Source organism: Gluconobacter thailandicus F149-1 = NBRC 100600 (assembly GCF_000964465.1).
GTDB classification, from domain to species: Bacteria; Pseudomonadota; Alphaproteobacteria; order Acetobacterales; family Acetobacteraceae; genus Gluconobacter; species Gluconobacter thailandicus.
Map to the genome: position 1 here is coordinate 113,319 of NZ_BANH01000005.1, position 104,284 is coordinate 217,602.

Sequence of the window (104,284 nt, forward strand, 5' to 3'; positions counted from 1 at the left end):
CAGAAGGCGCTGCAAGGACAGCACGTTCGGCGCAGGCAGAAAGCGCGCAAGGAGGCCGACGTCTTTCATTGCAGTGACGGTTTGAACAACCCGAGGTCCGGTCAGGATGCGAAGAAACTCGGATGCCACCCGCTCTGCTGACAACGTATCAATCAGGGTCAGCCGCTGCGAAATTGCCTGACAGGCCTCCGCATCAGGCGCGCCATCTCCATACCGTGCATCAAACCGGAAAAATCTAAGTGCTCTCAGCGCATCTTCTTCGATCCGCCGCCCTGCCTCTCCAACGAAACGGACACGATGCGCCGCGAGGTCCTCGACGCCATGGAAGTAATCATAAAGCACATCGTTGCGATCGAGCGACATGGCATTGATGGTGAAATCCCGGCGCGCGGCATCTTCTTCCCAGTTCTCCGTCCAGGCCACAACGGCATGGCGACCGTCTGTCTCTTCATCACGGCGGAGGGTGGTAATTTCGTACGGAGTACCGCGGATAACCGCTGTAACGGTTCCATGCGCCAATCCTGTTGGAATGACTTTTACGCCACCCGCACGCAGAATCTTCTGCACGTCTTCTGGATAGTCTGGCGTTGCCAGATCCAGATCATGGACAGGCACACCACGCATAAGATCCCGCACAGACCCACCGACCAGACGCGCCTCTGGCAGCAGACGCCACAGCTCATCCAGACCGCTTCGGTCATTCAGGCGGGCTAGAAGTCCGGAAGGACGCGTCATGGTTGACGGGAAAGCGGAAAGAAACAGTCCTGACTCCAGACACCCAGGCAGGGTTTGCCCTCCACATGACCAGGAACAGCCAGAGCCGCGAGTTCGAAATGGACGGAGCGGCTGATTCGCGCCCGGACCGGGAAATCACCTTCACCGTTTCTCAGGTGTACATAAGGAATGGAGCCACATTCATCGATGGGCCGATCCCAGTCGCAGGAGATCGGATGGTCCGGCCCGACACAGACGAGTTCATCCATATTCGTCCGGAAGCAGAGCGTCTGATGTCGGCCACAGCTTCCCCGGAAATCGAGCTCGACTGCGATGTAGGGAACATCCTCCACCTGAATGACGCCGCTTTCCATGGGCGTTTTCAACCAGTACGTGCCTTCCGCATCCCGCGTCAGCATGGACGAAAACATGCAAAGCATCGCTTTTCGGGTCACCGGAGAGCCGCGATACAGCCAGGTTCCATCCCGGCGGATCAGGAAAGGAAGCTGGCGCACCCCGGTACCAGATGCCGTCGCGGTAATGGTTTCGGATGCCCCTGGTGCGGGGAAAACGTCGGATCGGGAGGCATCCCGACAATCATGCGCGCTCAATTTTCCCTCCGGTTAAAATGAAAACTTCTCTTCTCACACCAAGTTGGGTGCAATCGAGCCTTGATGAAACCCCCACACCTGTCAGACTGGTGATATGAGCGAGCAGCATTATTCTACCGGCGCCTCCGCCGGAACCCTCCGCGGCGAAGCAGATGTGGCCGAGGCCGACCGTCTGGCCCCTGTTCTCCGCGATGTCCATCAGGCTATTGGCGGAATTGTGCTGGGACAGGACCGTGTGATCGAGCAGGTGCTCGTCACGATCCTTTCTGGCGGTCACGCGCTTCTGATGGGCGCGCCAGGTCTTGGCAAGACACTTCTCGTCAATACGGCGTCCCGCGTACTGGGCCTGGACGCGACCCGCATCCAGTTCACACCAGATCTCATGCCATCCGACATTACCGGTGCGGAAATTCTGGATCAGGACGTCAGCGGACAGCGCGCTTTCCGATTCCTGCCCGGCCCGATCTTCGGACAACTTGTTCTGGCCGATGAAATCAACCGTGCCAGCCCACGCACCCAGTCTGCCCTCCTCCAGGCCATGGCGGAGCATCGCGTGACGCAGGGGGGCAAGGACTACATCCTGCCATCACCTTTCCACGTTCTTGCGACCCAGAACCCGATTGAGCAGGAAGGCACCTATCCGCTGCCGGAAGCCCAGCTCGACCGTTTCATGCTCCGCATTCCGCTGGATTTCCCGAACCGGGATGCGGAACGCCAGATGCTTCTGCAAACGACAGGCGCCACAACAGCGCAGGCTCCGGCTTTAATGAATGCAACTGCCCTTCTGGCAGCCCAGAAGCTGGTTCGTCGCCTGCCGGTCGGCGACAAGATCGTCGACACCATTCTAACCCTGACACGTGCCTTGCGTCCGGAAGATTCCTCTGCGCCCGCAGAAGTACGTGAAGCCGTTTCCTTCGGGCCGGGACCACGTGCGGCCCAGGCCCTCATGATCGCTACCCGTGCCCGCGCCCTTCTGAACGGCCGTCTGGCACCAAGTCTCGATGACGTCGTGGCACTTGCTGAACCTGTCCTGTCCCATCGTATCGGACTTGGTTTTGGCGCTCGTGCCTCCGGGGTGACCGTTGAAGCCCTGATCCGCAAACAGGCCCAGACGATCCTCTGAGCAACGTGAAAAGCCCAACCGAAAAACTCCGGGGCCTGTTTTCCCGCCGAAACAGGACCTCCCCAGATTCCATGACAGCCCCGGCAGAGCGTCTCGCCCTGCCGGCGCTTCTGCTGCATGCCGAAAAAATTGCTGCCAGCCTCCAGGTTGGCACGCATGGGCGCAGACGTGCTGGTAGCGGCGAAGATTTCTGGCAGTTCCGTCCGTATCATGCTGGTGAGCCCGCAACGTCCATCGACTGGCGGCAGTCCGCACGATCCCCGATCGAAAACACCTTCTGGGTCCGGGAACGGGAGCGGGAAAACGCGCAGTCCCTGCTGATCTGGTGCGATCCCTCTCCCTCCATGGACTGGCGCTCCGCCGCCACGCTGCCCACCAAGCGCGAACGTGCCCAGCTTTGTACGCTGGCGTTGGCGGGGGCTGCGCTCCGGGGAGGAGAAAGAGCAGGGCTGCTGACTGGCCCAGAAGCCGGTCGGGCTTTCGCAGGCCGTCAAATTCTCGGGCGCCTGGGTGAAGCCCTTCTCCACTCTTCACCAACCGAACCGGATCTTCCGCCTCTGGCTGGCCTCCCCCCGCAGACGGATCTTGTTCTCATCAGTGATTTTCTCTGGGAAGAGGAACGGATCGAAGCATTGCTCAAGCAATGTGCCAACCGCCCCGTCCGTACGCATCTGCTGTGCATTCTTGATCCCGGAGAACGCACTCTTAACCAGACAGGGCGCATCCGCTTCTCTGGCCTCGAAGGCGGCGTACTGACTCTTCCCGCTGTTGAAAGTCTGGGCGCTGCCTATGAACAGGCCATGTCAGCCCATCTGGACGCATTAAGAAAAAGCGCCACGCATCTGCACGTTGACTGCGTGATGCATGATACGTCACAGGATCCTCTTCCCGCCTTGCTGGCCCTTCATCTTGCCATGGGAGGCGGACGATGATTCTCCTATCCCCATTGCTCCTTCTGGGGCTTCTGGCCCTGCCTGCCCTGTGGTGGCTGGTCCGTGCAACGCCGCCTGCCCCGCAGGAAAAGTCCTTTCCGTCCTTGCTCTTACTGAAGCGACTGACAGCCCGGCGCGAAGATGCCGCGCGCTCACCGTTGTGGCTGCTGATCCTGCGTATCGCAGCTGTTGCTCTCGTTATTTTCGGACTCTCCAGGCCGGTCCTCGTTCCACACACGAATGACACGACAAATGGGCCGCTTCTGATCGTTCTCGACGACGGCTGGACGTCTATCCCACACTGGAATGAGCGTGTCGCCGCGGCATTGTCTCTGGGACAGACTGCCCTTCGCAATGGCAATCCTGTTACGGTCGTTCATGCCGCCCGGTCTTCCGACGGCGCGATGCCTGAGCCATTCACAACGCAGGATGGGCACGCCCTGTCAGAACATCTGGAACATCTGCACGCACGCCCCTGGCCGGTTGATCGCTCCGGGCTTGCAGGCGTACTTCAGCGGATTGACCTCTCCGAAAAGCATGTCGTTGTTCTCTCTGACGGCCTCTCATCACCCGACGACGCAACCCTTCAGACAGCATTAGGGAAATCGCGCTCCAGACAGGATATGCGCTGGAACCCCTGCGATATCCTGCGTCTGGCAGCAGGCCCCGGTCCGGACGGCGCACTTCACGCAAAAGTTGAAGCGCTGAACTGTCCTTCCCGAGCCGTCACGATTCGAGCAGTGGCAGCCAATGGCGGCACGCTTGCCGCCTTTCCAGCACAGATTGGTGAAGACAAAATCCTCACGCTTCCGGCCCTGCTTCGGAACCAACTCGATCACTTCACGCTGGAAGGCATGGCAGGACCAGCCACCACCGTTCTGCTCGGCGACGCCGGTCATCGCCGTCCGGTTGGCCTGTTGCAGACACCGGGCGATACAACGCCTCTCATCGGCTCGGCATTTTTCCTGAACCATGCCCTCGACACACTGTCAGAGCGTCGCAACGGCGATGCGAATGCACTGCTCGGGTCGTCTCTTTCCGTTCTGGTCGCAACGGATGGCGCACTTTCTGGAGATCAAACCCGCAAGCGTGTTCTGGAATGGGTACGACACGGCGGAATGCTCATCCGCTTTGCTGGTCCCGGCCTTGCCGCAGAACAATCTCCACAGCAGGACGACGCCTCAGCAGAAACGCAGGATGCGCTTCTGCCTGTAGCCCTGATGAACGGAATGCGCCAGTTGGGAGGCCCCATGTCCTGGGGCAAACCACAGACACTGGAGCCCTTTCCTGTCTCTTCGCCCTTTGCTGATCTGAGCATTCCTCCTGATGTGACGGTCTCCCGGCAGGTTCTCGCAAAGCCCGAGACCGGCCTTCAGGATCATGTCTGGGCAGCGTTGGCAGACGGAACCCCTCTGGTCACCGCCCGGACGGAAGGAAATGGAGAGATCGTCCTGTTCCACGTCACGGCGTCTCCCGACTGGTCCAACCTGCCCATTTCCGGACTGTTCCCACAGATGCTGGAACGGCTGATCGAACGTTCTGCCGGTGTGGCCGGAAGCGGACCAACAGATCTTGCTCCATGGCGCATGCTCGACAGCGATGGAGGCCTCGTCATGCCTCCCCAGGCAGCACGCTCCATTCGAGCTGCTGATCTTTCCAAGACGAACGTTAGCGTGACACATCCTGCAGGCCTTTACGGCCCAGCGCACGGCACTCGCGCACTCAATGTTTCCGATCACGCTCCCCCTCTGAAGGAAGAACCACTGCTTGGCACCCGTATCACTCCGGATGGCGCACACCCGGATCGCCCGATCGGACCGTGGCTTCTCGCAGCCGGACTTCTGGTGCTGCTGGTAGATTTTGTCCTGTCACTCCGACGCCGTGGACTACTTGGCCCAGTAGCCGCATTGCTTGTTCTGATCGCTATGCCGCAGGCACAGGCTCAACCAGCCACCAGCCACCCTCCAGCACTTCCGGCCTCTGCTCCACAAGCGGCACTTGAGACACGCCTCGCCTATGTTCTGACCGGCCACGATGAGGTGGATGAAGCCTCAAAGGAAGGTCTTCAAGGTCTGTCCGATTATACCAGTGCGCGCAGTTCGGCAGCTCTGGGCCACCCCGATGGCGTTACACCCGGCAAGGACGATCTTGCGTTCTATCCACTGCTCTACTGGCCCATTACCGCGGATGCACAACCAGATGCCGATCGGACCAAGGCTCTGAATGCCTTCATGGATCACGGCGGCATCCTGCTGATCGATCAGCAGGGCGCAGGCACAGACATGGATGCCGGGTCAGGGGGCGCTGTCCGGGCAGCACTAAAGCGCGTCACTGACGGCCTGATCATTCCTCCCCTTGCCAGACTGACGGACAAACACGTTCTGGGACACACCTTCTATCTTCTCCACAGCGGTTTTCCCGGCCGGATCAATGGCCAGCCCGTTTATGTCGCCCGCAACGGCGACGAGGCGAATGATGACGTCAGTCCGGTCATTATCGGCAATGGAGACTGGGCGCATGCCTGGGCGGTCGATGCCTCCGGCAATCATCCTTATTCAGTCCTGCCCGGCGGAGATGACCAGCGCACACAGGCCTATCGCTTCGGGGTCAACATGGTGCTTTACGCCCTGACCGGAAACTACAAGAGCGATCAGGCGCATTACCCTGAAATGCTGCGCCGGCTGGGGCAGGACAATCCAGACGGTCAGACCAATACTGGCAGCACAGACGAAGACGAGGAGGACGCACCATGACGTTCGATCTCGCCCCTCTCCTACCACTCTGGCTGCTCATCACGATCGCTGTCGTCATTACAGCAGGCGCAGTGTACGGCTTCATTCGCGGCGCGCGCGGGATGATCTGGCGCGCCCTCGCTGTTCTGGTGCTTCTGGGCTGGATGGCTGGACCACGGTCACTTCATCCGGTTTTCAAACCAGTTCCACAGGATGCCCTTCTGATCGTGGACCGCTCTCCGTCCATGCAGGTTGGTCAAAGAACTGCACTGGCTGATCAGACAGCCAGCCAGATCATGCAGGATGCGGCCCATCTCCCTGGCCTGACCCTGCACCGGGTCGATGTTCCGGGAGGCAACGGTCACGGAACACGCCTGTTCGATGCGATGGACCATGCCGACCTGCCGCAGGGTCGCTTTGCTGGCGCCATTGTCGTCACAGACGGCATGGACCATGACGTTCCCACGCATTTACCTGCGCGTTTCCACGGTCCGAATGAGCAGACGCTCCCGATGCATCTCCTTGTAACGGCCAAGGGAGAAGAAACAGACCGCAGGCTGCGCATCCTCAGCACGCCGCCCTATGCCATCGTAGGACAGAACGCGACCATTCGCCTTCAGATAGACGATCTCGGATCGCCCGGCGCAAAAGCGGCAACGCTGACTGTACGCGCGGGTGATGCCCCACCCGCAACACGTACGATCCAGACCGGCCAGCCGCAGGACATTACCGTCCCGGTTCAGCACCCCGGGGAAACACTGGTTGGCCTGTCCGTTTCCCCCCTTCCCGGTGAAGCTTCAACACTCAACAACTCTGACGTCATCCGTATCCGTGGCGTTCGGGACAGGCTTCGCGTCCTGCTGGTTTCGGGCGTTCCCAATCAGAGTGAACGTGTCTGGCGTCGCCTGCTGAAGGCAGATCCTTCTGTTGATCTGGTCCACTTCACCATCCTGCGTTCTCCCAACACGGATGATGGCACACCGCTTTCCGACCTCGCGCTGATTCCGTTCCCGATCCGGGAGCTGTTTCAGGAGAAGATCCGCAGCTTTGATCTCATCATTCTGGATGGATTCCGGAACAGCAACATCCTGCCCGAAGAATACCTCACCAACATTGCGGATTACGTGCGCCGGGGTGGCGGACTGCTTGTCACGGCCGGACCAGAATTCGTGCAGGACGGCTCCCTGCAGGACACGACACTGGCACAGGTTTTCCCGGCTCATGTACCAACAGACGGGATCGTCACCCAGCCCTTCCGGCCTGGCCTGACTGATCTCGGCAAAGCGCATCCTGTCACTGCGGGTCTTGGAAACAGCAGCGACTGGGGCCCTTGGTACCGCTCGGCCAAAGTCGATCAGTCCCATGGGCAAAACCTGATGAGCGGCCCTGACGGCTCCCCACTTCTTCTGCTAGATCGTGTGGAACAAGGCCGTGTCGCCATGCTCCTGTCTGACCAGCTGTGGCTCTGGTCTCGCGACGAAGGCGGTGGTGGGCCACAGGCTGAACTGCTTCGCCGCCTGTCCCACTGGCTGATGAAAGAGCCAGACCTTGAGGAGAACCGCCTCACGGCGCGCATCGAAAACGGACAGCTCCTTGTAGAACGTCACGCCCTTGGCCAGGCAACCATCACGCCTCAGGCCATGGTGACATTCCCTGACGGCCGGACCCACCCGCTCTCCATGATAGGAGGAAAAGGCCTTTGGACTGGCACCCTTCCCGTCAGTGGAAGCGGAATCTGGACTATCCGGCAGGACGGCCTAGTCGCCTTCGCAAGTCCCGTATCTCAGGATGCTCTGGAACGGCAGGATCTCCGCGCCACAGCGACAATCATGGGAGCCACCGCCAACGCCTCTGGGGGCAGCCAGAACTGGGCTGGGCTTTCAATCCCGCATCTTCGACAGGTTCAGGCTGGACAGGAACTTTCGGGGTCCGGCTGGATTGGCCTTCCTGTCAGCGAGGCTGCTGTCGCCGGAGAAACACGGACACAGGACCTTATCCCCGGCTGGCTGGCCCTTGTGATGGCCCTGACATTCCTGGGGCTCGGCTGGTGGCGGGAAGGACGCTGATGTTGCGACATGTGACAAGTTGGGGACGACGATTCTGGAGACTCGCACAGGAGCTCAGATCGCAGTATATTGACCCTATGCGACTGCCTCTGACCCTTCCCCGTCTTCTGCTGATTGCCGCACTGGCAGCCACACCGACAATTTTCGTGCCCTGGCACTCTGCCCATGCGCAGGATGCCGATGATGCAGAGGCCGAACAGGAAGCTGAGGAATCTGCCAAAAAAGCTGAAGCCCGCAAGGCCGCCAAACGTGCGGCCCCTCCTTCAGCCCTGCCCGGCGCAGACGCTTCTGACGATGACGCCGGACATGCCCGTACAGATACGAACCCCACGACGGCTCTCTTTGATGCCATCAACCGCGGCTCGCTGAACGCAGCCAAGGAAGCTTTGAATCGCGGCGCGGACATGAATGCGCACAACATTCTCGATCAAACACCCCTCGACATGGCAATCGATCTGAACCGCAACGACATCATGTTCCTGCTGCTCTCAATGCGTACCTACAATCCGGACGGTCGCCTTGAAACAAGCGTTCAGGATAGTGGCGTCCAGATGAAGGGCGGCAGCGGCCACCTGACAATCGGCGGAAGCGCGTCCACCACGAGCCGCAAAAATGTTGCCCCCCGTTTCGATGAGAAGGGCACCAGCACTGATCCGGCTTCCGGTTTCCTTGGCTTCGCCGGGCGCTAAACACTTCCCCTTCAGAGACAGAAAAAAGCCGAAAGGAGAAAACTCCTTTTCGGCTTTTTTTATTCATCCGACCGATACGCCATCAGTTCCGAAGAAACGGAATGACCTGACGCTCAATATCTTCGGGGCACTCTTCCGGGGCAAAGTGCCCACAGTCTTTCAAGATACCCGCACTCAGATGGCGCACCACTGGAGCCAGCATTTCCCGTGGGAAATCTGCAACCCCATGATCGCCACCCAACACCAGAACTGGCATCATCAGTCTGTGTTGAGTCCGGCTTTGGTTTTCGGAGATCGTCTGCGGAAAGGCGCGATAATACGCCATTTGCGCGCTGATACTGTCCGTCGTGCGATAGGTCTCGGCATAGACATCCAGAGCGATCCGCTCAGGATGCACAGCCCAGTGCTTGAAAAGATAAGCCATGAACGGCCGCTCACGGTCTTTGATCAGCATTTCAGGTAAATCAGGCTGCTGGTTGAACATAAACTGCCAGAAAAATGCACTTTGAGCCTGCGGCATGAAAACTTCCGGCTCTTTCTTCAGCAGGCCTGGAATAATCGCTTCAACCAGTACCAGATGAGACACACTCCTGGGATGATCGGCGGCCATCGCATACCCGATCCACATCCCGATATCATGCCCCATAACGGTATAGGGTCCGGGGCTGATCTGCTGCATCAGGCCATCAAGTTCTGTCCCGACAGTGCCCGTATCGTAGCCATCCCATGGACGATCTGAAGACCCCATCCCGGGCGGATCAACGGCAATCACCCGATGCCCGTTCTGTGCCAGAACCGGCATGATTGTACGCCATGCGTACCAGGTCTGTAGCCACCCCGGAATGAGAAGCACCGGCGCCCCTTCCCCACCTTCAACATAATGAAGTTTGAGACCATTGACCGTCCTCACCTCTTCATGAAAGCCCGCAGGCAAAGACTGAGCATACCCTGTCTTTCCAAAGACACTTGCAGAAATCATCACAAGTGCCACGCCATAACGTTGCAAGTTCCTCCTCAGAGAGAGGGGAAAAAGCCATCCATGCATCACGCCTATCCTATTATTTGTTGATAGACAAAGAATTAGAAGCTTGATGTGGGAGGTCAAGCTCAATATTTACCAATCGACAAAGAATGGTGAGCGCGATGGCTGGCAGACCCCGAGAATTCGACCGTATGAATGCCTTGAAAAAGGCCAGAGATCTTTTTTGGAGACAGGGATTTGAAAGCACCAGCATGTCAGAGCTGGTGACTATGCTGGGCCTGGCATCAGCCAGAATCTATGCAGCTTTCGGATCAAAGGAAGACCTCTTCCGGGAGGCTATCCTGGATTACGAAGCCCATGAAGGCTCTTTTGCCACGCATGCCCTAGAAGAAGAACGCTCTATTTTCGCTGCCATGGAACGCATATTGCAGCAGGCTATCACACTCTATACGCAGCCTGACGGACCCAAAGGATGTATGGTTGTTGCATCTGCAACCAATTGCTCGGCCGCAAACAGCTCCATATCCGAATGGCTTACCCAACATCGTAAGGCTCGGACAGCCTCATTGATCGAGCGGCTCAGGCGCGCTCAGCAAGAAGGAGAACTTGGTGCAGACTGTGATCCAGAGGCACTTGGAGATTTCTTTGCAACATTCCTGCATGGCCTGTCTGTACAGGCCCGCGACGGCATCTCCACCCAACGATTGCAGGATGCCGCGCAATCCGCCTTGCAGCTTTTGAAGCAGCAAATGGCATCTGGAAAAAATTAGCCTACGTTTCGGAGAGCTACGCTTTCCTGACGCAGGATATCAATCGGCACCATCTGCCCATCACGCTCGAAGAACCAGAACGTCCATCCATTGCAAGACGGCGCATTCGTCAACATTGCACCCAGCTTGTGAATGGATCCACGCTGATTGCCAGACACGAGTGTTCCGTCAGGCGTAACTGTCGCCTTCAGGCGTTTCTGACGATCATAAAGAGCAGTCCCGGCTGGCAGAACACCTGTTTCAACGAAACTGCCAAACGGAATACGTGGCATTTCACGCTTGGCAGGCGTCACAGCAATCTGCTCGGACGTCAGGCGCTCTTCCCGCGCCACGCGTTCCTGTGCAGCTTTTACATAATCCGGATGACGCTCGATGCCGACATAATGACGCCCCAGACGCTTCGCAACGGCTGGCGTTGTGCCACTTCCGCAGAACGGATCGAGCACGACATCTTCCACATTCGTGGACGCCACCAGTACACGATGGAGCAGGCTTTCCGGCTTCTGGGTCGGATGCAGCTTCAGGCCGTGCTCATTCTTCAGGCGCTCATTGCCTGTGCAAAGCGGGAGATACCAGTCAGACCGCATCTGAAGATCATCGTTCAGGGCCTTCATGGCCTGATAGTTAAAGCGATACCGGCTCTGCGGGCTTTTTGCCGCCCAGATCATGGTCTCATGAGCATTCGTAAACCGACGCCCACGGAAGTTCGGCATCGGGTTAGACTTGCGCCAGATAATGTCGTTCAGGATCCAGAAGCCAAGATCCTGAAGGATCGCGCCCAGACGGAACACATTGTGATAGGAGCCGATCACCCAGATCGTGCCGTCCTTGTCCAGAATGCGATGCGCTTCGGACAGCCATTCCCGCGTAAATTTGTCGTATGCGGAATAGTCGTCAAACTTGTCCCAGGCATCGTCAACGCCATCGACAACCGTCTCATCCGGACGACGGAGCTCGCCACGAAGCTGAAGATTATATGGCGGATCGGCGAAGATGCAGTCCACGCTGCCATCCGGCAGGGTCTTCATCGTTTCCACACATTCGCCACGCAGGATCTGGTCCACGGGAAGTTCGCCGGTCATGCTGCGTGCGCCTTTGCTTCAATCATGTTTCGGATCGGCGCAAATCCGCGCCTGTGATGGGGTGTAACGCCCCGAATTTTCAGACCGCTCATATGAACGGCGGTGCCATAGCCGGCATTACGCTCCCACCCATAGGCATTATGCCGTACGGCAAGACGGGCCATCAGGCGGTCACGTGTAATTTTTGCGATAATGGATGCTGCCGCGATGGAGAGGCTGATGCCATCTCCGCCGATCACCATCTGAATGGGACACGGCAGCTTCGGAGCATGCTTGCCATCGACCAAAGCCAGATCAGGCATACGGCCAAGGCGGTTCAGGGCCCGGCGCATCGCAAGATGGCAGGCCTGGGCAATATTGATTTTTTCGATTTCGGTCACCGATGCAGCACCGATACCCGTCAGAATATCCGGCGCCTGCATCAGCAGGTCATAGGCAACCATGCGCCGCTTCGCCGTCAGTTTCTTGGAATCATCCAGCAAAGCCGAAAGCTTCTTATCAGGCTCAGACGTAAATGCGACGGCGGCGGCAACTACAGGCCCAGCCAGAGGACCACGCCCTACTTCGTCGATCCCGACGACCAGCCCTCCATGGGCGGCTTCAAGGGCGTAATCTGGCATTCCTGAACTTCTCCCCGACCGATCCGGTCAATAAACTGACTACCGAATCGGTTTTGAATCATGGCGACTCGAAAGGGAAGCCCAAAAATGGGTTATTTTTCAGAATAAGCTGTCAAGTGTGTTCCGAAAGACTCTTTCTGCCTTCTTTACAGGTTCTCCTGCTCGCTATCTCCATCCGTCGGGGCCGCTGACTGAACAGTGCCCGTTGAATGATGGGCATGTCTGGCCTGCTCCCGAATTTCAGGAAAACGGGCGATCGTGTCGCCTATGTTGAAAGCAAGCAGAACAAGACTGACCACCAGAAGGGACGTTCCTTTCCCCACAACCTGACGGCGACGCCAGAAGTACCCCGGCAGAAACAGCCACCACCAGAAGCCGGGCGGATTGTTGCCAGCTTCTCGAATAGCATTTCGGTCCAGGGTAAATGCCGTAAAAAACAGGCCAAGCACCAGAAGTCCGACAATTCCGTTAGTGCTCATGCGAGCCGCCTCAGGAACATGCCGCCAGTCCATGATATACAGCGTCAGCCGTCCCATGATCCACGGACCGACAAGAAGCACCCACGCCCAGTGTTCCGACACCTCTGCACTGGGCCTCAGAATACCCGTCAGAGGTGAAACCAGCCCCGCAGCAGAAGCCGGACGCCAGTTCTCACCGAATGAGGGGTTCCAGACAAGCGTCTCGGGACGGATCCGCTGCTGCATGATCAGACGCAGAATTTCTTCACGGGAAACGGGGCCAGACTGTTGCCCGTTGTTCTCGTAAAACCATTCCATAAAAAAAGCCTCCCGGATTACTCCGGGAGGCTTCTAGCACACGAAGTAACCCGTGCGTGAAATCAGCTGCTCTTGCGACCGAACAGCAGACCACCGACAATGATGCCAACAACGGTAGCAATGACCACGGAAATCAGTGGGCGATCCTGCACGAATGCCGTTGCAGCTTCAAGCTTCGTCTCACCTTCGTCATAGAGATCAGCAAATTCCTGCTGAGCCATGCCGGAAAGCTGATCGAACTTGCCTTCAGCCTGCGTTGCCGTATCGCCGGTGAGACCGCCGATACCATCCTTGACCTTACCCTTGGCTTCGTCGAGGAGGCCTTCAGCCTTGGTTGTCGTCGTGTCAGCCATATGTATCTCCTGTCTCCGGATATGATCCGTTCTCGCTGTTAACGGGCTACGGACCATAGGGTTGCCTCAAGAATATGGTGCGATCGTGAAATGGAGCAAGAGAGCAATATCCTGAAAAAGCAACTCTTTAGAGCGAGTGGTTTCAAATTCGTTTCTAAACCTGAACAGGATTTAAGGTCTTGTCATGGCAGGGTTGCGCCGCCTGCACTATAGAGGAACTACTGACAAAGGGGTGTCCTTCTCCAGCACACCCGGATCCAAGCGTACGGGAAAGACAGAACGATTATGGACGAGCAGACGGCCGGCTCCAGCGACCGCCACCAAAGCAGCAACGCTCAGCCCCTCCAACCCACCCGACGCCCCCGTCGGCGCTGGCTCCTTTGGGGGATCATCGTTCTCGTTCTCCTGCTCATTCTCTTTGCGGTCCTGCGTCCGCACGGAAAGAATGCCGGCAATGGGCACAAGGGTCAGGCAAGCGACGTCCAGCCTGTTGCTGTCGCAACAGTTCACACCGGGGACATGCCTGTCGTCCTGCAACTTCTTGGGACGGTCGTTCCCGTCACCAACGTGACCATCACCCCCCGTGTGAGCGGACACATTCTTGACGTGTATTACCAGGAAGGTCAGCACGTGAAGAAAGGTGACGAACTGGAGCTGATCGATCCGCGCCCCTATGAAGCGGCCCTGGCACAATACAAGGGAACCCTGGCCGCGGACCGCGCGCAGCTTGAAAAAGCCCGCGTTGACAATGCCCGTTACCAGACCCTGATCCGACAGAATTCCACATCTGCGATGACGGCCCGGGATCAGGAATTTACGGTCCAGCAGCTTGAAGGCACCGTGAAGTTCGACGAAGCAAACGTCCGTAACGCCGAACTGAACGTGATGTACTGCCACATCATCGCACCTGTTGATGGCCGCGTAGGTATCCGCGTACTCGATAAAGGGAACTATGTCTCTGCCGGCCAGTCCGGCGGTCTGACAATCCTGACGCAGATGGAACCGATTTCCGTTATCTTCACCGTTCCGCAGAACCAGATCGGCCCGGTTGCTGATCGCCTGCGCGAAGTCGGTGAACTGCCGGTTGAGGCCTGGAACAGCGACAATACCCAGAAAATCGCCGATGGCACTGTGAAGGCGCTGGACAGCCAGATCGACACCTCGACGGGCACTGTGCGTATGCGCGGTATCTTCGCCAACGAAGACGAGCGTCTGTTCCCGAACGAATTTGTTAACGCTCACCTGCTCGTTAACACGCTCCACAATGCCCTCATCATTCCTGGCAATGCGCTTCAGACCGGTCCGGACGGACAGTTCCTGTACGTTGTTCAGCCCGACATGACCGTGAAGGATGTGCCGGTTAAAGTTGGTGAGACCGATGACAGCAATGCGGTCATCCTGTCGGGCGTGAAAGCTGGAGACCGTGTCGTGACCGATGGCGTCAGTCATCTGCGCCCCGGCCAGAAGGTTTCGATCCCGGATACCTCGCCAAACCCGACCGCCGAAGCAGAAGCACAGACAGCCGAAACCCATCATCGTCATCGCAATGGTCAGCAGAGCACCGACGCTGCCAAGCATAGCAATGACCCGTCTGCCCCCGATGCCGCTGGCAATCACTGATCGCTCACAGGGAACAGCAAGACCGTGAATCCGTCCCGCCTGTTCATCGAGCGTCCGGTTGCCACCAGCCTCCTGATGTTCGCCATCCTGCTGAGCGGTCTGCTCGGCTACCATTTCCTTGCTGTCTCAGCGCTACCTCAGGTCGAGTACCCGACGATTACGGTCTCGACTTCCTATCCGGGGGCTGGCCCGGACGTAATGAGCACGTCCGTCACCGCTCCGCTTGAGACGCAGCTTGGCCAGATGCCAGGCCTTGACCAGATGACCTCCCAGTCCTCTGGCGGCGCATCGGTCATCACCCTGCGCTTTGGCCTCGACATGTCTATGGACGTGGCCGAGCAGGAAGTTCAGGCGGCGATTAACAACGCGACGTCCCTGCTTCCGACGGACCTTCCGGCGCCCCCGATCTATGCCAAGGTCAATCCCGCAGACACACCCGTTCTGACGCTGGGCATCACATCCAAGACGATGCCACTCCCGGAAGTGGAAGATTACGTCAACACGCGTCTTGAGCAGAAGATCAGCCAGATTTCCGGCGTTGGTCTCGTGACGCTGTCAGGCGGCAATCGCAAGGCCTACCGCATTCAGGTCAACATCCCAAAGCTGACCTCCTACGGCATCGCGATCGACACGCTGCGCACGATCATCACGACAGTCAACGTCAATTCCCCGACCGGCACGTTCGACGGGCCCAAGCGTTCGACCTCCCTGCGCATTGACGGACAGATCCAGTCCGTCGAGCAACTGATGAACCAGGTCATCGCCTATCAGAATAATGGCCCGATCCGTGTCCGGGATGTCGCCACAGTTGTAGAGGGTGCTGAGAATAGCCAGCTCGCAGCATGGTCGAACAAGACACCTGCCCTGATCCTGAACGTTCAGCGTCAGCCCGGCGCGAACGTGATCGGTGTCGTGGATAACGTTCTGCGCATCCTGCCACAGCTCAAGCAGGACCTGCCGCCGGGCATCGAGATCACGCCGCTGACGGACCGGACCACCACCATTCGTGCCTCCGTTGAGGACGTGGAGTACGAGCTTGGCCTTGCCATGCTGCTCGTTGTGGGTGTGATCTTCGTCTTCCTGCGGAACGTTCCCGCCACGATCATTCCAAGCCTGTCGGTCCCGCTGTCCCTCGTGGGCACCATGGCAGCGATGTACCTGCTTGGCTTCTCGCTCGACAACCTGTCGCTGATGTCCCTGACCATCGCGACCGGCTTCGTGGTTGATGACGCCATCGTGGTGATCGAAAACATCGCCCGCTACATCGAAGCTGGCGAAGACCGTTACACAGCCGCTCTCAAGGGTGCTGGTGAAATCGGCTTCACGATCATCTCGCTGACCGTTTCGTTGATCGCAGTGCTGATCCCGCTGCTGTTCATGAAAGATGTCGTTGGACGCCTGTTCCACGAATTCGCCATGACACTGTCGATCACCATCGTGATCTCCGCTATCGTCTCCATCACGCTGGTCCCGATGATGTGCGCCCGGATGCTGACGGACACGCACGCTCCATCCGCAAGTCACGGCATGTGGGGGCGCCTCTCCAACGCAACCGAGCGCGGCATCAATGGCATGATCGCGCTTTATGGTCGGTGGCTCGATGTGGTTCTCCGCTTCCGCGGGCTAACGCTTCTGGTTACGCTTGGCACGATCATCCTGACAGGCGTTCTGGCCTACACGATCCCGAAAGGCTTCTTCCCGACGCAGGATACCGGCGTTGTTCAGGGCATTTCGGTCATGTCACAGGCCATTTCTTTCGAGGGCATGAAAGACCGCCAGCAGGCACTGGGCGCAGAAATCCTCAAGGATCCGGACGTCGCCAGCATTTCGTCTTTCGTAGGGATCGACGGCCAGAACATGACGATGAACGTTGGGCGGTTCCTCATCAACCTGAAGCCGCGAGACGATCGTACATCTGACCTGACAACCACCCTTCAGCGTCTGGGACAACTCGGCCAGAATGTCGTCGGAACGCAGCTTTTCGTTCAGCCCAGTCAGGACCTCTCGCTGGATTCCTCAATCTCGGCGACCCAGTACCAGTTCATGCTGGAAAACCCGGACTATGACACCTTCAAGACCTGGGTGCCGAGGTTTGTGGCTGAGCTGCAGAAAGAGCCGTCCCTCGCAGACGTCACATCCGATCTTCAGGCCGAGGGGTTGGTTGCGCAGCTTTCCCTCGATCGTGCAACGGGTGCTCGCTATTCCATTACGCCGCAGACCGTGGACAACCTTCTGTATGACAGTTACGGCCAGCGTCAGATCTCCACGATCTACACGCAGGCCAACCAGTATCGTGTCATTCTGGAAGCCCTGCCGGAACTGCAGAACGACCTGACTTCCCTGAGTCAGCTTTATCTCCCGGGCATTTCATCGGAAGCCGGAGGCAGCACATCCGGACCAACACGTCAGCCGACGTCCGGTCTGGTGCCGCTCAAGCAGGTCACAACCATCACCCATAGCCTGGCACCGTTGCTCATCAGCCATTACGGCCAGTTCCCTGCCACGACGATTTCGTTCAACGTGGCCAAGGGATACTCACTGGGCGCTGCAACAAACGCCATCGAGCGTGTGGAACAGAGCATCGGCCTGCCCCCTGCGTTCCAGACCGCGTTTCAGGGAACAGCGGCAGCGTTCCGTTCCTCCCTGACGAATGAGATCTGGCTGGTCATGGCGGCCGTCATCGCGGTCTATATCGTGCTGGGAATTCTCTATGAGAGCTTCATCCACCCCATCACGATCCTGTCCACGCTCCCCTCCGCAGCTATCGGAGCGCTGATCGGTCTTTACCTGTTCGGGATGGATCTCGACATCATGGGCATCATCGGCATCGTGCTGCTGATCGGCATCGTGAAAAAGAACGCCATCATGATGATCGACTTCGCCCTCGAGGCGGAGCGTCTTGAGGGACATACGCCACTGGAAGCCATTCGTCAGGCGGCCCTGTTGCGTTTCCGTCCCATTCTGATGACGACACTCGCCGCCCTGTTCGGTGCCCTCCCTCTGATGCTGAGCCATGGCGTCGGATCGGAACTGCGCCGCCCATTGGGTGTCGCCATCGTCTGCGGCCTGATGCTGTCGCAGATGCTGACCCTGTTCACCACACCGGTCATCTACCTGTTCATGGACGGGATCGGTCGCAGAACGCGCACGCTGATGCAGCGCTATCACGCTGGCCGGGCACCGTCCCCCAGCCCGCATAGCAATCCGTGACGTTGATTCGCCTCTTCGTCATGAGGCCAGTCGGGACAACCCTTCTGGCCGTTGCGCTCGTGATCGCCGGCACTCTTGGCTACTTCAGCCTCCCCGTTGCCGACCTCCCGAACGTGGACTTCCCGGTCATCATGGTGATGGCCAATCAGCCTGGCGGTTCTCCTTCCGAGATTGCCAGCACGGTTGCTGCTCCACTGGAGCGCCATCTGGGAGCCATTTCAGGCGTCACGGAAATGACGTCTGAATCCACGGTCAACCAGACGCGCATCACGCTCCAGTTCGACCTCTCACGAGACATCAACGGGGCTGCCCGGGATGTTGAGTCAGCACTGCAAGGCGCAAGACAGGACCTTCCCTCAACCCTTCGCACAAACCCAACCTACGACAAGGCCAATTCCAACGGGCCGCCAGTCGTTGCCATGACACTGACGTCCGACACCCGGACTCCACAGGAACTCTACGAGTTTGCAAGCAATGTCCTGACCCAGCAGCTCAGTCAGGTGGAAGGCGTTGGGGAAGTCGAAATCCGAGGCAGTTCTCTGCCCGCCGTTCGTGTCGAATTGAACCCGTTACGCCTGTTCCGTTACGGCATCGGGTTCGAGGACGTCCGGGCAGCCCTCGCCTCAGCGAATGCCCATACCCCCAAAGGTTTCATTGACTCGCACGGCACCCGCCTGATGCTGTCAACGAACGATCAGGCGAGCAAAGCCGAAGACTACCGGGGGCTGGTCATTGCCTACCGTAACGGTCAGCCGGTACGTCTGACGGACGTTGCGGAAGTCAATGACAGTGTCGAGGATCTCCGGCAGACAGGCTTTCACAATGGTCAGCGCGCAATCATCTGCACGGTTTTCACGCAAGGTGGCGCGAACGTCATCAAGACCGTGGATGGGATCCGCAGGCGCCTGCCCATTCTCCAGTCGGCGTTGCCGGGCAACACCCATCTCAACGTCATGATCGACCGATCCAAGACCATTCGAGCGTCTCTGAACGATACGAAGCAGACCCTCATCATTGCCGTTGCGCTGGTGGTCATCGTCGTATTGCTGTTCCTGCGCAGTTTCTCGGCCATCCTTATCCCGGCTGTCGTCGTCCCGGTATCCATCATCGGAACGTTCGGCGTCATGGCCCTGATGGGATACCAGTTCGACAACATGTCCCTGATGGCCCTGACCATTTCGACCGGTTTTGTGGTCGATGATGCCATCGTCGTGCTTGAGAACATCACGCGATACATGGAAATGGGCCATGAGCGCCTGGAAGCCGCCGTGCTCGGAGCCAGTGAAGTCGCTTTCACGGTTCTGTCGATCACAGTGTCTCTGGTTGTCGTATTCGCACCCATCATGTTCATGGGTGGCGTTGCCGGACGGCTGTTCCACGAATTCGCGATGGTGATGGTCATTACACTCACCATCTCGATGATCCTGTCTTTGTCACTGACCCCGATGCTGAGCGCCATGATCCTTAATGCCGCACCAGCGAACAGTCAGACATTCTGGGGAAAGATCGGTTCCTTTCTGGAGCGCATGATTGACGGCGTGGCAAGAGGGTATGACCTCTCCCTCGGCTGGGGTCTCAAACATCCTTTCCTGGTCGTTCTTTCTCTTCCCGCCACGCTCCTTCTGGCAGGCATTCTTTTCGTGAAGATGCCAAAAGGCTTCTTCCCTTCCGAAGACACTGGCCAGCTCATGGGGCGCCTGGTGGCGGACCAGTCCGTATCTTTCCAGTCTCTGAAGGAGATCACGGCCCGCGCCATGAAAGTTGTCGCGGCGGATAAGGACGTTGCTGGCGTCATGGGAGGCGCAGGCGGCCGCTCTGCGAACTCGGCCAATCTGTTTATTGCTCTCAAGCCGAAGGAAGATCGCAAGGATAGTCTGGCGAAAACCGTTCAACGCCTTAACAAGGCTTTCGCCAACGTTCCCGGAGCCCAACTGCGCCTTATGGCTCCAGGACCCGTGCGTGTTGGTGCACGCTCCGGAGATGCGTCCTATCAGTATTCGCTGGAAGGGCCATCGGCTGAAGAGCTGTACGAGTGGACGCCAAAAATTGTTGCCGCCCTCTCCCGAATTCCTCTCCTGATGAATGTATCGTCCAATGTGGAAGAAGGAGGTCAGGCCATTGCGATTGCCATCAATCGCGACATGAGCTCCCGTTATTCCATCACCCCGCAGTTGATCGCCAATACGCTCTATGACGCCTTCGGCCAGCGCTCTGCATCGGTGATTTACGGCAACCTGAACCAGTATCATGTGGTCATGGAAGTGGCGCCCCGTTACTGGGAAAGCCCTGAGACCCTGAAGCAGATGTGGGTCAGTGCCTCAGGTGGCACTGCGGCCGGTGGCACATCCTCCAACAACATCCGCGCACGGTCCAGCACGACATCCACCACCCTGTCCCAGAGCGAGGAATCCTACGTCAACTCTGTTGCCAACTCTCTCGCTGGCGGCAAATCGGCCTCAAGTGGTGCGGCTGTCACGACCAGTTCGGAGAACATGATTCCACTTGGAGTTCTGGGTCATCAGAGAATGACAAACACGGCTCTGACAGTGAATCATGACGGTCTGTCGGTCGCCACAACGGTCTCCTTTGATCTTGCCCCTGGCGCCTCACTCGGGCCTGCCGTTCAGGCTGTGGAAGCTGCCATGGTCAAACTTCATGTTCCGCCCACCATTCACGGTGGTTTCGCAGGGAACGCGGCGGCTTTCCAGAAATCCGTCAGTGATGAACCCCTGCTGATCCTTGCAGCTCTGGCGGCGGTCTACATTGTTCTGGGGATGCTTTACGAGAGCCTCATCCACCCGTTGACCATCCTCTCTACCCTTCCTTCCGCTGGCGTCGGGGCCTTGCTGGCCCTTCAGGTTTTCGGACAGGAATTTTCACTGATGGCCATGATCGGTGTCATTCTGCTGATCGGCATTGTGAAGAAAAACGCCATCATGCTGATCGACTTCGCCCTTGTTGCCCAACGTGAGGGTGCGACCGCTTTTGAGGCCATTCATCAAGCCAGCATCCTACGCTTTCGTCCCATCCTCATGACGTCTCTGGCTGCCGCATTTGGCGCCGTGCCGCTTGTTTTTGGAAATGGATATGGCAGCGAACTACGCAGGCCGCTCGGCATCGCCATTCTCGGCGGCCTGATGGTCAGCCAGCTTCTCACACTCTACAGCACGCCCGTCGTGTTTCTTTATCTCGATCGTTTCGGCAAGATGCTCGGCTGCGTCCGGCATCACTTTGCCATCCTGCTTCACATCTCGCCCCGGGAAACGGAAATCTGATGACCGCCCTTCGCATGCCTTCCCTGCGCGCTCTTCTTCTGGGAGCCGCCGCCCTGCCTTTCCTGAGCGGCTGCATGGTCGGACCGAATTACCATCGTCCCTCGGCGATCATTTCTCCGCATTTCAAGGAAGTTCCACCGCCAGCAGGATGGAACAAGGCACAGCCTGACCTGGCTCTCATGCCCAAAGGAGACTGGTGGACCATCTTCAATGATCCGCTCCTGAACGATCTGGAAGAACGCGTCGCGACATCCAATCAGAGTCTGAAAGAATATGAGGCGCAGTATCGCAAGGCTGCGGCAACAATCGATTCCATCAAGGCCAGTCTCTATCCAACCCTGAGTGGAAACTTCAGCTTCAACCGCAATTCCCAAGGCAGCAGCACTACCAGCACGAGCGGCGGCTTCACCTACAACTCCACCCAGTCCTATACGAGTAACACGTGGGCCACCGGTCCTTCAGCCAGTTGGACTGTGGACGTCTGGGGCAAAATTCGCAGACAGATTCAGGAACAGGTTGCAGCGACACAGGGCGATGCGGCCCTCGTCGCCAGTATGCGCCTATCTTACCAGCTCACTCTGGCTCAAGACTATTTCAGCCTGCGGTATCAGGACAGCTTGATCGACCTCTACGCGCGTAATGTCGGGCTGTACCGGGACAATCTGAAAATCCTGCAGAACCAGCTTGAAGCCGGCGTCGCAGATCCTACAAGCGTGTTTCAGGCGAAGTATCTTCTGCAATCAACGGAAGCCAGCCTGGCCAATGCCCATGTTGCCCGCGCCCAATATGAACATGCTATAGCGGTTCTGACCGGTCGTGCACCTGCAGACGTGACAATTGCATCTGCACTGCTTCCGAAAACCATCCCAGCCGCACCTGTCGCCCTCCCATCCATGATCCTTGAGCGTCGCCCGGATGTCGCTCAGGCTGAACGGAACATGGAAGCTTACAATGCGGAAATCGGCTACGCGATCGGGGCCTTCTTCCCGGAAATTACGCTGTCCGCGTCCTATGGATACAGCGGGAACCCGTTGCAGCAGTTGATTCAGACAGCGACACGAACCTGGAGTCTTGGGGCCGCGGCAACAGAAACGATCTTCCAGGGTGGCGCTCGAACTGCCGCTGTTCGTGAGGCAGAAGCGGACTACGATAATGCGGTGGCGACCTATCGCCAGACAGTCCTGGCTGCCATGCAGGACACGGAAGACCAGATGTCCAACCTCCATTATCTGGAACAACAGCTGACACTTCAGAATCAGGCCGTTGAAAGCGCTCAGGCTGCGGTTCGGGTGTCAATGAACGAATATCTTGCCGGCACCCAGATCTACACCACCGTGATCACGGCGCAGCAGACTGCCCTGCAATATGAACAAACTCAACTGAGTATCCGGCAGCAGCAATTCAATTCTGAAGTTGCTCTTCTGACAGATCTGGGAGGCGGCTGGAGCACGAAAGACCTACCAACCAAAGCGTCTCTCCAAACAGATAATCCGCTTCTCCCGTCCTTCATTCAGAAAGACAAGAACGGGCGATGAAAGCAAAAAGGGCGGGACCCTACCGGTACCCGCCCTTTTTCATGTTTCATGCCCTCATAGAGCGATGCTGAAAGCTCTTAGAGAGCGTGCAGCCCGGCTACACCTGCGAGAATTGCCAGCACGGCAAGAACCAGGAAGATAATGAAGAAAAGCTTAGCGATACCCGCCGTAGCAGCGGAGATCCCCGAAAAGCCGAACACGCCGGCAATAATGGAAATGATAAAGAAAACGATAGCGTAGTGCAGCATGGGACATGATCCTCGAATTACAGGTCGTGGTCATGTCGTAACGTCATATGCCTCAGGAAGGTTTCTTTTCCGAAAAAAGACTCCGTCCCAACAACAGACCGCTGACGAATGCGCACAAAAGCAAGAAAAACGGCTGATCCACCATCAGATCTGCCAGCAGAGCCCGGCTCTCATTTGCAACAGTGCCAATATTTTTCTTGACGCAGTCACAATTCACAAGACGCTCGGCCCCTTTCTGCAAAGAAGGAACTGTTTCATCCAGATACGGTGCCAGATCTGCATCCATCGTTTCAAAGCTCCATAATCATTTCATTCACACCATACAGAAACAGGGGCGGTTCGATAAAGAACCACCCCTGTTTCCTTAGACCTTGAAGACGGAAATGTGACCGATAGCTTTAGTGACCAACAGCAGTCGTCACTTCGCCCCGGGCAGCAGCCTCCTCCGTATAGCGACGAGCTTCCGGAGAAATCTTGAGAGCCAGCGTCATGCCGGCAGAGGCAAGATAGATCACAGCAAACGTCCAGATTACATAATTCAAACCGGGACCAAATACGGCGCCACACAGAGACACAACTGCCGGCCCAACCCAGGTAGAAGCACCTGCGCCCAATCCGAGAATAGAAAGTGCAGCAGCTTTCTCACGAGGGCAGATCTGCGGCATCAGACCCGAGAGCGGTACGAAAGCCGCAACGGTAGAACCATAGAAGATACCGGCAGCAGCAGCGGCCCAGAAATTACCCGGGAACCAGAGCGGCACATAGTAGAACAGGGGAATGGCTATGAAACCACCTATACCACCGAAAACCGCCACCACAAAACGATGACCCAGCATGTCAGCAACCATGCCGGAAACAAGGTTGAAAAGAATGTTGCTCAGGAAGATCAGCGACAGCAGGTTCAGCCATTGACCAAGAGTAAAGTGCAACTGGTCCACAAAGAACGCCGGCATAATCGCAAGGAAGGCATATTCCGAAGACGTATCAACGATACGAACAATGCCCGCAATCGTCGTCTTTGGCTCACGCCACATAATGCTCAGCGAGCCAAAGAAAATATCCTTGGTTGGAACATGATCCGGCAGAAGGCGTTTCTTGCCTGTGGGTTCATGCGTAAACAGAAGCGCAATAAGGCCGCCGACAATCACCAGACCAAGCGAGCACCAGAACGTCTTGAGTTCGCCAAGATATGGAATCGTGTAGCGGGCGAACTGCGAACCAAGCATCGGCAGGCCCGCGGAGAACGAGAACCAGAACCAGCCAGCAGCTGAACCCAGCATGGCGGCCGGCGTAGCGGCAGCAATCCACACAAGGAAACCATACGCGAACAGAGGGTAGGCAAATCCACGCAGTGCATAGAAAAAAAGGATCATCGGCCCGCTATTGGGTCCAAGTCCAAAAGTCAGGAAGCAGACTTCCAGCACGGACCACAGGACCAGCCCGATCCACATGACCTTCTTTGGCCCCATAAGATCAGACAGAGGCCCGGAGAACCAGGCTGCGATCATGACGGTGATGCCATACAAGGTGAAGAGTTCGTTAACGAACCCTTGGGAATGGCCGTGATGCAGCATGTAAGTGTCAAGGTACCCGGCTTCGACGCCATCCCCGACCATAAATAGAAGCTGACCAACAAAAGCCCAGAAAAGGGCGCGTGGGATGCCAAGAATTTCCGCTAGCCCGCGTTTTGGTGCGGCTGTTTCGGACATGTTCATGCTCTCCAGGCGTAGGCGCGTCACGAACCTGCCTCGACCTCATTGCCGAAACAGATATGGGATGCGTCGTTGCGGGCCCTACGAGAGTGCTCGGACCCGTTTCTCAAAATGATGCAGAATGAAAAGACGCTGACAGATTGCCTGCGTTCAAAAATATCCTCTCCGCCCCAATAAAAAGGGAGAAAAAGCCGGTTACAAAAACCGGACGGGAATCGTCCTGCAAGAGATGTGGCAAAACTACACACTTGGCACGGGAATGTGAACCGAAGAATAAAAAAAAGGCCGATGCATGACTGCACCGGCCTTTTTCTATTCGCGAAGAAAGGAGCCTCAGGCGGCTTCCTGCTCTTCTGCAACCGGCTTCGGACCGCTGTCCTGGCCCTTTGCATCTGCATCGCGCTCCACGAGTTCGATGACAGCCATGTCAGCGTTGTCGCCGTAGCGCACGCCAGCCTTCAGAACACGGGAGTAACCGCCAGAGCGCGTCTTGTAGCGCTCTGCGACCGTGCTGAAGAGCTTGCTGACGATCGTGTCGTCACGCAGCTGTGCGAAAGCCTGACGACGAGCGTGCAGATCGCCGCGCTTGCCAAGCGTGATCAGCTTTTCGACAACCGGGCGAAGTTCCTTCGCCTTCGGCAGCGTCGTCGTGATCTGCTCGTGCTTGATGAGTGCGACGGCCATGTTGCGGAACATGGCAGCGCGGTGAGAAGAGGTGACATTGAGCTTACGCCCGCTCACACCATGACGCATTGCTAGTTTTCCTTACCCTAAGAAGTTCTCAAAACGTCTCATCGAGACGCTTGGCCAGATCCTCGATGTTCTCGGGCGGCCAGGCCGGAACGCTCATGCCGAGCGACAGCCCCATACCGGTGAGAACTTCCTTGATCTCGTTGAGCGACTTACGCCCGAAATTCGGCGTACGGAGCATTTCCTGTTCGGACTTCTGCACCAGATCGCCGATATAAACAATGTTGTCGTTCTTGAGGCAGTTGGCGCTACGCACCGAAAGCTCAAGCTCATCAACCTTGCGAAGAAGATTGCGGTTGAACGGCAGGTCATCCTGCGGCTCTTCGTGCTGGACCGGACGCGGTTCATCAAAGTTGATGAACAGCTGAAGCTGATCCTGCAGAATACGCGCAGCAAGAGCCAGACTGTCTTCCGGCGTTACAGCACCATTCGTCTCAACCGTCAGCAGCAGCTTGTCGTAGTCAGTAACCTGACCAACGCGGGTCTGCTCGACCTTGTAAGACACGCGACGAACCGGCGAGTAGATGGCATCAATCGGGATCATGCCGATCGGTGCGTCTTCCGGACGGTTTGCAGCAGCCGCAACGTAGCCCTTACCCATGTTGACGGTGAACTCCATTCCGAGTTTCACACCATCATCAAGAGTGCAGATCACGAGGTCAGGATTCATGATCTCAATGTCATGACCGGCCTGAATCTGCCCTGCCGTCACTTCTCCCGGACCAGTCGCCGTGAGAATCATGCGCTTCGGGCCTTCACCATGCATGCGCAGTGCGAGCTGCTTAACGTTAAGGACAATGTCCGTCACGTCTTCGCGCACACCCGGAACAGCAGAGAACTCATGCAGAACGCCATCAATCTGGATGGCAGTTACTGCTGCGCCCTGAAGGGAAGACAGAAGAATACGACGCAGCGCGTTGCCGAGCGTCATACCGAAGCCGCGCTCCAGCGGCTCCGCCACGACGGTGGCGATGCGCGAGGCAACCGGGCCGGGCTCGACTTCAAGCTTCTCCGGCTTGATGAGGGACTGCCAGTTTTTCTGGAGAACCAAGGTCGTGGCCTTTCAAACAACGAAGCCCGCCAACAAAATTGGCGGCACCTGGCCCGCACGGATCGTGCGGTAGAAGATGCAATCACAAAACATGCTGCGCATCCCCAGGGATGCGCAGCACAGCATCACTCAGACGCGACGACGCTTACGCGGACGGCAGCCGTTATGCGGCACCGGCGTCATGTCACGAATGGACGTAATCGTGAAGCCAACAGCCTGCAGCGCGCGAAGAGCACTTTCACGCCCCGAACCCGGACCGGACACTTCGATCTCAAGCGTTTCCATACCGTGTTCGCGAGCCTTGCGGCCTGCGTCTTCAGCTGCAACCTGAGCAGCATACGGTGTGGACTTACGCGAGCCCTTGAAGCCCTGTGCGCCCGAGGAGGACCATGCAATTGCATTACCCTGCGCGTCGGAGATCGTAATCATGGTGTTGTTGAACGTGGAAAGCACGTGAGCAACGCCAGAGATGATATTCTTGCGCTCTTTCTTACGAATGCGCGGTGCTGCGGCCTTAGCCATAATAGAGGTCGTCCTAAAAGTTAGCGAAAAGCGTCAGAGTGAAGCAGTCAGGCGCGAATTAGCGCGTGACCTTCTTCTTGCCAGCAATCGCCACAGCCTTACCCTTACGGGTACGGGCATTCGTGTGCGTACGCTGACCGCGGACCGGAAGACCGCGACGATGACGCAGACCGCGGTAGCAGCCCAGATCCATCAGACGCTTGATGTTCATGGCCGTCTCACGACGCAGATCACCTTCGACGCGGTATTCGCCGTCGATCAGCTCACGGATCTTCACGATCTCGTCGTCAGACAGTTCGTTAACGCGCTTTGCCTCGGGGATACCGAGCTTGCTGCAGATTGCCTGCGCGGTCGACGGGCCAATGCCGTAGACATAGCGCAGGCTGATGACCACCCGCTTGTTGGTCGGAATGTTTACGCCGGCAATACGTGCCACGCCAATTCTCCCATCGACGCGGTCAATGGACCGCGTCAGCCTGTTTCATGCCCGGTCGGAACCGGATCGATTGCATCGCAGCTGACGTCAGTCCCAGTCCGATTCCGGAACCCAGGCCGCACTCACGCTGCAGATATGTCGAGGGCGCGCAATATAGCGGGCACCCCCCTTGAGTCAAATGCCAATGATCACTTTTGCGTGATCATTGGTCATTCAATCAATTTTTTGTCGTCTTTCCGAGGATCACGTCGATTTCGGCACCCACCTCATCAACACCCTGCATGCCATCCACACGCTTCAGACGTCCGGCCTTTTCATAATATGGAAGGATAGGAGCAGTCTGACGGCGATAGATATCCAGGCGTGACCGCACCACTTCCGGATTATCATCCGGGCGGCGGGTACCATCCTCAGTTGTCCGGGAAGCAATACGCTCTACGAGCTGATCTTCCGCAACATCCAGAAGAATGACTGCGTCAATCTTCAGTCCATCCATACCCAGCATGGCATCAAGCGCTTCCGCCTGACTTTCTGTACGCGGAAAGCCATCCAGAATGAAACCCTGAGCACAGTCCGGCTGAGAAATGCGCCCCTGGATCATCTTGACCATAATTGGATCAGGAAGAAATTCCCCCCGCTCCATGATCGCTTTTGCTTCCCGTCCGATCGGCGTACCCGCAGCAACCTCAGCACGAAGCATATCTCCGGTAGAGATCTGCTTCAGACCATATAACTGCTCCAGACGTTTCGCCTGAGTTCCCTTCCCCGCGCCGGGAGGGCCAAGAAGAATGATGTTCATCGACGCTTGCTCCCTCCAGGCCCCGAGCTTCGGGATCCACGACTACGCTGTTTCCGGATTAGCCCCTGATACTGATGAGCCACCAGATGAGACTGGACCTGCGTCACTGTATCAATCGTGACCGACACAATAATGATCAGGCTCGTGCCACCAAAGTAGAACGGCACATTATATTTGCTGATCAGGATCTGTGGCAGCAGGCAAACAACGACGAGATAGAGCGCGCCAATGGTCGTCAATCTGGACAGAATACGATCAAAATAGGACGCCGTGCTCGCCCCGGGACGAATACCGGGAATGAAGCCTCCCTGCTTACGCAGGTTCTCGGCAGTTTCTTCCGGATTGAAAGTCACAGCCGCATAGAAATACGAGAAGAACAGGATCATTGCTGCGTAAAACAGCATGTAAAGCGGCTGTCCCTGCCCCAGCTGCTGCCCGAGAACCGAGAGCCAGCCAGGCATGTTATGCCCGTTCATGAAGCCTGAAATCGTAACTGGAATCAGAAGAACCGAGGATGCAAAAATCGGTGGAATCACACCCGCTGTGTTTACCTTCAGTGGCATGTGCGTGGAGTCACCACCGAACATGCGATTACCGATCTGACGCTTCGGGTATTGAATAACAACACGCCGTTGAGCCTGCTCCATGAACACGATGAACGCTATGGTCGCGATCGCGAGCACAAGGAAGATCATGACAAAGATAGGAGACAGAGCTCCTGTCCGGCCAAGCTCGAAAAGGCTGGCCAAAGCGTGCGGCAGATTTGCGACAATACCGGCGAAGATGATCAACGAGATACCGTTGCCAACCCCACGAGACGTGATCTGCTCACCAAGCCACATCAGGAACATCGTCCCGCCTACCAGCGTAACAACACAGGAGGCGATGAAGAACATTCCCGGCATAACTACAGCGCTAGCACCGTGAGAGGTCATGTTCTCAAGCCCTACGGCGATGCCATAGGCCTGGAATAGCGCAATGAAAACCGTAAGATAACGCGTGTACTGGTTAAGCTTCTTACGACCGGCCTCACCTTCCTTCTTCATGGCTTCCATCGAAGGAAGAGCCGTAGAGAGAAGCTGGATGATAATGGAGGCACTGATGTAAGGCATGATGTTCAGGGCGAACACAGTCATGCGTCCGAGAGCACCACCCGTGAACATGTCGAACATGCCCAGAATGCCACCCTGATGCTGTGCCAGCAGCTGACCCATCACCGTTGCATCAACACCGGGAACAGGAATGTATGTTCCCAGTCGGTAAACGATAAGGGCCAGAAGCGTAAACCAGATACGCTTCTTGAGTTCAGTCGCCTTGGCAAAGGAACTCATATTGAGATTGGCGGCGAGCTGCTCTGCTGCGGAAGCCATCCACCTGTCCTTTCATGAAAACAGCGTCGCCGCACATCTGCACGGGACGCTGTTCACTATCTAACCATACCCCGGATAAATCCGGGAGAGGAGAACTCAGGCCTCAGCCTGAACTTCCTTCTTAGATGCAAGCACCTTTACGGAGCCACCAGCCTTCTCAACAGCAGCAAGAGCTGCTGCAGAAGCACCGTCAACTTCGATGGTCAGACCATGCGAGAGTTCACCCTTCGCAAGAAGGCGAACACCATGAGTCTTGCCGTTGACAAGACCTGCAGCGCGCAGCGTAGCTTCCGTAACAGGAGCGGATTTATCCAGCTTGCCTGCTTCAATAGCCTTCGAAATGGCGCCAAGGTTCACCGGAGCATATTCCTTGCGGAAGATGTTCACGAAGCCACGCTTAGGCATACGGCGATACAGCGGAAGCTGACCACCTTCGAAGCCATTGAGGGAAACACCCTCACGAGCCTTCTGACCCTTAACACCACGTCCGGAGGTCTTACCCTTGCCGGAACCGATGCCACGTCCAAGACGCTTCTTGCGATAACGAGAACCCTCGTTATCGCGGAGTTCGTTAAGGTTCATTTCAACCCTCCACCTTGATGAGGTGGGCAACCTTGCGGATCATTCCACGCACAGCAGCGGTATCTTCGAGCGTACGGGTGGAACCGATACCGCGCAGACCGAGACCAACAATGGTCTCTGCCTGGCCCGGCTTGCGACCAATGACAGAAGCGATCTGCGTTACCTGAACGGTCTTACCGTTTTCAGACATTTGCAGCCTCCTCAGTCTGAGCCTGCTCGCGCTTACCGAAAAGCTCTGCAGCCTTCTTGCCACGACGCGAAGCGACGTTGCGCGGGCTGCTGGCCTTTTCAAGGGCAGCGAAAGTAGCCTTGATCATGTTATGCGGGTTACGCGTTCCGAGACTCTTAGCGACAACGTCGTTAACACCCAGGCTCTCGAAAACTGCACGCATTGGGCCACCAGCGATGATACCCGTACCGGCTTCAGCCGCACGAACAACCACCTTGCCAGCGCCGTAATGACCGAACGTATCGTGATGGAGAGTACGACCCTCCTTCATCGGTACACGAATCATTGTGCGCTTGGCGCGCTCGGTTGCCTTACGGATCGCTTCCGGAACTTCGCGGGCCTTACCCGCTCCGTAACCAACGCGCCCCTTCTGATCGCCAACGACAACCAGCGCTGCAAAAGCAAAGCGACGGCCACCCTTAACAACCTTGGCAACACGGTTGATGGTTACGAGCTTGTCGACCAGATCATCGCCCTGCTCGCGCTCACGACCACCACGGCCGCCTTCTCTTGGCTCACGTGCCATGTGTGATCCTCCTTAGAACGAGAGCCCGCCCTCGCGGGCAGCCTCTGCCAGGGCCTTGACCCGGCCATGATAGACATAAGCGCCGCGATCGAACACGACGGCCGTTACGCCAGCTGCCAGGCCACGTTCTGCGATCAGCTTGCCGATCACTGAAGCCGCGTCCACGTTGGCACCGCTGGTGCCATTGCCGCGAAGCTCCTTTTCCAGCGTTGAAGCGCTGGCGAGCGTACGACCCTGTGCATCGTCGATGATCTGGGCGTGAATGTGCTTGCTGGAACGGAAGACCGACAAACGCGGCCGGCCGCCGCTCTTGCGACGAAGCTGGAAACGCAGCCGCTGACGGCGACGTTCCTGCAATCCTTGCTGCGATGCCATTACTTCTTCTTACCTTCCTTGCGACGCAGAACTTCCGTCTCGTAACGGACGCCCTTGCCCTTGTAAGGCTCAGGCTTACGGAAGCTGCGAATATCGAGAGCGACCTGACCAACGCGCTGCTTGTCGTTACCTTCAACGACGATAGCGGTCGGACGCGGCGTGGTGATCTTGATACCGGCCGGGATGGGATAAACGACATCGTGCGAGAAGCCGAGGTTCATCACCAGATTGGATCCCTGAACAGCAGCACGGAAACCCGTACCCTGAATCTCGAGAGCCTTGGTGAAACCAACCGACACACCCTTGACCATATTAGCGATCAGAGCGCGTGTTGTTCCCCACATCGTCCAGTTTTCACGGGACCGACGACCGATTGGAGCAACAGCAACAGAGCTGGCTTCAATCGTGACGTCCACATGACGGGACACCGGAAAGCTCAGTTCGCCGAGCTTGCCCTTGGCGGTGAAGATGCCGTCAACAACAGCAACCTGGACACCTGCCGGAACTTCTACGGGATATTTACCTACGCGAGACATGCGACCCTCCTCAGAAGACGCGGCAGAGAACCTCGCCACCAACATTGGCAGCGCGGGCCTCGACGTCCGAAAGGACGCCACGCGGGGTGGACAGGATCGACACACCAAGGCCGGCATAAACGCGCGGAAGTTCCTTGATCTTCGAATAGACACGACGGCCAGGCTTGGAGACCCTGTGGATTTCCTTAATGACCGGCTGTCCTTCTACGTACTTCAGCTCAATACGGAGCTGGGATACGCCCTTACGGACTTCTTCCGTGGAGAAACCACGGATGTAACCTTCACGCTTCAGAGCCTCAAGCACGTTCGTGCGAAGCTTGGAAGCGGGCGCAACGCATGCAGCATGACGGGCACGCTGAGCATTACGGATCCGGGTAAGCATATCACCCAGTGGATCAGACAACGACATTCGATCTATCCCTTACCAGCTCGACTTGACCATGCCAGGAATCTGGCCGGCGGACGCAAGATCACGCAGAGCGATACGGCAAAGCTCGAACTTACGGTAGTTAGCACGGGGACGACCGGTCAGCTTGCAACGAAGACGAACACGCGTTGCGGATCCGTTACGTGGCATCTGTGCCAGCTTAAGAGTCGCTTCAAATCGGTCTTCAACCGAAAGGGAACGATCCTTGATGATGTTTTTAAGAGCGGTCCGCTTTTCCTTATCGCGCTTTGCAAGAGCTGCGCGATGGTTATTACGGTTAACCGCTGAGATCTTCGCCATCTCGAATTTTCTCCCGGAACCTGTCAGGCCTATCCCGACGGTTTTCCAATCAGCGTGTCTATAAAGGAAAGCGGCCTCCCAATGGAAGGCCGAATCCTTATTTTTAGTCGCGATCGGTCTGAAAAATTACCTGATCAACCTGCGAACGGCAGATCGAAGGCCTTCAGCAGAGCCTTTGCTTCAGCATCGGTCTTTGCAGTGGTCACAAAGATGATGTCCATGCCACGTACAGCATCGATCTTGTCATATTCGATTTCCGGGAAAACAATCTGCTCCTTGATGCCCATGGCAAAGTTGCCACGGCCATCAAAGCCCTTGTTTGCCGGAAGACCACGGAAGTCACGGATGCGCGGCATAGCGATCGTCACGAGACGGTCAAGGAACTCATACATACGCTGACGACGCAGAGTAACCTTACAACCGATCGGAAGACCTTCACGGATCTTGAAGCCGGCAATAGCCTTACGAGCAAGCGTCTTTACAGGCTTCTGACCTGAAATAGCTGCCATTTCAGCGACCGCTGCATCCAGCTTCTTCTGATCGCCAGCAGCCTCACCGACACCCATGTTCAGCACGATCTTCTCGAGCTTGGGAACCTGCATCGGATTTGCGTAGCCGAACTGCTCCTGAAGCTGCTTACGAAGAAGCTCTTCGTAACGCTGCTGCATACGCGGCAAAGCGGTTTTGTTATCGCTCATTTTTGCGTTCCTCAGCCTTCGATCACTTCGCCGGTTGCCTTGGCAACGCGAACCTTGCGACCGTCTTCAAGAACACGGAAACCAACACGAGTCGGCTTACCGCTCTTGGGATCAACCAGCTTCAGGTTAGAGAGATGGATCGGCATCTCGCGCTCGATGATTCCACCTTCTCCACCCATGCGGTTGGGCTTCGTGTGACGCTTGGCAACAGCTACACCGCGTACCACAGCTTTTTCAGCCTTCGGCATCACTGCGAGAACTTCGCCACGCACTCCCCGGGACTTCCCGGAAAGAACGAGGACCTGATCGCCTTTTTTAATACGTGCAGCCATTACAGCACCTCCGGCGCCAGGGAGATGATCTTCATGAACTTGCGAGCACGCAGTTCACGAACGACCGGGCCAAAGATACGCGTGCCAATCGGCTCCTGCTGCTTGTTGATCAGCACAGCAGCATTCTTGTCAAAACGGATCGCAGATCCGTCTGCACGACGTACCGGATAAGATGTACGAACGATAACGGCCTGATGGACGTCACCCTTCTTCACCTTACCGCGGGGAATGGCTTCCTTAACGGATACGACAATGATGTCGCCGACCGAGGCAGTCTTCCGCTTGGAGCCGCCCAGCACCTTGATGCACTGCACCCGACGCGCACCGGAATTATCGGCGACGTCAAGGTTGGTCTCGGGATGAATCATGTGCCTACCCCCTTATGCGCTGACGGAAGAGGAAGCCGAAGCCATGTCCTCTCCGTTGCGTGCGACGACAGACCAAGTCTTACGCTTGGAGATCGGTGCGCATTCTTCAATACGAACCAGGTCACCAATCTGGCAGACGTTGGCTTCATCATGGGCCGCATACTTCTTGGAGCGGCGGATGAACTTCTTATAGAGCGGGTGCATGATACGACGATCAACAAGAACGGTAACCGTCTTGTCCATCTTGTCGCTTGTTACCCGCCCTGTCAGGACGCGCCTTGGCATCGTCCGTCTCCTCTCAGGACTTTGCGGCGGACGTTTGGGCGCCCGCACGGTTCTTCGATTGCTGAGCCAGCGTCTTGATACGTGCCACTGCACGGCGCACGACCTTGACACGGCTGGTGTTTTCCGACTGCCCTGTGGCAGCCGCAAAACGGTGGTTGATCTGTTCACGCTTCAGGTCGATGAGCAGAGCGTTCAGCTCGTCCTCGCTCTTCGCGCGCAAATCTGCAGGCTTATACGTGTCGGCCATCTTACGCGTCTCCGATACGCTGAACGAACTTGGTCTTGATCGGAAGCTTTGCAGCTCCCAGGCTCAGTGCCAAGCGGGCGACTTCCGGCGGAACGCCTTCAATCTCGAACAGGATACGACCCGGCTTGACACGAGCTGCCCAGTACTCTGGGGAACCCTTGCCGGAGCCCATACGCACTTCTGCAGGCTTTGTCGAGACCGGAAGGTCCGGAAAAATACGAATCCACACGCGACCAGCACGCTTCATCGCACGAGTAATAGCACGACGGGACGCTTCGATCTGACGGGCTGTGATCCGCTCTGGCTCAAGAGCCTTCAGACCATATGCACCGAAATTCAGCTGCGTTCCGCTCTTCGCCAGGCCGTGGATACGGCCCTTGTGGGCTTTACGAAACTTTGTCCGCTTTGGGGAAAGCATGTTGTTAAATCCTCAATCAGCACCAGCAATGGAGCTGTAGGCTTGCGCCTACAGTTCAACGTTGCGGAGCCTGCTCCGCGGCACGACGGTCCTGTGCCAGGGGGTCATGAGCCAGGATCTCACCCTTGAAGATCCAGACCTTCACGCCGCAGGTTCCATAAGTCGTCTTGGCCGTCGCCGTGCCATAGTCGATATCAGCGCGAAGCGTATGCAACGGCACACGTCCCTCACGATACTTCTCGTCACGTGCGATTTCGGCACCACCCAGACGTCCGCTGCAAGTAATACGGATGCCTTGGGCGCCCAGACGCATTGCAGACTGGATTGCGCGCTTCATGGCGCGACGGAAGGCAACACGACGCTCGAGCTGCTGAGCAATGTTCTCAGCAACCAGCGTTGCATCGATTTCCGGCTTGCGGATCTCAACGATGTTCAGCGCTACGTCGGTCTTCGCCATACGGCTCAGTTCCTTACGCAGTGCGTCGATGTCCTGACCCTTCTTGCCGATCACGACGCCCGGACGGGCAGCGTAGATCGTCACGCGAGGCTTCTTGGCAGGGCGCTCGATAACGACGCGGGAAACGCCGGCACCTGAAAGCTTACGACGCAGGAAAGCACGCAGCTTCAGATCTTCATGAAGAAGACGTGAGTAATCTGCACCTGCGTACCAGCGGCTATCCCAGGTACGGTTAACACCGAGCCGAAGCCCGATTGGATTGACCTTATGTCCCATGGATCAAGCTGCCTTCTGCTCTTCGCTGGATTCCGATGCTTCTGCAGCTTCGGCCACAACAATCTTCAGGTGGCTGAAGAACTTCTCGACGCGAGCCGAACGGCCACGGCCACGAGCATGAAAACGCTTCATGACAATGGACTTCCCGACTTCAGCTGTCTTCACAACCAGACGATCAACGTCCAGCTGATGATTGTTCTCAGCGTTGGCCACGGCGCTCTCAAGAGTCTTCTTGACCTGCTGCGCGATACGACGACGCGAGAAGGTCAGAGCGGCAATAGCCTTGTCAGCTGGCTGGTTACGGATCATTGCCGCAACCAGGTTCAGCTTGCGCGGGCTGACACGAATATTGCGCGTAATCGCTTGCGCTTCGGTGTCAGCAAGCGTGCGGATGTGCTTCGGCTTGCTCATTTTCAGCCCCGCTTCGACTTCTTGTCAGAGCCATGACCGGTGTAGGTACGCGTCGGTGAGAACTCACCGAACTTGTGACCGACCATGTTCTCCGTGACCTGCACAGGCAGGAACTTGTGACCATTATAGACGCCGAACGTAAGCCCGACGAACTGCGGCAGAATCGTGGAACGACGCGACCAGATCTTGATCACTTCGTTACGACCAGAAGCACGAGCTGCTTCTGCTTTGCCGAACAGATACCCGTCAACGAACGGGCCCTTCCAGACGGAACGTGCCATCTCTATTTGCCCCCTCTTACTTGCCGGACTTACGGCGACGGATGATCAGGCTATCCGTCTTCTTGTTAACACGCGTCTTGTAACCCTTCGTCGGAACGCCCCACGGCGTAACCGGATGACGGCCACCAGAGGTGCGACCTTCACCACCACCATGCGGGTGATCGACTGGGTTCATGACAACACCACGGTTGTGCGGACGACGTCCGAGCCAACGGGAACGTCCAGCCTTACCCATGTGCTGGTTCATGTTGTCTGGATTAGAGACAGCACCAACCGTTGCCATGCATTCGCCACGGACAAGACGCAGTTCACCGGACTGCAGCTTGATCTGGGCGTAACCGGCATCCTTGCCGACCAGCTGTGCATACGTTCCAGCAGAACGAGCCAGCTTGCCACCAGCGCCCGGCTTCAGCTCGATATTGTGCACGATCGTACCGACCGGCATCGCACCGAGGGACATCGCATTACCTGGCTTCACGTCAGTGTGTGCACCAGAGATCACGCGGTCACCAGCCTTGATACGCTGAGGAGCCAGAATGTAGGCCAGCTCGCCGTCATCATACTTGATCAGCGCAATGAACGCCGTACGGTTCGGATCGTATTCAAGACGCTCGACCGTTGCGCCAACATCAAACTTGCGACGCTTGAAATCGACATAACGATAGGACTGCTTGTGCCCGCCGCCACGGAACCGAACTGTCGTACGGCCGTGGTTATTACGGCCGCCAGACTTGTTCTTACCTTCCGTCAACTGCTTGACCGGCTTGCCCTTCCAGAGCTCGCTACGATCAATCAGCACGGTGCCGCGTGTGCTCGGCGTCGTGGGATTAAAGTGCTTTAGTGCCATGGTTGATTACCCCGCGTCAGCCCAGCTTCGCTGTAAGGTCAATGGACTGACCCTCGGCAAGCTGCACATACGCCTTCTTGATGTCAGAGCGGCGACCAGGACGACCCTTGACGCGCTTCGTCTTACCCTTCTGGACCAGCGTATTCACGCCAGTAACCTTCACGTTGAAGAGCTTTTCGACAGCGGCCTTGATCTGCGGCTTGGTTGCAGTCGTAGCGACCTTGAAAACAACCTGATTACGCTCTGAGAGAAGCGTAGCCTTTTCCGTGATCAGCGGCGAACGGACCACATCGTAAAGAGCTTCCTGAGACATGTTCTCAGCAGTCTTACGTGCGTTCATGACGATAGACATGGTCATGCCAGACGCTCCTTAAGACCCTCAAGACCTGCGCGGGTAATAACCAGCACGTCATGGTTGAGGATGTCATAGACGTTCGCACCGATTGTCGGCAGCACGTCGATCTTCGGCAGGTTGGCAATCGCACGAGCGAACTGCTCGTCAACCGCACCGTCCACGATCAGCGCAGACGACCAGCCCAGTGCCTTCAGCTTTGCAGCCGCTTCGCGGGTCTTGCTGACACCGTTTGCCGTGTCGAGCACAATCAGCTTGCCATCGGCAGCTTTCTGCGAAAGAGCAGAAATCAGGCCAAGACGACGAACCTTCTTGGGAAGGTCATAGCCATGATCACGCACAACCGGACCATGCACCACGCCACCAGTACGAAACTGCGGAGCGCGCAGGGAGCCCTGACGAGCAGAACCAGTACCCTTCTGACGGAAAGGCTTCTTGGTCGTGCCAGAGATCTCACCCATGCCCTTGGTGCGATGTGTGCCAGCGCGGCGCTTTGCCAGCTGCCAGTGCACAACACGCGCCATGATGTCGGCACGCGGAGAAACCGCGAAAATCTCTTCTGGAAGCGCGACTGAGCCTGCGCTGCCATTATCGAGGGTTTTGATATCGTATTCCATGCCCCTCGCCCTCAACCGGCGGCCGCCACGACTGCAGCCGGATACGGCGCATCGGCATGGCGTGCCTTCTTGATTGCATCGCGAATCAGCACAACGCTGTTTTTCGCACCAGGAATCGCGCCTCTGACCATGATCAGATTACGCTCTTCATCCACGGCAGCCACTTCAAGGTTCAGCGTGGTAACACGCACATCACCCATGTGACCTGCCATCTTCTTGCCCTTGAAGACCTTGCCAGGATCCTGGCGCTGGCCCGTAGAACCATGAGAACGATGGCTGATGGACACGCCGTGGGAGGCTTCAAGACCAGCGAAGTTATGACGCTTCATAACACCCGCAAAGCCTTTACCCTTACTCTGACCCGTGACGTCAACTTTCTGCCCAACCACGAAATGGTTTGCAGACAGCTTCGTGCCCGCCTCAAGCAGAGCATCTTCCGCAACGCGGAACTCTACGAGGTTTTTCTTCGGCTCAACCTTGGTACGGGCGAAATGGCCACGATTTGCCTTGGTGACATTCTTCACCTTGGCATTTCCAAGACCGAGCTGAACGGCCGTATAGCCATCACGCTCATTCGTGCGGGAATCTACAACCTGAACTTCGTCAAGGTGCAGCACCGTCACAGGCACATGAGTGCCATCTTCCTTAAACAGCCGGGTCATCCCCAGCTTTTTTGCAATCAATCCGGTACGCATCGTCTGGACCTTAGAGTTTGATCTCGACATCAACGCCAGCGGCGAGGTCGAGCTTCATGAGGGCGTCCACGGTCTGCGGGGTCGGCTCGACAATGTCGAGCAGCCGGCGGTGAGTCCGAATTTCGAACTGTTCGCGGCTTTTCTTATCCACGTGTGGCGAGCGGTTCACCGTGAACCGTTCGATATGCGTCGGCAGCGGGATCGGACCCCGAACCCGCGCACCCGTACGCTTCGCCGTGTTTACGATCTCTTTGGTGCTGTTGTCCAGCACGCGATGATCGTACGCCTTAAGGCGAATGCGGATGTTCTGGTTGTCCATAGTCTTAATTCGTCCAACTCAAAAATTCGGGTCTCGTCCTACTGCCATTGCATCTGAAAGGGAACCCCGGCCAGAAATAAATCTGGCCGGGGCTTCCATATCAACGGCGAAACGCAGGACTTAGGCGCTAATGGAGGAAACCACGCCTGCACCCACGGTGCGGCCGCCTTCGCGAATTGCGAAACGCAGACCTTCGTCCATGGCGATCGGAGCAATCAGCTCGACATCCATAGCAACGTTATCACCCGGCATCACCATTTCCGTGCCTTCCGGAAGCGTCACAACACCAGTGACGTCGGTCGTACGGAAATAGAACTGCGGACGATAGTTCGTGAAGAATGGCGTATGACGACCACCCTCTTCCTTCGTGAGGATGTAAGCCTCAGCCTTGAACTTCTTGTGCGGGGTGATGGAACCCGGCTTTGCAAGAACCTGGCCACGCTCAACGTCTTCACGCTTCGTACCACGAACCAGCGCACCGATGTTGTCACCAGCTTCACCGCGATCAAGCAGCTTGCGGAACATCTCAACGCCCGTAACGGTCGTCTTGATAGTATCTTTCAGGCCGACGATTTCAACTTCGTCACCGACGTTGACAACGCCACGCTCAACACGACCCGTCACAACCGTACCACGGCCGGAAATCGAGAACACGTCTTCGATCGGCATCAGGAACGGACGATCAACCGGACGCTCCGGCTGCGGGATGTACGTGTCGACAGCTTCCATCAGCTCAAGAACGCGATCTTCACCAATGGTGGCATCGCCGTCTTCAAGCGTCACAAGCGCGGAGCCCTTGACGATGGGGATATCGTCGCCCGGGAACTGGTAGGAAGAAAGAAGTTCACGAACTTCCATCTCCACGAGCTCCAGAAGCTCCGGATCATCAACCTGGTCAACCTTGTTCAGGAACACGACCAGAGCCGGCACGCCAACCTGACGTGCGAGCAGGATGTGCTCACGCGTCTGCGGCATCGGGCCGTCAGCAGCAGACACAACCAGGATCGCGCCGTCCATCTGGGCAGCACCGGTGATCATGTTCTTGACGTAGTCAGCGTGACCCGGGCAGTCAACGTGAGCATAGTGACGGTTCTTCGTCTCATACTCAACGTGTGCCGTGGAAATGGTGATACCACGAGCGCGCTCTTCCGGCGCTGCGTCGATCATGTCGTACGCCTTGAACTCGGCGCCGCCGCTCTTCGCAAGCGTCTTGGTAATTGCAGCAGTCAGCGAGGTCTTGCCGTGGTCGACGTGACCGATGGTGCCGATGTTGCAGTGCGGCTTCGTCCGCTCGAATTTAGCCTTTGCCATCGTCTATCTCCAAAACCCTGCCTCCCACGAGACAGGGGTAAGACTGAAAGTTCATTCCAGCCAGCATCCAGATTCCCGGATGCTGCCGAAAGCCCTTTAGCGGGTTCTGATTACCAGCGATAGTGACTGAATGCCTTGTTAGCTTCAGCCATACGGTGGGTGTCTTCGCGCTTCTTAACAGCAGCGCCACGATTGTTGACCGCGTCCATCAGTTCGTTGGACAGGCGCTCCTGCATCGTGTTCTCACCGCGCTTGCGGGAGGCATCGATCAGCCACCGGATCGCCAGGGCCTGACGGCGCTCAGCGCGCACTTCGACAGGCACCTGATAGGTAGCACCACCGACACGACGTGAGCGGACTTCAACAGCCGGCTTCACATTGTCCAGTGCCGAGTGGAACATGGCCACCGGGTCAGCAGCGCTACCACCACGGTTACGCAGAACCTCAAGCGCACCGTAAACGATGCCCTCAGCGGTGGATTTCTTTCCATCGTACATCAGCGCATTCATGAAGCGCGTGATAACGATGTCTCCGAACTTTGGATCGGGAAGGATCTCACGCTTTACAGCGCGGTGACGGCGACTCATTCCAAATACCTCTTACTTCGGACGCTTCGCGCCATACAGCGAACGACGCTGACGACGCTTGGCGATGCCCTGCGTGTCGAGCACGCCTCGCAGGATGTGATAACGCACACCAGGAAGATCCTTCACGCGGCCACCACGGATCAGCACAACACTGTGCTCCTGAAGGTTATGACCTTCACCCGGAATGTAGCTCACGACCTCATACCCGTTGGTCAGACGCACCTTGGCGACCTTACGCAGAGCGGAGTTCGGCTTCTTTGGCGTTACCGTGTACACGCGCGTGCAAACGCCACGCTTCTGGGGGCATCCCTGTAGTGCAGGGACCTTGTTCCGCTTTGCGGCCGGCTCACGGCCGTTCGCGATCAACTGGTTGATGGTCGGCATGCGCCCTTCCCAATCCTTGTCCTATTCCGGACAGGAAGCACCAGGCTTCCTGCCATGACATTTTATTCAAATCGACATGCGGCTGAACCGCCTGCCTATCCCACATTTGGAAAGGGAAACGGCTATTGCCATTCCCCTCCTTTTGTAGCCTGCGGCCTTGGCATTCCCCGAAACCGGGTTAGCGGCACCACATGCGATTCTTTGTCTTCGACGGCTTAATTTTCGCCTCTTCAGGCGGGAGTAGCCGAGGGCGCGGAACCTACGAAGGGTTCCGCGTTGAGTCAAGTGTTTCAGCCAGAAATGCACCGATTCTGAGAAGAGAACTCTCGGAATCGGCATATTTCCCCTCTCTGCCCTTCTCTCCAGAAGAAAACAGAGAGGTTTTCATTACTCTGCTGCGTCTTCCACTTCGGCCGCTGAACGACCGACGCGATGACGATCCTGGCTAGCAGCAATACCCCGCAGACGGTTCATGACGCTGCCAGTACCAGCAGGAATCAGACGACCTACAATCACGTTCTCCTTGAGGCCATTCAGCGTATCGACCTTGCCAGATGTAGCGGCGTCGGTAAGCACGCGTGTGGTCTCCTGGAAGGAGGCCGCAGAGATGAAGGACTGCGTCTGCAGGGAAGCCTTGGTGATGCCCTGTAGCACCGGCATAGCCACTGCTGGGGTATCGCCATTTTCCTGAAGGCGCTGATTCTCGATCTCGTACTCAATCCGATCAACGGTTTCGCCTATCAGATAGGTCGAATCACCTGGCTCCAGAATTTCAACCTTCTGCAGCATCTGACGAACAATGACCTCAATATGCTTGTCATTGATCTTCACGCCCTGCAGTCGATAGACGTCCTGAATTTCATTAACCAGATAATCCGAGAGCGCTTCGACACCCATGACCTTCAAAATGTCATGCGGCACACGCGGACCATCGACCAGCGGATCACCCTTCTGAACAAAATCGCCTTCCTGAACGGAAACGTGCTTGCCCTTAGGGATGAGGTACTGGGTTTCTTCGCCGGTTTCGTCATTTTTCACAATGACGCAACGCTTGGACTTGTAGTCCTTGCCGAATTCAATACGTCCATCGCCTTCGGCAATGATCGCATGATCCTTTGGACGACGAGCTTCGAAAAGTTCGGCAACACGCGGCAGACCACCGGTAATGTCACGCGTCTTGGAACCTTCACGCGGAATACGCGCAAGAACGTCACCGGCATGAACCTCCGCACCATTCTCGATAGACAGAATACTGTCTGGTGAGAGGAAGTAGCGGGCATCATTGCCGTTGGCGAGCTTGACCACATTCCCTGCAGCATCCTTGAGCTGCAGACGCGGACGAAGATCCACACCCTTGGAAGCCTGCTTGTAGTCAACCACAACCTTGGAGCTGAGGCCTGTGACCTCATCCATACGTTCGACAAGCGTGATGCTGTCGATTAGGTCGAGGTATTCTACCGTACCAGCCTGCTCGGTGATGATCGGAAGGGTGTACGGGTCCCACTCAGCCATTTTCTGGCCACGTGCAACCGCCTCACCCTCACCCACCATCAGACGCGCACCATAAGGCACACGATAGCGGGCACGCTCGACACCGTTCTCATCGGTCAGGAGGATTTCGCAGTTACGCGACATCACAACCAGAACCTTCTGAGAGTTCTCGACAACGTTGCGGTTCTTGATCGTCACACGTCCATCACGGGACGCCTCGACCATCGACTGCTCCGCACCACGCGTTGCCGCACCACCGATATGGAAGGTACGCATCGTCAGCTGTGTACCAGGCTCACCGATGGACTGAGCGGCGATGACACCAACAGCTTCACCAATGTTCACTGGCGTGCCGCGTGCAAGGTCACGGCCATAGCAGTGTGCACAAATCCCGACCCGGCTATCACACGTGAGAACCGACCGGATTTCCATACTCTCAACACCAGCCTTTTCGATAAGCTCGGCTTCCGGCTCCTCGATCAGCGTGTTGCGGGGCAGAAGAACGTCATGCGTTACAGGATGCAGTACGTCCTTGGACGTTGTGCGACCCAGGATACGCTCGGAAAGGGATGCGACGACTTCACCGCTATCCATTACCGCACGAACCGTCAGACCGCGTTCCGTACCGCAATCCGGCTCAACGATGATGCAATCCTGCGCAACGTCAACAAGACGACGTGTCAGATAACCCGAGTTCGCGGTCTTCAGAGCCGTATCAGCGAGACCCTTACGAGCCCCGTGACTGGACGTGAAGTAATCGAGAACCGACAGGCCTTCTTTGAAGTTCGCGATGATCGGCTGCTCGATGATCTCGCCAGAAGGCTTCACCATCAGACCACGCATACCCGCAAGCTGCTTCATCTGGGCCGGCGACCCACGAGCACCGGAGTGGCTCATCATCCACACAGAGTTGGTCGGCTTGCCGATAACCTGCTTGGAGATTTCCTTCAGCATGGCAGCCTGCACTTCGTCCGTGCAACGCGACCACGCATCAACCACCTTGTTGTAGCGCTCGCCAGCCGTAATCAGACCGTCCTGATACTGCTGCTCAAACTCTTTGACCTCTTCAGACGTCTTACCAACCAGCGTTGCCTTCTCGGCCGGAATGATCATGTCATCCTTGCCGAAGGAAATGCCAGCACGGGCAGCATGCTTGAAACCAAGGCCCATGAGACGGTCACAGAAGATCACTGCTTCCTTCTGACCACAGTGACGATAGACCGTATCGATAACATCGGACACGTTCTTCTTCGTCAGCTGCTTGTTGATCAGGCTGAACGGAATCGCAGGATGCTTCGGCAGGATCTGCGCAATAAGCGCACGTCCCGGAGTCGTCAGGATCGTCTGGCGGATCGGGTTACCGTTTTCATCAACGGTCGGAAGACGCAGACGGATCTTATCATGAAGTTGCAGGGAACCGGCGAGCATCGCGCTCTCGATTTCTGCGACATCGGAATAGGCCGGTGGCGCAGCCTTCACGACCTTGCCACCTTCGATGACGGCCTCATCCGGTGTCTCACGATACTCAGGAACTTCAAGGCTCAGGTAATAGAGACCCAGAACGATATCCTGAGACGGCACGATAATCGGCTTGCCGTTTGCAGGGCTGAGGATGTTGTTCGTGGACATCATCAGCACGCGTGCTTCCAACTGCGCTTCGAGCGATAGCGGAACGTGCACGGCCATCTGATCGCCGTCAAAGTCAGCGTTGAACGCGGTGCAGACCAGCGGGTGAAGCTGGATAGCCTTACCTTCAATCAGGGTCGGCTCGAACGCCTGAATGCCAAGACGGTGAAGCGTCGGGGCACGGTTCAGCATCACTGGATGTTCGCGGATAACCTCTTCGAGGATATCCCAGACTTCCGGACGCTCTTTCTCCACCATGCGCTTTGCAGCCTTGATGGTAGTGGCGTGACCGTACTTCTCCAGCTTGGAGTAGATAAACGGCTTGAAGAGCTCGAGTGCCATCTTCTTCGGCAGACCGCACTGATGCAGCTTCAGCTCCGGACCAACCACGATGACCGAACGGCCAGAGTAATCGACGCGCTTACCGAGAAGGTTCTGACGGAAACGGCCCTGCTTGCCCTTCAGCATATCAGACAGGGACTTCAGCGGACGCTTGTTGGCACCCGTAATCGCACGACCACGACGACCGTTATCGAACAGCGCATCAACAGCTTCCTGAAGCATGCGCTTTTCGTTGCGGACAATAATGTCCGGCGCACGAAGCTCGATCAGGCGCTTCAGACGGTTATTACGGTTGATGACACGGCGATACAAATCGTTCAGATCAGACGTTGCGAAACGACCACCATCCAGCGGGACCAGTGGACGAAGTTCCGGCGGAATCACCGGAATGATGTCCATGATCATCCAGTCTGGACGTGAGCCACTCTCAACAAATGCCTCAACGAGCTTCAGACGCTTGACCAGCTTCTTACGAGCAGCTTCAGACGTTGCCTTGCGCAGCTTCTTGCGCATCATCGTCTTTTCGGAATCGCCTTCCATGACTTCAGCGTCATAGTCAAACGGATCCGGTAGTCCCTTTGCCTTTGCGGCAAGACTCAGCTCGCGTTCCTGAGCATTAGGAATGCCCCAGTCGTAGCTGGACAGCGCCCGCTTGATCGCCTCGGCACCGATCCCAACGTCAATGCCCGCATCCGGATATTCGTCGAGCAGATCTTCGCAACGGATTTCATCGAGAAGGTACTGATCGCGCTTCTTGCCGTTCTTGTAGGAGTCGATCTGATCGGAATCACAGACACCCTTGTCGAGAATGAGGAACTTCTCGAAATACAGAACAGGCTCAACGTCCTTCAGCGGCAGATCCAGCATCGTGGCAATGCGGCTCGGCAGCGACTTAAGGAACCAGATGTGCGCAACTGGGGAAGCAAGTTCGATATGCCCCATGCGCTCACGGCGCACCTTGGCAAGCGTGACTTCAACGCCGCACTTTTCACAGACAATGCCGCGGAACTTCATCCGCTTGTATTTGCCGCAAAGGCATTCATAGTCCTTGATAGGACCAAAAATGCGTGCGCAGAAAAGCCCGTCACGCTCTGGCTTGAACGTACGGTAGTTGATGGTCTCCGGCTTCTTGATTTCGCCGTAGGACCAGGAGCGGATCTGCTCACTGGAAGCAAGCTGGATCTTGATCTGGTCAAAGCTGACTGACTGACCAGCCTGACCCAGGATTTTCATGAGTTCGTTCATGCGCCGAAACCCCAATGTGCACCGCGGCGTCCCGCGGGCACTTCAAAATTGAACCGTGAAGCGAGAGGGGAGCGAGACAATTAAATCTCGCCCTGCTCGAGTTCGACATTCAGGCCGAGAGACTTCAGTTCCTTGATCAGAACGTTGAAGCTCTCCGGAATGCCTGCTTCGAAGTCATCCTGCTCGCGCACGATAGCCTCATAGACTTTGGTACGGCCGGAAACGTCATCCGACTTCACCGTCAGCATTTCCTGCAGCGTATAAGCCGCACCATATGCTTCCAGTGCCCAGACTTCCATTTCACCAAAGCGCTGACCACCGAACTGCGCCTTACCACCCAGCGGCTGCTGCGTGACGAGGGAGTACGGACCGATCGAACGTGCATGGATCTTGTCATCGACAAGGTGATGCAGCTTCAGCATGTAAATGTAACCAACCGTGGTCTGGCGCTCAAATGTCTCGCCCGTACGACCATCGATCAGCTGAGACTGACCCGACTTGTTCACACCAGCCTTTTCCAGCATGCCTTCGATGTCCGGGATGGAAGCACCATCGAACACCGGGGTAGCAATCGGAAGACCCTTGCGAAGGTTGTTGGCCAACTCGATGAGCTGCTCGTTCGGCAGAGTAGCAACGTCGGTTTCGAAGATTTCGTCCCCGTAAACGTCCCGCAGACGATCAAGCAGTTCCTGCTTGCGCTCACCAGTCCGCTGATACTCATCAACCATCTCACCGATGCTTGCACCGATATTGGCACAAGCCCAACCAAGATGGGTTTCAAGGATCTGACCGATGTTCATGCGCGACGGCACACCCAGCGGGTTCAGAACGATGTCAACAGCCTGACCATTCTCAAGGAACGGCATGTCTTCGACAGGGACAACACGGGAAACGACACCCTTGTTGCCGTGACGACCAGCCATCTTGTCACCCGGCTGAAGCTTACGCTTCACGGCAACAAAGACCTTGACCATCTTCATCACGCCAGGCGGCAGTTCGTCACCGCGCTGCAGCTTTTCAACCTTGTTGTCAAAACGCGCATTGATGCGACGGACAGCTTCATCAAACTCGGAACGCAGTGTTTCGAGTTCAGCAGTCACCTCATCAGAGGAGACCGAGATGTTGCGCCATGCCGCACGAGGATGCTCATCCAGAACTTCAACCGTGATCGGCGTACCAGAACGGATACCCTTGAACCCGGCACCAGCAACCTGGCCAACCAGACGCTCACGTAGACGATTGTGGAAGCTACGCTCCTGAATGGAACGTTCGTCATCCCGGTCCTTGGTCAGGCGTTCAATCTCGGAACGCTCGATTGCCATCGCACGCTCGTCCTTGTCGACGCCGCGACGTGAGAAGACGCGAACATCAACAATCGTACCGGTCGTACCAGGTGGCAGCTTAAGGGACGTATCACGAACGTCAGAAGCCTTCTCACCGAAGATGGCGCGGAGGAGCTTTTCTTCCGGCGTCATCGGGCTTTCACCCTTCGGCGTCACCTTACCGACGAGAATATCACCCGGATTCACCTCGGCGCCGACATAGACAATGCCTGCCTCGTCAAGGTTACGAAGAGCTTCTTCACCGACATTCGGAATGTCGCGGGTGATTTCCTCCTGGCCGAGCTTCGTGTCACGAGCCATGACTTCGAATTCTTCGATGTGGATCGAAGTGAAGACGTCATCACGTGCGATACGCTCGGAGATGAGGATGGAGTCCTCAAAGTTGTAACCGTTCCAGGGCATAAACGCGACGAGCACGTTGCGACCCAGAGCCAGTTCACCCAGTTCGGTGGACGGACCATCCGCAATGATGTCGCCAGCATGAACCGTGTCACCAACCTTCACCAGCGGACGCTGATTGATGCAGGTAGACTGGTTCGAACGCATGTACTTACGCAGGCGATAAATATCGACGCCCTGCGTCGAACCCGCATCGTCAGTCGCACGGACAACGATACGCGCACCATCGATCTGGTCGATGATACCGCGACGCTTGGCAACGATCGTCGCGCCGGAGTCACGTGCAACAGCTGCTTCCATGCCTGTTCCAACCAGCGGGGCATCAGCCTTCACCAGCGGAACAGCCTGACGCTGCATGTTTGCGCCCATGAGCGCACGGTTGGCGTCATCGTTCTCAAGGAACGGAATGAGAGCCGCAGCAACCGAAACAAGCTGCTTTGGAGACACGTCACAGGCCGTAACCTGCTCAGGCGGAACAACACGGAAGTCACCGGACTTACGGACGGAAACCAGCTCGTCCGTCAGATGGCCATCTGCACTCTGCTTGGCATCAGCCTGCGCAACGACGAGCTTCTCTTCTTCCATGGCGGAAAGATATTTCCAGCCGTCCTGAAGAATGCCGTCCTTGACCAGACGATACGGCGTTTCGATGAAGCCGTACTTGTTGACCTTAGCATAAGTCGAGAGCGAGTTGATCAGACCGATGTTCGGGCCTTCAGGCGTCTCGATCGGGCAGATACGGCCATAATGCGTCGGATGAACGTCACGGACTTCGAAGCCTGCACGCTCACGGGTCAGACCGCCCGGACCAAGCGCCGAAAGACGACGTTTGTGCGTCACTTCGGAGAGCGGGTTGGTCTGATCCATGAACTGGCTGAGCTGTGACGAACCGAAGAACTCACGAACCGCAGCAGCCGCCGGCTTTGCATTGATCAGATCATGCGGCATGACCGTATCAATATCGACGGAACCCATACGTTCACGAATGGCGCGTTCCATACGGAGCAGGCCAACGCGATACTGGTTCTCCATCAGCTCGCCAACAGAACGAACACGACGGTTACCAAGGTTGTCAATATCGTCAATCTGGCCGCGACCGTCCTTGAGGTCACACATGATCTTGATGGTGCGCAGGATATCTTCCTTGCGCAGAACGCGCAGGGTATCCGGTGCATCGACATCAAGACGCATATTCATCTTGACACGACCAACAGACGAAAGATCGTAGCGGTCCTGATCGAAGAAGAGACCACGGAACATCGCTTCGGCGGTTTCCTTGGTCGGCGGCTCACCCGGACGCATGATGCGATAGATATCGATCAGGGCTTCGTCACGGCTGTTATTCTTGTCAACAGTCAGCGTGTTGCGGATCCAAGGACCGTGCGATCCGTCAACCGAAAGCGTCGGAAGTTCAGTAATGCCAAGCTCTTCAAGAGCAACAAGACGATCTTCCGTCAGTTCCTCGCCAGCTTCGCCGTAAATCTCACCGGTGTGCTCATTGACAAGGTCATGCGCAATATAACGGCCCAACACATCAAGACGACCGACCTGCACCACACGGGTCTTTTCTGCAATCTTGCGGACCATACGCGCCGTCAGCTTGGCGTCTGCCTCAGCGACCACTTCACCCGTGTCAGCATCGACCAGCGGGCTCAGCAGCTTTTGGCCGCGGAATGCTTCTGGCTCGAAAGGACGCGCCCAGCCATCACCCATCCGGGCGAAGGGAACCATGTCATAGAAGTAAGACAGGATTTCGTCCTGATCCATGCCGCGAATGTCGAGACCTTCGACATCCCCGCCTTCTGCGATCTTCTGGTCGCGCTGCGCGATGTAGTTTGCACCTTCAAGTGCGTACAGAAGCGTCGTGACAGGAAGCTTACGCTTGCGATCAATACGAACGTAGATCAGGTCCTTGGCGTCGAATTCAAAATCGAGCCATGAACCACGATATGGAATCACACGGGCAGCAAAGAGATACTTGCCCGAAGAATGCGTCTTGCCCTTATCGTGATCGAAAAAGACACCTGGGCTACGATGCATCTGAGAAACGATGACGCGCTCGGTACCGTTGATAATGAAAGTGCCGTTGTCTGTCATGAGCGGCATGTCGCCCATGTAGACCGGCTGTTCCTTCAAATCATGAATGGAGCGCGAACCCGTATCTTCATCAATGTCCCACGTTGTCAGACGCAGGATGACTTTCAGCGGCGCTGCGTATGTCAGACCACGCTGAATGCATTCTTCAACGTCATACTTCGGCTCTTCGAACTCGTAAGACACGAAGTCCAGACGACCGCGACCAGCAAAGTCATTGATTGGGAAAACCGAACGGAACACTTCCTGCAGACCGGAGTTCTGACGTGCGTCAGGGCTCACATTCATCTGCAGAAACGCTTCGTAGGAAGCGCGCTGCACATCGATCAAATTGGGCATCGGCGCAATTTCGGGAATGCGCCCGAAGCTTTTGCGGATCCTCTTGCGTCCCGTGAACGATTTGGTGATCGCGTTCATCTATCTTGCCCTCTGCACCAGACCTTCGAGTCGCCCGGGATTTCATTGTCAGACAACCGCCTGACACGACACGGACGACCGGAACGACCGGCTTTCAGTAATTTCAATACGTAGCGAGCCGCGTATTATACTCTTATTTCCACCAACGGCAAATCGGGCGGGAACCGCATGCGATCCCCGCCCTATCCGTCTGCTCTCGCAGAGGCCGCCCCTTCAGAAAAGAGACGACCCGATCAAGTTGATTACTTGATTTCGACCTTGGCGCCGTTGTCTTCCAGGGTCTTCTTGATCTTCTCGGCTTCGTCCTTGGACACGCCTTCCTTGACGGTCTTCGGTGCGCCTTCAACCAGATCCTTGGCTTCCTTCAGACCCAGACCCGTGATGCCACGGATTTCCTTGATCACGTTGATCTTCTTGTCGCCAGCAGCGGCCAGAACAACAGTGAACTCGGTCTGCTCTTCAGCCGGAGCTGCACCAGCAGCCGGACCAGCAGCAGCAACTGCTACTGGAGCAGCAGCGGAAACGCCCCACTTCTCTTCGAGAAGCTTGGAAAGTTCAGCAGCTTCGAGAACGGTAAGAGCGGACAGCTCTTCAACAATCTTTGCCAGATCGGCCATGGTCTTATCCTAAGTGATGCACTGTTTGAATGGGTTCAAGCCTACGCCGCAGCGTTGACCCTACTCTTAAGCGGCTTCGCCGGTCTTGGCATAGGCGCCGAAGACGCGAGCAAGCTGTCCTGCCGGAGCCTGAACAACGCCTGCGATACGCGTAGCCGGGGTCTGAATCATACCCACCAGCTTCGCACGCAGTTCGTCCAGAGACGGCAGCTCGGCGAGTGTCTTGATTCCATCGACGTCAAGCGTCTGGGAACCAAGGGAGCCACCGAGCACTACAAGCTTGTCATTCGTCTTGGCGAACTCGACGATCACCTTCGCAACTGCAACCGGGTCTTCAGACCAAGCCAGGGCCGTTGGCCCCTTGAGCAGCGGCGCGATGCCGTCGAATTGGGTCCCATCCAGAGCGCGGCTGGCCAGCCGGTTCTTCGCAACCTTATATGTCGCACCTGCCGCACGAATGCGTCGACGCAGCTCCGTCACATCAGCAACCGTCAGACCCTTGTTCTGGGTGACGACAACCATGGACGTGCTGTTGAACACATCGGCGAGGAACTCGACAAAGGCCCGCTTTTCCGTACGGTCCAAAACCTGTCTCCTCGTCAGTCCGGAACAATCCGAACCAAGTTACCCATGAGATATCCCCGCACATGGAAATATCCCGCTCGCCTGTCCACAGAAGTGAGCGAACCCAGTGCATGGTGGCAAAACCACTGAAACACTGGCGCCCCGCCTGACGCTCGCCACCCATAAAGGGCGTTTAAAGCATCCGAGAGATGCTACGTGCGGTCTTGGACAGGTTTGGAAGTAATCCGCAAGCGAATTACCCCTACGCCACCACGCCGAAGCGTAGTGTCATTCCTTGTTGGGGGCCTTCTATAGAAAGCCCCCGCTTCGATCAAGCCTCGAAGCTGGAAACGTCAACGCGGACGCCTGGACCCATCGTGGAAGACAGTGCTGCCTTCTTCATGTAAGTGCCCTTGGCGCCAGACGGACGAGCCTTCTGCACAGCATCAACGAGAGCATTGATGTTCTCGATCAGCTTGGCCTCATCGAAAGATGCCTTACCAACGCCAGCATGAACGATACCAGCCTTCTCGGCGCGGTATTCAACCTGACCGGACTTGGCAGCCGTGATGGCACCCTTGACGTCCATGGTCACCGTACCGAGACGCGGGTTCGGCATCAGACCGCGCGGACCAAGGATCTTACCAAGACGACCGACCAGAGCCATCATGTCAGGCGTTGCAATGCAGCGGTCGAAGTTGATTTCGCCAGCCTGGATCTTTTCAGCCAGATCTTCTGCACCGACGACTTCCGCACCAGCTGCCAGAGCTTCTTCAGCCTTGGCACCACGCGCAAACACACCAACGCGCAGGGTCTTACCCGTGCCGTTCGGTAGGGAGATCAGACCACGGACCATCTGGTCAGCGTGACGCGGGTCAATGCCGAGGTTCAGAGAGATTTCGATCGTCTCGTCGAACTTTGCCTTGGCGTTGCTCTTCACCAGAGCCACAGCCTCGGAAAGTGCGTACGGCTTGTTACGCTCGACAGTTGCCTGCGCGGCGTTCAAACGCTTGTTCTTTGCCATGGTATCAGCCCTCCACCACGTTCAGGCCCATCGACTTGGCGGAACCTGCGAGCATGCGCACGGCACCGTCGATGTCGTTGGCGTTCATGTCCTTGAACTTCGTCTCAGCGATTTCGCGAAGCTGAGCCGTCGTCACGGAACCAACCGCAGCGGCCTTGCCAACCGTCTGGCTGCCCTTGGAAATCTTGGCGGCCTTCAGGAGGAAGTACGTGTTCGGCGGGGTCTTCGTGATGAAGGAGAACGTACGGTCTGCATAAGCGGTGATGACGACCGGGATCGGCATACCTGGCTCAAGCTGCTGCGTCTTCGCGTTGAACTCTTTGCAGAACTGCATGATGTTCAGACCGCGCTGACCCAGTGCCGGACCTACCGGCGGAGACGGGTTGGCCTTACCAGCCGGAATCTGAAGCTTGATGTAGCCAACAACTTTTTTGGCCATATCCGGGACTCCCTTTTGTTTCGTTCCCGAACCGCGGTTTAACGGAGTCGGCTGACCCGCCTCCTCCCGCGTTCGAAGTGAGGCGGTCCCCTAGACCGCTTTAACCTAGTGCGTCAAGCTTTTATCCGCATGATCGCCGCGAAGATCATTGTCGAGGGCAGACTCATGGTTGTCGATTCCAGCAACAGGCTGTGGCTTGTGCAGCCCTTCATACTGGAAGGCGCCAAACGGATCGATCTGCTTCACACCGGGCAACTCGCTGGCATCCCAACCACCGCCCAGCGCTCTAACCAGACGGACTGTTGCCTGGATCTGGGAAGTTTGTGTCTGCACGAGAGCAAGACGGGCCTGCAGAGCATCCTGCTGGGCAACAAGGGCATCCAGGTAGTTTGAGAGACCACCTGTATAGAGAGCCATTGTCATGCTCTGGGTGCGCAGGGCAGCTTCCACAGCCCGCTGCTGCTGATCCTGGGCAATCTTGTACTGCCCGCTCTGCGTCAGACCGTTCTCCACATCCTGAAAGGCAGACAGAACAATCCCACGATAATCATCTACGGTTTCCCGATACTGAGACCAGGACCGCTGAAGGGCCGCCCGTCGTAGACCGCCTGTAAAAGCGGGTTCGACCGCCTGAACGGCAATCTTCCAGAAAGCCCGTGAGATACTGGCCAGATCAAAGCCCCCGTCCTCAAACCCCCCATCCGCGCTCAGGGTAATACGGGGATAAAAAGCGGCACGGGATACACCGATCGCCCGGGATGCCGCAGCCATTCTACGCTCGGCGGCAGCAATATCCGGACGACGCTCCAGCAGCGAAGACGGTATCCCCGGGTTTACCTTCACAGCCCCGAAATGCATTTTCACATCGCGAACAGGCGCAATATGAAAGCCAGCAGGTGCCGTATTCAGCAACACCGCAATCGCATTTTCCATTACCCGCCGTTCAGCAAGAAGATTGCTCTGGGCGGCCATCGCTGAATAAAGCTGGTTTTCAGAACGGGACACATCAAGACCCGCGCCAATAGCGCCGGCCTGTCGCAATTCGGTAATTTCTACAGCTGCCCGGAAATAATGAATTGAGTCTTCATAGACCGCATTCTGGGCATCCAGACCTCGCAACGCGATGTAATCGCTTGCCAGTTCCGCTTCCAGACTCAGCTTTGCGGAAGCGTATTCAGCCGCAGTCGCCTGTGCGAGGTTTTTCTCCATTCGGGTTGAGTTACGAATGGAATCCCAGAAATCGGGCTCCCATGTCGCAGCTCCGCTATAGGCCTGATTGGATTCATACACGAGCGAAGAACTTGTCCGCGGGTTGTTGTACAACCGACCAATAGAGCCCTTGTTATAGCTCATGTGAGCGGAACCCGTGAGCTGCGGATACAGCTTGCTTTCCGCCTCTCTGGCAACGTCCCGAGCCTGAGTGAAGGCTTCCGCGGCAGCCTGCAGGTCTGGATTGACCTGCAGCATCTTGGTTTCCATCTCGTTCAGGATGGGGTCATGGAACATCGTCCACCAATCGCTGCGAAGCGTGTCGTCCGCAGGGTGAGCGTTGCCCATGACACCCTTCCCTTCCCACCCCTCGGGGTAAAGGAATTTCTGGGGATGGTATTCAGGTGCCAGATTGCAGGACGCCAGCCCGATGGACAGAACACCGGCCAACGCAGTAGCGACATGGCGGCGTGGACGAGAAAAATACCCGCGCTTCAGATCCGTCACTCTCATCAACGGGATCCAGCCTCACCCGGATTGGCATCATGCAAACGCACTGATTTCTGATCCTCTTCCTGCTGGGCCTTGGTCGGGACATTGTAACCCGGTGTCGTCGGCACGACACGAACCTCATCCCCTTCCAGCAGATCAGCGGTCGGGTTGGCAATAAGCTGGTCATTCTTCGTCACACCACTCAGGATCTGAACGGTCGTGCCGAAGTTGATTCCAACGGTCACATTCACCAGATGGACATGCCCGTTGATGACTTTGGCGACCTGCATGCCCTGCGCACGGAAAATGATCGCACTTTCAGGAAGAATCAGGATGTCTGGATTACCCGGCGCCGAGATATGTGCCGTGGCGTAAGAATTCGGCCACAGTAGATTGTCTTCATTGCCGATCGTCAACTCCGTCGTCACCGTACGGGTCGCAGCATTGAACGCATTCGCTGTCGCGAGGAACGTCGCCCGGAAACGACGGCCCGGATATTGCGGAACAGACAGATCAGCCGTGATTTTCGGCGAAATGACGCTGGCGAAATCCTGAGGCACCGAGACGAACACGCGCATCCGATGCACATCTGCCACCGAGAACAGCTCCGAAGCCGTTCCACGGGAATTCACGTTACCGCCGCCAGCATTCACGTAGTCACCGACGTTCACGAGACGTGAGGTCACAATTCCATCAAATGGCGCAACGATTTTCTTGAAGTCTTCCAGAGCCTGGAAACGCTCGACTTCATGTTCAGCCGCTTCAAGCTCGGCCTTCTGAGCCGCTGCATTCGCTGCCTGTACGTCCACTTCCTGACGAGAGACGGCCTGCGTCCCCTTCAATGCCGTCCAGCGCTGGGTCGTGATGACGGCAAGATTATACCGGGCAAGGATGACGTTGTAATGCGCCTTGGCAGCCTCGAACTGGGCGTCAATGCTCGGGGTGCTGATCTCGGCGAGAACATCTCCGCGCTTCACATGCGCGCCGTAGTCCTTGTACCACATTTTCACGTACCCGGAGACCTGCGCGTAAATGGGAGCTTCGTACCAGGCAGCAAGATTGGCCGGCAGATCGACCTGGCGCGTCTTGGGACCGTCCTGTGGAGAAATCAACGTCACCGGCGGAATAGCCGCTTCTTCCGTCACACCAGACAGCGAGTGGTAATGCACCCCGCGCTCGATAATTCCCCACGCTGCCAGAACAATGGCAACGGCGACGACGGCCAGCAGGATCAACCGGTTACGCATAGCGCTGCCACCCTTCGGTTCTTGCCCGTGAGGCCCGTGCCCCTGTTCAGAAGAGTGGTTCACGCGCGGTCTCCTTCAGGCCCAGCAGGCCGCTTGTAATGGATCAGGGCAAAAACACAGGGCACGAACAGCAGAGTGGCGATCGTTGCGACCAGAAGGCCGCCAATCACAGCCTTGCCCAGAGGAGCGTTGGAAGAATTGCTAATCGACATCGGGATCATACCGATCATCATGGCAAGCGCTGTCATGAGAACAGGACGGATACGCTCGTAGCCAGCTTCAAGCGCGGCCAGAAGAACGTCCCCATGATGATCAAGTCGTTCACGAGCGAAGGACACCACAAGAATGGCGTTCGCCGTCGCGGTACCCATACACATGATGGCACCTGTCAGTGCGGGCACGGACAATGCGGTATGCGTCAGAAACAGGCTCCAGGAGATGCCGCCCAGTGCGCCCGGCAACGCCGTGATGATGACGAACGGATCGAGCCAGGACTGAAAGTTCACGACAATAATCAGGTAAACCAGCGCGATAGACAGAGCGAGACCACCGATGAGCTGCACGTATGCATCATTCATCGTCACAGCCTGTCCGCGTACCGCAAGAGTGGATCCGTGCGGAAGGTTCTTGCGCTCACCATCTACAATACGGTTCACAGTCCGGGAGAGTGTACCCAAATCCGTGCCTTCCGGTGCAGCATAAATGTCGAACACCGGCATGATGTTGTAATGCGAAACCTCGGCAGGCGTACCGGTCTGCACGATTTCCGTCAGAGCCCCAAGCAACTGTGGTGTCTGGTTCGTCGGATTACCATCTCCCTTGTCGATAGGAACAATCTCAAGATCATTCATCGTCTGCAGGTAGTTGGCAGGCGTCTGAACATCGATGAGCTGCGACGTCCCCTCTGCATTCAGATAGTAGGTCTGACCGACCTGAGCGCTGCCTGACAGCGTCACGAGCGAGTTCAGGGCAACATCCTGCTGGGTAATGCCCGTTCCAAGCGCAAAGCTTCGGCGGTTGTTGACCATCAGGGTCGGCTGCGTCATCGGCTGCTGTACCGATACATCGGCGATGCCCGGAATATGACGGAGCTTCTTGGCCAGACGCGCGGCAAAGTTAAAGTTTGCCTGAAGATCACGACCGGAAATCTGCACATCGATTGGGGACGGCAAACCAAAGTTCAGGATCTTCGCTGTCATGTCCCCCGGCTGGAAGGTGAAGATCGTTCCCGGGAAAGCATCGGTCAGACCCTTACGGATCTTCTGACGGTATTCCGGTATCGGGCTTTCATCGTTTTTGAGCTGAATGGTGATGTCACAGTCCTGCGCACCCGTTGTCGGAGATGGCACCATGGCCTGATTCAACTGGCTGAACGGCAAACCACAGTTATTCACCACATTCTCGACCTGCCCTGGCAGGATGCTGCGAAGCCGTTTTTCCGCCAGCCCGGCGATCTTGCCGGTTTCTTCAATGCGGGTCCCAACCGGGGCGCGCATATGCATCTGAATTGTACCGGATTTGATCTCAGGGAAGAAGTCCTGCCCCACAAACAGCAAAAGCGCCATGGATGCTACGGCCGCAAGCAGGAACATGGTCACGAACCGGCCCCGGATAGCGATCAATCCAGACAGAATGCCCTTGTAATGCTCACGAAAGCTCGTGAAGCGGCTTTCAAAGCCACGCTGGAAGCGCCCAAAGAAACCTGGTTTGCGATGATGCCACTCCGGATCACGATGCATCTTGACCTGCGCTGGCAACAGCCAGTTCGCCATCGTCGGAACCAGCGTCCGGGACAGGATGAATGAAGCGATCATCGCGAAAATGATGGCTTCAGCCATGGGCATGAACAGCCAGCCAGAAACGCCTGTCAGCTCAAACAGCGGCAGCCAGACGATACAGATACAGGTTGTCGAAACGAAGGTCGGAACAACGATTTGGTTTGACGCATCAATGATCGCTTCTTCAAGCTCTTTACCCATCTCAAGATGAGCATCGATATTTTCAATCATGACCGTCGCGTCATCAACGAGAATACCAACGGCAAGCGCCAGACCACCCAGTGTCATAACATTGATCGACTGCCCCGCGATGCTGAGACCGATCATCGAAGACAGCATGGCCAGCGGAATGGACGTCGCCACGATCACCGTGGAGCGCCAGGACCCAAGGAAGAGCAGAACAGTCAAACTTGTGAGGATTGCAGCCGTGATCATTTCACGGACCACGTCAAACACGGATTCCTTCACGAAGCCTGACGCGTCCGTCAGTATGTTCAGGGTTGTTCCCGCTGGAAGTGTAGCCTTGATCTGAGGAAGCAGAGCCTTCACGCCCGCCACAACAGACAGCGTGGAGGCATCACCGCTCTTGAGAATAACAATGAGAACGGCCTGCTGGCCTTTCACAAGCACTGCATTGATCTGAGGCGGCCCTCCCCTGTGTACCCAGGCCACATCGCGCAAATAGATAACCGAGTTTCCAACCTGCTTGATCGGCATCTTATTGAAGACGGACAGATCCAAAGGCGTAGAATTGGTTTTCACCATCCAGTCAATCGCGCCAACCTTCTGGTCACCCGCGGGCAGGACGATGTTCTGTCTGTTCAGAGCGTTTGCTACGTCCTCAGGAGACAGGCGGTGCGCCAGAAGTTTGATGGGGTCAATATCCACCATGATATCCGGAGCCAGACCACCATAAGGATTCGGAATGGCAGCGCCAGCAACCGGCACCAGTGCGGGGCGGATCAGGTTGGACGCCATGTTGTAGATTTCCGACCCGGACATGGTCGAATTATTCACCTGAAGCGTCAGAACCGGAACAGAAGAAGCGTCCAGCGCAATAATAAGCGGAGGCGTTGCTCCAGTCGGTAACTGCTTGATAACCGTCTGGGATACAGAGGTAATCTGCGTCTGGGCAACGGCAGTATTTGTTCCAGGCTGGAAGAAGACTTTAACGATACCACGCCCGTAATAAGACGAACTTTCGATATGCTCGATATTACTGACCGTCGCTGTCAGGGATCGTTCGTAATAATAAACGATACGCCCGGACATATCTTCCGGCATGAGCCCGGTATAGGACCAGACAATCGCGACAATCGGGATTTTAATGGAAGGAAAGACGTCCGTCGGAGTCGAAACAATCGCCTTGACCCCGAAAATAAGGATCATGATCGACAGGACTACGAACGTATAAGGCCTTTTGAGGGCAGTTACGACGATGGCATTCATGCGCCTGCTGTGCTCCCGTTCCTGAATGACAGGAGTTGCACGGCTTCGTCAGTCTTGGTCAGTCTCAACGGGCGTCCCCTTCAAATTGAGACAAGTCATACCGGACATATATGGTGCGACAAGCAAAATTGAGTTTAAGAACGCCCCGATTCAGCCCTGAAATAGAAATGTCATGTAATATTGAGGGGGTGATCCACGCCGCTTCGGCCCGAAAAATGAATCGTGAATACTGATCCAGCCATTTCCCTGTTCGGACGATAGGCACTGATTTTCAGGGAAGCTCCGTGCAGATCCACGATGGCGGAAACCAGACTCAGACCAAGACCACTTCCGGGAATGTGACGACTTTTGTCAGAACGATAGAAACGCCCCAGGACGGCACCACGCTCATCTTCAGCAATACCAATCCCCGTGTCATAGACCTTGAGCCAGGCACACCCGGATTCATCCCGCCCGGCGATCAGACCGACTTCACCGCGAGGCGGCGTAAACTTGATGGCATTGTCCACCAGATTGGCGAGAACCTCGTTCAGAAGATCCGTATCACCATACAGCGGAATCGGACTGTCGATCCCACTGACCGTGAGGGCAAGACCCTGCGTCTCGGCAATGGGTTCGTACAGATCTGCGATTCCTGCAGCCAGTTCTGACAGATCCATACTGGTAAACCCGGCACGACGACGGCCATTTTCGATTTCACCGATCCGCAGCAGCGCGGTGATGACGGAAAAGCACTGATCCAGATCCTGCGTGGCCCGAAGGATAATCGACTTGAGATGTTCCGGATCATCCTGCGAGGACAAAGCCCGCTCAAGACGTGCACGAACGCGGGCCAGAGGGGTCCGCAGATCGTGAGCAATATCGTTCCCCACGTCGCGGATTTCATCCAGAAGATGCTCAAGCCGGTCCAACATCCGGTTCACGGCACCAGCCAGACGCTCGATATCGTCCCACTCGCGCCCTGCCGGCAGACGCTCATGCAAATCACCCGCCATGATACGCTCGATCGCCTGGCGCATCTCTTTGACGCGCCCCAATGCCCGATGACTGAGAAACAGTCCGGCAAGCAGAGCAAACAGCACCATCGGAATGACTGAAATCAGGGCTGCGCGCTTGATGATGTATCGCAGTTCGTCTGCCATATGCATCGAACGCGCCAGAACAAGAATGCGGTCTCCACTTCCTCCATCCGGCCCAGGCACTTCGATGGCCAGATAACGCATTTCGTAGGGTGTATCTCCCGGAGGAGCGACCGTTAGTCGGCGTGTCCGGTCAGACACCTCCAGCCCTTCCGGCCAGTGGCGGATATCTCCGACAATCCGGTTATGGTTCAGATCAAACAGACTGGCGCCATTCAGGATGACGCGAAGATCCGTTTTGCTCCGCTCGCGGACTTCATCTTCAAGGCGCTCAGGACTTTCCTGCACCAGAAGAGCCGCTTCACGCCGCAGCAGATCGCTGGAGCGCGCGCTCTCATATCCGTTCATCTGGGCGTAGACGAGCCCGAACTGAAGCAGGATACCGCCAATCATCGCCACCACGAACGCCAGTGTCAGGCGGAACGTGGCAGTCCGGAAAATGTCAGTCCGATACACGCAGACTGAACCCTGCGCCACGAATGCTCTGTATCAACGCCGGCTCACCCGCGACATCAATCTTGCGCCGAAGCTTGCCGATATGCACGTCCACCAGATTGGTCTGCGGGACAAAGCGGTAGTTCCAGACATCTTCCAGCAACATCGTGCGTGTCAGAACCGTTCCCGGCCGACGCATCATATATTCCAGCAGACGGAATTCACGGGGAAGCAGTTCGATCTCACGCCCGTTACGGAAAACCTTCCGCTCGATGAGATCCATCTCCAGCGGCCCGACACGAAGCACCGTCTCACGACTATCGGTCGGGCGACGCAGCAGGGCTTCAAGACGGGCAGCAAGCTCTTCCATCGCGAACGGCTTGGTGAGGTAGTCATCACCACCCGCCTTCAACCCATTCACCCGATCGTCCACCGCGGACAGCGCCGACAGAACCAGAACAGGTAACATGATCTTCTGACGGCGCAGGATCTCGATGACGCTGAGACCATCAAGCTCAGGTAACATCCGGTCCACGATCATCAGGTCGTATCGCCCGGACTGCGCAGCCTCAAGGCCAAGAAGACCGTTCTCTACGTGCGTAACACTATAACCGCGAGACGTCAGTTCCTCGGCCACTTCCAAGGCGATGCTTTCATCATCCTCGATCAGTAGCAAACGAATAGCAGGCTCATTCGGGCGGGAAGCCGCCTCGTGTTCAGATACGGGCATCATGCTCATGACTGTCACATGGGGGAATATCAGCTGTCATCCCATTAAAATCAGTCTTAAACTTCGGGAAGATCAAGATCGTCCTGAGTATCTTCCAGATTTTCTACCCCATCCAGGGCTCTCAGGCGACGTCCAAGCACGCGTGTCCGACGCCGGGCTTCCTCAATCGTATTGCCCATTGTCCCTGCATTCCGCTGCAATCTGTCCAGCACCTGATCCATCCGAAGCATTTCCTGCCGGGTTGCTCCAAGTAAGGTAGCGATCGCTTCTGTCCGTTCTTCCAGCGCCAGTGTCACATAACCGAGATGAACAGTGCGAAGCATGGCCGGAAGCAGGGAGGGCCCCATAACGATCACGCGATACAGACGCCCGATCTCATCAATGACGCCGGGCATCCGGGCAATCTCGGTATAGAGACCATCTGTCGGCAGATAGAGCACTGCAAATTCAACCGTGATCGGCGGGCAGATGTATTTGGAGGCAATCTTGCGTGCCTCGAGCTTCATCGTTGCTTCAAGTTCCTTACGCGCTGCCTTTTCAGCATTCGCATCAGAGAGTTCGGTCGCGTTCAGAAGGCGCTCATAAGCTTCTGTCGGAAATTTGCTGTCGATGGCCAGACGAGGCGCAACGTGACCCTTTACTGGCATCCTGATGGCAAACTCGACTGATTCCCCGCCATCTCCGAGACGGAAATTCGTATCGTAGCTACCTTCCGGAAGGACGTCATCGAGAATGGCGCGGCATTGCGCCTCACCCCATCCGCCACGCGTCTTCACATTGGAGAACAGACGTTTGAGGTCACCAATCTGAGCCGTGACGTTCGTAACTTCGCCCAAGGCTTTCTGCATGGCGCTGAACTGTTCGACCACACGCTGGAAGCTGGTCTGCATCTGCTTCTCGACAGCACCATGAAGCTGTTCATTCACGGCAGCACGGATACGTTCAATCTGTATATTCTGGGTCTGCGCCATCTCTCGAAGCGCCTCGGACAGCAGAACACGGCCTTCCGCCTGATCCTGCCCGACCCTCCGGGTCAGATCTCCCAGACGGTCGTTTGTTTCCAGCCGAAGCTGATCCATCCGACTGGAAAGGACGCGTTCGACGTCTGCCAGATGAGCGCGCTGGTACTCGGCATCCCGCGCCCGCTCATCCGCTTCACGGTTCAGAAGACGCGCAACGTCGCCACTTCCGCCCTGCATGATCGCAAGAGCCGCGACGACGAGCGAAATTGCGGCAATAATCCATGGAACAAGCTGCGCCATACCGGAAATCCCATCCTGCATGGCGCGGTTCTATCTCCTTCAGCCCAAAGGGCCAATGTCAGGGATTACGGCTGATGCACATTGCCGTAACTGGCAGCCCCCAGACCCGGGCAAGAACACGATGTCCCAAGCGGGACCTGAGTTGGCATCTTGCAGGTATAGATCCCGGCCTTACAGGTGTAGCCATAACCAGCGACCGGAGCAGACGGGTTCACAGGCCCGGGAGCAGCCGTTCCCACGCAGGCTCCCAGCCCGAGAAAAGAAAGCCCCACAGCGACACGCAGCGCAGAACGACGAATGGAACGAGACATCGGTATGACCCTCTCAAGACAACATGAATGAGCGGAAAACGGATTTCCACTGCGTCAGTTGCGGGCATCCTACGCCGGTATGGCAATCCTGTGGCGTAATTGTTCCAGCTTACTTGCGATCAGCCGCAGCCTGTCCCGCCGCAACACCGCTGGACCAGGCCCACTGAAAATTATGACCACCAAGCCAGCCTGTCACATCCACGGCTTCGCCAATCGCATAAAGCCCCGGAACATCACGCGCTTCCATCGTCTGGGACGAAAGACCGCTGGTATCGATCCCGCCCCGCATAACTTCCGCCTTGGCGTACCCTTCCGTGCCCGCAGGAGAAATCTCCCAGCGGGACAGACGATCCGCCAGCGCACGGAGTTTCTTGTCTGGCTGATTGGCCAGCATCGTATCCCCGAGATCGGCAACAAGCTCTTTTGCGAGACGAGACGGGATTGCATCCAAAAGGCTGGGAGGCAGAGCTTTCGGGCGAGCCTGCTTGATCTCCAGCAGCATCTTCAGGGCGTCTTTACCGGGAAGCAGATCAATCTGAGCCGATCCGCCATTCTCCAGATAGGACGAAATTTGCAGGATCGCCGGGCCAGACACGCCACGATGCGTAAAGACCATGCCATCTTCAAAGCGCGGCCCCTTCTTGCCCGTCGTGGCGACGACATTCAGGGACACGCCAGCCAGAGACGGATCAGCATCCGCCAGAACGAGCGGAACAAGCGCTGGCGCCGTCGGCACGATCTTAAGGCCAAACGCTTTCGCGATCCGCAACGAAAGATCAGAAGCGCCCAGCTTTGGAATGGAAAGACCGCCTGTTGCCAGAATAACAGAGCGCGCCTGAACATCGCCGGCATCCGTCTGCACGACAAATCCGCTTCCGTCAGAGCGGACATCTGTGATTCGCGTCTGCATGCGTGCTTCGCAGCCCGCTGCCTGACACTCGGCAATCAGCATGTCCACGATCTGACGTGCAGAGCTATCGCAGAACAGTTGCCCTTTGGCCTTCTCATGCCAGGCGATGCGATAACGATCCACCAGCTTCACGAAGTCGCGCGGCGTGTAACGTGCCAGCGCAGAGCGGGCAAAATGCCTGTTCTGAGAGATAAAACAGTTCGGGCCGGTTTCCAGATGCGTGAAATTGCATCGACCACCACCCGAAATCAGGATCTTGCGACCCGGTTCCGGCCCGTGATCCAGAACGAGAACACTCGCACCTTTTTGCCCGGCGCTCGCAGCAGCCATGAGGCCAGCCGCACCAGCCCCAAGGACCACCACATCATACGTCACGGACAACTCCCGCTCAGAAATCCAGATTAGCGTAATGACCGGGAGGCGTAATGCCACTCATCCGGTCCGTCAGAAGTCCACGGAAACATGGGCGGGATTTGACCCGGGCATACCAGTCTTTGGCAGCAGGTGCCTTGGCCCAGTTCACGTCCCCAATGAAGTCAAGCGCAGAGAGCTGCGCTGCCGCCGCGAAATCGGCCATCGAAATGGATGGGCCCGCCAGCCAGGACCGCGTCTCCGCAAGCCAGCCGATATAATCCAGGTGGAACCGCATGTTGCCATAGCCAGCCCGCAGCACATTACCGTCCGGATGACCACGACCATACAAACGCTTGTCCACCTTCTCACCCAGAAGATTACGTGTGACTTCCTGAGCAAACCGGCTTTCGAACCAGTCCATCAGGCGGCGAACCTCAACGCGCTCAGCCAGCGTACGCCCTAACAGAGGGGTATCCGGGTAAGCTTCGTCCAGATATTCGCAGATAACCCGGGCGCCGGGAACGGCAAGCCCGTTCTCTTCAACAAGGACGGGAACTTCGCCAGCGGGGTTCAGCGCAAGGAATTCCTCACGCTGTTCCCAGACCCGTTCGATCACGAGTTCGCAGGGCAGTCTCTTCTCGCCGAGCACAAGCCGAACCAGACGGCATTGCGGGGAGAGTGGAAGGTGATGCAGGATACGCATGCTTCATGTTCTAAGTCAGCCACTACCCGCTCACAAGAGCCTCCGTCACCGCTTCCTTACAGGGCCAACGAATTTTCCGATGTCAGACACTGCATCCGCTTCCCACGCCTCTTCCCCGATGCGCATCCGTGCCCGTGGTCGTTCCTTCCTGGCGCTCGTCCTGTCTCCGGAAGCCCCACTCGATCTCTGGCTGGCTGGTCTCGATCAGCAGATCGTACGTTCCGGGGGACTCTTCAGCGGCAAACCAGTTATTCTCGATCTCGGCCTTCTGTCCGCAGATACCGTCGGTCTGACGACCCTTCTCGAAGATATTCGTCTGCGGGGCGTCCGTATCATCAGCATTGAGGGCGGCGACCGCTCCTGGCCTGCCGTAGCCGACTGGGACTGGCCAGCCTCTTTTGAAGGCGGCCGTCCTTCCGGTGAAGTCGAGCTACCGGAACAGGCCACTGAAGCAGATACCGCAGCGGCCTCAGCCGTTTCCGGCGGTCAGACCCTTGTACTTGATGGCGCAATCCGCTCAGGCCAGTGCATCCAGCACATGCAGGGTGATATTGTCATTCTCGGCTCTGTCTCCTCGGGTGCGGAAATCGTGGCTGCCGGGTCCATTCACGTTTACGGTTCGCTCCGTGGGCGGGCCATTGCGGGTGTGGGCGGAAAATCCGAAGCCAGAATATTCGCATCCCGGATGGAAGCTGAACTTCTTGCGCTGGATGGCTTCTATGCCGTCACGGAAGATATCGATCCCGCGATTTTCGGTCAGCCCGCTCAGGCTCTTCTTGATGAAGACCGGGTCCGTGTTCTACCGCTTCCCCGGTAACGTAAAGATCTTGCACCGGCGTTAAAGTGACCCGGTGCCACGAAACCGCCCCTATTCCCATGTTGCCGTAAGGCTTCACTATCCCATAGTATGCGAAGAATAGGCGCGGCTTCCGTGCATTAGGCGGCAAACAGTCGCAGACGCAGTTTTTGGAGTTTTCATGGCCAAGGTTCTGGTTGTCACCTCAGGCAAGGGTGGCGTCGGCAAGACGACATCAACTGCTGCCCTCGGCGCAGCACTTGCGCAAAGCGGGCAAAATGTCGTTGTCGTGGATTTCGACGTCGGCCTCCGGAACCTTGATCTGGTCATGGGGGCCGAGCGCCGCGTGGTTTTCGACCTGATCAACGTCGTACAGGGTGATGCCCGTCTGTCGCAGGCCCTGATCCGCGACAAGCGCTGCGAAACTCTCTCCATCCTCCCTGCCTCCCAGACGCGGGACAAGGATGCACTGACGTCTGAAGGCGTGGCACGCGTCATGGACGAACTTCGCGAAAAATTCGACTGGGTCATCTGTGACAGCCCAGCCGGTATCGAGCGTGGCGCCCAGCTTGCGATGTACCATGCAGATGCTGCCGTGATCGTCACAAACCCGGAAGTCAGCTCCGTTCGTGACTCGGACCGCATCATCGGCCTGCTCGATAGCAAGACCCAGAAGGCAGAACGCGGCGAGAAGATCGAGAAGCACCTGCTTCTGACTCGTTACGATCCGGCTCGCGCAGCACGCAAGGAAATGCTGAGCGTTGAAGACGTTCTGGAAATCCTTTCGATCCCGCTCGTGGGTATCGTTCCAGAAAGCGAAGATGTTCTGAAAGCCTCGAACGTCGGTGCTCCCGTCACGCTGTCCTCTCCTGAAAGCCTTCCGGCACAGGCTTATTTTGAAGCCGCACGGCGCCTGTCAGGCGAAAAAATTGATGTTTCGGTGCCAACCGAGAAGCGCCGCTTCATCGACTGGCTGTTTGGCAAAAAGGGTGCGGCATGAGCTTCCTCGCAAACCTTTTCGCAAGGCGGCAGCAGTCAACAAGCGCCGTTGCGCGTGATCGTCTCCAGATCCTGCTGGCTCATGAGCGCAGTGCTGGGGAAGAAGGTGAATCCGACCTGCTGAAGCAGCTTCACAAGGAGATTATGGAGGTTATTGCCCGCCATGTCGCCGTGGATCAGGACAAGGTCCAGATCAAGCTGGACCGTGGCAGTGGCTGCTCGATGCTGGAAATTGATGTCGAAGTTCCGCAGGAACTCAGCAACAAGCGCGCATCCTGATCTTCTGACAGAACGGCACGCCCGACCCATATTCTATAGCGGCCGTGTGGCCGCATCAAAGGACGGAAGACACATTATGAGCGGCTTCTTCGGAAACATCGTCAATCAGGCCATGGGTGCTCTTGGTGGCCAGCTGGGGGACAAGCTTGGTGGCAGCTTTGGTGACATGCTCAAGGGCGAAGGCCTGAACATGCTCATCAATCAGGCCAAAAGCGCCGGCCTGGAAGACAAGATCCATTCATGGATTGGCAATGGTGAGAACCTGCCCATCACAACAGACGAACTCCGCAATCTTCTGACCGACCAGCAGGTCCAGATGCTCGTTTCCAAGACGGGCCTGCCAGCGGCCACCATTCTGCCCGCACTGGCTCAGCTTCTTCCGGCTGCGGTAGATCAGCACACGACAGGCACACAGGTTCCTCCAGAGCAGACAGCCTGAACAAACACAAAAACCCCGACCAGGAAATTGGCCGGGGTTTTTTATTCAGTCTCCTGGCGTTCCGGGTTTCGTCGGAGCAGCCTCAGGCAAAGCATTAGCAGGCTTTGGCTCCTCAATCGGAAACCGGGCCAGAAGATAAGGCGGCTCCCGTCTGTCTTTTCCGTCATTAAAAGACGCCAGCCGGTTCCACTGTCCGAACGTGCAATAGACATGCGTCTCGGATGCGAAAATCCCATCCGGGGAAAGTATGCGCGGATCACGGAGCATTAGCTTGAATGATCCGTCAATATCCCGCCGAAGAATGCAGTCGTGCTCATAATTGGTCGTGTAGAGGCGATCATGACTGTCAAAATCCAGACCATCCGCTACCCCCTTTTCCCCCTCATCCCGAATGGCCGCCTCAAGCTTGGTGTCATCTGATGTGGGATCTGCCAGAAGACCAACTGGCAAACTGTAAAGTCTCCGGCTGGTCAGGGGTGCGAAGTAAAGGCGTTGCTCATCCTTCGTAATGGCGATGCCATCCACTCCACCGGAAACCAGCTGTGGCTTTTTGGGCAGATACTGCCGGGGTTCACCTTCGATAATCGCCAGAAAACCCGTCTCCGGAAGAATGGCCCTGCTCTGACTTAAAACCCGACGCCCCTGACCGGTCGCAACGTCCACAACAACCAGAGCCGGTTCAGTTCCGAACGACGAATCCGTCACGAAAACCGTTCCCGCAGCCCCATGCGACAACGACACACGCAGGTCGTTCATATGGCTGTTCGGAAGCAGAACCGGTGCCTTGAGAAGGATCCTGTGCACAATGGTATTGGTTTTCGGATCAATACAGACGATCTTTGCGGCCCCCGGCTCAATCGGATGCCCAGCCCGCTTTCCATCATCAATGACCCAGATACGTCCGTTACGGTCCAGGGTCATTCCGTGAATAGACACCAGACACTCCGCATCAGAGCGATGACCAGGAAGGCTCTCTTCTCGTGAAGGGTAAGGTTCCACCTTTCCCTTCAGCAATTCCCCGAGCGTTGCTCCTTTATGATTAACGGCATGCCGGGGAAAGCCGACAAAAACGCGTCCATCAGGCAACACTACAATACCCGACGGACCGGGGCCATCGAAGCTCGCCACAACATCGAAAACACCATGAGGGGCTGTTCCCCGGTCCTCGTTCGCATCAGCGAAAGCCGGGGATGCGCCCAGCGGGACGGCGGCCAAAGAGACCGGTGCGATTGAGGCCGTTTGCAGGAAATGGCGACGCTTCACAGATCAGACTCCCATTTTTCGTTACGACAATTCTGTGTCATAACGTGCCAAGTGAGGGAACGGCGCCACACTGAGGCAAAAAATACGCAAATGTTATTGAAACGGAAGAAATTCCGTTGACCAAATCGATACACGATAACAAATTGTCAAATTATCAAACACTCTCGTGAGATCGTGAAATCGTGTCTGTACGCTTTTCCTCCCGGCATATCGTGCTTCTGGGTACCACTCTTCTTGGCTCCTCCCTCATCATGCCGGTTACAGGATTTTGTGCAGCTCCTACTGCAAAAGCCGAAACCACCCATAAGAAAGCAAAGAGCCGCACGTCAGTTGCGCCAGCACCTGCAAAGGATGTTTCCGGCGGCAATGAATCCGTGATCGTCACAGGCACCCGGGAATTTGGAAAAAAGGCCCGCGACTCGATTTCCCCGATCGACGTCGTCTCCAACCGGCAGATCGCATCCACCGGTCAGCCAACCCTCCGTGACGCCCTCTCCCTGCTGCTGCCCTCTTTGACAGTCCCAACTGCTGGCTTCGACGCAGGCGCACTCACGGATACGATCGCCCTGCGAGGCCTGAACCCAAACGAGACCCTTGTGCTTGTTGATGGCAAACGCCGCCACACGACAGCCAACATCTATGCCGATCCTGGCCCGTCACAGGGTGCAACGCCAGTTGATATCGACATGCTCCCCATGTCCATGATCGACCATATCGAAGTCCTGCGCGATGGCGCCTCTGCCCAGTATGGTTCTGACGCGATTGCCGGCGTGGTGAACATCATCACCAAAAAGCAGGACCACGGCCTGAACATGCGCTCCAATACGGGTATTACCAGCGAAGGGGATGGCTTCCAGCAGGGCGTCTATCTGGATGGCGGTTTCAATCTTCATAACCGCGGTTATGTCCATATCGGCGGCGATTTCGTGCATCAGGACCATGCGTTCCGGTCCGGGAAAGATAACCGCACGAACCAGTATACCAATCAGGTCCTGAGCCAGCCTGAACAGACCCGTGAAAGCGTAGCGGTCACCGCCGGTTACGACATCACTGAGAATGTCCAGGCCTACGCAAGCGCGACCTACGCCCATCGCCACGCAGAGTCTTATCAGAATTATCGCCTGCCCTCGACCTTGAGGAGTTATCCAGGATACGCCGCAAAATACCCTTACGGCTATTCACCGATCCTGGGGCTGGAAGAAAACGATTACGAGCTGACGGCTGGTTTCAAAGGCATGCTTGCAGGCTGGCACTGGGACCTGTCCACAGTTTATGGCCGCGATTTTGACCGGTTTGACGCCCTCAGCACGATCAACAGCGCCGTCTATACGGCCTCAGGTCGCACGCCGACGAACTTCTACAATGCACAGGGGTATAACAACTCCCAGTGGACGAGCAGTTTCGATCTTTCCCGGAAGTTCAACTTCTCGTTCTGGCCACACAGCATCAACGTGGCTGGCGGTGCAGCCTACCGTTATGAGTCCTATTCCATGGGGACAGGCTCAGCAGACAGCACGGCCGGCAGCGGCGCTGACGGTATTCCCGGAACTACCCAATACAACGCAGGCAACTGGTCTCGTGATGTTGCATCCGGGTACATCGACATTGCAACGCATCTGATGAAGAACTGGCAGGTCGATCTGGCCGGACGCATCGAGCATTATACGGATGTCGGCAATGCCAAGACGGGGAAGATCGCCACACGCTACGACTTCAGCCCACGCTTTGCCGTCCGTGGAACGTTCAGCAGTGGCTTCCATGCCCCGACACTGGCCCAGCAGCATTACTCCGCGCTCGCTGTCTCCCCGACTGCCGCGCGCGGCCTGATTGCAGCCAACTCTCCGGGCGCGTTGGCCAACGGTGCATCCCAGATGAAGCCCGAGCAAGCCACAAGCGTCGAGGGCGGCATCGTCGTCGAACCCATTCGCAAGCTACATGTGACCGTAGACGCCTATCAGATTGACCTCCGCGACCGCATCCAGCCAGGTGGAACGATTTACGGCTCAGACGCTTACAGCGCCCTTGCCATGAACAACTTCCCTCTTCCAGAAGGCTCCAAGAACTGGGGAGCCGGTCAGCTTTCCACATACTGGTTCGCCAACGTGGCCACGACCCGCACGCAAGGTCTGGATATCAATGCGACTTACCCAAGCGAGTTTGGCCGCTTCGGTCATGTGGACTGGGACGTGGCCATCAACCTGAACCGGACGCGCCTGCGTCATCAGGGCACCACAACCACCGGTGCAAACCTGCTGACAATCCCAACACTCGCCTACCTGACGACCGCTTATCCGCGCTCCAAAATCATCTTCGGTGGCCGCTGGCATTCTCCCAACAACACATGGGCAGTGGCAGTACACGAAATCCGGTATGGCCAGACAACGTCGAACCTGACCTACTACACAGGCCCCAATGCGTTCTCGACGACGAATTACCTCGAGTTCCAGAACGCTCCAAAATGGACGACCAACGCGTCTGTCACCTACAACATCAACCCGCATTGGAGCGCGACGATTGGTGGCAACAATATCTTCGCCGCCTATCCGTCCACGGTGCCTAAAGCAAACCGTTATCTGGGCGCTCCCAAGTACTACATGAGCACCAACCAGCTCGGTATTGCGGGCGGCTACTACTACCTGGATGTCTCAGCCCGCTTCTGAGACAGAACCAAACCGGCGGCGGCTTCTCCGCCGGTTTTTTATCAGCCCGGCACCCCGGTGCCGCCTGTCACACCAAACACCTGCCCTGTTATGTAGCTGCCATCCGTGCTGGCAAGCTGAACATAAATGGGCGCAATTTCTGCGGGCTGCCCCGGTCGTTTCATCGGAACTGTAGAGCCGAATTTTTCGACCGCAGACATCGGTTGACCGCCGCAGACCTGCAGCGCCGTCCAGAACGGCCCCGGTGCAACCGCGTTGACCCGTATCCCTTTCGGGACAAGTTGCTTGGCGAGGCTCTTTGTCAGGTTTGCAATGCCAGCCTTGGTAATACTGTAGTCCACGAGAATTTCAGATGGCTCATACGCGTTGGAAGAACTCGTGTTCACGATCGAACTCCCCGGCGGCATATGTGGAATGGCTGCCTTGATGATCCAGAAGAGGGCATAAAGATTGGTTTTCAGAGTCCAGTCAAAATCTTCGGTCGTCAGATCAAGAATACTCTCGTGATAATGCTGTCGACCAGCACAGTTTACGAGACAGTCCAGACCACCCAAACCAGAAACGGCATCGGTTACAAGCTGCTGGCAAAAGGCCTCGGTGCGAATGTCACCGGGTAACGCCACAGCCTTGCGCCCCTCAGCCTGAATCAGCTGGATGACTTCCCGGGCATCCTCTTCTTCCTGCGGCAAATAGGAAATAGCAACGTCAGCACCTTCGCGGGCAAAGGCAATGGCCGTTGCCCGCCCAAGACCTGAGTCGCCACCGGTAATCAGAGCCTTACGCCCCGCCATGCGCCCACTGCCACGATAGGTTTTCTCCCCGTGATCCGGGCGCGGCGTCATATGCGAAGCCAGACCTGGCCAAGGCTGAGGTTGTGACCTGAAAGGGCCGGCCGTATGAAGCTTTCCGGGATCCATCAATGGAACAGCAGCCTTACCCTGCGCAGGCGATGCTTCGGCTTTGGAATGGCCTGCAGACGCCATGGCAGCCAGACCGACAGCCGCACCTTTCAGAACCTTGCGACGTGCATCGTCGGAGGTTTCTTCACTCATTGTCAGACCCTTCCCTGTAAAGGTGCTAATTGCCGGCTAACACCGACACAGCACTCATTTGCGGACATGCAGAGGAAAGACCCCAACCCGGAGGCGGGTTTCAGTAAATTCGAGATATAGTCCCGGAAAGGCGTGTTAGCCCTTCCAGATCCCGCACAGAGAGGCGATATGGCGCCGACAGAGCGCAATATCTGGCGTACCACTCTGTTTGCATGCCAGTTCAAAAGCCTGCGTTTCCCGCATGGCCCGTGCCAGAGCATCGCTATTCCAACGATCGAGCGCCTGATTGAATGCGGCAGTTCGCTTGAAGAACACAGGTGGCTTGAGCAACTTCATGGCTTCCGCACGTCCCTGCCCGCTCTTCACGCCCAGTGCGACTTTCTGCAACCGTACCAGAACACCCAATACCGCACGGGCCACAGCAACCGGGTTGGCACCATCCGCCAAAGCGCGTTCAAGGGCCTGATCGGCTTCACTCCGATTTCCGGACAGGGCTGCAAACACGGCGTCTTCCAGAGAACTTCCTCCGGCATCGCCCACGCAATCCTGAACCGCGTCCAGATCCAGCCGCCCGTTAGCGCCCGCATAGAGAACAAGCTTCTCTATTTCGCCTCGAACTCCACTTCGGTCGGCACCCAACCGCCCCATCAGCCAGGTCAAGGCATCGCGATCAATGGACACGCCAGTCTGTGACAACGCGTCAGTGACAGTCTGGGAAAGTGCGCGCCCCTCTTCAGGGTAGCAGGCAATCGACGCAACATCCTTACGGCTCTCCGCCAGCGCACGAAGCTTGGACCGTGAGGAAAGGCCCGGTGCTTCAATGACGATGAGCGTGTCGGTCTGCGTCTCCAGTGCTCGCGCCAGAAGCGGAGCCACTGAATCCTGCCCATCCCGCACCCAAACCACACGTCGGCCGCCGATCAGAGAGAGCGCCGTTGCTTCATCTTCCAGACGGTCCTGAGTGTCCCGGTCAAGTTGCGCCACACGGAAGGGATCGTCCAGTGTTTCTGCAACCTGCCGGACTGACTGCGCAGCACGTTCGCGAATAAGTCCCGTATCTTCTCCGTAAAGGAGGATCGCACGCCACGTGCCAGCATCGGCCAGGGCGCGCCCGATATTACGGGTCTCGACCTTCATTAATTGGATATTGATCCCTGAGAGAGACGTCCGGTTGCCGATGCCGGGAAACCATCTGCCCCGACTCTGTCAGTTGCAGGCCCATTATCAGAAGGCATCCTGTCGGTATTGATATACCGTGGCAGTTCTGTCTGCTCAGTTTTAGACGGCGTGTTGTGAGACCTGAACCAGATCGCCAGCTGTTCAGTCAAATTCTGCGCCAGTGTCTGCGCGACACGCCCTCTGACCGTCTCATCGTTCAGGGTCTGGGCGAAGTACTGCTCGAATGTCGTGCCATATCCATCAAGTGTCGTGATATCCCCCTCCGTCACAAACTGCGGGGACTGGTCCACCGTAAAGAGCTGCCAATGCGCGTTACCCGTTACACGGTTTCGTCCAGACGTATTATCCTGGTGAATATCAATCGCTTCGGTGTTGGCTCCTGAACTGACTCGCAGCGTATAACGCTGCGGGTTTTCGGGCCCTGCACCGGCCAGATTTTTCTGAAGTGCCAGCCGCAGTTCCTGACCGTAGCGCCCCGGAATGTTCACCACATAAACCTGAGCCAGTTCTGCGGAAACATCGGTTTTAGGGGAAAGCTTTCCATAAAGGGGTGTGAAGCCACACCCCCCCAGCATCAGAAAGCCCGCTACTGCCAGAGCACTGCTACGTTTCACGATCAGCCTGCCACTACAAAATTGACGATCCGGTTCGGAACGTGGATTTCCTTCACGAGACGCTTGCCTTCAAGGGCACGAGCCACGTTCGGTTCAGCTTTTGCTGCGGCAAGAACCTGATCCTTCGGAGCATCTGGCGGCACCTCGATGGTTCCACGCAGTTTCCCCAGCACCTGAACGCCAATCGTGACGCTCTGAACCGCCAGCCACTCATCCTGAGCCTCTGGCCATGTCCTGTCCACAACAAGCTCGCCGCCCGGCTCGAGCACGGCCATCATATCTTCCGCAAGGTGCGGCATCATGGGTGCAATGAGCAGGCAAAGCGCGGATGCGGCTTCACGACGCGCAGCCGACAACCCTTCCCCGTTTTTGCTCTGCGCTTCCGCCAGAGCAGAGGTTAGTTCATGCAGTCGAGCAACGGCAACATTGGGCGTGAAGGCTTCAAGAGCGTCCGTAACAGCGGCGATAGTCCGGTGCGTAACACGGCGCAGATCGTCGCCTGCTGAACCATGGACACTTTCGATGGGATCAGCAGCGGCAACAGCCGACACCAAACGATGGAGACGCTGCCCAAAGCGGGCGGCAGCCGCCACGCCAGAAGCCGTCCATTCCATATCGCGCTCTGGAGGACTGTCCGAGAGCACAAACCAGCGAGCCGTATCCGCGCCAAACCGCTCAATAATTTCCACAGGGGAAACCGTGTTGCGCTTGGACTTGGACATTTTCTCCGAACGGCCCACCTGAACAGGTGTTCCGTTATCCCGACGAACAACCTGCTCGCCACGACGCTCGACCTCTTCCGGATAGAGCCAGCCACTCCCGTCCTTGTAGCTTTCGTGCGTCACCATGCCCTGCGTGAACAGGCCATCGAACGGTTCATCAATCCCGAGATGGCCTGTTTCATGCATCGCGCGCGTGAAAAAACGAGCATACAGCAGATGCAGGATCGCATGCTCGATACCGCCGATATACTGGTCGACCGGCAGCCAGCCATTGGCAGCTCCCGGCAGCGTCGGCGTCGCGGCATGCGGGCTTGTGAAGCGAGCGAAATACCAGGAACTATCGACGAACGTATCGAACGTATCGGTCTCGCGGGTCGCAGCAGAGCCACAGTTCGGGCAAGCCACATGCTTCCATGTCGGGTGATGGTCCAGCGGATTGCCCGGACGATCAAACGTCACATCTTCCGGAAGGACGACCGGCAGTTGATCATCCGGAACCGGCACCGCACCACAGCTGTCGCAATGGATAACCGGGATCGGGCAACCCCAGTACCGCTGACGGGAAATGCCCCAGTCACGCAGGCGCCAGTTCACGACGCCATGTCCGACGCCCATGCCTTCCAGGCGCTCGATGACCGTCTTCTTGGCAACTGCGACATCGAGGCCGTCAAGGAAGCCAGAGTTGTAGAGCTTCGCGTCTCCGGTCACGGCTTTCTTGCCAACCGTGAACGTCTCGGCATCTTCTCCCGCAGGCAGCAGAACCTGCGGAACAGCCAGGTCATACTTGCGGGCGAAATCCAGATCGCGCTGATCGCCACAGGGGCAACCGAACACCGCGCCTGTTCCGTAATCCATCAGCACGAAATTCGCGATCCAGATCGGTGCGGACTGATCCGGGTTCAGCGGATTGCTGACGCGAAGACCTGTATCGAAACCACGCTTTTCAGCAGCTTCGATCACTTCCTCGGAAGTTCCGAGGCGGCGACACTCCTCGATGAACTCTGCCGCAGCCGGGTTGGTTTTCGCCACCTTGGCAGCCAGCGGATGGTCCGCAGCGATGCCAACGAAGCTCAAACCAAACAGCGTATCCGGACGCGTCGTGAAGACTTCAATGCCGTCCAGATCCATGTCGAACCCGGAAGGCGGATTGTGCAGCGCAAAACGCACCCGCGCGCCTTCGGAACGACCGATCCAGCGTTCCTGCATCGTCCGCACGCGCTCAGGCCAGCGATCAAGCTTCCCCAGACTGTCCAGCAAAGGCTCCGCGAACTTCGTGATTTTCAGGAACCACTGCGAGAGAACCTTCTTCTCGATCAGTGCCCCTGAACGCCAGCCACGTCCTTCAACAACCTGCTCGTTGGCCAGAACTGTCTGGTCCACCGGGTCCCAGTTGACCGACGAATCACGCCGTTCGACCAGGCCGCCCGCCAGCATGTCCAGAAACAGCTTCTGCTGCTTGCCGTAGTATTCCGGAAGGCAGGTAGCGATCTCACGATCCCAGTCCAGCGAGAACCCCAGACGCTGCAACGTTCCGCGCATGGTAGCGATGTTTTCCATCGTCCACTTGCCGGGATGCACACTGCGTTCACGGGCTGCGTTTTCTGCTGGAAGTCCGAACGCGTCCCATCCCATTGGATGCAGTACGGAGAAGCCACGTGCCCGCTTGTAGCGCGCTACGACGTCTCCAAGTGTGTAGTTTCGTACATGTCCGACATGCAACTGGCCGGAAGGGTACGGAAACATTTCAAGGACGTAATACTTCGGACGGTCGGCCGGAGGCACATCCGGAACGGCAAAAACGTTCCGCTGCTTCCACTCGGCCTGCCAGAACGGCTCTCTTGAGTGAAAATCGAAAGCCGGGGTCGTGGAATCGCTCATGTCTAACTCAGTTGCCCCGCTCGCCATTTTCCGCACGAAGCTGGCGGGCACGGGTCAGGATACGGGTCGTGATGTCGGAAGTCGTTGTGGCGGAGACAGGGGTATCCTGCCACTGGCCATCCTGAAACGTCTGACGGAATACGGAAACGCGCAGGGCATCAGAACGCATACGACGATCCAGCACATAAGCTGCAATCTTAAAACGCTCATCCTTGCTGGCAGGCGGCTGATACCAATCCGTCAGGATCACCCCACCGACGGCATCTGCCGAAGCCAGAGGCATGAAGGACAGGGTGTCAATCGCGCCACGCCACAAATAGGCGTTCACGCCGCCCTTAAGCTGGTCGGCGCCGCCTTCTGCGCCGCGGTCAACACCGAGAAGATGATTGCGAGGCGCTGTCAGGCTGCTGGGGTCACGCGCACCGCCACAGGCAGCGACGGTTCCGAGTGCAAGCATGCCGAGGGCAACGCGGACTGCGGAGCGGTGGAAAGAGCGGGAAGCAGTCATCTGTGTACGAGACATCATGGTGGTCCTGCGGGCCGGGCCAGGGCCGTCACGGGCATGGATACAGACTGGCGAAACCTGCATCCGGGCAACATCAATTCCGTGTTCATATCGCGCCCGCCGGGCAAGGCCAAGCGCCCTCCCCGTTTATAGATGTCTTATGTCAGGCCGGCGGCCAGAAAAGCCTGATGAAGTTCAGTCTTTTTTGCATCCCCAAGATATGGGAAACGGCTCAGAATCTTTGAAATTGTCAGATCCGGGACCAGCCTGTTCAGGTGGTCACGCACATGCTGGATTTCTTCATCGCTTTCGTCTTCTTCAACGAGAGCAACAAGATAATAGACCAACGCACTCGGGTAGTTGGGGTAAAGCCCTGCCATCAGACGCCCCATTTCGATGACATCCCGGCGCTCGCCCCCAAGCATCATGACCATCATGAAGAACGGCCTGATCAGGATATAAAGAGGTGAATGATACGGATTGTTTCGTAACTGCCCGGCGAGTTCTGCCGCCCCCTTCAAATCCTCGTCGAACAGGCGCAGCAACAGCTGACACAGCATGTAGTCGGGAAGATCATTCCCGCTTTTGAGACCACCCAAGGCCTTTGCCAGCATTCGAACAATGGACCGGGCCATCGGAAGAGAGCCTCGATCATGCATAAGCAGCGTCGCCAGCAGGACCGCCCCTCCCGATGCATCAGGCTTGAGATTGACAAGCTGTCGAGCAAACTCAACACCCTTCGCCAGAAGCTTTGTCCCTTCATTACTCCAGTCATTTTCGTAACGGATCAGGCAATACAGAACCTGCATGAGGGCAACATTCCCCTCCCGCGCGTCCTCAGCCCCTGCCATATCCAGCAACTGACTAACCTCTGGAAAGACCTCGTTACTCCCTTTGAGAAGGAGCTTGAAAACTCGTGCCGCTTTCCCCAGGGCAGACAGCTCGCTATTCGCCCTGTTGGCTGTGCGTCTCGCTTCTGCCAGCAAAAGCCCCCACTGCATAGCCGCTGCAGGACCGATCAAACCTGAAGCCACCGACATCGGGTCTGTCCCCGGGAGATCATAGTGAGTGCCCCAGACGATAACACCACCCGCCCGAACATCCATAACTTTCAGAATCAGGCGAAGTGCCTGATCTGAAGCCCCAACACGCACCGCGCCTGTGATGATGTAGTCCGCCCCAAGGCTGCGGTAGGATGCCATCGGGTTCGCAGGGTCCGGTATGAAGCCTTCAGGCATAGCGACAATGTCGAATGTATCGACATGCACGAACAGCAGTTCAAACTGATCGCTGAGACTGGTCGCACATTTCAGTTCGATTTCCTTATGTCCATCCGTCGTGAAGGGCGAAAGGATCAACAGGGAAATCTTGCGTGACTGGCCAACAGCCATCCTGGCGAGATGCAGAGGCAGAGCCAGCATGGGATCGGTTCGCTGACCCGCCACTCCTCCAGAAAAATTCTCATCGCCCACTGAAGCCTGCGCAGAAACCACCTCGGGCACCATGACATCCGAAGATGCAGCACTATGGGCCTGCCCGGGAGCTTTCAGAACACTTGCCAGCACCCCCTGAGTAAGAGGACTGAGCGTCAGTCCGTCTTCCTGCCCCAGTACTCTGGTAGCCTGCTCAGCCAGCATCGTGGCACGAGCGTGCTCCCCCCGCCGTAAAGCATTCTGGATTTTGGCCCGCCACGCAGCTTCGTTGAGTGGATCAACCTTAAGAAGACGGTCCGTGACATCGTCAACCTGCTCGGGGTCCGTCAACTCACGCAGACAGCCTTCATAAATCGTAAGTAAATGATGAGACAGTCTGGCTCGCTGCTGATCCAGCCACTCATCAAGGGCTGGATCAATACCACTCAATTCTCCGAGAAGAATTTCTTCAGGAGCTGGAATACTATCAATAGTCCGGACACTGGCTGTCAGGATACGTTCGGCGTCCACAGAGGTCAGAGCCGACTTCAACGTCAAAGAATGACGTTGCACATCTATGAGATCGACGCCCACAGGACTCAAAGCATCCAGCAGCCGGTGAATTTCCTGTCGCAACGAAGCACGAGCCATATCTTCAGGCCGTCGGCTCCATAGCAATTCGGCAAGCCGGGATCGAAGAACCGGTTTTCTGTCCGAAAGGGCGAGAATAGCCAGAAGCGCACGCGTCTTTCCACCAACAGGAAGAACGCTTTCGTCCGTCAGTGTCCGTGCCTCCATCTGGCCGATTAACTTGAGACGTAGCAATGTGGGATCGGTTTCACGAGCCTGACGTACGGAACCGGAAAGCATTTTGGTCATACCCATCAATATCCGTAATCAGAACGTGGTTCCGGGCGAAAACAGCACTGAACCCAAGCAGACATCCGACACGAAATCATGACAAGCACCCTCAAACCCAAGCAAACCTGAAGCTGCGCTTCAAAGCGCATGCTGTAGGAACAGGGTGCCGCATTGCCATCCTTCCTACCCAAGCGCTGATAATGTCCAGCGACCACTTCTCCGCCGCACGAGATTCAAACTCACGATGGATTACGGCCTTTTTTTGGAGGTTAAAAACCTGCAGCACCAAGACAAGGCGGGCAGACATGCCTCCAAATGCTCTACTTTCTCACGTCCCGTCCGGAGGACAGCTTACGAACAGAAAGCCACCTGAGAATATTTTCTTGATACAGACGTTTCTATAAGTTTGATACCAAGAAACCTAACAGGCTGTTGGTGACTGGAAGCACAGCCGAAACAAAAGCGCAAGAAACATCTTCTCTTTGAAATGGCATCCTTTTGTAGGAATTGCTCTCTCGAATCCTTGTTTTGGAAATAATATTTAAATTGTTTCTAGAAATTGGTAATTTAATTTTCATATGTTTTTTCTCAGAATAACGTTTGGAAAGATTTAGTTTTTTTATTTTTAACGTATTTTTTCAGTGTCAGCCGATACCCGCCCCGCCTTGCGAAAAGAACGGTCGTGCGATAACACTTCCAACGTGTGTCCGCGTAGCTCAGCAGGATAGAGCACAGGATTCCTAAGTTTGAATTGGGCGCTATGGCAGGAAACTCCATAGTGGATTCGCTCAAATTCGGGGAACGCTCTGACTTTCTTGAGTCGTGCCAATCCCGAGCCAAGCTCCCTGCCGTGGCAGAGAGAAGGTGTAGAGACTGTACGGGCGACACCTGGGCCCTCAGAAAGCCTTGGTGAAGAGACAGTCCAGACCACGAACGCACTTAATCAAAAGTGCGGCGGCGAAAGCCGAAGTGGTATGAATCCTGGGGCCGGAGGTTCGAATCCTCTCGCGGACACCACACTTCCCTTAAAAGCTGACAGTTTTGTCCTGCGGAATACGCTGCATGGGAATGTTGTGCGGAATTCCCAGAAGGGCATGCAAGAGATAAACGAGGAAGGCTGCCGTAAGCAGAACGGCCAGCAGTCGGCCGAAAATACGTAACGCCAGTCCGATGAGTGCGAAGAACAGAAGCAGCAGCAATATCGTCTGGATCGGGCCTTGGATCCCCATACTGCCCAGAGCAGAACGAACCGCCAGTTCGACAAAGGTGACCGCGGCTACGATCAGCCCTAGCAACGTCAGAATGAAGCCGACCAGCGTATCAAAAATGGACTGCATGATTTGACCATGAAAGAAAATGGGACAGATTTGCTCCAGAAAGACACTCCCCAGCAGTCAGGTCAATCACTACCCGCACTTGCAGGGATGGACGAATGGTAACGATGTCATTACGAAAGAACCCTGACATAGCTGGAACTTCCGCATTTTTATGAGCATTACATGACCAGTTCTCCCAACCTGCTGCTCACGATCGTTGAAGCGATCCTTCCGATCCTGGTCACGCTCGGTTTCGGTTATTTCGCTGCTTATCGCAAAGATTTCGATGCCCAGCAGGCGGGTGTTCTGACGCGGCTGGTCATGCTTTACGCGCTGCCTCTCGAACTTCTGGTCTCCATTCTCAGCACCCCGAAAGCCCAGGTTCTTTCCGCTGGACCTGTTGCCGTACTGATCCTTCTTGCGATGGTCGGCGGGTATTTTGTTGTCTTTTCAATTTTCCGTTTTGCGCTCAAACGCCGACTGAGCGAAGCGGCCATGATTGCCATGACCGTTACCGGACCTTCGGTGCCCTTCATTGGTATTCCGGTTCTTGGTCAGATTTTTGGCGCTGCAAGTGGCGTCCCCATCTCCATTGCTGCGCTGGCAATGAATCTGATCCAGCTTCCTATCACGCTCATCCTCATGGGGCATGATCATGAAGGCCGCCAACCCCGGTCACCATCTGCCGAGCGGCGTGACGAACTGAAGGAACTTGTAGGACACCTCCTGCACTCCTGCCGCGAACCAGTCGTCTGGGTGCCGCTCATGGCGCTGATCCTTGTGAGCGCAGGCGCCTTCATTCCGCACTTTCTGAAAGGCTCGCTCCAGCTTTTGGGACGCACAACAGGCGGCGCTGCCCTTTTCGCCTCCGGGGTCGTACTTTTTACCCGCCAGGTCCGTTTCAGCCCGTTGGTCGGTACGATTGTAGGTGTTCGGAATATTATGATCCCCGGCATCATCTACATTCTCGCACGCCTGTGGCACCTTCCTGTTCAGGCACTTCAGGAAAGTGTGTTGACGATGGCAATCCCGAGCGCTTCCATCAACGTTATCCTGGCGATGCGGTATCATGTGCTCGAACGCGAAATCGCATCGGTCCTGTTTTTCGGAACACTCAGTTCCATTGCAACGATGGCATTTTTCATATGGCTCACCGGCGCTTGAAGAGTTTCCTGTTTGTCTGCACAGGTAATATCTGCCGTTCACCACTCGCAGAACTCGCCATGCGTCGGGAAGCTACGATCCGCGGCCTGAAGCTTGATATCGATTCAGCCGCGACCGGGCACTGGCATCTCGGTTACCCTCCAGATCCAAGAGCATGTCGTGTCGCACTTCAACACGGACTGGATGCGTCGAACCTTCGCGCTCGGCTGGTAACACGCGAAGATTTTGAGCGTTTTGATCATATTCTTGCGCTCGACCATTCCCACCTGTCTTACCTGCGTAATCTTCAGCCCGATGGAAGCAAGGCTCGTATTTCCCTGATGCTGGACCATCTCCCAGGTCGACAGGGAAGCGCCGTAGCAGATCCCTATTACGGCTCTGACGAAGGTTTTGATGTCACCTGGCAGGAAGTCGAAGCAGCGTGCCGCCATCTTGCCGAAAAAGAACTTGGCCCGGTTGAGGCTTAACGTCACCAGATTGGAGAACCGCCTTGTCTTCCCGCCCTGACATTCTCGCAATCGACCAGTTCCCGCCGGCAATCAAGGAACGACTGGAAAGCCTGTTTACAGTCCATCAGTATGAAGGAATTGAAGCCCTCTCGCCTTATGCGAATAAAATCCGCGGCGTGGCGACGGGCGGCGGATCAGGCCTTCCCCGCCCCATTATGGACGCCCTTCCCGCTCTGGAAGTCATTTCGGTAAACGGGGTCGGCACTGACCAGATTGATCTGGAAGACGCACGCCAACGCAAGATTGGTGTAGCGACAACCCTTGGAACGCTTACGGATGACGTCGCAGACATGGCCATCGTCCTCACGCTTGCGGTCATGCGCGAAACCGTTCTCAATGATCGCCTCGTCCGCGAAGGCAGATGGCCAACTCAGCCCCTTCCCCTCTCCAGAAGCGTTACCAAAAAGCGTATGGGAATTGCGGGCTTTGGCCACATCGGACAAGCCATTGCACACCGTGCCGCAGCCTTTGGCATGGATCTGGCTTACTTCAATTCCCGCCCCCGTGCAGAAAGCCCACTACGCTTTGAACCCGATCTGAAAGCCTTGGCAGAATGGTCGGATGTTCTTGTTCTGGCGGTTTCGGGCGGTCCACGCTCGGCGAACATGGTCAATGCCGAGATTCTGGACGCACTCGGACCTGACGGCGTGCTCATCAATATTGCGCGCGGCTCAGTTGTCGACGAGGCCGCTCTCCTGTCTGCTCTGAAGCAGAAGCGTATTGCTGGAGCGGGCCTGGATGTGTTCCAGAACGAACCTAATATCAATCCAGAGTTTTCCACTTTGGAGAATACAGTTCTTCAGGCCCATCAGGCCTCGGCAACTATCGAGACAAGAACGGTAATGGGCAATCTCATGGTCGACAATCTCGTGGCCCATTTCGAAGGTAAGTCTCTACTGACGCCTATTCTGTGACGTCAGGGTAGAAACTGTTCGGCGATAATGCGTTCGGACAGACCGTGATCCGGGTCGAACAGGACCGTAGCATGCTGCCTGCGGTCCTCTTTCACCACGACTTCCACAACATTCCGAATTTCCTTGAAATCCGCTACTGCCGCAGTCGGACGCTTGTCCGTATCAAGCAGCGTCAACCGAACCACAGCCGTTGACGGCAAAAGAGCTCCCCTCCACCGCCTCGGACGGAAAGCCGAGATAGGAGTTAAAGGGAGAATATTCGCACTCAGAGGCACAATCGGGCCATGTGCGGAAAGATTGTAGGCTGTGGATCCTGCCGGCGTAGCAACAATCACGCCATCGCAAATCAGTTCCTCCAGCCTTGTCCGGCCATCAATCTCAATCCGGATCCTGGAAGTCTGCCGCGTCTGTCGAAAGAGGAACACATCATTGAAAGCTTTCCCTTCGACGACCTCACCACTGACAGTTGTCGCAGTCATATGAAGCGGATGAAGCAGAGAAGGCTGAGCGTTTAGCAAACGCTCCGGCAGGTTATCCTCATCCGGAGTGTTCATGAGGAAGCCGATGGTGCCGTAATTCATACCATAGACAGCGAGATCCAGACCGAGCACCCGGTGAAGTGTCTCCAGCATGAACCCGTCTCCGCCCAGACTGACCGCAACATCTGCCTCTTCTAAAGGGACATTGCCATAACGGGCAGCAAACACAGCAAGCGCGTCTTGTGCCGCATCGGTAGCAGCAGCTGTGAAAGCGATTTTCATAGTGGTCAAATCAGCCGCCTGTTTGCCTGCACGGGCATTCTCCCCCGCACCTGTCGGACCTCATCCATATCAAGATCAGCCCCCCCCCAGCCTTCTTCACTACCCAATTGAAGAATAACCTCTCCCCATGGATTGACGATCATGGAATGGCCATAGGTCTGGCGCTGATTGCCTTGCCCATCGACATGCCAGCCAGTCGTTCCACACGCTATTACCCACGTCTGAGACTCAATAGCGCGAGCACGGACAAGAATGTCCCAGTGAGCTTCACCCGTTTGCTGCGTAAACGCTGCGGGCAGAACAATCATCTCAACATCCGCAGCCCGAAGTGCAAGAAACAGCTCAGCAAACCTCAAATCATAGCAAATCGCGAGGCCGGTCGGGACGCCATCAATATCGACGACTTCGATCGCTTCCCCGGGCACATAATTATCGCTTTCACGATAGCCGTCCCCATTGGGTGTAATAACATCGAAGAGATGGATTTTTCTGTAACGCCCACATTCCTCGCCATCAGGGTTGAAAACGAGTGAAGTATTGGCAAGCTTGTCGCCCGACTCAGGCCCTACAAGTTCTCCAATTGAACCACCGTGAACCCAGACATTATGTTCCCGGGCCATGGCCCTCAACGCTTCGTAGAGTACACCTCCAGCATCGCCTGGATCAGGTAGAAGCTCTGCATTAGCCTGCTTGGTCGCAGCCGAACCACCCAGACAGCTCCAGATTTCAGGCAGCACCACAAGATCTGGCTTCCGAGCTTTGACAGCTTCTGAAACCAGCCGCTGAGCTTGAAGGATATTGGCACTCCGGTCCGCCGAAGGAGCCATCTGGATCAGGGCAACGCGCATGGTCGGTACATTTCCTGGGAACAGTAACCCAGGAACCATAGGCGATCCCTTGAAGAGACGTAAGCCGCGATTTACTCCATCGCAGGTAAGTTCCCCTGGACCACTTGGCGAACCAGCCGGCCAACATCTACGGCCGCCGGGGAAGCCGGGAACGTTTCCAGAAGACTGGACTGCTTCCGGATTGCCGCAGGAACTCTACTGTCTTTCCGCACTGTTCCTGCAAGCTGAGGTTCCCATTTTAAAAAGAAACGACACGCTTGCAGCAGCTTTTCATATGTCTGGATGCCACTACGATGACTGGAAGCTTGATTGATAACCAGTTGACAGTGCATATCGTCTCCGCCGACCCGTCGCCGATCTCTTAGATAAAGCTTCATTATGGCGTAAACGTCTGCCAAAGCCGTAGGCTCGTCCGTGGTGACCGCCAGTAGCTGATCTGAAATAGCCGCCAGATGCCTGGTGATCGGGTCAATTCCCGCGCAGAGATCCAGCAGAATGAAATCATACTGTTTTGCCAGCCGGAGAGACAGCAGCAGCTTGTCAAGCGACGCACAATCCATCCCGGAAACAGCCGAAACACCAGACCTTCCCGGGAGGACGTCAAACGAAAACGCAGAGAGACCAGCTCCTCCACGAAAATGCTGAACACCCGCCTCAATCGTTATGTTTCCGGATAAAATATCCATCACATCGTAGGTTGGAACAAGTCCAAGCTGGATATCCACATTCGCCAGGCCGAAATCCCCATCAAAAATGAGAACCTTATATCCCGAACATGCCAGAACCTGTGCCAGCGAGACAGAAAGCCAGGTCTTTCCCACGCCCCCCTTCCCCGACGCCACTGCAATAATCCGCGTCCGGCTCGAACGAGAGGGAGTAACTCCTGTAGCTTTCGGTGGGGACGGTTTGATTTGATGATCCATGACCGGGCCCATTATGCACCACCCTGCGCAGCAATATGCTTCATGAGCGCCGCTGCCCCAGTCACACTAGGCGCGTTCATTTTTAAGAGAGTTGAATCTGAATTCGCAGGCCGCCTCGAAACAACAGGCATAGCACTCTGAGCAAGTTTCTTCTGAGGTCCATCTGAAGAAACTGCTGAAGCCATCTCCCATTTGGAGATCATCAGTTCATTCAGACTGGAAAAATCCAGCGGTTTGAGACCACCAATCAATTGGCTTCCCGTACTTGCTTCGGCCAGAGGGATACCAGCCATGGCTCCTCTGACAATACCCCCTAGACGGCGCGCGCAATCGGTACGGGAGACTATCATTTTACTGGCGCCATTTTTACAAAACCATGAAACCGTTTCTTCTGTCTCAGCTGGATCTTCGCCGGCAGGATGAACCAATGTCAGGCTGGCCTGGGCGGCTTTTTGAAGGTCGGTTAATATTTTCATCCCTTTCTCATCGAAAGGAACGACCGCTCCTGTATCAATGAGTATGGGCATCTTTCCCTGTTTTACGCGGCACAGATTTTCCAGCATTTCAGAACTTTCAACCGCAATAAGATCCAGCCCAAGTATTCGAGTACACGCCGCTAATTGTTCGAGCGCACCAGAACGTTCTGTGTCTGTCGTCATAACTACAGGCGATATACCAACGAGAGCCAGACGCGTGGCAAAGCGGGCGATGGTCAGGGTTTTTCCACTGCCTGGAACCCCACAAACCATAACGGGAGGAGCGTCCGCAGACAGGTCGAGGGCTTCGAACGAAATATTCTCCGACAAAATCCTTTTGTAATTCAACTCTGCCCCATGGTCAGAAAAACTACTCAAATCCAAACCATGCCAGTCATGGAAGGTCTTTTTCGGGATTGTCTTCAGCGGAACAGCAGATTTGATCTGCTCTTTTTCATCGGGGACTTCTGGATCAAGCGCTGCAGTGAGCTCGACGCCTCCATCAGATGTCGCCCGAGATGAGAGGATAAAGGCGTCTTCTCCGAGCGTCTTACGGAGTGTCGCCATCGCAGCTGACATTGAGACATCCCGGATCAGCTTTATGCGCATGATCCACCCTTCTCCATACTTTGTCTCACTGAATGACTCCCACGGTATATATCTTCGCACGAGTTGAAATTTCTGCATGCGCAAGAACCATAGTCGCCGGCCTTATACGCTCTACGATCATCCTGACCGGCCGACGAAAACCTCCTGCAACAAGAATGACCGGATTTTCGCCTTGCCCCAGCGCCATATCGAGAGCTTGACGTAACTTCCCTACGAATTCGTTAAGACGGGACGGTGGAAGTGAAATTTGGCGATCATCAGCTGGCCCAGTCATGTTTTCTGAAAGGACGACTTCCCAGTCCGGGCTTAATGTTAAAATCGGTATATAACCTTTAGGGCCAGTCACCGCGGCACTGATCTGTCGAGCCAACCGGACGCGTACGTGAGCCGTAAGAGCAGACACTGATTTTTGCCCCTGCCCGCACCCTTCTTGAAGAGCCTCGAGAATACCCGAGAGATCTCTTATGGAAATCCGCTCAGCGAGCAGTCCTTGGAGAACGCGCTGTATAACGCTGACTGAGAGCTGAGAAGGAACAAGGTCAACAATCAGCTTCTGCTGATCGCGCGGCATTTCGTCCAAGAGCTTCTGCGTTTCCGTGTAAGAAAGAAGGTCAGACATATTTTCACGAACCAGCTCAGTCAGATGTGTAACGATCACGCTCGCCGGATCCACCACCGTGTATCCCTGCATGATCGCTTTTTCCCGCAGGTTCTGATCGATCCAGAGAGCTGGCAGGTTGAAAGCTGGCTCCCGCGTCTGCTCACCAGGTAAATCGGGTAAACCGCCTCTGGGATTCATGGCCATAAGACGGCTTATTTGTACTTCCCCATGACCAATTTCTATTTCCTTGATCCTTACAGAATAAGCATCTGCAGAAAGCTGTAGGTTATCCTGTATTCGAACAGGAGGCAGGATAAAGCCCATCTCTCCAGCAATTGTTCGCCTTAGAATCTTGATCTGTTCGGTCAGGCGCGCGCCATCACCACTGGCAATTGACAGGAGATTGAACCCCAGCTCAAGCCGCAGCAGATCAACCCGCAAGCTCTCTGAAATAGGTACCTCAGTGGCCTGAGTGTTTTCAGGCAAACTGACCGCGTCGCCATCAGAATCCTGGTCCTGAATTGGCGATCGATGTCGAAACCAGGCTCCGGCTCCAGCAAGAGCGGCAAGTGCCAAGAAAGGTAGAGCTGGAAGTCCCGGCATAAGAGCCAAAACCGCTGCAGAACCTGCGGCCAATGCTAATGGCTTCGGATTACCGCCAAGCTGTCGAACAAGCGTGACATCTGCCGCTCCTTCAGTGCCTCCTTTTGTCACAACAATGCCGGAAGCCGTAGAAACCAGAAGAGCTGGAATCTGGGAAACCAGTCCATCGCCAATCGTCAATGTCGTAAAAGCGGAAGCAGCATCAACGATCGACATCCCGTGTCGACCAATGCCAATGGCCAAGCCCCCGACAATATTGATGGCCGTAATGATCAGACTGGCAATTGCATCCCCACGGACAAACTTGGCTGCACCGTCCATCGCGCCATAAAAGCCGCTTTCCTCTTGGAGCTCTTTTCGCCTTTGTCGAGCCACTTTATCGCTGATTGCACCAGACGAAAGCTCAGCATCAATCGCCATCTGTTTTCCAGGCATTGCATCCAGGGAAAACCGGGCTGCCACTTCAGCAATTCGACCTGAACCTTTGGTAATGACCATAAAGTTCACGACAAGAAGAATGGCAAACAGAATGGCACCAATGACAACGTCGCCACCCATGAGAAAACCACCGAACGCAGCTACGACGTGTCCGGCAGCATAGGTCCCTTCATATCCGTGACTGAGGATAAGACGTGTTGTAGCAACCTCAAGCGACAAACGCAGCAAAGTCGTTAAAAGTAATAACGTCGGGAAAGATGTAAAATCCAACGGGCGCGTAAGAAAGAGCGCGACCATCAGAACCAATACGGAGGCCGTAACTGAAAGAGCCAGCCCCACATCCAGAATGAATGTTGGAAGAGGCAGAACAAGTACGGAGAGGAGTGCTGCAACCGCTAAAGCCAGCCCTACATCAGATCCCGGCAGCCAGCGCGCATACCCTCGCGCCCAATTTGGAAGAGGTATCTTTTGGAGCGCATCAGAAATCGCAGGCATTTTCAGAACAACAGGAAGATTGCCTCGCGCCTCACTCATCGGCCTCTCTCCGCAAATAAAAACGGAGGAACCTATTTTCGCTCCGGGTGTAAGAAGTATCTCCCCAGAAAGTTAAGTATCCGTAAAAACGCCGATTAGTTTTTAGCTTTTTCGGATTTAATGATCTCTGTCATCGTTACGCCCAGCCGGGACTCATCAACCATGACAACCTCTCCCCTCGCGATTAATCTGTTATTCACCAGAATATCGATGGAATCGCCGATTTTTCGGTCCAGCTCAACAACGGCCCCGCGCCCCAGACGCAGTAATTGGCTAACCTGCATGGTCGTTCTGCCGAGTACCGCACTTACCGTTACAGGAATATCGTAAATCGCCTCCAGGTCATGCGCGAACCTTGGAACTTCATTTGCTGAGGACGGCATTTCCTCAACGCTATCAATCTCAAATTCTTTTTTTGTCTCAGTCATCATCAGTACTCCTATGAATCAGCTCAATATTTTAAAATTGGATAGAATATCCTGAGCGATACTCCCTGCATTTCGAAAAGCCTGTCCTTCAGGCCATGAGAACCTAAAATCACCAGGCGCAAGAGTATCGTTGACATGACAATCGACCTCCGACACCCCCGCTTGCGTACATAGGCCGGACAGATAATTTATTTCATGCTCCGGTGCCTCTATGCGCAACCGCACGGCCCTTTTAAGGAAAGGCACAATTTTACACAGTACGGCATCACGCTCTTTTTTTCCCATATCTTGAAGCAAAGATGGAAAAAGCGCTGCCATCTGAGAAAGTAATACTGCGGCAGCTTCCTCAGACATTTTTCTTACGATGTCCTCGGATTGGGCGTTCATTTGCGTGATAAGCTCAAGAATTTTCTTCTCAACACCAATTTGCCATTTCTCTTTTTCGAGAACCAAGCATTGCCGCTCTTCACGCCTTCCCTTTTCCTCCCCTACACGCCGTGCATTTTCTAGATCCTCGTCTGTATAAGAGGGAGGTAGAACTTCCGGCTCACGCTCCATCTCTGCATGCACGTTTGGCTGGTCATCTGCCGGGACGGGAAAATCAAAATCTTCCGCATACAGAACACCCGCAACCCGATCCGGCCTTTCGTAATCCATCATTGTCACAGGAGCATCTCATTACCTGCCTGCTCCTGATCCAGAATCTCTATCTCTCCCCGATCAAGCAGACTCTTGGCGACAATCACAATCTCACTTTGAGCTGCATCTACATCCTTGATGCGGACAGGTCCCAATGCTTCCACTTCGTCCATGAGAATACGAGCAGCTCGCTCAGACATCGCCGCGAGAAACGCACTTTTAAGTTTTTCACTCGCCCCCTTGAGAGCCATAGGAAGGATTTCCCGGGAGATCTGATTCAGCAGTACCATCAGACCTTCAGGCGGAACCTGGGCCAACTCCTCGAATGTAAACATAAGGCTCTTGATACGTTCTGCGTCATCTTGGCTACGCTCTTCGAGCGCAGTCATGAAACGCGCTTCCAGACGACGATCGAAATTATTGAAAATATCCGCGAGCACTTCGTGGCTATCGCGATGAGCCCCACGAGGCAGGTTTGAGACGAATTCTGACCTCAACGTCTGCTCAACGCTATGCAGAACTCCTTTCTGAACATTTTCCATCTTCAGCATACGTGTCATGACATCCAGAGAAAAATCCTCTGGAAGAAGAGACAATACCCGTGCGGCATGAGCCGCTTTAATGCGACTTAATACTACAGCAACTGTCTGGGGATATTCGTTACGGAGATAATTTGCCAGGACTGTCTCGGAGATATTCCCTAGCTTATCCCACATGGTCCGCCCTGCTGGACCACGAATTTCTTCCATAATCGCCGCAGCGCGGCCAGCAGGAAGCGCATTTTTCAGAAGGCGCTCAGTGGTCTCGATATCGCCGATAAGAACTTCAGAGGACCCGAGACTACGACTGAACTCATGACAGACACTTTCGACCGTTTCAGCCGAAACCATCCCTAGCTGAGACATTGCAGAAGAAATTTCACGGATTTCCTCCTCGTGCATTTGCTCGAACAGTCGAGCGCAGTTCTCTTCGCCCAGCGCCATCATCAGAATGGCTGCTTTCTGCGCGCCCGTAACGGCTTTCTCCATTCCAATCATTTCAGCGCCCTTCCTGCTGAGGCATGAGCCAACTCCGCATCAGAGCGATGCTTTCCGTCGGATGCGTTTCCACCAGATCCACGACTTTTTGTACCGATGAGGCGCGAATTCTTCCGGCAACACCATTAACCACAATTGTTTCTTCACCATCCTGAAGTTCTGCGTCTACGATGTCATATGGAGCGGGCAGCAAGCTGCCTCCCGGGCTTCCACTATCCCCTGTAGCTCGGACGGCAGGCCCCGCAAGAGCCAGGCCGCCGCTCACATCCCTGGACAACGTCGAAACGTCAGTTGCACTCGTTCCGGGCAGAGGGCGCAACAACGGACGGACTACGAAGAAAAGGACCATCAACAGGCAAAGCGAAAAAATGCCAAACCGGATGGCTTGCATCTCGTTCGAGCGATTAAGCAGTCCATTCATGAAACCCGTCGAAACAGGCGGCATGACTGCATCCAGATCAGAGAACTGCATGGACATGACCGTAACAACGTCTCCACGCGTCTGATCAAAGCCTATGGCGCTTTTCGTAAGCGCTGTAAGCCGCTCCAGCTCCGCCTGACTACGAGGCTGCCAGATATGCTGGCCCTTTGAATCCGCCTGATTAACACCATCAACCATTACGGCGACACTGATCCGGGCAATTCGGGGCTGGTCCTGTACCAGTGTGCGAACCTTTTTGCCGATCTCATAATTGTCCGTCTGTTCCTGTCGGCTGCTCTGACTTCCATTCTGGGGCTGACCAGCATTCGCATTCGGCAGATTGTTAGCGACCGTCGTGTTGTTTGAGGCCTGCGTGTTGATGTTCTTTTCATTTTTCGTTTGCTGTGAACGAAGAACCTGCTGATCAGGATCGTAACTTTCTTGGGTTTCTTTGACGTGATCATTATTCATCGCAACTGTGGCATCCACACGCACACGCCCAACGCCGACTGACGCACCCAGCATATCTTCCACCTCACGTGAGATGCGTTGTTCCAAGGCCTGACGCTGTGCTTCAGCCGTCTGATTGCCATCCAGACCTCCACCACCTTGACGAAGCAGGACGTGTCCACGGTTATCCACGAGCGAAATATTTTTGGCGTCGAGGCCGGGGACAGCAGCAGAAACCAGATTGACCACGGCCGCTACACTTTCCTCATCCAGTCGGCGTGCGCCATCCATTGAAAGAAGAACACTTGCCTGCGCGCCCTGCTCATCTGTGGAAAAAAGTTCTCGATGCCGCAGAACAAGATGGACACGTGCATTTCTGACACCGTGAATCAGGCGGATCGACCGTTCCAATTCGCCTTCGAGAGCACGCGTTTCGTTAATTGTCTGCTCGAACTGGGTCGCAGTGAAACTGTTGCCCTTGTCGAAAATTTCATAGCCCACGGACCCACCGGAAGGCAGACCACTTTTCGCAAGCAGAAGGCGCGCCTTGGCGACATCATCATCCGGCACCATGATCGTGGCGCCCTGATCCTGGAGATGGTAGGAAATATGATCCTTGGCAAGCTGATCCACGATCTCGCCGGCTTCCCGGGGATCGAGATCCCGATAGAGAAGCGCGTTGGCTGAGTCTGCCCCGTGCATGACCAGCACACCAAGAAGCACCAGCATGGCCGCTCCCACGCCTCCCAGAGCGGCCAGACGTGGCAGACCAAGCTGTTTGAGATTTGCCAGAAAAGCCTTCACTTGAAGTCCCACCTCATGGAGGCAAACCTATCTACAGACCTGTCTGGCAACAGCATTTTGCCCATCCACATGCGTGTCACCCTTAACGCTGCAATTACTGATGAGCATTGTGTATGGAAAAGGTTAATGCCTACTTAAAACGAGCGCAGTTTTCCTCATCGCGTTGTCAGGCTCCAGAAAAGCCATCAAGATCGCTTAGTGCGATTGATGTATCACCCATTTGCACATTCACGCCGCTGGATGTCCGGTTCAAGCCGGTTACGGTACCAGAAACTGTTGTTGAAAGAGCCGTGGAACTTCCCGTTGTATCCGTGCCCTCTACGGCGACAAAATACTGCCCATCCGATAGCTGCGTGCCACTATCGCTAACACCATTCCAAGACCAAGAATTTGTACCGACCTGAGCCGTTACGGTATCGGTCTTGACCACCTGGCCATTAGAATCGGTCACAGCAATCGCTACAGGGCCGGCTACACTCGCGACAAAACTCATAGAACCATTCCCATTTTGCAATGGTAGCGCTGACGAGGTTGCCGTCGTTGTTTTTCCAATCAGCCCGATACCGGATGTCATCTGTGTGTCCTGCGTAGCCGTAAGGAGGCTGGTCAGATTGCTGTTGGTTTCCACCTGCTGCTGTACACCCGCGAACTGGGCCAACTCACTGGTAAAACTGTCTGTGCTCGTCGGGTTGCTAGGATCCTGATGCTGAAGCTGAGTTGTCAGCAGCGTCAGGAACTGATTGAAATTTCCAGCCAATGATGAGAGCGCAGCACTGGCAACACTACTTGTCGTAGACGTTGATGAAGACGTATTGGAGGTCTGTGAGGCCGCTTTCGATTTAGCCGCAGAAACGGCCTGACTAAGCAGCGACGTGGCACTGCTGGCCGTAGTGCTGACAGAAGACACCATAAAAAACCTTCCTTCAGGCTGTCAGATCAACAACGCCACGAAGCAGTGTTCGAGACGATTGAGCAGATGCTTGTGTTTTGTTTCTGGAAATCGAAGGCGATCCAAGATGCTCAGCATCCCCGGTCGCCAAACGGTTTTCCTGACCAGATCCGTCCCCCGAACTCTCAGAGAAATGTCCCATCAGGCTCAGCGTGAGATCTGTCGGGATAATGGGCTGATCAGGTGATATTGGAATGATACCCTGGTTCAAAGTGGCAAAAAGCTCACTTTTATCCTCCGCCAGAGATTGGAGAACATCAGGATTTTCAGCGCGGATATGAACATGTCGTTCGCCATCTTCCGCCTGGTCAATGGAAACATGAACCTTTCCACCTTCCCCCAGGGACATTTCAATCTCTGTGTTGAGATGACTTGCGGAAGATAGATGGGAGATGACCGGCATGTCCTCCTGTGCCGGAGCGGACCTGACGTCAGAACGCGCAGAAACCGTTTCGACGGTTGACGCCTGCCCTTTACTTCCATCCGCCGCATCAGAACCTTCTGCTCGCATATTCGATACAGGAGTTAATGAAGATCCGATTGTCCCAGGAAATGAAATATTTTCCTGTGTTGCGCTTTGTTCAGACACCGAGAAGTCGTCCTCAACTGAGACCACTTCATCTTCTGGCGTACTATCCAAGAGAGTGGAGGCAATAGGGGCGGCTAAGTTGTCATCTACAGACTGTGTTGCGTTATCAGGCGCAGAGACCGCACTTCCAGTCGCTGTGTTTTGCATCGCGACAGGTTCAGAAGGGATTGTCTGCCCACTCTCAGGGCGTATCTGTGTTGTCAAATTTAATACCTGAAGAGAGACATCTTTGGCCGCTGGAGACTCAGGAGTGTTTTTGACGGACTCTTCGGCAGAAATTGAGGTCTCGCTTTCCGGTTCTTCTGTTCCGGATGATGACTTCGACTGCACTTCCTTCTCATCGGTCTCAGACGAAATTTTCTCTGCGGAAGATGTTGAAGGTCCACCCGAACGAAGCTGTACTGACTGGGGTTCAGCTTTCAAAACTGGGGTTTTTTGAGTTTTCTGATCACAGTTTTGACGCAGTTCGCTTTGACCCACAGTACTTGAGGTCGAAGCCTTCTGTATCTTGTTATCCTGAATAGGATTGGGCGTTTCCGGAAACGGATCAGGTTCTTTTTTCCCTGATAACTGCGCCGCATTATTACGCACGGGCGTTTTCGAGACCAGCTCTTCACCAGTGTGAACGTAGCTTTTGAGAAAATCCTGAAACCGTTCTGTTGAAGCGAGTTGCGCTCCTACAAGAACAGACGACCAGTTCTGATCACCCCCTGCATGTAGGGAGGGTAGAATTTGTAACAACACCAAGCCCTCCCCGACTGTGAGTAACGGACATCCGGGGAGGAGAATTGCACAATAGATGTGAAGAAAAGGTTTATGACGTACCCCTCTATTCAGAGGGATACGAAAGCTCAGTTCTGAATATGATCATACCCTGGCGATCCCGGGAACGGACCGCGAGCCACTGCTGCAGGGTTAGGGCAAACAGGCGGATTACCATCCAGGGCAAAAGCCTGAACCGTGTGGGTTGCCTGGGCCACAAGCCCGCGAACGGCCAAAGGCTGTGCCAGCCGAACATTCGCCAAAAGTTCTTCCGGCAGAATGACCGTTGTTCCGTCTCTCAACAGTACGCCACTCGGCGTAATCCGAGAAACAATACCCTTCGTGACCGGAAGCGGCGACATATCATAAAGACAGGGCGCAGCGTCAGCCACCAAAGGAGCGGAAAGAGCCAGTAGCAGACTGGCGAATGCGAAAGGTTTCAATGCCGGAAATGCCTCATGCCTGTGAAGACCATGGCAATACCCGCCGCATCTGCGGCGTCGATCACCTCTTGATCGCGAATGGAGCCACCTGGCTGGATCACAGCGACAGCACCGGCAGCAACAACACTTTCCAGACCATCCGCGAAGGGGAAGAACGCATCCGAGGCTGCGACAGAGCCCTTGGTCAACGGCGCGGCCTCACCAGCGACCTCTGCGGCGTCCTCGCTCTTGCGCGCTGCAATCCGTGCGCTGTCGACCCGTGACATCTGACCCGCACCAATACCAACTGTCGCATTTTCACGGACATAAATTACGGCGTTGGATTTAACATGCTTGGCCACCCGGAATGCGAAAAGAAGATCTTTCATTTCCTGAGCAGTCGGCGCTCTCTTTGTGACGACCTTCAGATCCTGTTCTGTCACACGACCTGCATCCCGGCTCTGTGCCAGGAAGCCACCTGCTACAGAGCGGAACGCCAGCCCTTCAGCAGTAGGGTCAGGCATACCGCCGGTCAGCAGAAGGCGCAGGTTTTTCTTGCGGGACAGAATTTCGATAGCCCGCTCGTCTGCATCAGGTGCCACAATCACTTCCGTGAAGATGGAACTGATCCGCTGAGCCGTCGCACCATCCAGAGTACGGTTCACAGCAACGATGCCACCGAATGCTGAAACCGGATCACAACGCAGAGCGGCAATCCAGGCGTCTTCCAACGTAGCCGCAGAAGCCACGCCACACGGATTGGCGTGCTTCACGATTACGACGGTAGGCGCATCAAACTCTGCCACCGCTTCAAACGCGGCATCCGTATCATTCAGGTTGTTGTAGCTGAGCGCTTTACCCTGAACCTGACGTGCTGTCGCAATCCCCGCCCGCGTGCTGCCATCGCGATAAAAAGCAGCTTTCTGATGCGGATTTTCGCCATAACGCAGCAATTCATCACGTGAGCCGCTCAGCGTCAGAACCGGCGGCAGAAGTTCCCCTGCCCGCTCTGCAAACCAGCGCGAAATCATGCCGTCATAAGACGCCGTATGAGCATAGGCGGCACCGGCATAATCCCGGCGTTCGCTCAGATAGGTTCCACCAGCCTCAATCGACTTTACAAAGTCACCATATTGGTCCGGCGATGTCAGGATCGCGACATGCCCGAAATTCTTGGCAGCCGCGCGGATCATGGCAGGGCCACCAATGTCGATGTTCTCGATGCAATCTTCGTCACCAGCACCGGAAGCAACGGTTGCCGCAAACGGATAGAGATTGACGCAGACAAGGTCGATCGGAGCGATGCCATGCTCTTCCATCTGGCTCAGATGAGCCGGAAGATCACGACGTCCCAGAATGCCACCATGAACCTGCGGTACCAGCGTCTTGACGCGGCCATCAAGGATTTCAGGAAAGCCGGTATGTTCGGAAACATCCTTGACTGTCAGACCTGCCTCACGCAGCGCCCGTGCCGAGCCCCCCGTCGAAAGCAGTTCTGCACCGTGGGCTGCAAGTGCACGCCCCAGTTCAATCAATCCCGCCTTGTCAGAGACGGAGAGAAGGGCGCGACGGACGGGGAGTCGGGTCTCAGTCATGATGGAACTGCAATATCCTTCAAAACATGTCCATGCAACCGCTGGTGATGCATGGCAGGAGGAGCGTGATCGCCGAATGGATCACGGCCCGCGAACCCTGCCCAACCCAATAAAAACAGGGTGGGCAGAAGAAGCATGATCTCACCCAAGCCGCCCGTACGGACGTAGGGCCAGAAAGACAGTCGGGAACGGCTCAACGGCGCGAGAAGCTGGCACCCACCGGTTGGGAGATCAGCAGCAATATGTGTCGCAGCCCCCAGAAGAAGGGCACCGACCGGGCCATACAGGGCATCTTTGCCCATGGTAGCGGAAACCAGACACGCAGCCAGAAGCAGAACAACGCCAGAATGCGTTAATCCACGATGACCTACCGTTCGAGCCAGAAAGCGGGACAGGAGTTTCACCCTCGCGCCAAGCATTGAGCGTTCCGTATCAATATCAGGCAGCAGGCTGCCGAGGAGCCCCGTACACACGGAAAGCGGCTCTGATGCAAGAATGTGCCACCGCATGGCACATAGTACGGCGAAACCGCCGATGAGGAGATGAGAGCGTCCAGTCACGCGCTCTTATGATCCGCTTCATCGCCTCAGAAAAGAGATAATCCCTTATTTTCTCACGATAAATTCCTTAAATCCCACAAACAGGCTACTTGTGATGTTCCCAATCCGTTCATGGCGCACCAACAGCAGCATTACGACAATAAAAAAGGCGATCCGAAGTTTCTCCGAATCGCCTTTGTTCCTCACAAACAGTCTGCTGTTCAGCTCTGACGGAGCAGTGCGGCAGCCGTCGCACGCTGTGTGACGGTCTTGGCATCAAATTCGCCAGCCGTAATCCAGGAGCCGCCGACACAGGACACTGAGGGAAGTGACAGCCATTCCGGTGCGCTTGCTTCCGTAATCCCACCGGTCGGGCAGAAACGGACATTCCCGAACACACTCGCCAGGCTCTTCAGAGCCGGAATCCCGCCATTGGTTACGGCCGGGAAAAACTTGAAACGCGTCAGGCCCAGATCCAGACCGCGCATGATATCGCCAGCATTCGCCACACCCGGAAGGAAAGGCACATCATGATCGCGGGCAGCATCCGCCAGCGGTGCAGTCAGACCTGGGCTAACAATGAAGCGTGAACCGGCCTTCACGGAACGCTCCAGATCCTTCGGGTTCAGAACCGTGCCTGCACCGACGAAAGCACCGTCTACCTTGGACATCTCTTCGATCACTTCAAGCGCACAAGGCGTCCGCAGCGTAACTTCGAGCGTGCTCAGGCCACCGGCGACCAGCGCTTCTGCCAGCGGGCGAGCCTGTGCCACGTCATTGACCACCAGCACCGGAATGACCGGGCAACGGGTCATGACGGCATCAAGTTTTGCGGTATCAGTCATGAAAATTGTCCTTAGTGAATATCGTCGCCAACGGTTTCGATCACGCGGTCCATCTGAGACAGCATCGCGGATGCGCCAGCCTCAGCAGGATCATGCACCGAACGCATGAGCGCGAAAAGCTCGCGGCCTGTTCCCAGACCTGGCGGTGGCGGCGGCACAACGTCACGGGCGTCCCACTCAGCCGCATCCACCAGAACCTCGATCTGCCCCGTCACAGCGCAAACACGGATCATGTCGCCATCTCGCACCTTCGCGATCGGGCCCCCGACCTGAGCTTCCGGGCCAACGTGAATGGCAGCCGGAACCTTACCGCTCGCGCCGGACATGCGACCATCCGTGAGCAGCGCAACCTTGTAGCCACGATCCTGAAGCACACCCAGCGTCGGTGTCAGCTTGTGGAGCTCTGGCATTCCATTGGCTTCCGGCCCCTGGAAACGCACGACTACGACGACATCCCGCTCCAGTTCGCCATTCTGGAATGCCGTTGCCACGTCATGCTGGTCGTGGAAAACACGCGCAGGCGCTTCAACCGTCAGATGCTCTTCGGAGATTGCGCTGCTCTTATAAATGCCACGCCCCACATTGCCCTTCATGAGCTTGATGCCGCCATCCGCCTTGAAGGGCTCGCTGACATCCCGAAGGATATCCCGATCCAGTGAAGGCTTGGCGTGGGTGTAGACCACCTCATCGTCCTGCAGGCTGGCACGGCAGGCATAATCTGCAAAACCGCCCCGTGAGACTGTCATAATATCCGTGTGCAGCAGACCAGCGCGGGACAGTTCAGCAATCACGGTCGGCATTCCACCAACATGATTGAACGCATTCACATCTTCCGATCCGCTCGGGTAAACGCGCGTCATCAGCGGTACGGCAGCAGAAAGACGGCTCAGATCTTCCCAGTCAATGATGATACCTGCAGCACGGGCAATCGCTGGCAAATGGATCGTGTGATTGGTCGAACCACCTGTTGCCAGCAGGCCAACAGCCGCATTGACGATCGCCTTCTCATCCACGCAATGCGCCAGCGGACGGACATCTTCACCGTTGAGACCAATCTCTGCCAGACGGTGAACACTGGCTCGAGTCACAGCCTGGCGCAGAGGCGTATTCGGATTGATGAAGGCGGAATCCGGCATCATCAGACCCATGATCTCGACCATCATCTGGTTCGTATTGGCCGTACCATAGAAGGTGCAGGTTCCAGCGCTGTGATAGGACGCGTTTTCCGCCTCCATCAGGCGATCCTGCCCAACCTTGCCCTGAACATAGAGCTGGCGGATCCGCTGCTTTTCCTTATTGGGCAGGCCGGACGGCATCGGACCAGCAGGAATAAGAATGGTTGGCAGGTGCCCGAAGCGGAGCGCACCCATCAGAAGCCCAGGCACGATCTTGTCACAGATGCCAAGCAGCGCAACGCCTTCAAACATGCCATGGCTCAGCCCAACAGCCGTGGACATGGCAATCACGTCACGGGAGAACAGGGACAATTCCATGCCCTCCTGTCCCTGCGTCACACCATCGCACATGGCAGGCGCACCACCCGCGACCTGAGCCGTCGCACCGACCTCACGGGCGAACAGCTTGATCTGATCGGGGTAACGGCCATAGGGCTGATGCGCCGAAAGCATGTCATTATACGTCGTGACGATCCCGAGATTGGTACTCGTGGGACGCATGAGGTCCGGTTTGTCAGATGCGGCAGCAGCAATGGCGTGAGCGAGGTTTCCGCAGGCCAGACGCGGACGCGAGACGCCCTTCGCCCGGTTCCGCTCCATCAGAGCAAGATAACGGCGACGGGAGACTTTCGAACGCTCGATAATCCGGGCGGTCACACTCTCGACGACGGAATTCAAAGACATTGGAACACTCGCTGCTCAACTGACACACGCGCTGCCAGACGGAAAAAACGTTCTTTCCGCTGAAAGACACAGCCTCGTGAAGGGGCTATGTTCATACGGAAACGGACTTGCAACGGCAACCACCCCTTCCCGTGCTTTAGGGAAATATTTTTATTTTATTTCTTTTTGTTGAGTTTTTTCTTTCCATTTAGAACATAAACGCCACACAAAATGGAAACAAAATACCCAGAAAGCTTGCGCTTACAATTTAAGAATGATCCATTTTCCGAGAAATTTTCTGTATTATTAAAATCAAGAAACAGAGAAGCAAGTATTCTGTACAAATTTTATCCGAATAATCGACGAAAAATAAACCATATTTCAATTGAAATTGCGACCGACACGCCCACATACAAGCGGAATAGACTTATTGATTACAGGATATTTCCATGAAGATTTTCTTTTCTCTTCTTGCATCCGCTGTTCTGACGCTCTCAACCGTTCCGGCTCACGCCTCATCACTCCACAAGGATTGGGAATCTTTCAAAGCACATCGAGCATTCCACCACCTGTCCTCAGATGGCCAGCACACCATGACGGACATTCTGAAAGCCCGACAGATTCTGGCTGCCGGACAGACTGACGCGGCGATCCCAGCCCTTTATGATGCGCAGAAGCGCCTCGTTGCAGCCACGAAGGCCACCCAGAAGTTCCAGGCTGCAGAAAGTGAGCTTCATACAGCACCAGGCCACCCCCTTCCTCCGGAGCATCACGCAGCCACAGGTCAGCTTGACTGGCTGCCAGTTGGGGGCGAATTCATTGCCAGCGAAACGCTCGCGCCAGAGCAGAAAGCCGCCATCGCATCAGCCAATACGCAGTTGAAAAACGGTGACACTGATGCCGCGTCTCAGACAATGAAGGTTGTCGGCCAGAATGCAGACTTCATTCTTGCGCTCGCACCCATTTCGCCACTTCAGGGCACCATCAACCGCGCAACTGTCTTCACTGAAGGACGACACCCAAAAGAGGCCATGGAAGCTCTTGATGAAGCGTTGAACTCCATCGTGTTTGTTTCTGAAGACTTTGTGACATCCATCGTTCCCGACAAGACTTCTTCTACCAACAAGTAATTTCGCCCCTGCAAAAGGGCGAATAAAAAAGGCGACACCTCCGAAGATGTGTCGCCTTTTTTATTCAGTATTTCAGAAGTAACTTTAGGCTGAAAGCGCCTGAGCACCTTCTACAACGTCCGCCACGAGATATGGACCAGCGCCCGCAATTTCCAGCGTCAGGATGCTACTAACATTCGTCGCACAGGCGGGAAGTACAAGGAACGCATAGCCCGTAGTCCAGCGATGCGTACCTTCCGATGCATTCCAGCCCGAAAGCTGACCGTCCAGATGGGAGACAATCCTATGCTGGTTTGCATTCGAAGACGTCAGATGAGCCGCACCCACCAGTACACCCAACTGACGACGATCATCCACGAATGGCCCGATCGTGTCACAAGGACGGCTGGTGCGGGAAACCACATAAACCCCACGCGTACCAGATGGCAGCATGAACGACACGTCTGAACCGACCTGACGCAGCGGATGAACCGTCAGCCCTTCGGTCGTCACCAGATGCAAACCTGCATCTGTCGTTACTTCAGCGGCACCGTCTACAGAAACACCCTGCTCGATCGAACGAGCGGCAAGAGATACATGAAGTGGCTCAACAATATCCCGAGCAGTCATGAGGGGCGCAGCTGCATCCGCCCATGTCTTGGCCCGCAGGGAAATGATGTTGTCGCTCCCTTCAAAGATGCCCTTGTGCCCCGTATCCAGGAAGGATTCTGTCGCACAGTCATCCGCGAAGATCACAGAGTGATCAGCCGTCTCGATATGATAGTAGAAGAAGCTGCTTTGGCTGCGATCGTATGCAATAGAACCACCATTGACGAGCATACGGACAGGAACAAAACCGCCATTCAGAAACAGGCTATGCTCGGACGTGACAAACAAATCACGCGAGGGAACGCCTTCAGCGATAGCACCGGCCGCAATACGGACCGGGTAGCCTGCCTCATCCGCTGGAAGACCAGCTCGCGTATAAGCAAATTTCCGTCCCGTCCAGACGATCTCACGAGCAACTGACTGGCCATCAACCAGAGCAGCAACCTGTTCGCCGACCTGAATATCCTCGACGGCCTTTTCAGAACCATCAGCCATCCGGATCATCGCGCCGGCAAGGAAACAGACATATACATTGGAACCGATGTCACCGACAATGTACTCACCATCGCTCGTCTTGTTCGAGGGAAGAGTTTTAGCCGTTCCGCTCAGAACTGAACTCTTAGCCGGAACGAGAACCTCAAAACCAAGATAGCCGCTGCTCTTACTGCCAGCAGGCTTGAATGTCTTGTCGTAAATCAGCTCAGAACCGTTGGCGGTGCTGGTGCCGTAGGTTCCAACAATACGGACAGAACCGTCGCTGGTCACACCTTCAGCCACAATGCTAACGGCCTTATTGGGCTTGTCATCACTGGTAACAAGACCATCAATGACAGCAGACTGAATGGACTGCCACGTCCACGTCGACTGACCCGTACCGCCCTTGCCCGGATTATACTCGCTGTAAACCCACTTCGGTGTTGCATCCAGTTTCAGGGATGAACCCGAAACGCTCATGTTGATTGTACCATTAACGTGAGCGTTAGACGCAATTTCCAGATATGCGCCATTAACATTGATCCCGCCGCTGGCATCGTTTGTAGCGCTGTTAGTAACAGCCTTTCCGATCGTCACATTATCAGGAACCACATAGTATTTCCCGGCCTTAAGGGTAATAGTTCCTGAATTACTGGAAAGAATATAAGGGTCAGTCTTCGTCCCGCTTCCCCCGCTTGTGGTAGGAGCCGAAGCCGTTGCCTGAGCCGCGGCAGTTGTTGAACTGTTATCGGTTTTGTTCCGGGACGACATATCATTTCCCTCAAAATATTTCAAAAAAACACATCACAGCGAACCGAAAGAAACCTTTCGTCACACTCAGGCTGATAGCGTTAATTTTTTTTGAAAAAAAGAGAAAAAGCAGTACAAATACATTATTAACGAGTTTTTATCGAAAAACCTTAGAGCCTGTTTGGAAAATCGATCTGATGTGATTCAAGCT

The 104,284-nt window shown here is 56.0% G+C and carries 98 protein-coding genes (1 of these 98 running past the window's edge); 19 read left to right on the forward strand and 79 right to left on the reverse strand.

Annotated features, from left to right (window positions below; genetic code table 11):
- A protein-coding gene (locus tag B7444_RS01735) for a CCA tRNA nucleotidyltransferase (protein ID WP_007282768.1) crosses the window boundary here: on the reverse strand, window positions 1-735 show its 5' portion. It extends 471 nt beyond the left edge of the window; 735 of the gene's 1,206 nt are visible here — the first part of the coding sequence; it begins with the start codon at window positions 733-735; its stop codon lies off the left edge, out of view.
- Window positions 732-1,325 carry a DUF1285 domain-containing protein gene (locus B7444_RS01740; RefSeq protein ID WP_016738089.1) on the reverse strand — a complete coding sequence of 198 codons (594 nt, stop codon included), beginning with the start codon at window positions 1,323-1,325 and terminating at the stop codon, window positions 732-734. Before B7444_RS01740 ends, B7444_RS01735 begins: the two co-directional genes overlap by 4 nt.
- A 94-nt stretch (window positions 1,326-1,419) precedes the next feature.
- Between B7444_RS01740 and B7444_RS01745 the strand changes: the two genes are divergently transcribed.
- The 5 genes from B7444_RS01745 (at window position 1,420) to B7444_RS01765 (ending at window position 8,867) form a co-directional block, all read left to right on the forward strand.
- Window positions 1,420-2,448 carry an AAA family ATPase gene (locus tag B7444_RS01745; RefSeq protein WP_007282766.1) on the forward strand — a complete coding sequence of 343 codons (1,029 nt, stop codon included), beginning with the start codon at window positions 1,420-1,422 and terminating at the stop codon, window positions 2,446-2,448.
- 5 nt (window positions 2,449-2,453) lie between these two features.
- Window positions 2,454-3,380: a DUF58 domain-containing protein gene (locus B7444_RS01750; RefSeq protein WP_035729156.1), complete on the forward strand. Its 927-nt coding sequence runs from the start codon at window positions 2,454-2,456 to the stop codon at window positions 3,378-3,380.
- Window positions 3,377-6,133, forward strand: a complete 2,757-nt coding sequence (locus tag B7444_RS01755) for a DUF4159 domain-containing protein (protein ID WP_007282764.1) — start codon at window positions 3,377-3,379, stop codon at window positions 6,131-6,133. Before B7444_RS01750 ends, B7444_RS01755 begins: the two co-directional genes overlap by 4 nt.
- Window positions 6,130-8,178, forward strand: coding sequence for a glutamine amidotransferase (locus B7444_RS01760; RefSeq protein WP_007282763.1), 2,049 nt, complete (start codon window positions 6,130-6,132; stop codon window positions 8,176-8,178). Before B7444_RS01755 ends, B7444_RS01760 begins: the two co-directional genes overlap by 4 nt.
- Window positions 8,179-8,255: 77 nt before the next feature.
- The gene (locus tag B7444_RS01765; RefSeq protein WP_007282762.1) at window positions 8,256-8,867 is read left to right on the forward strand and encodes an ankyrin repeat domain-containing protein; all 612 of its coding nucleotides are present in this window, start codon (window positions 8,256-8,258) and stop codon (window positions 8,865-8,867) included.
- Between the two features lie 82 nt (window positions 8,868-8,949).
- On the opposite strand, the gene B7444_RS01770 is transcribed toward B7444_RS01765, so the two are convergent.
- A complete protein-coding gene (locus tag B7444_RS01770) occupies window positions 8,950-9,873 on the reverse strand; it encodes an alpha/beta fold hydrolase (RefSeq protein ID WP_231502769.1) in 924 nt (307 codons plus the stop codon).
- Between the two features lie 167 nt (window positions 9,874-10,040).
- Here B7444_RS01770 and B7444_RS01775 point away from each other — a divergent pair, with 167 nt between their 5' ends.
- Window positions 10,041-10,619: a TetR/AcrR family transcriptional regulator gene (locus tag B7444_RS01775; RefSeq protein WP_007282760.1), complete on the forward strand. Its 579-nt coding sequence runs from the start codon at window positions 10,041-10,043 to the stop codon at window positions 10,617-10,619.
- Here B7444_RS01775 and B7444_RS01780 read toward each other — a convergent pair.
- The 4 genes from B7444_RS01780 to B7444_RS01795 form a co-directional block, all read right to left on the reverse strand.
- Window positions 10,616-11,701, reverse strand: a complete 1,086-nt coding sequence (locus tag B7444_RS01780) for a site-specific DNA-methyltransferase (RefSeq protein WP_007282759.1) — start codon at window positions 11,699-11,701, stop codon at window positions 10,616-10,618. The genes B7444_RS01775 and B7444_RS01780 overlap by 4 nt on opposite strands.
- Entirely contained in the window at window positions 11,698-12,321 is a 624-nt protein-coding gene (locus B7444_RS01785) for a ribonuclease HII (protein ID WP_007282758.1), read from the reverse strand. Before B7444_RS01785 ends, B7444_RS01780 begins: the two co-directional genes overlap by 4 nt.
- Window positions 12,322-12,467: 146 nt before the next feature.
- Entirely contained in the window at window positions 12,468-13,097 is a 630-nt protein-coding gene (locus tag B7444_RS01790; protein ID WP_007282757.1) for a DUF4339 domain-containing protein, read from the reverse strand.
- A gap of 62 nt (window positions 13,098-13,159) precedes the next feature.
- Entirely contained in the window at window positions 13,160-13,450 is a 291-nt protein-coding gene (locus B7444_RS01795) for a CsbD family protein (RefSeq protein ID WP_007282756.1), read from the reverse strand.
- A 285-nt stretch (window positions 13,451-13,735) separates the two neighbouring features.
- Here B7444_RS01795 and B7444_RS01800 point away from each other — a divergent pair, with 285 nt between their 5' ends.
- The 4 genes from B7444_RS01800 to B7444_RS01815 are packed head-to-tail and all read left to right on the forward strand — an operon-like array spanning window position 13,736 to window position 23,090.
- Window positions 13,736-15,070 (forward strand): efflux RND transporter periplasmic adaptor subunit, encoded by a 1,335-nt coding sequence (locus B7444_RS01800; RefSeq protein ID WP_007282754.1) that lies wholly within the window; start codon window positions 13,736-13,738, stop codon window positions 15,068-15,070.
- Between the two features lie 24 nt (window positions 15,071-15,094).
- Window positions 15,095-18,280 carry an efflux RND transporter permease subunit gene (locus B7444_RS01805; RefSeq protein WP_007282753.1) on the forward strand — a complete coding sequence of 1,062 codons (3,186 nt, stop codon included), beginning with the start codon at window positions 15,095-15,097 and terminating at the stop codon, window positions 18,278-18,280.
- Entirely contained in the window at window positions 18,277-21,555 is a 3,279-nt protein-coding gene (locus tag B7444_RS01810) for an efflux RND transporter permease subunit (RefSeq protein ID WP_007282752.1), read from the forward strand. Before B7444_RS01805 ends, B7444_RS01810 begins: the two co-directional genes overlap by 4 nt.
- The gene (locus B7444_RS01815; RefSeq protein WP_007282751.1) at window positions 21,555-23,090 is read left to right on the forward strand and encodes an efflux transporter outer membrane subunit; all 1,536 of its coding nucleotides are present in this window, start codon (window positions 21,555-21,557) and stop codon (window positions 23,088-23,090) included. The genes B7444_RS01810 and B7444_RS01815 overlap by 1 nt, the downstream gene beginning before the upstream one ends.
- A 77-nt stretch (window positions 23,091-23,167) precedes the next feature.
- Here the strand turns inward: B7444_RS01815 and B7444_RS01820 are convergent, their stop codons facing one another.
- The 47 genes from B7444_RS01820 to B7444_RS02055 form a co-directional block, all read right to left on the reverse strand.
- Window positions 23,168-23,338 carry a DUF1328 domain-containing protein gene (locus B7444_RS01820; RefSeq protein ID WP_007282750.1) on the reverse strand — a complete coding sequence of 57 codons (171 nt, stop codon included), beginning with the start codon at window positions 23,336-23,338 and terminating at the stop codon, window positions 23,168-23,170.
- 398 nt (window positions 23,339-23,736) lie between these two features.
- Complete coding sequence (locus B7444_RS01830) at window positions 23,737-25,053, reverse strand: MFS transporter (protein WP_048843624.1); 1,317 nt, start codon at window positions 25,051-25,053, stop codon at window positions 23,737-23,739.
- A 330-nt stretch (window positions 25,054-25,383) separates the two neighbouring features.
- Entirely contained in the window at window positions 25,384-25,803 is a 420-nt protein-coding gene (gene rplQ / locus B7444_RS01835; protein ID WP_007282746.1) for a 50S ribosomal protein L17, read from the reverse strand.
- Window positions 25,804-25,831: 28 nt separating this feature from the next.
- Complete coding sequence (locus B7444_RS01840) at window positions 25,832-26,851, reverse strand: DNA-directed RNA polymerase subunit alpha (RefSeq protein WP_007282745.1); 1,020 nt, start codon at window positions 26,849-26,851, stop codon at window positions 25,832-25,834.
- A 129-nt stretch (window positions 26,852-26,980) separates the two neighbouring features.
- Window positions 26,981-27,373 carry a 30S ribosomal protein S11 gene (gene rpsK, locus B7444_RS01845; RefSeq protein WP_007282744.1) on the reverse strand — a complete coding sequence of 131 codons (393 nt, stop codon included), beginning with the start codon at window positions 27,371-27,373 and terminating at the stop codon, window positions 26,981-26,983.
- A 58-nt stretch (window positions 27,374-27,431) separates the two neighbouring features.
- The gene (gene rpsM / locus B7444_RS01850; RefSeq protein WP_007282743.1) at window positions 27,432-27,809 is read right to left on the reverse strand and encodes a 30S ribosomal protein S13; all 378 of its coding nucleotides are present in this window, start codon (window positions 27,807-27,809) and stop codon (window positions 27,432-27,434) included.
- A 217-nt stretch (window positions 27,810-28,026) separates the two neighbouring features.
- Complete coding sequence (locus tag B7444_RS01855; RefSeq protein WP_007282742.1) at window positions 28,027-28,608, reverse strand: adenylate kinase; 582 nt, start codon at window positions 28,606-28,608, stop codon at window positions 28,027-28,029.
- On the reverse strand, window positions 28,605-29,978 hold the full coding sequence (secY, locus tag B7444_RS01860) for a preprotein translocase subunit SecY (RefSeq protein WP_007282741.1): 1,374 nt from the start codon (window positions 29,976-29,978) through the stop codon (window positions 28,605-28,607). Before secY ends, B7444_RS01855 begins: the two co-directional genes overlap by 4 nt.
- Before the next feature lie 96 nt (window positions 29,979-30,074).
- Window positions 30,075-30,560, reverse strand: a complete 486-nt coding sequence (rplO, locus tag B7444_RS01865; RefSeq protein ID WP_007282740.1) for a 50S ribosomal protein L15 — start codon at window positions 30,558-30,560, stop codon at window positions 30,075-30,077.
- A gap of 1 nt (window position 30,561) precedes the next feature.
- Window positions 30,562-30,750 (reverse strand): 50S ribosomal protein L30, encoded by a 189-nt coding sequence (gene rpmD / locus B7444_RS01870; RefSeq protein WP_007282739.1) that lies wholly within the window; start codon window positions 30,748-30,750, stop codon window positions 30,562-30,564.
- The gene (rpsE, locus tag B7444_RS01875) at window positions 30,743-31,315 is read right to left on the reverse strand and encodes a 30S ribosomal protein S5 (RefSeq protein ID WP_007282738.1); all 573 of its coding nucleotides are present in this window, start codon (window positions 31,313-31,315) and stop codon (window positions 30,743-30,745) included. Before rpsE ends, rpmD begins: the two co-directional genes overlap by 8 nt.
- A 12-nt stretch (window positions 31,316-31,327) precedes the next feature.
- Window positions 31,328-31,690 carry a 50S ribosomal protein L18 gene (gene rplR, locus B7444_RS01880; RefSeq protein WP_007282737.1) on the reverse strand — a complete coding sequence of 121 codons (363 nt, stop codon included), beginning with the start codon at window positions 31,688-31,690 and terminating at the stop codon, window positions 31,328-31,330.
- Entirely contained in the window at window positions 31,690-32,226 is a 537-nt protein-coding gene (rplF, locus tag B7444_RS01885; RefSeq protein WP_007282736.1) for a 50S ribosomal protein L6, read from the reverse strand. The genes rplR and rplF overlap by 1 nt, the downstream gene beginning before the upstream one ends.
- Window positions 32,227-32,236: 10 nt before the next feature.
- The gene (gene rpsH / locus B7444_RS01890) at window positions 32,237-32,635 is read right to left on the reverse strand and encodes a 30S ribosomal protein S8 (protein WP_010502111.1); all 399 of its coding nucleotides are present in this window, start codon (window positions 32,633-32,635) and stop codon (window positions 32,237-32,239) included.
- 12 nt (window positions 32,636-32,647) lie between these two features.
- Entirely contained in the window at window positions 32,648-32,953 is a 306-nt protein-coding gene (rpsN, locus tag B7444_RS01895) for a 30S ribosomal protein S14 (RefSeq protein WP_007282734.1), read from the reverse strand.
- A gap of 134 nt (window positions 32,954-33,087) precedes the next feature.
- Entirely contained in the window at window positions 33,088-33,651 is a 564-nt protein-coding gene (gene rplE, locus B7444_RS01900; protein WP_007282733.1) for a 50S ribosomal protein L5, read from the reverse strand.
- Between the two features lie 11 nt (window positions 33,652-33,662).
- On the reverse strand, window positions 33,663-33,983 hold the full coding sequence (gene rplX / locus B7444_RS01905; RefSeq protein ID WP_007282732.1) for a 50S ribosomal protein L24: 321 nt from the start codon (window positions 33,981-33,983) through the stop codon (window positions 33,663-33,665).
- Window positions 33,983-34,351 carry a 50S ribosomal protein L14 gene (gene rplN / locus B7444_RS01910; RefSeq protein ID WP_007282731.1) on the reverse strand — a complete coding sequence of 123 codons (369 nt, stop codon included), beginning with the start codon at window positions 34,349-34,351 and terminating at the stop codon, window positions 33,983-33,985. The genes rplX and rplN overlap by 1 nt, the downstream gene beginning before the upstream one ends.
- A gap of 12 nt (window positions 34,352-34,363) precedes the next feature.
- Window positions 34,364-34,636 carry a 30S ribosomal protein S17 gene (gene rpsQ, locus B7444_RS01915; protein ID WP_010502113.1) on the reverse strand — a complete coding sequence of 91 codons (273 nt, stop codon included), beginning with the start codon at window positions 34,634-34,636 and terminating at the stop codon, window positions 34,364-34,366.
- Window positions 34,637-34,649: 13 nt separating this feature from the next.
- Entirely contained in the window at window positions 34,650-34,883 is a 234-nt protein-coding gene (rpmC, locus tag B7444_RS01920) for a 50S ribosomal protein L29 (protein ID WP_007282729.1), read from the reverse strand.
- Between the two features lies 1 nt (window position 34,884).
- Window positions 34,885-35,301: a 50S ribosomal protein L16 gene (gene rplP, locus B7444_RS01925; RefSeq protein WP_007282728.1), complete on the reverse strand. Its 417-nt coding sequence runs from the start codon at window positions 35,299-35,301 to the stop codon at window positions 34,885-34,887.
- A 55-nt stretch (window positions 35,302-35,356) separates the two neighbouring features.
- The gene (gene rpsC, locus B7444_RS01930; RefSeq protein WP_007282727.1) at window positions 35,357-36,034 is read right to left on the reverse strand and encodes a 30S ribosomal protein S3; all 678 of its coding nucleotides are present in this window, start codon (window positions 36,032-36,034) and stop codon (window positions 35,357-35,359) included.
- A 3-nt stretch (window positions 36,035-36,037) separates the two neighbouring features.
- The gene (gene rplV, locus B7444_RS01935) at window positions 36,038-36,445 is read right to left on the reverse strand and encodes a 50S ribosomal protein L22 (RefSeq protein ID WP_007282726.1); all 408 of its coding nucleotides are present in this window, start codon (window positions 36,443-36,445) and stop codon (window positions 36,038-36,040) included.
- Between the two features lie 2 nt (window positions 36,446-36,447).
- Entirely contained in the window at window positions 36,448-36,726 is a 279-nt protein-coding gene (rpsS, locus tag B7444_RS01940; protein ID WP_007282725.1) for a 30S ribosomal protein S19, read from the reverse strand.
- A 16-nt stretch (window positions 36,727-36,742) separates the two neighbouring features.
- On the reverse strand, window positions 36,743-37,573 hold the full coding sequence (rplB, locus tag B7444_RS01945; RefSeq protein ID WP_010502120.1) for a 50S ribosomal protein L2: 831 nt from the start codon (window positions 37,571-37,573) through the stop codon (window positions 36,743-36,745).
- Between the two features lie 16 nt (window positions 37,574-37,589).
- The gene (locus tag B7444_RS01950) at window positions 37,590-37,886 is read right to left on the reverse strand and encodes a 50S ribosomal protein L23 (protein WP_010502122.1); all 297 of its coding nucleotides are present in this window, start codon (window positions 37,884-37,886) and stop codon (window positions 37,590-37,592) included.
- Between the two features lie 41 nt (window positions 37,887-37,927).
- Entirely contained in the window at window positions 37,928-38,542 is a 615-nt protein-coding gene (rplD, locus tag B7444_RS01955) for a 50S ribosomal protein L4 (protein WP_007282722.1), read from the reverse strand.
- Between the two features lie 11 nt (window positions 38,543-38,553).
- Entirely contained in the window at window positions 38,554-39,237 is a 684-nt protein-coding gene (rplC, locus tag B7444_RS01960; RefSeq protein ID WP_007282721.1) for a 50S ribosomal protein L3, read from the reverse strand.
- Between the two features lie 10 nt (window positions 39,238-39,247).
- On the reverse strand, window positions 39,248-39,556 hold the full coding sequence (gene rpsJ / locus B7444_RS01965; RefSeq protein WP_007282720.1) for a 30S ribosomal protein S10: 309 nt from the start codon (window positions 39,554-39,556) through the stop codon (window positions 39,248-39,250).
- Window positions 39,557-39,676: 120 nt separating this feature from the next.
- Window positions 39,677-40,867, reverse strand: coding sequence for an elongation factor Tu (tuf, locus tag B7444_RS01970; protein WP_007282719.1), 1,191 nt, complete (start codon window positions 40,865-40,867; stop codon window positions 39,677-39,679).
- A 110-nt stretch (window positions 40,868-40,977) separates the two neighbouring features.
- On the reverse strand, window positions 40,978-41,454 hold the full coding sequence (gene rpsG, locus B7444_RS01975) for a 30S ribosomal protein S7 (RefSeq protein ID WP_007282717.1): 477 nt from the start codon (window positions 41,452-41,454) through the stop codon (window positions 40,978-40,980).
- Between the two features lie 12 nt (window positions 41,455-41,466).
- Entirely contained in the window at window positions 41,467-41,838 is a 372-nt protein-coding gene (gene rpsL / locus B7444_RS01980; protein ID WP_010502158.1) for a 30S ribosomal protein S12, read from the reverse strand.
- A 387-nt stretch (window positions 41,839-42,225) separates the two neighbouring features.
- Window positions 42,226-46,542, reverse strand: coding sequence for a DNA-directed RNA polymerase subunit beta' (gene rpoC / locus B7444_RS01985; RefSeq protein ID WP_015073595.1), 4,317 nt, complete (start codon window positions 46,540-46,542; stop codon window positions 42,226-42,228).
- An 80-nt stretch (window positions 46,543-46,622) separates the two neighbouring features.
- Complete coding sequence (rpoB, locus tag B7444_RS01990) at window positions 46,623-50,795, reverse strand: DNA-directed RNA polymerase subunit beta (protein WP_035729164.1); 4,173 nt, start codon at window positions 50,793-50,795, stop codon at window positions 46,623-46,625.
- Between the two features lie 242 nt (window positions 50,796-51,037).
- Window positions 51,038-51,412, reverse strand: coding sequence for a 50S ribosomal protein L7/L12 (gene rplL / locus B7444_RS01995; RefSeq protein ID WP_007282711.1), 375 nt, complete (start codon window positions 51,410-51,412; stop codon window positions 51,038-51,040).
- A gap of 66 nt (window positions 51,413-51,478) precedes the next feature.
- A complete protein-coding gene (gene rplJ, locus B7444_RS02000; RefSeq protein ID WP_007282710.1) occupies window positions 51,479-51,997 on the reverse strand; it encodes a 50S ribosomal protein L10 in 519 nt (172 codons plus the stop codon).
- 310 nt (window positions 51,998-52,307) lie between these two features.
- Window positions 52,308-53,000 carry a 50S ribosomal protein L1 gene (gene rplA, locus B7444_RS02005; RefSeq protein WP_007282709.1) on the reverse strand — a complete coding sequence of 231 codons (693 nt, stop codon included), beginning with the start codon at window positions 52,998-53,000 and terminating at the stop codon, window positions 52,308-52,310.
- A gap of 4 nt (window positions 53,001-53,004) precedes the next feature.
- Window positions 53,005-53,439, reverse strand: coding sequence for a 50S ribosomal protein L11 (rplK, locus tag B7444_RS02010; protein ID WP_007282708.1), 435 nt, complete (start codon window positions 53,437-53,439; stop codon window positions 53,005-53,007).
- A 105-nt stretch (window positions 53,440-53,544) separates the two neighbouring features.
- Window positions 53,545-55,161, reverse strand: a complete 1,617-nt coding sequence (locus B7444_RS02015) for an efflux transporter outer membrane subunit (RefSeq protein WP_186810546.1) — start codon at window positions 55,159-55,161, stop codon at window positions 53,545-53,547.
- Window positions 55,161-56,450, reverse strand: coding sequence for an efflux RND transporter periplasmic adaptor subunit (locus tag B7444_RS02020; RefSeq protein WP_371859449.1), 1,290 nt, complete (start codon window positions 56,448-56,450; stop codon window positions 55,161-55,163). Before B7444_RS02020 ends, B7444_RS02015 begins: the two co-directional genes overlap by 1 nt.
- Window positions 56,447-59,614 (reverse strand): efflux RND transporter permease subunit, encoded by a 3,168-nt coding sequence (locus B7444_RS02025; RefSeq protein ID WP_007282705.1) that lies wholly within the window; start codon window positions 59,612-59,614, stop codon window positions 56,447-56,449. Before B7444_RS02025 ends, B7444_RS02020 begins: the two co-directional genes overlap by 4 nt.
- A 170-nt stretch (window positions 59,615-59,784) precedes the next feature.
- Entirely contained in the window at window positions 59,785-61,209 is a 1,425-nt protein-coding gene (locus B7444_RS02030) for a sensor histidine kinase (RefSeq protein ID WP_007282704.1), read from the reverse strand.
- Window positions 61,196-61,927: a response regulator transcription factor gene (locus tag B7444_RS02035; protein WP_015073587.1), complete on the reverse strand. Its 732-nt coding sequence runs from the start codon at window positions 61,925-61,927 to the stop codon at window positions 61,196-61,198. The genes B7444_RS02030 and B7444_RS02035 overlap by 14 nt, the downstream gene beginning before the upstream one ends.
- Window positions 61,928-61,974: 47 nt before the next feature.
- Window positions 61,975-63,201, reverse strand: a complete 1,227-nt coding sequence (locus tag B7444_RS02040; RefSeq protein WP_007282702.1) for a DNA recombination protein RmuC — start codon at window positions 63,199-63,201, stop codon at window positions 61,975-61,977.
- 44 nt (window positions 63,202-63,245) lie between these two features.
- Window positions 63,246-63,491: a hypothetical protein gene (locus B7444_RS02045; protein WP_007282701.1), complete on the reverse strand. Its 246-nt coding sequence runs from the start codon at window positions 63,489-63,491 to the stop codon at window positions 63,246-63,248.
- Between the two features lie 109 nt (window positions 63,492-63,600).
- Complete coding sequence (locus B7444_RS02050) at window positions 63,601-64,776, reverse strand: BaiN/RdsA family NAD(P)/FAD-dependent oxidoreductase (RefSeq protein WP_015073584.1); 1,176 nt, start codon at window positions 64,774-64,776, stop codon at window positions 63,601-63,603.
- Between the two features lie 13 nt (window positions 64,777-64,789).
- Window positions 64,790-65,458, reverse strand: coding sequence for a glutathione S-transferase family protein (locus B7444_RS02055; protein ID WP_007282699.1), 669 nt, complete (start codon window positions 65,456-65,458; stop codon window positions 64,790-64,792).
- A gap of 79 nt (window positions 65,459-65,537) precedes the next feature.
- Here B7444_RS02055 and minC point away from each other — a divergent pair, with 79 nt between their 5' ends.
- From minC to B7444_RS02075, 4 genes are all read left to right on the forward strand, one after another.
- Window positions 65,538-66,275, forward strand: coding sequence for a septum site-determining protein MinC (gene minC / locus B7444_RS02060; RefSeq protein ID WP_015073583.1), 738 nt, complete (start codon window positions 65,538-65,540; stop codon window positions 66,273-66,275).
- A 160-nt stretch (window positions 66,276-66,435) separates the two neighbouring features.
- Window positions 66,436-67,254 (forward strand): septum site-determining protein MinD, encoded by an 819-nt coding sequence (gene minD, locus B7444_RS02065; protein WP_007282697.1) that lies wholly within the window; start codon window positions 66,436-66,438, stop codon window positions 67,252-67,254.
- Window positions 67,251-67,532, forward strand: a complete 282-nt coding sequence (gene minE / locus B7444_RS02070) for a cell division topological specificity factor MinE (RefSeq protein ID WP_007282696.1) — start codon at window positions 67,251-67,253, stop codon at window positions 67,530-67,532. The genes minD and minE overlap by 4 nt, the downstream gene beginning before the upstream one ends.
- Before the next feature lie 76 nt (window positions 67,533-67,608).
- On the forward strand, window positions 67,609-67,971 hold the full coding sequence (locus B7444_RS02075) for a YidB family protein (RefSeq protein WP_007282695.1): 363 nt from the start codon (window positions 67,609-67,611) through the stop codon (window positions 67,969-67,971).
- A gap of 45 nt (window positions 67,972-68,016) precedes the next feature.
- Here B7444_RS02075 and B7444_RS02080 read toward each other — a convergent pair whose 3' ends face one another.
- The gene (locus tag B7444_RS02080) at window positions 68,017-69,234 is read right to left on the reverse strand and encodes an SMP-30/gluconolactonase/LRE family protein (protein ID WP_007282694.1); all 1,218 of its coding nucleotides are present in this window, start codon (window positions 69,232-69,234) and stop codon (window positions 68,017-68,019) included.
- A gap of 251 nt (window positions 69,235-69,485) precedes the next feature.
- On the opposite strand from B7444_RS02080, the gene B7444_RS02085 reads away from it, so the two are divergent.
- Complete coding sequence (locus B7444_RS02085; protein WP_231502772.1) at window positions 69,486-71,894, forward strand: TonB-dependent receptor plug domain-containing protein; 2,409 nt, start codon at window positions 69,486-69,488, stop codon at window positions 71,892-71,894.
- 41 nt (window positions 71,895-71,935) lie between these two features.
- On the opposite strand, the gene B7444_RS02090 is transcribed toward B7444_RS02085, so the two are convergent.
- From B7444_RS02090 to B7444_RS02125, 7 genes are all read right to left on the reverse strand, one after another.
- Window positions 71,936-72,946 (reverse strand): SDR family oxidoreductase, encoded by a 1,011-nt coding sequence (locus B7444_RS02090; protein ID WP_007282692.1) that lies wholly within the window; start codon window positions 72,944-72,946, stop codon window positions 71,936-71,938.
- A gap of 135 nt (window positions 72,947-73,081) precedes the next feature.
- On the reverse strand, window positions 73,082-74,083 hold the full coding sequence (gene holA, locus B7444_RS02095; protein ID WP_007282691.1) for a DNA polymerase III subunit delta: 1,002 nt from the start codon (window positions 74,081-74,083) through the stop codon (window positions 73,082-73,084).
- A complete protein-coding gene (locus B7444_RS02100; protein WP_007282690.1) occupies window positions 74,083-74,739 on the reverse strand; it encodes an LPS assembly lipoprotein LptE in 657 nt (218 codons plus the stop codon). The genes holA and B7444_RS02100 overlap by 1 nt, the downstream gene beginning before the upstream one ends.
- A 2-nt stretch (window positions 74,740-74,741) precedes the next feature.
- Window positions 74,742-77,339: a leucine--tRNA ligase gene (leuS, locus tag B7444_RS02105; RefSeq protein WP_007282689.1), complete on the reverse strand. Its 2,598-nt coding sequence runs from the start codon at window positions 77,337-77,339 to the stop codon at window positions 74,742-74,744.
- Between the two features lie 7 nt (window positions 77,340-77,346).
- Complete coding sequence (locus tag B7444_RS02110) at window positions 77,347-77,928, reverse strand: DUF3576 domain-containing protein (RefSeq protein WP_007282688.1); 582 nt, start codon at window positions 77,926-77,928, stop codon at window positions 77,347-77,349.
- A gap of 74 nt (window positions 77,929-78,002) precedes the next feature.
- On the reverse strand, window positions 78,003-80,135 hold the full coding sequence (locus B7444_RS02115) for a hypothetical protein (protein WP_224777759.1): 2,133 nt from the start codon (window positions 80,133-80,135) through the stop codon (window positions 78,003-78,005).
- A 1,007-nt stretch (window positions 80,136-81,142) separates the two neighbouring features.
- A complete protein-coding gene (locus B7444_RS02125; protein ID WP_007282686.1) occupies window positions 81,143-81,454 on the reverse strand; it encodes a hypothetical protein in 312 nt (103 codons plus the stop codon).
- A gap of 162 nt (window positions 81,455-81,616) precedes the next feature.
- On the opposite strand from B7444_RS02125, the gene B7444_RS02130 reads away from it, so the two are divergent.
- From B7444_RS02130 to B7444_RS02140, 3 genes are read left to right on the forward strand one after another with little or no spacing between them, the layout of a single operon-like run.
- Window positions 81,617-82,597, forward strand: a complete 981-nt coding sequence (locus B7444_RS02130; protein WP_007282685.1) for an AEC family transporter — start codon at window positions 81,617-81,619, stop codon at window positions 82,595-82,597.
- On the forward strand, window positions 82,579-83,064 hold the full coding sequence (locus tag B7444_RS02135; RefSeq protein ID WP_016738103.1) for a low molecular weight protein-tyrosine-phosphatase: 486 nt from the start codon (window positions 82,579-82,581) through the stop codon (window positions 83,062-83,064). The genes B7444_RS02130 and B7444_RS02135 overlap by 19 nt, the downstream gene beginning before the upstream one ends.
- Before the next feature lie 23 nt (window positions 83,065-83,087).
- Window positions 83,088-84,020 carry a 2-hydroxyacid dehydrogenase gene (locus B7444_RS02140; protein WP_007282683.1) on the forward strand — a complete coding sequence of 311 codons (933 nt, stop codon included), beginning with the start codon at window positions 83,088-83,090 and terminating at the stop codon, window positions 84,018-84,020.
- A gap of 2 nt (window positions 84,021-84,022) precedes the next feature.
- Here B7444_RS02140 and B7444_RS02145 read toward each other — a convergent pair whose 3' ends face one another.
- The 16 genes from B7444_RS02145 to edd form a co-directional block, all read right to left on the reverse strand.
- Window positions 84,023-84,781 (reverse strand): NAD kinase, encoded by a 759-nt coding sequence (locus tag B7444_RS02145; protein ID WP_007282682.1) that lies wholly within the window; start codon window positions 84,779-84,781, stop codon window positions 84,023-84,025.
- Window positions 84,782-84,786: 5 nt separating this feature from the next.
- Window positions 84,787-85,629, reverse strand: coding sequence for a carbon-nitrogen hydrolase family protein (locus B7444_RS02150; protein WP_007282681.1), 843 nt, complete (start codon window positions 85,627-85,629; stop codon window positions 84,787-84,789).
- Window positions 85,630-85,700: 71 nt separating this feature from the next.
- On the reverse strand, window positions 85,701-86,564 hold the full coding sequence (locus B7444_RS02155; protein ID WP_016738105.1) for an AAA family ATPase: 864 nt from the start codon (window positions 86,562-86,564) through the stop codon (window positions 85,701-85,703).
- Window positions 86,564-87,637, reverse strand: coding sequence for a flagellar biosynthesis protein FlhF (locus B7444_RS02160; protein ID WP_007282679.1), 1,074 nt, complete (start codon window positions 87,635-87,637; stop codon window positions 86,564-86,566). The genes B7444_RS02155 and B7444_RS02160 overlap by 1 nt, the downstream gene beginning before the upstream one ends.
- A 25-nt stretch (window positions 87,638-87,662) precedes the next feature.
- Entirely contained in the window at window positions 87,663-89,813 is a 2,151-nt protein-coding gene (flhA, locus tag B7444_RS02165; protein WP_007282678.1) for a flagellar biosynthesis protein FlhA, read from the reverse strand.
- A gap of 95 nt (window positions 89,814-89,908) precedes the next feature.
- Complete coding sequence (gene fliN / locus B7444_RS02170; protein WP_224777914.1) at window positions 89,909-90,196, reverse strand: flagellar motor switch protein FliN; 288 nt, start codon at window positions 90,194-90,196, stop codon at window positions 89,909-89,911.
- A 63-nt stretch (window positions 90,197-90,259) separates the two neighbouring features.
- Window positions 90,260-90,901: a hypothetical protein gene (locus B7444_RS02175; protein ID WP_007282676.1), complete on the reverse strand. Its 642-nt coding sequence runs from the start codon at window positions 90,899-90,901 to the stop codon at window positions 90,260-90,262.
- Window positions 90,902-90,903: 2 nt separating this feature from the next.
- Window positions 90,904-91,917 carry a flagellar motor switch protein FliG gene (locus B7444_RS02180; protein ID WP_007282675.1) on the reverse strand — a complete coding sequence of 338 codons (1,014 nt, stop codon included), beginning with the start codon at window positions 91,915-91,917 and terminating at the stop codon, window positions 90,904-90,906.
- A gap of 1 nt (window position 91,918) precedes the next feature.
- A complete protein-coding gene (fliF, locus tag B7444_RS02185; RefSeq protein WP_007282674.1) occupies window positions 91,919-93,592 on the reverse strand; it encodes a flagellar basal-body MS-ring/collar protein FliF in 1,674 nt (557 codons plus the stop codon).
- 166 nt (window positions 93,593-93,758) lie between these two features.
- On the reverse strand, window positions 93,759-94,502 hold the full coding sequence (locus B7444_RS02190; protein WP_007282673.1) for a flagellar hook assembly protein FlgD: 744 nt from the start codon (window positions 94,500-94,502) through the stop codon (window positions 93,759-93,761).
- A 13-nt stretch (window positions 94,503-94,515) separates the two neighbouring features.
- Window positions 94,516-95,874 (reverse strand): hypothetical protein, encoded by a 1,359-nt coding sequence (locus B7444_RS02195; RefSeq protein ID WP_007282672.1) that lies wholly within the window; start codon window positions 95,872-95,874, stop codon window positions 94,516-94,518.
- 107 nt (window positions 95,875-95,981) lie between these two features.
- Window positions 95,982-96,335, reverse strand: a complete 354-nt coding sequence (locus B7444_RS02200; RefSeq protein WP_007282671.1) for a hypothetical protein — start codon at window positions 96,333-96,335, stop codon at window positions 95,982-95,984.
- Window positions 96,332-97,909: a bifunctional phosphoribosylaminoimidazolecarboxamide formyltransferase/IMP cyclohydrolase gene (gene purH, locus B7444_RS02205; protein WP_007282670.1), complete on the reverse strand. Its 1,578-nt coding sequence runs from the start codon at window positions 97,907-97,909 to the stop codon at window positions 96,332-96,334. The genes B7444_RS02200 and purH overlap by 4 nt, the downstream gene beginning before the upstream one ends.
- The gene (locus tag B7444_RS02210; protein WP_016738108.1) at window positions 97,906-98,469 is read right to left on the reverse strand and encodes a metal-dependent hydrolase; all 564 of its coding nucleotides are present in this window, start codon (window positions 98,467-98,469) and stop codon (window positions 97,906-97,908) included. Before B7444_RS02210 ends, purH begins: the two co-directional genes overlap by 4 nt.
- Before the next feature lie 200 nt (window positions 98,470-98,669).
- The gene (gene eda, locus B7444_RS02215) at window positions 98,670-99,293 is read right to left on the reverse strand and encodes a bifunctional 4-hydroxy-2-oxoglutarate aldolase/2-dehydro-3-deoxy-phosphogluconate aldolase (RefSeq protein ID WP_007282668.1); all 624 of its coding nucleotides are present in this window, start codon (window positions 99,291-99,293) and stop codon (window positions 98,670-98,672) included.
- 11 nt (window positions 99,294-99,304) lie between these two features.
- Window positions 99,305-101,152: a phosphogluconate dehydratase gene (gene edd, locus B7444_RS02220; RefSeq protein ID WP_007282667.1), complete on the reverse strand. Its 1,848-nt coding sequence runs from the start codon at window positions 101,150-101,152 to the stop codon at window positions 99,305-99,307.
- A gap of 428 nt (window positions 101,153-101,580) precedes the next feature.
- On the opposite strand from edd, the gene B7444_RS02225 reads away from it, so the two are divergent.
- Window positions 101,581-102,261 (forward strand): YfdX family protein, encoded by a 681-nt coding sequence (locus B7444_RS02225; RefSeq protein ID WP_007282665.1) that lies wholly within the window; start codon window positions 101,581-101,583, stop codon window positions 102,259-102,261.
- A gap of 84 nt (window positions 102,262-102,345) precedes the next feature.
- Here the strand turns inward: B7444_RS02225 and B7444_RS02230 are convergent, their stop codons facing one another.
- Window positions 102,346-104,094, reverse strand: coding sequence for a Hint domain-containing protein (locus B7444_RS02230; RefSeq protein ID WP_146911246.1), 1,749 nt, complete (start codon window positions 104,092-104,094; stop codon window positions 102,346-102,348).
- Between the last annotated feature and the right edge of the window lie 190 nt (window positions 104,095-104,284).

What these genes read in the sequence shown, in the direction of transcription:
- B7444_RS01745 (WP_007282766.1), top strand. Translation starts at nt 1,420, where the DNA reads ATGAGCGAGCAGCATTATTCTACCGGCGCCTCCGCCGGAACCCTCCGC.
- B7444_RS01755 (WP_007282764.1), top strand. Translation starts at nt 3,377, where the DNA reads ATGATTCTCCTATCCCCATTGCTCCTTCTGGGGCTTCTGGCCCTGCCT.
- B7444_RS01760 (WP_007282763.1), top strand. Translation starts at nt 6,130, where the DNA reads ATGACGTTCGATCTCGCCCCTCTCCTACCACTCTGGCTGCTCATCACG.
- B7444_RS01765 (WP_007282762.1), top strand. Translation starts at nt 8,256, where the DNA reads ATGCGACTGCCTCTGACCCTTCCCCGTCTTCTGCTGATTGCCGCACTG.
- B7444_RS01775 (WP_007282760.1), top strand. Translation starts at nt 10,041, where the DNA reads ATGAATGCCTTGAAAAAGGCCAGAGATCTTTTTTGGAGACAGGGATTT.
- B7444_RS01780 (WP_007282759.1), bottom strand. Translation starts at nt 11,701, where the DNA reads ATGACCGGCGAACTTCCCGTGGACCAGATCCTGCGTGGCGAATGTGTG.
- B7444_RS01785 (WP_007282758.1), bottom strand. Translation starts at nt 12,321, where the DNA reads ATGCCAGATTACGCCCTTGAAGCCGCCCATGGAGGGCTGGTCGTCGGG.
- B7444_RS01790 (WP_007282757.1), bottom strand. Translation starts at nt 13,097, where the DNA reads ATGGAATGGTTTTACGAGAACAACGGGCAACAGTCTGGCCCCGTTTCC.
- B7444_RS01795 (WP_007282756.1), bottom strand. Translation starts at nt 13,450, where the DNA reads ATGGCTGACACGACGACAACCAAGGCTGAAGGCCTCCTCGACGAAGCC.
- B7444_RS01800 (WP_007282754.1), top strand. Translation starts at nt 13,736, where the DNA reads ATGGACGAGCAGACGGCCGGCTCCAGCGACCGCCACCAAAGCAGCAAC.
- B7444_RS01815 (WP_007282751.1), top strand. Translation starts at nt 21,555, where the DNA reads ATGACCGCCCTTCGCATGCCTTCCCTGCGCGCTCTTCTTCTGGGAGCC.
- B7444_RS01820 (WP_007282750.1), bottom strand. Translation starts at nt 23,338, where the DNA reads ATGCTGCACTACGCTATCGTTTTCTTTATCATTTCCATTATTGCCGGC.
- B7444_RS01830 (WP_048843624.1), bottom strand. Translation starts at nt 25,053, where the DNA reads ATGAACATGTCCGAAACAGCCGCACCAAAACGCGGGCTAGCGGAAATT.
- rplQ (WP_007282746.1), bottom strand. Translation starts at nt 25,803, where the DNA reads ATGCGTCATGGTGTGAGCGGGCGTAAGCTCAATGTCACCTCTTCTCAC.
- rpsK (WP_007282744.1), bottom strand. Translation starts at nt 27,373, where the DNA reads ATGGCTAAGGCCGCAGCACCGCGCATTCGTAAGAAAGAGCGCAAGAAT.
- B7444_RS01855 (WP_007282742.1), bottom strand. Translation starts at nt 28,608, where the DNA reads ATGAACATCATTCTTCTTGGCCCTCCCGGCGCGGGGAAGGGAACTCAG.
- secY (WP_007282741.1), bottom strand. Translation starts at nt 29,978, where the DNA reads ATGGCTTCCGCAGCAGAGCAGCTCGCCGCCAATCTCAATATGAGTTCC.
- rplO (WP_007282740.1), bottom strand. Translation starts at nt 30,560, where the DNA reads ATGAACCTTAACGAACTCCGCGATAACGAGGGTTCTCGTTATCGCAAG.
- rpmD (WP_007282739.1), bottom strand. Translation starts at nt 30,750, where the DNA reads ATGTCTGAAAACGGTAAGACCGTTCAGGTAACGCAGATCGCTTCTGTC.
- rpsE (WP_007282738.1), bottom strand. Translation starts at nt 31,315, where the DNA reads ATGGCACGTGAGCCAAGAGAAGGCGGCCGTGGTGGTCGTGAGCGCGAG.
- rplR (WP_007282737.1), bottom strand. Translation starts at nt 31,690, where the DNA reads ATGGCATCGCAGCAAGGATTGCAGGAACGTCGCCGTCAGCGGCTGCGT.
- rplF (WP_007282736.1), bottom strand. Translation starts at nt 32,226, where the DNA reads ATGTCTCGCGTAGGTAAATATCCCGTAGAAGTTCCGGCAGGTGTCCAG.
- rpsH (WP_010502111.1), bottom strand. Translation starts at nt 32,635, where the DNA reads ATGTCGTTGTCTGATCCACTGGGTGATATGCTTACCCGGATCCGTAAT.
- rpsN (WP_007282734.1), bottom strand. Translation starts at nt 32,953, where the DNA reads ATGGCGAAGATCTCAGCGGTTAACCGTAATAACCATCGCGCAGCTCTT.
- rplE (WP_007282733.1), bottom strand. Translation starts at nt 33,651, where the DNA reads ATGAGCGATAACAAAACCGCTTTGCCGCGTATGCAGCAGCGTTACGAA.
- rplX (WP_007282732.1), bottom strand. Translation starts at nt 33,983, where the DNA reads ATGGCTGCACGTATTAAAAAAGGCGATCAGGTCCTCGTTCTTTCCGGG.
- rplN (WP_007282731.1), bottom strand. Translation starts at nt 34,351, where the DNA reads ATGATTCATCCCGAGACCAACCTTGACGTCGCCGATAATTCCGGTGCG.
- rpsQ (WP_010502113.1), bottom strand. Translation starts at nt 34,636, where the DNA reads ATGCCAAGGCGCGTCCTGACAGGGCGGGTAACAAGCGACAAGATGGAC.
- rpmC (WP_007282729.1), bottom strand. Translation starts at nt 34,883, where the DNA reads ATGGCCGACACGTATAAGCCTGCAGATTTGCGCGCGAAGAGCGAGGAC.
- rplP (WP_007282728.1), bottom strand. Translation starts at nt 35,301, where the DNA reads ATGCTTTCCCCAAAGCGGACAAAGTTTCGTAAAGCCCACAAGGGCCGT.
- rpsC (WP_007282727.1), bottom strand. Translation starts at nt 36,034, where the DNA reads ATGGGACATAAGGTCAATCCAATCGGGCTTCGGCTCGGTGTTAACCGT.
- rplV (WP_007282726.1), bottom strand. Translation starts at nt 36,445, where the DNA reads ATGAGCAAGCCGAAGCACATCCGCACGCTTGCTGACACCGAAGCGCAA.
- rpsS (WP_007282725.1), bottom strand. Translation starts at nt 36,726, where the DNA reads ATGGCACGTTCCGTCTGGAAGGGCCCGTTCGTTGACGGGTATCTGTTC.
- rplB (WP_010502120.1), bottom strand. Translation starts at nt 37,573, where the DNA reads ATGGCACTAAAGCACTTTAATCCCACGACGCCGAGCACACGCGGCACC.
- B7444_RS01950 (WP_010502122.1), bottom strand. Translation starts at nt 37,886, where the DNA reads ATGTCTCAGGAAGCTCTTTACGATGTGGTCCGTTCGCCGCTGATCACG.
- rplD (WP_007282722.1), bottom strand. Translation starts at nt 38,542, where the DNA reads ATGGAATACGATATCAAAACCCTCGATAATGGCAGCGCAGGCTCAGTC.
- rplC (WP_007282721.1), bottom strand. Translation starts at nt 39,237, where the DNA reads ATGCGTACCGGATTGATTGCAAAAAAGCTGGGGATGACCCGGCTGTTT.
- rpsJ (WP_007282720.1), bottom strand. Translation starts at nt 39,556, where the DNA reads ATGGACAACCAGAACATCCGCATTCGCCTTAAGGCGTACGATCATCGC.
- tuf (WP_007282719.1), bottom strand. Translation starts at nt 40,867, where the DNA reads ATGGCAAAGGCTAAATTCGAGCGGACGAAGCCGCACTGCAACATCGGC.
- rpsG (WP_007282717.1), bottom strand. Translation starts at nt 41,454, where the DNA reads ATGAGTCGCCGTCACCGCGCTGTAAAGCGTGAGATCCTTCCCGATCCA.
- rpsL (WP_010502158.1), bottom strand. Translation starts at nt 41,838, where the DNA reads ATGCCGACCATCAACCAGTTGATCGCGAACGGCCGTGAGCCGGCCGCA.
- rpoC (WP_015073595.1), bottom strand. Translation starts at nt 46,542, where the DNA reads ATGAACGAACTCATGAAAATCCTGGGTCAGGCTGGTCAGTCAGTCAGC.
- rpoB (WP_035729164.1), bottom strand. Translation starts at nt 50,795, where the DNA reads ATGAACGCGATCACCAAATCGTTCACGGGACGCAAGAGGATCCGCAAA.
- rplL (WP_007282711.1), bottom strand. Translation starts at nt 51,412, where the DNA reads ATGGCCGATCTGGCAAAGATTGTTGAAGAGCTGTCCGCTCTTACCGTT.
- rplA (WP_007282709.1), bottom strand. Translation starts at nt 53,000, where the DNA reads ATGGCAAAGAACAAGCGTTTGAACGCCGCGCAGGCAACTGTCGAGCGT.
- rplK (WP_007282708.1), bottom strand. Translation starts at nt 53,439, where the DNA reads ATGGCCAAAAAAGTTGTTGGCTACATCAAGCTTCAGATTCCGGCTGGT.
- B7444_RS02015 (WP_186810546.1), bottom strand. Translation starts at nt 55,161, where the DNA reads ATGAGAGTGACGGATCTGAAGCGCGGGTATTTTTCTCGTCCACGCCGC.
- B7444_RS02025 (WP_007282705.1), bottom strand. Translation starts at nt 59,614, where the DNA reads ATGAATGCCATCGTCGTAACTGCCCTCAAAAGGCCTTATACGTTCGTA.
- B7444_RS02035 (WP_015073587.1), bottom strand. Translation starts at nt 61,927, where the DNA reads ATGAGCATGATGCCCGTATCTGAACACGAGGCGGCTTCCCGCCCGAAT.
- B7444_RS02040 (WP_007282702.1), bottom strand. Translation starts at nt 63,201, where the DNA reads ATGCAGGATGGGATTTCCGGTATGGCGCAGCTTGTTCCATGGATTATT.
- B7444_RS02045 (WP_007282701.1), bottom strand. Translation starts at nt 63,491, where the DNA reads ATGTCTCGTTCCATTCGTCGTTCTGCGCTGCGTGTCGCTGTGGGGCTT.
- B7444_RS02055 (WP_007282699.1), bottom strand. Translation starts at nt 65,458, where the DNA reads ATGCGTATCCTGCATCACCTTCCACTCTCCCCGCAATGCCGTCTGGTT.
- minC (WP_015073583.1), top strand. Translation starts at nt 65,538, where the DNA reads ATGTCAGACACTGCATCCGCTTCCCACGCCTCTTCCCCGATGCGCATC.
- minD (WP_007282697.1), top strand. Translation starts at nt 66,436, where the DNA reads ATGGCCAAGGTTCTGGTTGTCACCTCAGGCAAGGGTGGCGTCGGCAAG.
- minE (WP_007282696.1), top strand. Translation starts at nt 67,251, where the DNA reads ATGAGCTTCCTCGCAAACCTTTTCGCAAGGCGGCAGCAGTCAACAAGC.
- B7444_RS02075 (WP_007282695.1), top strand. Translation starts at nt 67,609, where the DNA reads ATGAGCGGCTTCTTCGGAAACATCGTCAATCAGGCCATGGGTGCTCTT.
- B7444_RS02085 (WP_231502772.1), top strand. Translation starts at nt 69,486, where the DNA reads ATGCCGGTTACAGGATTTTGTGCAGCTCCTACTGCAAAAGCCGAAACC.
- B7444_RS02090 (WP_007282692.1), bottom strand. Translation starts at nt 72,946, where the DNA reads ATGAGTGAAGAAACCTCCGACGATGCACGTCGCAAGGTTCTGAAAGGT.
- holA (WP_007282691.1), bottom strand. Translation starts at nt 74,083, where the DNA reads ATGAAGGTCGAGACCCGTAATATCGGGCGCGCCCTGGCCGATGCTGGC.
- leuS (WP_007282689.1), bottom strand. Translation starts at nt 77,339, where the DNA reads ATGAGCGATTCCACGACCCCGGCTTTCGATTTTCACTCAAGAGAGCCG.
- B7444_RS02110 (WP_007282688.1), bottom strand. Translation starts at nt 77,928, where the DNA reads ATGCAGGTTTCGCCAGTCTGTATCCATGCCCGTGACGGCCCTGGCCCG.
- B7444_RS02115 (WP_224777759.1), bottom strand. Translation starts at nt 80,135, where the DNA reads ATGACCAAAATGCTTTCCGGTTCCGTACGTCAGGCTCGTGAAACCGAT.
- B7444_RS02125 (WP_007282686.1), bottom strand. Translation starts at nt 81,454, where the DNA reads ATGCAGTCCATTTTTGATACGCTGGTCGGCTTCATTCTGACGTTGCTA.
- B7444_RS02130 (WP_007282685.1), top strand. Translation starts at nt 81,617, where the DNA reads ATGACCAGTTCTCCCAACCTGCTGCTCACGATCGTTGAAGCGATCCTT.
- B7444_RS02135 (WP_016738103.1), top strand. Translation starts at nt 82,579, where the DNA reads ATGGCTCACCGGCGCTTGAAGAGTTTCCTGTTTGTCTGCACAGGTAAT.
- B7444_RS02145 (WP_007282682.1), bottom strand. Translation starts at nt 84,781, where the DNA reads ATGAAAATCGCTTTCACAGCTGCTGCTACCGATGCGGCACAAGACGCG.
- B7444_RS02150 (WP_007282681.1), bottom strand. Translation starts at nt 85,629, where the DNA reads ATGCGCGTTGCCCTGATCCAGATGGCTCCTTCGGCGGACCGGAGTGCC.
- B7444_RS02155 (WP_016738105.1), bottom strand. Translation starts at nt 86,564, where the DNA reads ATGGGCCCGGTCATGGATCATCAAATCAAACCGTCCCCACCGAAAGCT.
- B7444_RS02160 (WP_007282679.1), bottom strand. Translation starts at nt 87,637, where the DNA reads ATGCGCATAAAGCTGATCCGGGATGTCTCAATGTCAGCTGCGATGGCG.
- flhA (WP_007282678.1), bottom strand. Translation starts at nt 89,813, where the DNA reads ATGAGTGAGGCGCGAGGCAATCTTCCTGTTGTTCTGAAAATGCCTGCG.
- fliN (WP_224777914.1), bottom strand. Translation starts at nt 90,196, where the DNA reads ATGCCGTCCTCAGCAAATGAAGTTCCAAGGTTCGCGCATGACCTGGAG.
- B7444_RS02175 (WP_007282676.1), bottom strand. Translation starts at nt 90,901, where the DNA reads ATGATGGATTACGAAAGGCCGGATCGGGTTGCGGGTGTTCTGTATGCG.
- B7444_RS02180 (WP_007282675.1), bottom strand. Translation starts at nt 91,917, where the DNA reads ATGATTGGAATGGAGAAAGCCGTTACGGGCGCGCAGAAAGCAGCCATT.
- B7444_RS02190 (WP_007282673.1), bottom strand. Translation starts at nt 94,502, where the DNA reads ATGGTGTCTTCTGTCAGCACTACGGCCAGCAGTGCCACGTCGCTGCTT.
- purH (WP_007282670.1), bottom strand. Translation starts at nt 97,909, where the DNA reads ATGACTGAGACCCGACTCCCCGTCCGTCGCGCCCTTCTCTCCGTCTCT.
- eda (WP_007282668.1), bottom strand. Translation starts at nt 99,293, where the DNA reads ATGACTGATACCGCAAAACTTGATGCCGTCATGACCCGTTGCCCGGTC.
- edd (WP_007282667.1), bottom strand. Translation starts at nt 101,152, where the DNA reads ATGTCTTTGAATTCCGTCGTCGAGAGTGTGACCGCCCGGATTATCGAG.
- B7444_RS02225 (WP_007282665.1), top strand. Translation starts at nt 101,581, where the DNA reads ATGAAGATTTTCTTTTCTCTTCTTGCATCCGCTGTTCTGACGCTCTCA.
- B7444_RS02230 (WP_146911246.1), bottom strand. Translation starts at nt 104,094, where the DNA reads ATGTCGTCCCGGAACAAAACCGATAACAGTTCAACAACTGCCGCGGCT.